The sequence below is a fragment of the Polyangium sp. 6x1 genome, assembly GCF_029946515.1.
In the GTDB taxonomy this organism is placed as follows: Bacteria; Myxococcota_A; Polyangia; order Polyangiales; family Polyangiaceae; genus Polyangium.
This window is the reverse complement of sequence record NZ_JARZHH010000031.1, coordinates 1-115,343: the sequence shown is the minus strand read 5'-3', so window position 1 is coordinate 115,343 and position 115,343 is coordinate 1. Positions and strand designations below refer to the sequence as shown.

The window sequence follows — 115,343 nt, the reverse complement described above, 5'->3', positions numbered from 1 at the left end:
CCTCGGCGAACTCGACGACCTGCACGATGTTGCCGTGATGAAGGCGCGACGTGATGCGCGCCTCGTCGCGGAACATCGCGATGAACTCGTCGTTCGACGCGTACTGCGGAAGCACCCGCTTGACGACGACCTCTTTGATGAAGCCGTCGGTCCCCGCGAGGCGGCCGAGGAGCACCTCGGCCATGCCGCCATAGGCGAGCCTTCGGATGATCTGATACTTCCCCAGCCGTTCCGGGAGCTCCGGCTCCTGCATCGGGGGAACCATATCAGCTCTTCGCTCCTTCAATGCCGCGAGCGCGCCGGGGCACGGACGCGCTCGACGATTTCGGGGCCAAGTTCGTCGAGGGACAAAACGGCATCCGCGTATCCACGAGAAATCGCGGCTCCTGGCATGCCGCTCACGACGCAGGAATCCGGCGACTGCACGAGCACACTTCCGCCGGCTGCTTTGATTGCGCGCAGGCCCTCGACGCCGTCGTTGCCCATGCCCGTGAGCATCACGCCGAGCGCGCCGTCACCGAAATGACGAGCGAGGGACTCGAAGAGCGGCGTGCCCGAGGGACGATGGTTGCCGACGGGCGGGCCCTCGATGACGCCGATCGTGAGCGGCGACTGCGCGACGAGGTGCTTGCCTTCGGGGGCGAGCGCGATGACGCCGCCGCGCAAGGGCATGCCGTGCGTGGCGAGGCGAACGGGCAGCTGCGTGACCTCGGCGAGCCACTCGGCGAGCGCCTCGTCGAAGCCCGCGAGGACGTGCTGCACGATGAGGATCGGGACCGACGAGGAGGCGGCCGCGAGGCCCGGTAGCATCGCGGCGATCGCCGCAGGGCCGCCCGTGGAGGCGCAGATCCCGACGACCGTGGCGCGGTTCTGGGTGCGGAGGCTGCCGCCGCGGCGCGATCGCACCGAGCGCGGCCCGTCGGCCCAGCGACGAACCACGGGGATCTCGGCGAGCATCTTGATCTTGTCGCGCAAGGCGACGGCCTGCGGGCCCATCGGATCGCCCCAGCTCGGCCGCGCGATGACGTCGAGCGCGCCGGCCTCGGTCGCGGCGAAGATCTGCGCCGCGGGGCGGCTGCCCTGCTGATCCGAGACGATGACGACGCGCGTCGGCGCGAGGGCCATGATGCGGCGGGTGGCGGCGACGCCGTCGAGGCCGGGCATCATCGCGTCGAGCAGGATGATCTGCGGGTTCTCGCGCACGGCGAGATCGACGGCGCCCTGGCCGTCGCGCGCCATGCCGACGACGTCGATCTCGGGATCGGCCTTGAGGACACGCGCGAGCAGCGTGCGGCCGACCTCGGTGTCGTCGGCGATGACGACGCGGATCACCGGGCGCGCCCTGCGGCTCGACGGCACGACGGGCGCGGACGGGATCGTGAGCGCGAGGATCGTGGAGACGCGCGCGGCGAGCTGCGAACCGTCGACGGGCTTCGGGAAGAACGCGTCGACGTAGCCTGTGGCCAGAAGATCGCGCTCGCGCAGCTCCTTGTTCGCGCTGATGAGGATGATCTTCGGCGCGAGCGTGCCTCCCCTCTCCTTCACGCGACGCGACAGCTCGAGCCCGTTCATGTTGGGCATCGCGTAGTCGGTGATGACGAGATCGAAAGGCTGGCTCGACGTGCCGATGCGCGCGAGCGCGTCCTCCCCGTTGCTCGCGACTTCCAGTTCGAGCGCGAGTCCGGCGAGGTGTGCGCGCACGATGTCGCGCATCACGACCGAGTCGTCGACGATGAGAACGCGTGCCATCAAGCCCTCCCCACGAGCTCGTTCACGGTCTTCACGAACACCTCATGATCGAACTCGCTCTTGACGATGTAGGCGTCGGCGCCGACGGCGAGGCCGGCGCGTCGATCATCGTCGGAGCCGAGCGACGTGACCAGGACGACCGGGAGCCTCCGAAGGCGATCATTTTGTCGGATGTTCGAGCAGAGCTCGAGGCCCGACATCTCGGGCATCGAGACGTCGCTCACGACGATGTCGAATGTCTCGAGCTCGAGCGCCGAGAGCGCCTCGTTGCCGTCCGCGACTGCGACGACGTCGAAGCCAGCGACCTCGAGCACGGATCGCTCGAGCGCGCGGGTGGTGAAAGAATCGTCGACCAAGAGGAGCCTCGGCTTGGGGCGGTTTTCGACCCTCGGCAAAAGCGCCCGGAAGCGGTCGGCGTCGCGTCCGGAGGCCGAGCGGAGGAGATCGATGGGATTTAACATCAACACGACGCGGCCGTCCCCCAGGATGGTCGCACCTGCGATGTTCCGTACACGAACCAGCGGCGGTTCGAGGTTTTTTGCCAGGACCGTCTGATCACTGACGATCTCCCGGACCGCGAGCGCGCACCGGGTCTCGCCGATGCCGATGACCAGGACCGGGATGCGCTCGGGCGGCGGAGGAAGCTCGACCGGGAGGCCGAGCAGCGTGGCCAGCGGGACGAGCGCGATCGGGCGGCCATCGACGACGATCGCGTGCGTGCGCTCGACCTCCAGCACGTCCGTCGCGCTGATGCGCAAGATGCGCTGGATCGAGGAGATCGGCATCGCGAACTGCTCCTCGCCGATGCGCAGGAGCAGCGAGTGCACGACGTAGATCGTGAGCGGCAGGACGATGACGAAGGACGTCCCCACGCCCTGCCGCGACTCGACCGTGACCGTGCCGTGGAGCCGCTCGATGTTGGTGCGGACCGCGTCGAGGCCGACGCCGCGGCCCGAGAGCTCGCCGACCTCGGTGCGCGTCGTGAGGCCGGGCGCGAAGAGCAATTCGAGGACGCGGTGCTCGGGCATCTCGGCTGCTTCGAGCGCCGTCGCGAGGCCCGACGCGATGGCCGCGCGGCGCACGCCGGCGATGTCCACGCCCGGGCCGTCGTCGCTCACCGTGATGGTGACGACGTCGCCGCGGTGCTCGGCGCGGATGCGGATCGTGCCACGCGAGGGTTTGCCCGCGGCGGTGCGGATGCCCGGCTGCTCGCAGCCGTGATCGATCGCGTTGCGGAGGAGGTGATAGAGCGGATCGCGCAGCTCTTCGAGGACCTTCTTGTCGAGCTCGAGCTCTGCGCCCGTGATGACGAGGTCGACCATCTTGCCGGACTCGCGCGCCATGTTGCGGACTGCGCGCGGCAAGGGCTCGAGCACGCTCGCGAGCGGGAAGGTCTGGATGCGGCGGATGTCCTCCTGGAGCTGGCCCGAGAGGATCGTCGACTGGAGCGCGTCGGCCTCGAACGCGCGAACGATCTCGCGCAGCCTGCGCACGAGGAGGCGCTCGTGCTCGAGGTCCTCGTTCTGGACCTCGACGAGGCGCTCGGACCAGCCTTCGAGCTTCGCCGGCGCCTCGTCGCGCACCATCGCGCGGATCGCGGTCTGCGCCTTGAGGCGCTCTTCTTCCGCGGAGAGGACGGCGCGAAGCTCGGCGAGGCGCTGATCGGTGCGCACACGCGCGGCGAGGAGCTCGCCGACCTGCGCCATGAGCGCCGAGAGTTTTTTCATGGAGACGCGCAGCGTCTCCTCGGTGCTGGAGCGAAGCGGCGCGGCGGCGTTCGGAATCTTCGGGAGCTGTCCCGTCGGATTTGGACCACGCTCGCTGCCCCCTGCGGCCATCGAGCGCGCCGCCGCCACCGCAGCGCCGGCCGAGGTGCCAGGCGATCCCGCTGATGTACCGGGCGCGCTGCCGCTCGAGGTGCCCGGCGAGAGGACAGGTGCAGGCGGCGGCGTGATGCCGCCGATCTCCGCGCGCGCGACGTATCCCGTCGGGGGTCCGTACGGGCCGACCGCGGGCGGGCTGAACGCGACCGGCGGAGGACCGAAGCCCGCGGGGATCGGGGCCGCATCGTAATGCGAGGACACGAGCGGCGAGCTCGCGAGCGGGTGCGGCGGCGGCTCGCTGTGCTTCGTCTTCGGCTCGTTGTAGCCCGCGCTCACGTTGCGCGACGGCGCAGCGGCCTCGGCGGCGGCTCGGTGTTGCCGCAAGATCGACTGAGGGCTCCTCGATCGCGTCGCGACCGTGATGCCGTCGGCCGGCCGCACGACGGGTGGCGGCGGCGGGGCCGGAAGCGGCACGCCCGGCGAGGGTTTCGACGCGAGGAGCACGGCTTCGAGCCCCTCGATCGCTTCCATGATGACCAGATCCGGATCGGGGTTCGGATCCACGCGGAGCGCGTGGTGCACGGTCGACAGGCCGGCGTTCAGCGTGTCGAAGACCTCGGGCGTGCGCTCGTAGTCCATCGCGCGGAGCGAGGCGAGGACCGACTCGATCGCGTGCGCGAGACGCGCCGTGTGCGTGAACCCGAGCGAGCTCGCGGCGCCTTTCATGTTGTGCGCCTGCCGGAACGCCTCGTCGATGAGCTGCTCGCGCGCGGTGCCCTCGGCGCCCCGCTCGACGAGGAGGAGCGCCGTGCCGATCCGCTCGACCTGCTCGACGGCCTCGTTGCGAAGGGTCTCGCAGAGGGCCTCGAACGCCGCGTCGTCGAGCGCCATCAGCCGCGCTCCTCGACCCGCAAGGAGCGGTCGGACAGGAGCGATCCGAGATCGAGGACGACGGTGCGATCCTCGAGCACGCCCAGCGTGTGACGCTGGACCAGCGGGGGGAACGTGGGCATGGCCTTGGCGATCGTGCGGCGGTTGACCTCGATGATATTGTGGAGCGCGTCCGCCGCCACCGCGCAGACGACCTCCGCGTTCGACGCCATGACGAGGTGCTCGGCGTCCGTCTCGGAGCGCGCGTCGGGCGTGAAGAGCAGCGGCAGATCGACGACGGCGACGATGCGGCCGCGGCGCGCGGCGACGCCGAGGAAATACGCCGGCACGCCGGGGACGCGCGTGATCCGGCTCATCGGGCCGACCTCGTCGACGGACTCGAGCTGCACGGCGTAGCGTCGCCCGCTCCGCTCGAAGACGATGCAGCTGATCGAGTCCGGCGCGCGATCGAGGCGCGTCGGCTCACGCGCGATGCGGCGGGTACGCTCTGCGAGGATGCGCGGGTGGACCTCCCGCTCGCCGCTCTTGCCTTCGCGCAGCTTCTCCTCGAGCTCGGCGAGCGAGGTGCGCAGCTTCTCGTAGACGCTCTCTTCCCGGGCGCTCATTGGATCTCGGTGTCTCGAAACAGCCGGAGCAGCCGGCCCACGGTCATGCCGTCCCATCCCTCGATCGGCGCGTCGACGCTCTTGCCCCGCGCGACCGTGAGGGCGCGCAGGCGTGCGGCGTGGCGTTCGACGAGATCGGAGCGGCCGAGGCGGAGGCCCGCCACGGCCGCGCCCGCGTGCGCGAGCATCATCGACGGATCGAGGTACACGCAGCGACGGAAGGCGTCGAGCGCTGCTTCGAAGCCGCCGAGCTCGACCAGGAGCAGCCCCTCGAGCAAATGCGCCCGCGGCTCCTCGGGTTCCTCTTCGAGCAGCGCTTCGAGCTCCGCGAGGGCGCCTTCGAGGTTGCCCGCGTCGGCGTGCGCGAAGGCGCTCGCGAGCGAGGGCGCAGTGCTCGCGAGCGAGGGCGGAGCGCTCGTCGCCGAGGGCTCGGGCGCAGGCTCGGGCGCCGCGGGCGGAGGCGTCGCGACGGCGATCGGTGGCACGACCGTACCTTCGACGCGCAGCGCCGGCAGGGGCGCGGGCGGGATCGAGAGGCGCGCGTACCTGCGGCCACGCGGCGAGGAAGGCGGCACGCTCACGGGCCCGAAGCGCTCGTACACCACGACCTCGCCGACGTGCACCGTTCGACACCCGGGCACGTCCCCGGCGTGATCCACGGGGCCGAACATCAACACGCCGCCCGGCGCGAGCGCGGCCGCGAGCGAGGCGATGACCTCGGGCCGCGCGTCCGGCTCCAGGTAGTAAAGGACGTTCTGGCAGAGGATGAGATCGAAGCCCTTCGGAAACACGTTCACGAGCGGGCCTTCCGTGAGGCCGAAGCGACGGAACCGCACGAGACGACGCACGTCCTCGGAGAGGTGCCAGACGTCGCCCTCGGTGCGGAAATACATGCGGCGCACGACCTCGGGCACGTCGCGCAGCGACCACGCCGAGTACCGCGCGGATTCGGCCTTCTGCAAGGAGCGCGGGTTCAGGTCGACGCCCGTGACCTCGACGCGGAAGCCGTCGTTCATCGCGGCCTCGCGCAGCACGATCGCGAGCGAGTAGGGCTCTTCGCCGGTGGAGCAGCCGGCCGAGAGCGCGGTGACCACGCGCTCCTTGCGTCGCTTGTGCAGAAGCGAAGGGACGATCTCGTTTCGCAGCGCCTCGAACTGCGGCGGGCCGCGGAAGAAATGCGTCTCCCCGACCGTGACCTCCGCGATGAACGGCTCGAGCTCGGCCGTGTCGTGCGAGAGGATGACGTGCTCGAGGTAGGCGTCCGTGGGCGAGCCGCGCTCGGCGGCGCGACGCTCGGCCACGCGCTCGATGATCTCGAGGTTGCGCGGCCGCATCTGCAGGCGCGTCCGCGCGCGGAGCAGCTCTCCGAGGCGCCGCACGACACCCGGATCCGGGGCGCGCCGGGCCTCAGCTCGAGCCATGGTAGGCGTCCTCTGGACCGAGCACGAGCACGAGATCGTCCTCGATACGCACGACGCCCGGCGAACGTACGCCGGCGATCTCCCCCGGCTTCTCGATCGCGTCCTCCTGCACGGTCACCACGTCCCGGACCTCGTCGACCGCGAGCCCGAGGAGCTTTCCATTCGGGGCCCGGACGATGACGAGGTGCTGGTAGAACGGCAGCGGCTTCGTCTGCGAGAGACGACCGCGCAGATCGATCACCGGCACGACGCGGCCGCGCAGGTTGATCACGCCGAGCACCTCGTTCGGCGCGTCGGGCACGTGATCGAGCTGCACACGCGGGATGATCTCGACCACGTGCTCGCACGGGATCGCGCACGGGCGGCCGCCCATCCGCGTGAGGACGAGGTTCGTCACCCCGCCGTCCAAGCTCAAGCCTCCGTGCCGTGGTCGTGGGCCCGGATCGGCTCCGTCAATCGGGCGAGCCGATCGAGCGCGACCTCGGCCTGCTCCACGCTGATCTTCGTCTCCTGCGTGGCCATGTTGATCTGCTTCATGCCCTGGGCGATCTGCTCGAGCCCGAGGCTCTGCTGCCGCATCGCGCCCGTGATCTGCCGGGCCGCGCGCGTCGTCTGGTTGATGACGTAGACGAGCTGTCCGAGGCGCTCGCCGATGCGGCGCACCTTCGAGCTGCCCTCGGTCGCCGCCTTCGAGCCCTCCTCGGTGACCATCGCCGCGCTGTGGCTCGCCTTCTGGATCTCGCCGAGGATCGAGCGCACCTGCTGCGTCGCTTGCTTCGACTGCTCGGCGAGCGTGCGGATCTCGAGCGCGACGACGGCGAAGCCGCGCCCGTGCTCGCCGGCCTTCGCCGCCTCGATCGAGGCGTTCAGGGCGAGCAGCTTGCTCTGCTCGGCGATCTCGTTGACGCTGCTGATGATCTCGCCGATCTGCTGCGTGCGCTCGGTCAGATCGAGGATCTTGGCCGCGATGAGCTCGACCTGCTGGCGCAGCCGGTCGATGCCCTCGATCGCGGCGACGACGTCGCGCTGGCCGTCCTGCGAGATCTGCTCCGATTGCTCGGCGATCTGGATGATCCCTTCGGCCTTCTCGACGTTCTGGATCCCGACCTCGTTGAGCTCCTCGATGGTCGTCGTGATGTCGTTGACCATCCCGGCCTGCTGGCTGCCGCTCGCGGCCTGCTGGCGCGTGCTCGCGAGCAGCTCGGCGAGCGTGCCGGCGACCTGCTGACCGAGCGTGCGCATGCGCGTCGCGGCGGCGACCCCACGGCCGGCCTTCCGGTTCGAATCGACGAGCGTGGAGAGCGCCGCGTGGAGGCGGGCCGCGCGCGGCTCGTCCCCCGGCGGAGGCGAGAGCTCGCGCCCGTCGTCGCCACGCGCGATCGCCTCGACGTCGGTGACGATGCGATCGAGGTAGACGTCGATCTTGCGCCGCGTGACCGCGCGGCGGGCCGCAGGATCGCGCTCTTTCTGCTCGTTCGATTCCGTCTTGTCAGCCACTTGCTCTCCGCTTCTCAGCTTCGGATCGGTCGCCCCGTTTTTCAATACGGATCGTCTGCTTCAGTCGGGCAGGATCGCGACGACCGAGGTCGAGTTGTGCCAGCCGGACTGCTGCCCGGGCGTGAGCGCGATTTCGCCGTACGTCTCCCAGCCGATCAGCGGCACGTCCTGACCCACGACCGAGCGGAACGCCGCGACCTGACGCTTGTACTGCTCGCCGAGGAAAATCCGCCGGCAAATGCAGTCGAAGACGAGGACCGCGCCCGGCCGGCCCCCCGCGAGGTTCGCGAGCGCGCTGCGCGCCGCGTGCTCCGCCGCGGAGACGAGCTTCTCCTCGCTGCCGGTCATGATCGTGACGCTCGCGCCCACGGGCACCTCGGAGGCCATGACGATCCCGCCGCCCTCGGTCGCCTTGAGCGGCGCCCGGATCTTGTACTCCCCGCTCGAGGTCAGCATGCCGAGCTCGTGCGTGATCATGAACGCGTCGCGGTTCGCCTCCGTGATCGGCTCGCCGATCCCCGCCGCGAACCGCTCGTAAGCGTGGAGCGCCGGACGGCCGTCGATCTCGTGGATCACGTTGTCCATGGCGCGCGTCACGATCATGCTCGGACACGCGGGCGACAGGCCGTGGCGCACGCCGATGCCGATCGGCGTCTTCGAGAACGCGTACACCACGACGATCGCGTCCGTGTAGTGCCGATCGTCGAGGAACACATCGGTCCGGGCGAATTTCGCGTCGTCCGCCGCGGCGCCGCCGACGACCTGCGCGAGCATGCCCGCGCTCGCGTGCACCGACTCGACGATGTCCTCGCCTTGCCCCGCGAGCCCGTCGCTCAGCACGATACACGTCGCGTGCCCGAAGCCGGCCGTGCGCGCGGCGCGGTGCTCGGCGGCGAACGAACGGAGCGCCTCGGACGTCGCGTTCTGGCGCATGCTCTTGAGGCCGCGGCCGAAGCCCACGCGGAAGCGGATCACGTCGCTCTTGATCGCCATCACGGCAACCGAGCCGTGTCCGACGTGGGCGTGCGTGAACTCGCCCGCGGTCGAACAGCCGACGAGGGGCACGGGGCCGGTGATCTTGCGGATCGCGGGCAGGAGCTTGCCGTAGTCGTGGTTCGTCGACGCGAAGACGAAGACGATGTCCGCTTCCCCGCTCCCGAGCGTGCGCAGCGCCTCTTGCGCCGCCGCCGTCCCCGCGTCGGTCGAGGACGATTCGTTCGAGAAACCGACACCGGCCCTTGTCGTCATGCGCGCCTCCCGTCGATGCGACGAGAGCCACGGTGCCCGACCTCGGGCCCCTCCGTCAACCGCCCCCCGGACGGCCGCGACGTGCGAGCCACGCCGCGCGAGGGCCTCCCTTTCGGCCCTTCGCCGGGCTCGATGTACCCTGCGACACCACGTCACGTGCGAGCCTGGATCCACGCTTTCGGTGCGAACCACGAGCCCGTTTTTTTTTGCGCACCAAAAACTCGCATCGATTGCGATCCAGGGGCACTCTTCGGTAGCATGGTTTGCAGTGGGGGTGCGTACTGGAGCACGCACGCCCAGATCCGATCCGGCTCTCCAGCGAGGTGAATGTCGACCATGGAGGGGTCCAGCGTCACGAAGGGGCCCGAGGCCAATACCCTCGGCAAATACAGGCTCATCGCCGAGCTCGGCCATGGCGGTATGGCCGAGGTCTATCTGGCCGTCGTGCAGGGACCTGCAGGGTTCAACAAGCTCTGCGTGATCAAGCAGATCCGCCCGCAGCTCGCGACGGATCCCGAGTTCCTCGGCATGTTCCTCGACGAGGCGCGGCTCGCGGCGCGGCTCTCGCACCCGAACGTCGTGCAGACGAACGAGGTCGGTCAGGAGGGCGATCGGTACTTCATCGCGATGGAGTACCTCGAAGGGCAGCCGCTGAACCGCGTCCTGCATCGGATCGGCCGGGACGGCGGGCTCACGCTCTCGATGCACCTGCGCATCATCGTCGACATGCTCTCGGGCCTGCACCACGCGCACGAGCTCACCGATTTCGATGGCACGCCGCTCAACGTCGTGCATCGCGACGTCACGCCGCACAACGTGTTCGTCACGTACGACGGTCAGGTCAAGGTCGTCGACTTCGGCATCGCGAAGGCGATGAACTCGTCGGCCGAGACGCGCCTCGGCGTGGTGAAGGGCAAAGTCGCGTACATGGCGCCCGAGCAGGCGCGCGGCGAGCGCGTCGACCGGCGCGCGGACATCTTCTCCGCGGGCGTGATGCTCTGGGAGGCCGCGACGGGCCGGCGCCTCTGGAAGGGCATCCCGGATCTGACGGTCCTGCACCGCCTCATCAACGGCGACATCCCCTCGCCTCGCTCGGTCGATCCCGACGTACCCGAGGGCCTCGAGAAGATCGTGATGAAGGCGCTCGCGCTGCGCCGCGAGGATCGCTACGCGACCTCGACGGATCTCGCGACCGCCCTCGAAGAGCTGCTCGATCAGATGGGCGACAAGACCTCGCTGCGCGAGGTCGGCAAGCTCGTCGCGAAGCACTTCGAGGAGAACCGCTCGAAGATCAAGCAGATCGTCGAGGCGCAGCTCAAGGCCGCGAAGTCGATGGCGACGACGGAGTTCCAGTCGATCGGCCTCCCGCACCTCGACGGCACGTCGGCGTCGGGCCCGATGTCAGTCGATCGGACGGGCGCGCGCGAGGCGATGTCGAGCCAGGATCTCTCGTCGCCGGGCACGCGCAGGACGAACGGCGTCTCGTCGCCGACCTCGCTCACGGCCTCGACGGCCGCCGCGACGAGCACGGGCTCGCAGGCGGCGGCGGGCTCGAAGCGCGGCCTGCTCGGCGCGGTCGGCCTCATCGCGGTCGCTGCGATCGGCGTGGGCGTCTGGTTCATGACGCAAAAGCCCCCGCCCGCGCCGCCGACGCAAGCGACGGCCGCGCCGGTCGCGGGCGACATCGAGGTGACGATCACCGTCACGCCCCCGAACGCGAAGATCTTCCTCGACGGCAAGGAGCTCACGACGAACCCCTACGTCGGCAAGTTCCCCCGCGAGGACAAGACGCATATCATCAAGGCCGAGGCCGCGGGTTTCACCACGCGCAGCCGCGACGTGACGTTCGACAAGGACCGCACGATCGAGATGGTCCTCGAGCAGCAAGCCGCAGCTCCGCTGGCGACGCCGCAACCCACGGACACGTCGAAGGAAAAAACCAAGGTCATCTTCGTCCCGCAGCCGACCACGACCGCCGAGGATCCGATGAAGACCGGCGGCACCAAGAAGACGAACCGCACCGTCGACCCGAACAACCCGTACCAGTGATGAAGACATCCCGACGTATCGCCCTCGCGGTCGCCCTCTCTCTCCCCGTCGTGCCCCTCGTCGTCTCGGCCCAGCAGCCCGCAGGCGGGGCCCCGGCGGCGGCCCCCGCGCCGCAAGCCGAACCCACGAAAGAAGCCAAGGAAGAAGCGTCGCGGCGCTTCAAGCGCGGCATCGAGCTCTTCGGCGAAGGTGACTACCGCGCCGCGCTCATCGAGTTCCGGCGCGCGTACGAGCTCGCCCCGAATTACAACGTCCTCTACAACATCGGGAACGTCTACTTCCAGCTCCAGGACTACGCGAACGCGCTCGTCTCGTTCGAGAAGTACCTGGCCGAGGGCGGCGCGACGATCGATCCGAAGCGCCGCGCCGACGTCGACAAGGACATCGAGAAGCTGCGCACCCGCGTCGCGCGCGTGGAGATCGTGACGAGCGTCCCGGACGCGGACGTGACGATCGACGACGTGCCCGTCGGCAAGTCGCCCTTCGCGAAGCCGCTGCTCGTGAACCCCGGTCGCCATCGCATCGTGGCGACGAAAGAAGGCCGGACGAGCGCGTCGCGGACCATCGAGGTGGCGAGCTTCGACGCGGAGAAGGTGACGCTCGACCTGGCCGAGATCGCGACGAAGCCGGTCGATACGGGGACCGTGCCGACGACGCTCCCGACGACGACGGCGCCGACGGCGTCGGCGACGAACACCGGGCCCGTGGTTCCGCCTCCCCCGCCCCCGAAGTCGATCCCGTGGGCCGGATGGGGCGTGACGGGCGCGCTCGCGGTCGGCGCGATCGCCACGGGCGCGCTCGCGCTGTCGAAGAGCGGCGAGCTCGCGGATCTGCGCAAGCCCGACTCGGGCGCGACGAAGACGCAGCTCGACGATGCTTCGAGCTCCACGGGGACCCTCGCGCTCGTCAGCGACATTTTCACGGGCGCTGCGGTCGTGGCGGGCGTTGTGACGCTCTACTTCACGGTGCGTGATCCCGGGCCTGCAAAGGAGCAACCGAAGACGGGCCTGATCAAGCGCGTCGACGTCGGTGTTTCGCCGACGGGTGTTACGCTCAAGGGCAGCTTCTAACTCCCCTCCCCGCCCACGAACGAAGGCCGCGGCCCGAGGGCCCGCGGCCTTTTTCGTGTCCACACGTTCGCGAGCGCATTCGAAAGGAAAACGCCGCCCCGGAGGGCGGCGTTTTGTTCGTTTCCGCGCGCCGCTTTACTTGCAGGCGTCGGTGAACACGCCCTTGAGCGTCTGCGATTCAGCTTCGTAGTACAACCCGGAGAGCTGCTCCTTGGTCTTGCCGGTTCCATCGTCGGACAGGCAGAACACCTGGACGTTCGCCGCGGGATCATTCGTCTCGGGATCGAAGTTGAGCGGGCCGAAGGCGCCGTTGTAATCGATGGTCTTGTACGTTCCCGACACGAGCTTGTTCATCGTATCGCTGAGCTGCAATTGGCCGGCGTTGATCACGGCGTCCACGGGGTCTGCGTTCGACATCTTCGTCATCCCCACGGCGAGCTTTCGGCCCGTGAGGATGCCGTCGGAGATCGTCGCCGCGCTGTAGAACAGCAAGTAGGCGGCGTCGTACGCGCTCGCCGCGCCGAGGATCGAGGGGTCGCCGTTGTCGCTCCCGAAATTCCCCGCGTACGCCGTCACGAAGTACTGGTAGTTCATGTCGGTGTCTTGCGGACCGGGCACGACGCCCGTGGTGCGCCTGCGCCAATCGGCCTTTGCCATTGCATCCGCCCCGACGTCGATGGCGCTCGCGAGCGCGCCGGTGTTGTAGTTCGAGTCGGAGAAGACGTAGCGCGGCTTGTACCCGAGCGCGGTGTTCCACCCGATCTCGATCGCGCCATAGAGCGACGAGGCCGCCTCGCTCGTCCCGAACAGCAGGACGATGTGCGAGCCGTGCTCCTTCACCGCTGCGATCGCCTCGGGGTACTTGGTCGTGCCCTCGGGATCGCCGTAGTCGACGACGAGGAAGTTCGCGCCGTTGCTGAGCGCGGGCTTGCCGTTGAACGTCAGCGTCGACTGGAGGGCGTTTCGGAGGCCCGTGCCGTAGGCGTCCCCCTTGTGGACGAGCGCGATCTTGGTCGGCTCGTCCCCCAGCCCGAGGTCCATGCGGACCTGGTCCTCGAGCTTCGACACGTATTGCGTGAGCGCGTTCGCCTGGAAGATGTCCGAAGGAACGGTGCGCCACACGAGCCCGGCCGTCGCGCCCGCCGGCTTGTCGGCGAGGCTCGTCAACGCGATGCCCGTGGCGGACGCGCTGATGAAGAGCACGTCCTTCTTGATGGTCTCCTCCGTGGCCGTCTCGATCGCGACGCTGCTGAAGGCGCCGCCGATGATGGCCTGGACGCCGAGGTCGTCGATGAGGTGCCTGGCCGCCTTGATGCTCACGCTGCCCTCGCCCGCGTCGGTGCAGCCGATCATCACGACGGGGCGCGTGCCCGCTTGCCCGGCCAGCGGCAGGCCGCCGTTCTGCTTGATCTCCCGGATCGCGACCCGGACGCTATTCTCCATCGAGATGCCGACCTCGCCGTCGAAGCCCGTCGCCGTCGTCGGGTGGATCGAGCCGATCAGGAAGACGTTGTCGGCCGTCGGATCCCCCTCGACGACCTGACACTCGGGGGACAGCAGCGGCCTGCAGACGCCGGACGCGTTGCCAGGCGCCTTGCGGCAGAACTGCCCCGCGCCGATCGTCTCGCAGTCGGCCGTCTTCGCGCAAAGGACGTCGCCGCCGCCGACGCAGACCCCTGCCTCGCACTTCATGCCGTTCGGGCAGTCGGTGTTCACGTCGCACTGCTTCGTGCTCGTATCGACGATGACGGAGCAGGAGGGCGTGGTCAGGACGACGCCGAGCGCGAGCGCGAGCGCGCCGGAGAGGCCCCGCCGAAAGAGATTTCGCTTCTGCACGTGACCACTTCCGCCAGACGACACATCCATGATCTTGCCTCGATCCTGCAAAATTCTTCGGCGCGATGATACCCGCGCGAAGGCGCGCCGGGAGCATGAAATGCGCGGCCGGTAGGCCTCGGCGCGTTTTTCCTGACCGGGCCGCTCACGCCTTCGCGGAGAGCGCGCGCTCCACCATCGCCGCGCGTTGCTCGATGAGCGCGAACGGCGCGGCGGGCAGGCCCACCTCCGCCGCCGCCACGAGCGCCGACGCGAAGGCAACGATCGCGGCTTCGATCACGCGCCCGAGCGGCCGATCGACGCGCTCGGCCAGCCCCTCCAGCGCCGCCACCGCGCCCATGAGCGCGGCGCGCACGGAGGCCATGGCCGCGGGCGACGCCGTGACGCCGGCATACCGCGCGATCTCCTGCACCAAGGGGTCCGTGAGCCTGGAAACGAAGCGCTCTTCGACATACGCCTCGAGTCCAGGATCGGTGCGTTTTCGCTCGTCCGTGAGATCGCCGAGGGGGCGCAGATCGGTCGCGAGCATGCGCCGCGCAGGCTCGAGCGCCTTCTCGATCGAGGCCGCGATCGTGCGTCGATCGTGACGAAGCTTCGCCGCGGACGCACGCCACGCCTCGTGCGTCGCGCGCGTCTCCTCGATCTTCTCGCGATCCTCCGCGGCGCGCGCCGACGCGACGGACGCGAGCTCGCGCGCGATGCGCAGCGCCCTGCGGCGGAGGGCTCGCTCGCGCAGCTCCGCGGAGCGATCGACGATCCGCTCGGCGAAGAGCGACTCGACGCCCGCCCACCCCGAAGCTTCGAGCGCGGCCGCGTCGCCGAGCTTGCCCTTCAAGGACAGGCGCGCCGAGAACGCGAGCGGCGGCGCGTAGGAGCCGATCCCGGTCTCTTCGAGGCTCGTCTGCACGTGCACGAGGACACGCGCGAGCTCGTCGGGCGAGAGGCGATCGGCCTTGTTGACGAGGATCTGCACCGGCACGCCGAGGCCCTTGATCTCGGAGAGCACGCGCCGCTCGCTCTCCTTCATCGGCCCGCTCGCATCGAGCAGCCAGACGGCGACGTGCGCCTCGTCGAAGGCCTGCCGCGCCGCGGCGATGTGATCGGGATCGGGCGCGTTGAAGCCCGGCGTGTCGAGGATCTCCACGCGCTTGAGCCGCTCGATCGGCGCGTAGATGAAGACGCGCTCGACCCGCTCGCCGCTCGCCGCGAGGCTCTTCAACGCGGCCTTCAAGCCGACATGCGGCACGACGCGATCGGGCGCGCCGCGCACCACGATCCGCGCGAAGGGATCCGGCGCCCACGCGACCCAGTGCATCGTCGCGGTCGTCGGCAAGACGCCCGTCGGCGCGACGTCCTCGCCGAGCAGCGCGTTCAGGAACGTGCTCTTGCCGGCGTTGAACTCGCCCACGACGGCGACGCGCAGCGGGCGCTCACGCTCGACGGCGATCGCCTCGACGCCCGTGACCACGTCGAGCCGTTCGAGCGCGCGCGCAGAGCGGCCGAGCTCGTCGAGCAAGTCGGGCCAGGAGGCGATGCCATCCTCCGGGACCCAGCTCCGGATGATGCCGCTCGCGATCTCGGCCGACCACGCCGCCGCCTCGCCCGAGACGCGCTCGAGCTTGGCGAGCGCCGCGCGATGACGCCCCTCGGCCGCGAGCACGGCGCCCTCGCGGAGCGTGCGCAGGTCCTCGGGCAGGCGGCCCGGATCGCGCGCCGCGAGCGCGTGCAAGGCGTCGAGGTCCCGCGTCTCGGTGGCGAGCCGGAGCAGCGCGGCGGCGGCGCCCGCGTGCCCGGCGGAGAGGCCTCGCGAGAGCGCGGCGCGCGCATCGGCACGGCGGCCCTCGGCGAACGCGAACGCCGCGGCCCACGCGGGCTCCTCGATGAGGCCGGCCGCGGTCACGACGCGACGCGCCCGATCGACGAGCACGACATCGCGGCAGCCCGCGATGAGCGCGGAGAGCAGCTCCGCGGAGCCCGACGCGTCGAGGATGCAGGCGCGCAAGCCGAGGTCGAGCGCGGTCGACCACTGCCCCTGTGCGAACGCGAGCCGCGCGCGGACGAGCGCGCCGCGGCCGTCGATCCGCTCGGGATCGACGACGGGCGCATACCGCGCAGCCGTGGCCACGTCGCCCAGCGCGAGCGCGCACTCGGCGCGCCGCAAGGCCACCTCGCGATCGGGCGCCGCGGGCAGCTCGGTCCCCGTCGTCGCGAGGGCCGCGAGCGACGTACCGATGCGATCGAGCCAGCGGCCAGCCCGCGCCGGATCTCCGGCCCAGAGGTCACGATCACACAGATCGAGCAGCGCGAGCCGCGCGGCTTCACGCTCCTCGGGCGCGTCGGCGGCGCGCTCGAGCGCCTCGGCCGCGCGCACGTCGCCCATGCGCGCACGCGCCTGACCGAGCCTGAGCCACACGTCGGCGCGCCAGGGGACGAGCGTCGCGAGCTCGGCGAGCGCCTCGGCGGCCTCGTGATCGAGGCCCGCGTCCTCGGCGGCGTCGGCCCAGAGCGCGAGCCCGAGCGGCGAGCCGGGCACGCTCGCGAGGATGGTCCGCGCGAGGTCGCGCGCTTCGAGCGGGCGGCCCCGCGCGAGCGCCATCTCCGCAGCGCGGCGCTCGTTTTCGAGGCCGCGCGCCAGGATTTCGACCCGCCCGAAGAAGTTCGAAAGGCTTTCGACGAGCCGCGCCATGGCCGCATCAAAGGCCGGCCGCGGCCTCGGATCAAGGGGCTTCGCCCGTAACGTCCGTCGCCGCGTCGCCCCGTCGACGCAGCACGAGGTAGGGCAACCCGGGCACACGGCTCTCCGCGGTCACCACGAAGTTCGAGGCCATTTCCGGAAAACTCGCGATCCGCGCCTCGACGCCGCGATCGAAGATCGACGCCGTCCACGGCGCCTCGACGCGCGCGCCCGGCGCGAGCAAGAGGACGAGCGTGTCCACGCCGCGCGCGTCGAGCATCGCCGGCGCGATCCGCTTCGTCGTGTGCCCGCCGGGCAAGGCGGCGATCGCCGGATCCGTGAGCCCCGCGAGATCGACGATGTTCGCCTCGGTCGCAGCGCCGACCCAGCCGGCGTCGAGCGAAGCCACGACGCGCGCGCCTTCGAGCGCAGGACGGAGCTCGCGCACGAGCGCGGCGCGATCCGAACCGACACGCGCGGCCGCGGGGCCGATCTTGATCATGACGAAGAGCTCGCCCGCGAGCGCGAGCGCGACGCGCGCCGCCGTCACGCGCGCGTCCGCGACGGAGGCGAGGTGCGCAGCGGCGAGGATCACCGCGGGGAGCACGGGGACGACGAGGCGCGAGAGCGGCATCCAGTCCCCTCCCGCGACCGCGACCGCTGCGAAGTGGACCGCGACGGCGAGCACGAGGCCCCGCACGAACGAAGTCGACCGCACGAGCGCGCGCGGCGCGACGAGCGCCAGCGGTCCCGTGAGCAGGAAACACGCGAGCGCGTACTTCGCGCCGAGCCATGGATCCGAGGGCTTGGCGAGCACGGCGAGCGGCGTCGGACGACCGAACACGGCGAGGCGAATCGCAACAACGAGGAAGAAGGGCGCCGCAGCGAGCCCCGCACGAACCATCTCCGCGCGTCCGAGGCGCATCGTCTCCCTCGGCGGCGGCGTGATCGCGACGACGAGCACGAACGGCAAGAGCTCCGGTCGAAGCGCAGCCGCGAGCCCGAGCGGGACCGCGCCTCCCCTCGGGCGCCCGAGCGCGACGAGGCACACCGCGATCGACACGAGCGCGGTCGCAAAGCCCGTCTCGAGCCCCGCGACGCTCCACGCCGCGAGCGGGGCCGATGCGGGCAACATCACGAGCGCACACCAGCGCGCGCGGGAAGAAGTAGAGGCACGATCCATCGTGACCGCGAGCAGCGCCGCCGCCGCTGTCCATGCGAGCAGCCCGAGGGCCTTCGCCGCGGCGAGCGCGTCGAGCGGACCGTGGGCGGCGAAGGGCGCGAGCAGGTACGGAAATCCGAGCGGCGTGACGGCGTCGGTGATCGGCCCGTGGGCGTTCCAGCGGTAGCCGAGGCCACGCGCGACGTGGGTCGCGTAACGCGCCGGGATGAGCGCGTCGTCGACCGTGAAGCCGTACAGGAAGAGCGCCGGCACCAGCGCGAGCGCCGCGCCGAGCACGGCAATTCCAAGGGCGCGCGGCCAAGAAACCGGCACGCAGGGGCTCCTAGCGACACTCCATCGGTTTGTCCACTCCGCGACGATCGATGCACAAAACTTAGGAAGCGACGGAAGCCTCTCTAGCATTCGGCCCACGGATGACCGGCCTAACTCTCGTTGCCCGACGCCCCGAGATCCAGCCTGCTTCGACCTCCTCGGTCGACAGCCCGGCACTGCGCGCGCTCTTCGACCTCGTGCTCGATCGCGCCCCTTCTGCCACCGTCCTTCCCGAGCGAGACGCGACCTCGCTCGTGATCGACCTCGCTTACTCTGTCGCGGACCTCTGCGCTTTCCGGAGGCGGCGCGCCGCCATCCGCGTGAGCCTCGGCGGCGAGCCCTGGGAGCTCGGCCTCGAACGCGCCGGGCGAGACGTGCTCGTCTCCCTCGCGCAGACGAGCTCGAAGCCCGAAGTGGCGATCCACGAGCGACGCGTCGACGGCGACGCGCTCTCCACGCGGATCCTCGGCGCCCTCGCCGCGCTCGCGGGCCCCTCGGAGCAAAGCGCCATCGCCTCGCTCGCGTCCCTCGACGGCGAAGGCCCGAGGTCCAAGCTCTACGGAGAAGCCGCGCGCATCGCAGCGGCCCGTGAGCACCTCGCCGCGAGCTCGCCCTTCGGCGCAGGCGAAGACCTCACCGAGCCCGCCGTCGTCGCGGTCGAGCCGACGGGTGACGTGCCGATCACGATCGCGGCCGACATCCTCATGCGCACGCCCGCGCCCTCGGCGGCAGCGGAGACGGCCGTGCAGCGCGCCGATCTCTTCGCGCTCCTCTTCCGCGGCAAGCTACGCGTCATCGTGGGCGAGCACGCGCGCGAGCTGCCCGACGTGTTCGTCTTCCTCTTCGCCGAGCAGCTCGTCGAGATCACGCTCGAGGCGCTCTCCGCATGGGCGCTCGGCCGGCCTTACTACCGTCGCCTCACCATCGGCGGCGCCGTCTGCGCCGTGCGCATCCAGGGCGAGGGCCACACCTCGCTCACGATCGGCATGCCGCGCCGCGGCGCCGACGAGCGCGGCCACGTGTGGACGTTCCCAGCCGTCGACGTCGGCGCCCTCGTGCAGAGCGTCGTCGCCTTCGGTCGCGCCCTCGCGCGAAGCGTCGTACGCCGCGACCGCGCGCAGTCGCAGAACCTCCGCCTCTCCGCATTCCGCACGAAGGTGCGCGAGCTCGGCGAGCGCATGCGCGACCTCACGCGCGACGACTCCAAGATCAACGACGCCCCCGAAGGCTACCGCGCCTTCGCCGCGTCCCTTCGCCAACCGCCGCAGCCGCCCGAGGACGAGACCCTCGCGTCGAGCCGCCTGCGCTACACGCCGCGCTGGTTCGCCGCGATCCCCTCGATCGACCTGCGCGCCACCTTCCTCTGCGGCGACGCGCTCGTCGTCGGCGCCACACGCGAGCTCTCCTGCATCGATCGTCGCACCGGCGAGCTCGCATGGTCGCGGCCCGTGCCGCGCGCCGCGAGCGTGATGACGCCCCTCGGCCTCGCGCGCATGGAAGCCGAAGGCGCGCTCCACCTGCACGACCTGCAGACGGGCGACGTCCTCTGGACGACGAACCTCACGCCGCGCGCCGGCGCGAGCACATCAGGTGTCGTCGTGAGCACACCGGGCCTGCCGCGCATGCTCGTCGTGAGCGAAGGCGCGCGCCACCTCGCCGCGATCGATCTGCACGGCGGCGAGGTGCGGTGGCGCTACGCATCGCGGCGAAGCGGCATGTTCCGGCTGCGGCGCGCGGGCAAGCTGCTCGTCGTCGCCTCAGGCGAGTCCGCGCTCGTCGCACTCGACGTGCTCACAGGCGAGGTCGTCTGGCGCTTCTGCGATCGTCGCCGCTTCGCCTCACACGTGACCGTCGATCACGACGCGCTCTTCGCCGTCAGCGGCGACGGTGCATTCGTGGATCGCGGCAGCGCGGGGCTGCACCACATCGACCCGTGGACCGGCGCCGCACGCTGGAGCATCGATCTACCCGCAGAGACGCGCCCCCTCGGCGCGCCGCTGCTCGCGCCGGACACCGTCGTCATCCAGACGCACGGCCGACGCGGCACGGGCCTCGTCGGCTTCGATCGCGCCACAGGCGCCCAGCGCTTCGACATCGTCGCCTGCGCCTCGGCCGCTTCATGCCTCGTCGTCGACGGCACCGTCATCCTCAACAGCGAAGGTGGCGAGCTCGTAGCCATCGACGCAAAAGACGGCACGACCCGTTACCGTCACGTCTTCGGCGGCGCCGAAGGCGACCGCCCGCGAAGGCTCGAACCCATGCTCCGCTCAGGCGCGCTCTTCGTCCCGCAGAGCGAGCTCTTCGTCGTACGCCCCCGCGACGGAAAGCTCCTCGGCCGCGTCCCCGCCGACCTCGTCCCCGATCTCTTCCGCGTGGACGAGCGGTGCGACGTCTACGTCGTCGAGGAGAGCGGCCACATCGCAGCGTTCTCCACGGGCCCGCGTCTCCGCCTCGTTTGAGGAGGGTGCTTCAGCAGAGCGTAGCGCCGGGGTTTCACCCCGGACCCGACCAGGGGTTGTCCACCCCTGGACCCGGACCAGGCGCGGCCTGGACCGAAGGTGCATCGACCGCGATGCGGTCGATGCAAGGGTCGAGCAGTCAGCGGCGCTTTTTCTTCGCGGACTTCTTCGCCGGCGGCAGTGACACCACGCGCAGCACGACGTCGGCGACGCCCATCCGCACGATGCCGAGCGCCTCGGCCGCGCGCCGCGACAGATCGATGATCCGCCCTCGCACGTGCGGGCCGCGATCGTTGATCCGCACCTCCACCGAACGTCCCTCACGCTCGACGCGCACGATCGCGCCAAACGGCAACGTCTTGTGCGCAGCCGTCAACTCGGTCGGCTCGTACGGCTCACCGCTCGCAGTCGGCCGACCCTTCAGCTTGTCCGAGTAATAACTCGCGCCGCCGCGCTCTTCTTTCCCCGCCACGGCCGAGCCTGCAGGCGCCGCGTCCGGCGTGACCGCCCCCTTCCCCGCCGCTTCCGCGCCACCACCGCACCCCGTGGACAGGCCGACAAGCGTCGCAAGCGCGAGCACAGGAAAGAGACGTCGAAACAGCATGCGCGGGAGACGCGCGGAGAGCGCGGCCATGCCTCCCGTCTATCCCGACATGCTGGGGGCTCCAAGCAAATTGGCCGGCGGGGACGCCTACGTGGGCGCCGTCGCCGGCGGGTGCTCACGTTGGGCAGGAGCCTGTGTTCCCGCCTCCTCCACGGCCGAAGCGACGACGCTCGACGTCCGGAGCTGCTTCGTTCCGGCCTTCGATCGCACGAACCGCGCGAGCTCGACGAAAGGCACGCGCGTCGGGCAGATCTCTTCTTTCTGCGCGAGCACGTCCATCGGCACATGCGCAAGCGAACGCGCCGCGGCGTCGTAGTCCGGCATGCTCCGCGACGACGAGAGCACGATCGTCATGAGCCCGGGGTACTCCCCGCCCGAAGCCGCGATGCGATCCGCCTCGCCGACGTCACAACGCCCACACGCGATGCACCGCGAAAAACTCGCGATGCGCTCACGCTCCGCGGCGTCGAGCGCCGGCAGGCCGTCGGCGTCGTAATTCTCGTGAAACAGAGGAAGGCCCGTCTTCCGCCCGAACAGCCTCCCGACGAGGACCTTGAGCAGCGACCAGGCAAGCACCACGAGAGCGAGCGCGCGACCGGAGAGCACGTTCTCCCTATAGCAACGCGCGCGCCTCGGGGCAGGCGTGGTTTCGCACGGCGACGCGAACGAGCTGCCCGGGCCTTTGGATCCAAGCATCGCCCGAGACGTGGTAAGACCCCGGCTGGAGATGCGCTTCTTACGCGACCGCTTCGCCACGTGCGCCCCGACCCGCGTTGCCGCGCGAACCTCCGTGTTCGCGCTCCTCGTCGCCCTGGCCGCCTCGGCCTGCAGCGGCACGGGCGACGGCGGCACGGGCGATCCGCCCAGCAAGCCCGCTGCCGATCCCTGCGGCGGAGGCGACCGATTGTCCGACGTCGTATCGGAGCCAACCTGGGTCGATCCCGACCAGGCGATGAGCAATTCGTGCAGCTACCCGCCCGACCGGCCGGTGAAGCTCTCCGGCCTACGGATCGTCGCCATCGATCACTTCGACGAGACCGGCAACGGCGCGTCGGGCAACTACTACGTGCAAGACGGCTGCGCTGATCCGATCGGCCCCTACTCGGGCATGACGGTCTACGCGCCCTCGTTCAGCCCACCGGATCTGCGCCTCGCCGCGGGCGACGTCGTCGACGTGCTCGGCAACCTGATGGAGTTCCCCGGCCCCACGAGCGGCCCGTTCCCGCAGTGCCGCACGCTCCCGGAGATCGGCGGCACCATGACCTTCCGCTTCGAGCTCGGCCCGGATCTCCCCGCGAGGACGATCCCGACCACCGACCTCAAGACGTACGAAGGCGCGCGCCAGTGGCTCGGCATGCTCGTGCGCATCGAGAACGTCGTCATCGCGGACAAGGCCTACGAGAGCAGCGGCCGCTACTCCGCGCCGATCGACGTCGGCGGCGGCATCAGCCAGATCGACGTGCCGAGCATCTCGAACGAGCTCTTCGACCTGAAGAACGAAGGCCCGCTCCTCGCCGAAGGCGTGAAGTTCAAGGCCGTCACCGGCGTCGTCACCTACTTCTACGGCTTCAAGATCGCGCCTCGCTCCGCGGCCGATTTCGAGCTCTGATCGCAGAGCTCCCCCTTTCCGCACCGGCATGAAGACGACGCCCGAGCCCCCGCCCGAGACCACCCCGCGGCGGCCTCCGTCGCGAACGTTCGTGACCATCGCCGCGCTCGCCGCGCCCCTCGTGATCGCCTCGTGCAGCGGCGCGAATGGCCCGTCCAAGCGAGGGGGCCCTTCGGTGCTCGCCTCGTCCGGAGGCGCGCCGATCGCGGGAATCGAGGTCCATGCCCTCGACGAACGCCCGCGCCTGACCCTCGTGAACCGCGACGGTGATCCCGCGCCCGCCATCGCCGTCGCGTTCGCCACCGATCCAGGCCCGGCCACGGCGGCCGCGCTGTCGGCGCTCGTCGAGGCGCGCCTCGCGGCCGCGGGCTTCGAAACACGCGTGCGCGCCGATCGCACCGGCTTCCGCGCCGAGTGGCTCGTCGACAACACCACGCGCATCGCGCCCTTCTTCGCCGCGCTCGTCCGCGCGATGCGAGATCCCGTCGTCGCGAACGGCCCCGAGTCGCCTCTCGTCACGCGACGCCTCGCGGCCTTGCGAAAGACGCCGCTCGACGCACCCGAGCTCGCGGCGATCGCAGCATGCACGGGTCGCCTCGGCCTCTCTCCGAGCGAGGCCGTACCCGATCCCGCCTCGCCCACGTTCGCCGGCGAGCTCGAAGGCCATCGCCGCGAAGGCCTGCACGCGGGCCGCGCCTCGATCGCCGCGGTCGGCCCCGCATCGTTCGGCGCGCTCGTCGCGAAGGCGCTCGAAGCAAGCGAAGGTTGGCCCGTCGGCGAGCCCGCCGCGGATCCCTTCCCGACCGCCGACACCGTCACGAGCTACGTCGCGCCGCCGCAAAGCGCGCCACGCGGGCAGGTCACGCTCGCCGTTCGACTCGGCGATGCCCTCGGCGCGGTCGCCACCGCCGAGCGCCTCGCGGCTCCCGGATCACCGCTCCATGCGCGCCTCGGTAGCCTGCCCGAAGCGTTCCACGCCGTGGAGATCGTCGGCGTCGCGCGCGCCCGCGGCGGCTGCGTCAGCGTCACGATCGAGCCCGACACGCGCCTCGACGCCGCAGAGCTCGAGCGCGCAGCAGCCCGCGCCGCTGCCATCACGCGTCACGAGCTCCGCCTCGAAAGCGCAGCACCCGCAAACGCCTCCGTCGCGATGCGGCAGATCCTCTCCGCAGCCGACCCGCGCGACGCCGCATCCCGCGCCGCCTGGTGGGATCTCACGACGCCCGTTCCCGCCGCGCCGTCGCGCATCGCCATCGCGCTCGCCTTGCCGCCGCGCGCCACGCCGACGCCAAGTTCGTCAGGACGCACCTTCACCGCCGAGCTCGACCGCGCGTGGGCGAAAGCAAACGAGCCCGTCGTCGAGCGTCGCGCCGCCGTCGAGCGTGGCCAAGGTGAGCTTTGGGCCCTCGTCGCGAGCCCGTGTGGTGTCGTCGACGAAGGCGCGACCGACGCAGGCGCATCCGCCCTCGCCATGCTCGCAGCCGCAGCCTCGCGTGATCCAAACGCAGGTGTCGCGCTCGAACCGTGGGTCGGCCCCGACGGCGTCGGCCTCGTCGCGCACGCCGCACCGCGTGACGAACACGAGACCCCCATCGAGCTCGCGCGACGCGTCGGCGACGCAGCCGCGCGAGCCTTGTCACCAGCCGCGCTCACGCCGATCGCGCTCACCGACGCGCGCACCTCGGCCCTCGCGCACATCGAGCGCACGACCGGTCGCGGCGGCATCGCCTTCGAAGCACTCGCCTCCGCACTCGTGCCCGAACACCCTTCCTGGCTCGATCCGCTCGGCCTCTACACGCGCGTCTCCGGCGCAGGTCTCGAAGGCACACGCCTGCGCCTTCGCTCGCTCCTCGAAGGACCCCTCCGCCTCGCCGTCCTCGCAAACACCGACGCCACGCAAACCGCAGAGGTCGCACAATCCGTCGATCGATGGCTCGTCCCGCGCCCACCCGCACGCGCATGCCCAACACCGACACGCAGCGCGCCACGCACGGGCCCACTCACCGCGCGTCTCCCGCGTGACGCCGGCCTCGCACAAGCGCTCATCGCAGCGCCCATGCCAGCGGTCTCCGCACCCGGACACGACCTCGCGCTCTTCGTGGCACTCGCACTCGGCGGCGAAGGAGGCCTGCTCGAAGCAACCCTCCCGCCATCGAACGGCGTCCGCGCAACCGCACGCATCGTCGGCACAAACCAAACCGCCGCGCTCGTCATCGACGTCCGCGCACCGTCCGACCTACTCGCGTCCGCAGCAAACGACGTCCGCGCACTCCTCGGCCGTCTCTCGCGCTCAGGCCTCGGCGCACCAGAATTCACCCGCGCCGCAGCCCTCGCCTCGCGACGCGACACCGAATCCCGCGCCGACCCGCGCCGCCGCCTCATCCAGCTCTGGTCCGGTCGCAACCAGGCACCCCGCGAATCCCCCACGACGCAGTCGATCGCCGCATTCCTCGCGACGTCGCTCGCCGAAAGCGCGCTCCTCGTCGTCGAGGCGCATCCCGATCCCTGAGGCGCCGCGCCGGGGCGCTGCCCCGGGCCCCGCGGGGGCTATTCGCCCCTCGACCCGAACCAGGGCCAGCCCTGGACCTCTGGGCATCGACTGCGCTTCGCGCAGTCGATGCGGGGAGAATTTTTAAAGCTGTCCGCCCCCTCTTTGCAGCGCCAGCCCTGGACCATTTGGGGAAGAACTGCGCGATGCGCAGTTCTTCCCACAGGCCGATGGCAAGACCATGCAGGTCTGTTCACGCTTCGACGGGCGTTGGCAATAGAGCCGTCAGCGCGGCTGTCTTGGCTGGCAGGATCGTCGCAGGTCTTGAACCGGCCCGTTCGATGAACTGCGCGGAGCGCAGTTCATCGACCACGAGTCCAGCGCTTGCGCTGGTCCGGGTCCAGGGGTGGACAACCCCTGGTCGGGTCCGGGGTGAAACCCCGGCGACGCGCTTCCGTCAGAACAGATCGTCCGACTCTTCGAGGATCTGCGGCTCTTCCGCGTCCGCCTTTGCTTCGGTGTCGGCGTCGTCGTCCTCGAAATCGTCGTCGTCGTCGTCCTCGTCGCGCTCTTCCTCGTCGATGTCTTCGTCGTCGCTCTGGGCGAGCACCGGCAGACGGCGCTTGCCGACGGGGCCTTCGTCGACGTAGTCGCGCAGCGCTGACATGTCGCGCAGCGCTTGCAGCTTCGCGAGTGCTTTCACCTCGACCTGACGGATGCGCTCGCGCGTCAGGTTCATGATTGCGCCCACGTCTTCCAGCGTCGTGCCGCCGCGATCGGCCACGTCGAGGGCGCAGCTCTCGCTCATTTCCCAGGCTTCGAGGTCTGGGAAGTTCAGCTTGATTGCGCCTGTCCTCGCCGAGACGTCGAGGAAGAGGTGGTGCTTGCACGACACGTACGGGCAGGGCCGCGGGCCGTCGGCGCACTCTGCGCGCGTGCGCGGCTTCCAGTAGTCCACCTCGGGATAGAGCATTCGCCCGATCTCGAGCTCCCGCTTGGTCATGCGCTTCACGCTGATCGTGCGGGCGCGGACTTCGCGCTTGCGACGCGAGCGCCTTTGCTCGCGCGTGATCGCGGTTGCGGACGTCGCGGGGGCTGCCTTTCGGGCGAGCGCGCCCTCGACGAGGTTCTCGTCGCCGGCCTGCCTCGTCTGCGCGTCGTTCATGCCGTCCGTATCGTCTTCGAGCTCTCCGAAACCGCCGAGCTCGCCATCACCCATCGTTGCCATGCGCTGCCTCCCGCTGGTCCTTCCGTACTGCGCGCGCACGATCCCCCTGCTCGTTCGGAGACCGGTCCGGACGAGTGCAGGGGTCCTGCTCCCTGTGCCTACGTGTTCGCCTTCATCGATGGAGGACGGGCCAGCCGTCCTTCATCGACTTGAAATCAGCTCCGAGGCGTCAACCGCGACGCCTCGGAAAAATCTTCTTTTTCGATACTTCAGGAGCCTGCTGCCGCTGCTCTCCGCGAGAGCCGGGCCTGGGCCATCAAGCGCTCTTCGATTGCCGCGAGCTTGGCCACGAGGTCCTTGGCGAGCCTCTCCGCCATGGAGAGTTCCTGATGTATGGCTCGGTCGCTCGTCTCGCTTCGTCGATCCTTGGCTGCGTCACGAAGCGCGTCGAACACCTTGCCGATCGTCCGCTCGAGCTCCTCGATGTCACCCCGCACGAAGAGGAACTCCCGCTGGATCTCCTCGATCGTGTAGTCCTGCGCCATCATCTCTTTGATGCGCTGGATCTGCCTGACCACCGTCGCTGGGTAGAGCCCTTGTGAGCCCTGGTGCTTGCCCTTCTTGCCCACCCGGACGCTCCGGGGAAGGAGGCCGAGCTGTACGTATTTCCGAAGCGTGGCCTCACTGAATTTGATTTCGTGGGCGGCGAAGATGTCGAGGATCTCGGCCGACGTGATGCCTTGTTCGTGTTCGCGTTCGAGACGATCGAGCGCGTCGTCCGAGATCCGCTGCAAGGTTCCCCTCCGCCCCGTTCGGGGCAGCTCCCTTAACGACGCTCGTGAATGTATTCCACTCAGTAGAATACAGTCAATCTAACGGATCGTGATTATTTCCGGATGCGCGAAGAGCCTGCGCATCCCGCATTTTTCGAAACGCGCTAGGACATTTCCGGTCCGCCCTGAGATCGTTTTTTCTTGACGGTTTTGTGCATCTGAGGATCCCCCCCTCGGCTGTCAATTGGTGTTTATTCCTACACAAACTGCCCCTTTCTGGGCGGCTGATAGGCTTGCTCCCTCCCATGGCCGACATGAAGCCCGACCCTCCCGCGCGGGTCTTGCGGGACGTCAACGCCCGCGGCGTCCGCATGCGTGTCCTCGAAGCGGGTTCCGGGCCCGCGCTCCTGCTCGTGCACGGCTTCCTCGTGAGCCACCGCTCGTTCGACGACATCATCGACGCGCTCGCGCCGCGCTTTCACGTCATCGCGCCCGATCTGCCCGGCTTCGGCGAGAGCGAGAAGCCGAGCCCGACGCGTTATCCGTACGGGATCGAGGCCTTCGCCGAGTCGATGGCCGATCTCATCGCGGCCTTCGGCGTCGGCCGCGCCTCCGTCATCGGCCACGCGATGGGCGCGGCCGTCGCGCTCACGCTCGCGGCCGAGCACCCCGAGCTCGTGACGCGCCTCGTCGTCGAAGACGCGCTCTGTTACCCGTTCCCGATGAGCTTCCGCGGTCGCCTGCCGTTCCTTCCCGTGATCGGCGGCGCGATCTTCAAGCAGCTCTACGGGCGCAGGACGTTCCGCTCCTACTTCCGCGACGAGTTCTTCCGACCCGGCGCGGCGCTGCCGCACGAGCGCATCGATCAACACTACGACTTCTTCAACGGCCCCTCCGCGCGCGAAAGCGCGTACGCGGTGCTCCGCGCCATCGTCGACACGCGGCCCGTCGTCGCGCGCATCACGCGCATCACGACGCCCACGCTCGTCGTGTGGGGCCGCGACGATCGCATCTTCCCCGCCGCCTCCGCGCAGCGCCTCGCGCGCGAGCTGCCCCAGGCCAAGCTCGCGATCCTCGACGCAGCGCACGCCCCGCACGAGGAGCGCCCGCGCGAGTTCGCCGACCTCGCCGCGCAGTTCCTGGAGGGCAGACGGTGAAGCTGCGCGAGGCCGCGCGGACCTTCGTCAAGAACCCCGCGCAGCGTACGGGGTTTTTCCTCGTGCTCGGCCTCGTCGGTTTTTCCCTCCTCGGCCCCCTCCTCCTCCCGCACGATCCCAACACGAGCGACTTCTCCCTCGCGCGCGACGCGCTCGGCGCGCCGCCCGGCCCCTCGCGGACACACCTCCTCGGCACCGACGCGCTCTACCGCGACGTGCTCGCGCGCCTCGCCCACGGCGGCCGGCTCTCGCTCGGCATCGCGGCCCTCGCCACGCTGATCGCCACGCTCGTCGGCACGGCCGTCGGCGTGACCGCGGGGTATGCCGCGCAGACGCGCGCCGCGGCGATCGACGTCACGCTCATGCGGATCGTCGACATCCTGCTCGCGCTCCCGTTCCTGCTCACGGTCACGGCGATCGGCGCGTTCGTCGGTCGAGCCGACACGCTCACCGTGCTCTGCGTGCTCGGCCTCTCCGGCTGGGGCGGCTTTGCGCGCGTGCTCCGCACCAAGACCCTCCAGCTCCGCTCGCTCTCGTTCGTCACGGCCGCGCGCGCGCTCGGCGCGGGTCATGTGCGTATCGTCTTACGCCACATCCTGCCGAACGCCGCGAGCACCATCGCCGTGCTCGCCACCACGAGCGTCGGACAGATGATGCTCGCCGAGGCCGTCCTCGGTTACCTCTCGCTCGGCGTGCCGCCGCCCGAGGCCACGTGGGGCCGCATGCTGCACGAGGCGGAGCCCTTCATCGGCACGCGCCTCGGCCTCGTCGCCGCCCCCGCGATCGCCATCCTGCTCTCCGTGCTCGCCTTCGGCCGCGTCGGCGATGGATTGCGCGACGCGTTGGAAGCTCCGTCGGGACAAACCCCCTCGAAGGCGCACATGCAGGCCGATCTCCTGCTCGTCGCGGCCGCGCTCCTGCTCGTCGCCGTCCTCCGCCCCACGCCCGTCGCGCCGCCGATCGCCGCGCACCCGCCCGATCGCTCGCCCATGCGCGGCGGCACGCTCCGCGTCGCCACGATCGTCAACGTACGCACGCTCGATCCCGCGCTCGCCTATGACGAGGCCGCGACCTCGCTCGCCGACCTCGTCTTCGCGCGCCTCGTCACCTTCGCCGAAGACGGCCGCATCGTCCCCGAGCTCGCGCGTGATCTCCACGTCTCGGCCGACGGCCGCACGTACACGTTTTCCCTCCGCGACAACGTCGTCTTCCACGACGGCGCGCCTCTCCGCGCCGCCGACGTCGTGCGCTCGCTCGAGCGCACGCTCCATCCGCGCACGCCCTGCCCGGCCGCGAGCCACTACGCGTCCATCCAGGGTTTTTCCGCCTTTCACGAGGGGAAAACGCCGCACCTCGAAGGCGCGCGCGCCACGGGCGACCTCACCGTCGAGATCACGCTCGAGCGCCCCGACCCGACGTTCCTCCCGCTCCTCACGCTCGGCTTCGCCGCGCCCGTGTGCCCGTCGTCCGGATCGACCGTCGATGCCGCGCGCCCGCCGACGCCTTGCGGCGCGGGTCCCTTTCGCGTCGCGTCGTGGGAGCCCGAAGGACCGATCCGGCTCGCGCGACACGAGGCCTACTTCGTGCCCGGCAAACCCTACCTCGACGCGATCGAGTGGCACACGAGCGAGCGCTCCACGTCGCAACGTTACAAGTTCGAACGCGGCGCGCTCGACTACACGCGCGACCTCGGCAGCCAGGACGCCGCGCTCTACCGCGCGAGCCCTGCGTGGTCGGGGCAGCACGCGCTCTCGCCTTCCCGCGCGACGAACGCGATCTTCATGAACACCGAGCTCCCGCCCTTCGACGTGCGCGCCGTGCGCCGCGCCGTCGCGCTCGCGATCGATCCGAGCGTGCTCGAAAAGGTCCGCGGCGAAGCGCGCGAGAGCTCACGCGTGCTGCCCGAAGGCATCCCGGGCGCGGAGAGCATCCCGGCCATGCGCCGTCACGACCTCGCCGCGGCGCTCGAAGAGATGCGGCGCGCCGGCTACGCCTTCGATCCCGGGACGGGCCGCGGCGGGTATCCGCATCCCATCGACTACCTCGCCCCCGCGGACACCTTCGAGCAACAGGCGGCGGAGATCTTCGCGCAGCAGCTCGCGCGAATCGGTCTACGCATCCGGCTGCGGCTCACGAGCTACGCGACGTACCTCGCGGAGGCCTCGCGCAGGCGCACGACGCCGATGGGCTGGGCCGGCTGGAAGGCCGACTTCCCCGACCCCGGCAACTTCTTCGAGCCCACGCTCTCGTCGCGCGTGATCAGCGACGATCACTCCCAGAACTTCGCCTTCTTCGCGCACGACGAGCTCGACCGCGTGCTCGAAGCCGCGTCGCGCGAGCGTGACCCCGAAGCGCGGCGCCGCCACTTCCTGCGCGCCGAGGAGATCATCCGCGACGAGGCCCCCTGGGCGCCGACGTACGCCCCGCGCATCTTCGAGATCTGGCAGCCGTACGTTCGCGGCTACACGCCGCACCCGGTCGTGCCGCAGCGCTTCCGCGACACCTGGATCGACACGCGCGCCCTCGCCGCGGCGCAGACGCCATCGTTGCTCGGGCCCGCGTCGCTCTTGCTCCCGTTCGGCGCGCGACGAGGTTCGTCATGGCGTTGATCCTCGCGCGCATGGCGCGCCGCGTCGGCTGGGCGCTCGTCGTCATCTACGGCGTGACGATGGTGTCGTTCGTCCTGGTGCACGTGCTCCCCGGGGATCCCGCGCGGATGCTCGTCGGACCGCAGGCCTCGGCCGCCGACGTCGCGCGCGCGCGCGAGCTCTACGGTCATGGCGGCCCGCTCCGCGTGCAGTACCTGCGCTTCATGGGAAGGCTCGTGCACACGGGCCGTGGACCCACCCCCGAAGCGCGGAAGGATCCCGAGCACCGGAGCTGCGCGGCGATCGGCCCCGTGCACGTCGATCTCGGGCACAGCTTTCATTACCGGCGGCCCGTCGTGGACCTCGTGGCGGCGAAGCTCCCGCGATCCCTCGAGCTCGCGCTCGCCGCGCTCTTCGTGCAGCTCACCCTCGGCCTCGCCCTCGGCATCAGCACGGCCGCGCGCCGCGGAAGCCGCTGGGACGAGCTCGGCGCGGGCCTGTCGCTGCTCGGCATCAGCGCGCCGACGTTCCTCACCGGGCTCGCGCTCCAGTACGTGCTCGCGCATCGCCTCGGCCTGCTCCCCTACGACGGGCCCGGAAAAACCCCCGGCGAGCAACTCCTTTCGCTCGTGCTGCCGGCCCTCACCCTCGGCATCTACGGCAGCGCCCTCTACGCGCGCCTCGTCCGCGCCGAGCTCGGCGCCGCGCTCGCCGAGGACCACGTGCGCACCGCGCTCGCGAAGGGTGCCTCGCGCGCGCGGGCCCTCGTCGTGCACGGCCTGCGCACCACGCTCGCCCCGATCACCACGCTCGCCGCGCTCGACCTCGGCGCGCTCGTGGGCGGCGCGGTCGTGACCGAACGGCTCTTCCGCTGGCCGGGCATGGGACAGATGGCCGTCGAGTCGCTCCTCAATCGCGACGGGCCCGTCATCGTCGCGACGGTGCTCGTGGCCTCGACGGCCGTCGTGCTCTCGACCTTGCTCGTCGATCTCGTCGCGCCGCTCCTCGATCCGCGGATCGACCGCGCTCCGAAGAACGGCGCGTGATCACATCCCGGCGAGCGCGCGGCACTCGGCGCCGCGCGCCGACTCGGGGCCGGCGATCTCGGCGCACTTGCGAAACGCGGACGCGCCGCCGCCCGCCGCGCCGAGCAGGTACCACGCCTCGGCGCTGCCCGGCGATTGCTGCGTGTACTGCTTCGCGAGCTGACGCGCCTTGCCCATGTTGCCGGACTCCATCGCCTTCTGGATCCGCACCGGGAGCGGACCCGAGTCGTCGGCCGGCGTGGGCGTGGGCGGAGGCTCCGGCGCCGTCGCTTCGCCGCCCGCGGGTTTGCCCGTGGACGCCGGCTGCGAGGTCGGCGCGGACGACGGGGTCGCCGTGGGCTCGGCCGTCGGCGCAGCCGTGGGCTCCGCCGTCGGCGTCGTCGTGGGTGTCGGCGCAGGTGGAGGCGTTTGCGTCGTGGCCGCGGGCGCGACCGCGCTCGGTGTCGGCGTCGGCGCGGGCGCGACCGGCGTCGGGAGCTGCGCCGTGGTCGTGCCCTTCGTCTCGGTGGGTCCGGACAACTTCTGCTTCGCCACGCCGATGAGCACGAGCACGACGAGCACGGCGAGCACCCCGCCGACGATCTTCATCATGCGCGCCTGACGCGCGCGTTGCTCGGGCGACGGGCCGATCGGGAGCACGTCGCTCGACGGAGGCGGCTCGCTGATGCGCGCCATCTCCGCGCTGGCCGCATCCTCCAGCGGCTCGCCCGATCCTTCCGCGTCCGGCTCCTCCGCGGGAGCCGCCGCGCCCTCGTCGCTCGCGTTCGCCTCCGCCGGAGCCTCTTCCGCCGCGTCCGTCGCTTCCTCTGCCGCTGCTGCTTCCTCCGCGGCCGGCGCCTCGTCCTGCGTCGCCTCCGCGGCCTCGGCTGGCGCCTCTTCCTGCGCCGCCTCCGCCACCGCCTCCGCCTCGACCGCCTCCGATGCGGCCTCCTCGGGCGCGGCCTCGGGCTCCTGCGCGCGCACGGCATCACGCTCGGTGCGTTGCGTCGTCTCGGCCGCCTTCAGCGGCTCCGGCGCCTCGTCCGGCGCGGCGTCCGCGGCTGCGTCGGCTGTGGGCTCCGGCGACGACGTCGCGGGCGACGGCGCGCCGGGCGCTCGACCCGACGCCGTCGTCGGCGGCGCGGTCTCCTCGCCCTCGTCCGCGGCGACCCGGTCCGACGCGCCAAGCGCGCCCTTGCCGCCTGCGCGACGCGTGTGCGGCGACCGCTCCTCCTCGGCCGCGCGCGCGATCGCCACCGGGCTCGCGCCGGGCGTCCCTTGCCGGATCGTCTCCGGCCCGCGCGGCGGACTCAGCCGACTCTCCGGCGCGGGCGCGATCCCGATCGATCGGATCGGGCTCGTCACGCCGCCCCACGCGCCCGCTCCGCGTCCACGCGTGCTCACCGGCGCGGACGACAACATCATCGACGACGCGGCCGGCACGACCGGATCCTCGAAGAGCAGATCACCTGGCATCGGCGCGATTGGCTCGCCCGGGACGACCGCGCGTTGCGACGACGTCGCGCCGAGCAGCGAACGCGCCATCGCGGTCTGCGGCGCCGCCTCGTCGTGCCCGCCCTCGCCCACGACCGCGTCCTCCAGCGGCGCCGGCGGCTCCGAGGGTTCCATGCGCGGAACGAGCAGCCCCTCGAAGTAGAGCTTTGAAATCGTCGAGAGCGTCGACAGATCCTCGAACGGCGACGCATCGACGACGGCCATCAGATCCCGGCGACCATCGAACAGCCGCAGGATCCCGTTCAGCTCGTCGGGGATCTCGTTCAACCGATCGACGAGCTCCTCGGCGTTCACCTCGAACACCGTCGTGAGCGGCGGCAGCGCTTCGAGCAGGCGCCCCCACTCGTCGACGCGCCGCATGCCTTCCATCAAGAGGCCCTGCGTCGAGGCGCCGATCACATCGACATTGTCGACCTTGCAGAACTCGACCTCGAACGACCCCTCGTTCCAGAGGAGCGCGCGATAAACGGCCTCCTCCCCCATGAGCCGCCCGAGCGTCGCGTCGACGACCTTGCCTTCGCGGAAGTAGATGTGCGCGTCGTGCCGCTCGTAGCGGATGTGCACGATGCCGCTCTTGCGACTGACCTCGAAGGTCTGCAGCAAGTCGACCACGCCCATGTCCGAGACGAGGCCGCTGAAGCGCGTGCGGCCGCTCTGGTTCTGCTGCTTCGTGGCGATGCCCTCGCGCGTGCGCCGCGCGATGAGCAGATTGACGCGCGCGATGAGCTCCCGGACGAAGATGGGCTTCGTGAGGTAGTCCTCGACGCCGAGCTCGAGGCCACGGATCTTGTCCTCGATCGACTTCTGGCTCGTGAGAAAGACGACCGGGATCGAGGCCCAATCGCGGTTGTCCTTGAGCCGCCGCACGAGCGCGTAGCCGTCCATGTTCGGCAGGCGCGTGTCGGTGAGGATCAGGTCCGGCGGAGAGAGCTCGATCTTCGAGAGGGCGTCCGCTCCGTCTTGCGCCGTCGTGACGCTGAAACCGGCCTTTTTGAGGCTTACTTCGAGCACCCGCAGGCTGCGGGCGTCAGCGTCGACCAGGAGGAGCTGTTGTTTTGCCACGAGGGTTTTCCGCCCAGGAAGGATGGCGAGGGCGCGCGTCGGGTGTCAAGTCGAGCAAGCCCGGCAGCAAGAGCCCGTCATCAGCAGGTGATCGAGAACGCCGGCATCCCCGGTTAGCCCCACGGATCCACGACGTCTCCACCACCGCCCGACTTCTTCTTCGTCGTCGAGGTGGGCGGCGCGGTCGGCGTCGTCGCAGGCGCCGTCGCGGTGGGCGGCGAGCCTGTGCTCTTCAACGTCCCGCCGGTCGTCGTGCCAAACGGCCGCACCACGGCCGTCTGCGCGCCCGTCGGAGGCGGCGCGACCTGCGTGGTCTGCGTCGGCGCCGTCGGATCCTCGGTCGCGACCGTGGCCGGCGTCGTCACCGTCGGCGTCGGCGCAGGCGTCGCGACCGCGGCCGGCGTCGTCGGCGTCGCGGGCACCGTGGCCGTCGGCGTGGCCTGCGTCGTGGGGGCCGTCGCCGTCGCGTTCGTCGTCTGCGGGTTGAGCGGCGGCTGGATCGCGAGATACGCGACCACGCCGAGCGCGATCACCGTGGCCGCGGCGAGCACCACGACGAGCGGCCCACGCGCGGCCGACGCAGCGGGCGCCTCGCGTTTTTCCGCGCGCGGCGGGCCGATCGCCTGCCCTTCCTCGCCGAACATGAGGTCGCCGCTCTGCGGGATGAGCCCCATCGCCTCTTCGAGCGCGGCCGCGAGCTCCGCCATCGTGGCGAACCGCTCGGCCGGGTTTTTCGCGAGGCAACGGTTGATGATCTCGCCGAGCGGCCCGATCTGCGTGGGATCGGGGACGCGTTGCTCGACGGGCACGGCCGCGCCGTGGATGTGCTGATCGAGCACGCCCTTGAAGCTGTCCGCCTCGAAGGGCACGCGGCCGGTCAGGCACTCGTACATGATCACGCCGAGCGCGTAGATGTCGGTGCGGTGATCCACCGGCTGCCCCATCGCTTGCTCGGGGCTCATGTAGTGCGGCGTGCCGAAGATGATGCCCTGGCGCGTGACGCGGCTCGTGCCCGCGATCTTCGCGAGGCCGAAATCGAGCAGCTTTACGAACTCGCGATCGCCGCTGCGGACGAGGAAGACGTTGTCCGGCTTGAGATCGCGGTGGATGACGCCCGCCTCGTGCGCCGACGCGAGGCCGAGCGCGCACTGGAGGCCGATCGCCGCCGTGCGATCCGCCGGCAGGATCCGCTCGCTGCGCAGCACGCTCGCGAGCGAGCTGCCCGTGAGCAGCTCCATCACGAAGTACGGGACCTTCGAGCTGAGCGGCGCGCTCTTGTCCGGAACGACCTCGCCGAAGTCGCTCACGGCGACGATGTTCGGATGCCCGATCGCCGCGGCCGCCTTCGCTTCCTGGATGAACCGCGTGACGATCTGCGCGTCCCGCGCGATGTCGGCGCGCAGCACCTTGAGGGCGAACCTACGACCGAGCGTCGTGTGCCGGACCTCGTACACCGAGCCCGTGCCGCCCTCGCCGAGCACCGACACGACCTCGTAGCGCGCGTCGATGATCTGGCCGATCAGCGGGTCGGCGTTCGGGTTCCAGTCCGGCGCGTCGATGAGCGCATCGCCGTCGTACGGGCAGAAGCGCACCTCGCCGGAGAAGCACTTGTCGCAAGCGGGGCAGCGCCGGGCGCGCGCCCGCTTTTGCTTGCCGTCCGTCGCGTGCAAAGCGTCCCCGGCGGCTCCGTTCGACTCGCGAGGAGGGGCGGGCGAAGGCGCCGGAGCGTCGTTCCCTATGCGGATGGTTCGCGCCACTGAACAACTCTACCCGAGGAACCGGCTGGCCGCGTCCTCAAAAAGGGTCTCCCGCGCGGGGACAAACCGTCGGCCCCCGCCGCGATCCCCCGAGCCCCACGGTATCAATGCGCCCGAGGCTCGGGCAACCTTCTCGAACGTTACGAAGCACGAGCGCCCGCGGCTCCCGCGAGGCGCCCGTGCCCTCCCGTCGAGGCCGATCGGCCGCTCAGATCTCTTCGAGGATCTTCGCCTTGCGCGCGTTGAAGTCCTCTTCGCTGATGAGGCCTTGCTGCTTCAGCGAAGCGAGCTTCTGGAGCCGCTGCTCCACGCTCTGCGCGCCGCCGGCCGCCTGCTGCTGCGGCTGCTGCGGAGGCTGCTGCTGGGCGTATTGCGGCTGCTGGAAGTTCTGCGGGTGCATCATCTGCGCCATGCCCATGCCGATCGCGGCCTGCGCGCCGAGCTGCGCGACGCCCGTGTTCCCGCCGCCCTTGGCCATGCCCTCGCCGGCGCCCATCATCGCCTGCCCGGCCGCGTAGTTGTTCCAACCCGGGTTGGTCCCGAGGTACTGCGCGTTGCGCGCGTCCTGCTGGAACTTCTGATCGAGCTGGAACTGGTTCGCCCGCGCCGTGTCCGCCGCGATCCCGACGCCGCGACGCGCCTCGGCACGCGCCTTGTTCGCCTCCGTGAGGCGCTTCTGATCGTCGGCCGCGAAGTTGATGTTGAAGTTGCCGATCTGCAGGATCTTGACCCCGATCTCGTCGAGGTTCGGCGCGCTCTGCTGGATGCGCCCCGCGATCTCCATGCTCATGCCGCCGAGGTTGAGCAGGCTCTTGCCCTGCTGGGCACACATCTGGCCGATGACCGTCTTCACGCTCATGAAGAACAGGCCCTTGATCCAGTTCAGGATCACGTCGTTGTCCTGCGCGCCGGCCGCCTGGCCGTGGTAGCCGATGACGAACCGCACCGGGTCCGTCACGACGAGCGAGAACTCGCCGAAGATGCGCGGCGTGACGAACTCGTAGAGGATCGGATCCTCCATCGACTCGAGCGGTCCGCCGAACGGGACGCTCCGGATCGGCTGCATCTTCACGAAGTAGATCTCCGCGATGAAGACGTCGCCGCCCGTGAAGCTGTTGATGAGGTTGTTCAGGAACGGGATGTTCTGCGTCTGCAGCGTGTGACGCCCCGGCGGCAGGTAACCCACGTACTTGCCGTCCTTGAAGAAGAGCGCGCACTCGTCGCTGTCGACGGTGAGCTGCGACCAGAACGGGACGTTCTGATCCGGGTGCTTGTAGACGATGAGGTTTTTGAACCTATCGGGGCGCGCGATCATCATCTCGCGCACGCCACCCTTGACGAAATCCATGATCCCCATGTCGAGCTCCCTGCTCTCCGCCCGCGAGCCGGCGGGACGGACGCCTTGCCACGTCATGCGGAACCCGCTTTTGGCAAGCCCGCTTCCCATGGCTCGAACTTTTCGCCGCGACGGACCGCGACGTCGGTGAGAATAGTGCCGAGCACGGTCTCCAGCAATGGCAAGCCGGCCGGAAGAGCACAGGTCCACCATGGTCGCCCCCATCGACATCAGCTCCCTGCCAGGCCCGGCCCAGAAGCTCGTCGACCCGAGCGCGCCGCCGAAGCTGCAAGAGCTCGCCGCGCGCGGCGTCGCGCCGGGCCTCAAGCCGGCCGACGCCCTCGCCGTCGTCGTGCTCCTCGCGAAAAGCGAGCGCGCCGAGGTCGCCAGCACCGCGCGCGCGACGCTCGCCGCCCTGCCCCCGCCGCTGCTCGCAGGCGCCCTCGGGAGCGACCTCTCCCCCGCCGTGATCGACGCCCTCGCGAGGGCCTCGGACGGCAAGGTCGAGGTCCTCGAAAAGCTCGTCACGATGCCGCGCGTCGATCTGGAGACGATCGAGCACCTCGCGCGCACGGGGACCGAGCTCGTCACCGAGCTCGTGGCCACGAACGAGGCGCGCCTGCTCGCCCACCCGCGCCTCATCGAGCTGCTCTACATGAACCGGGCGACGCGCATGTCCACGGCCGATCGCATCGTCGACCTCGCGCGTCGGAACGGGCTCGAGCTCTCCGGGATCCCCGCCTTCCGCGAGGCCGCCGCGGCGCTCGAAGGCGAGCTCGTCCCCGAGGCGTCCGAGGAGCCCACGCCCGACGACGTCCTCTTCGCCGAGACCGCCGCGCTCGCCGACACACTCGCCTCGCCCGCGCCCGAGGACACCCACGAGGCGAGCGACGAGGGCACCGAGGCCGTCAAGCCGAAGTTCAGGCCGCTCTACAAGCTCATCGCGGAGATGAGCGTCAGCCAGAAGGTGCGGCGCGCGCAGCTCGGCTCGAAGGAGGAGCGGCTCCTGCTCGTGCGCGAGAGAAACCGCCTCGTGGCGAGCGCCGTCGCCCGGAGCCCCATGCTCCAGGAGGACGAGGTCAACCTCATCACGAAGAACCGCAACGTCTCCGAGGAGGTGCTGCGGATCCTCGGCTCGAACGCCGAGTGGCTGAAGAGCTACACGATCAAGCGCAACCTCGTGGAGAACCCGAAGACGCCCCTCACCATGTCGACGCGCCTGATCCCGCTCCTCCGCGAAGCCGACGTCCGCCAGCTCGCCAAGAGCAAGAACGTGACGGCCGCCATCCAGGAGGCCGCGCGCAGGCACCTCGACCGGAAGAAGCAGTGAGCTGATACGGTGTGCGAACGATGAGCGACCTCGTCCGCTTCGGCGTGGCCATGGACCGCGCGCTGCTCACCGAGTTCGATCGGCGCATCGCGGCGCTCGGCTACGAGAACCGCTCCGAGGCGATCCGCGATCTCGTGCGCGCCGATCTCACGCGCGCCGCGTGGGACCGCGGCGCCGCCGTCGTCGCCACGCTCTCCGTCGTCTACAAGCCCCACGTGCGCGCCGAGGTTCTCCGTCTGTCGGAGCCCGAGTCCCTCAGCGCCGACCTCGTCGTCGCGAGCCAGCACGTGCGGATCGATCGCGATCGCTACCTCGACACGCTCGTGCTGCGCGGCCCCTCGGAACACCTCTCCGCGCTCGCGGGCAAGATCGCCGGCACGAAGGGCGTGCTCTCTTGCGAGCTCCACGTCGCCGCCTCCGTGACCGACGACACGCGCCCGAACGACGCCCACGTTTCCCACCCGAGAGACAGAGACCAGGAGCAGGGATGACGATCGCCCACGATCCGAAGCGTATCCTCGTCGTCGGCGCCACCGGCAGGCTCGGCGTCGCCATCGCCAAGGCCCTCGTCGAGCGCGGGGACCACGTCGCCATCACGGCCCGCAGCCAGCCGCGCCTCGACGCCCTCGCCGACGAGCTCACGCGCGAGCCCACCGGCCGCCCCACCATCGTCTGCGCCGATCTCAGGGATCGCGACGCACCCGAGCGCATCGCGAAGGGCGTGCTCGAAGGCGGACGCCTCGACGGCGTCCTCCTCGCCTGCGGCCCGTTCCCGCACACGCCGCTCGAAAAGCTCTCGCGCGAGGACCTCGAGAACACGCTCGCCGTGCACGCGGTCGCGCCGCTCTTGCTCGTGAACGCGCTCTCCGAGGAGCTCACGCGCACCGAGGGCGCGGTCGTCGCGCTCGTCGACGCGGGTGTCACGCGGCCCTTCCCGAACCACGTCGCGTACCTGACCGCGAAGGGCGCGCTGCAGACGGGCCTGCGCGCGCTCGCCGTCGAGCTCGCGCCGCAGGTGCGCGTCAACCTGCTCGCGATCGGCATCGTCGCTGATCCCGAGGCCGACGCCGATCCGACGCGCCTGCATCGCCTCGCCGCCCGCTCCCCGCTCGGACGCTTCGGTACGCCCGCAGAGGTCGTGCACGGGGCGTTGTCGCTCTTCGACGCGACCTGGGCGACGGGCGAAATCTGGGGGATCGGGCGGTAAGCGATTACTGCGCGGCGCTCTCGTCCGGGAGTTTTCCGGCGGCGTCCTTCTTCGGCGGCTCGACGATGAACGTGACGAGTCGCTCCTTCGCTTCAAAGTCCTGCCGGTAGATCGTGGCCGAGTGCTTGTACTTGAAGGGGCCGATGCGCACGCGGTACCAGAGCCCGCGGCCCTTCACCATCGCGGGCTCGACGTAGGCGCGGTGGCCCCTCCGGCGCAGCGCGGCGGCGAACTTGTCGCCCTCCTGCTGCGTCTTGAACGAGCTCACCTGGAGCTGGTACTGCCCCGGCCCGCCGGCCTCCGCGGACTCGGCGCCGTCTTCCCGCGCGACGTGCTTCGCCATCTGCGTGAGCGTGTCGCGACCCGCGGCCGAGTCCGGCGGCGCCTGCAGGATGTGCTGCGCAGGCAACGGCGACGGCGGCAGCTTGTCGGCGACCGTCTCCGGCGGCGGCAACGGGAACGCCGCGGGCGTGGCCTCCGGCGCCGGCTTTCCGGACTGCGGCGAGCGCACGGCTTCGAGCGCCGTCGTGTTCTTCGTGTCGGAGAGCATCCCCGGGAAGGTGATCTCGTGGCCGGCGAGATCCGGCTTCTTGTCCACCTTCACGCCCGCGGGATGCGCCTTCGCCACGAGATCGCCGAGCGGATCGACGTTCGCGGGCTTCTCCTTCACGGGCGCGCGGAGCAGCGCGACGGCCGCGAACATGATGCACGCGCCGCCGAGCGAGGCGAGCACGAGCGCCGAGGCGCGCGACGGTCGCGCGGCGGGATCGGCCTCCTGGATGTCCTCCAGGTTCTTGATGGCCCCGCCGTCTCCCATGTCCGAACGTACGGTCATGACGCCTCGGCCTCCTCTTCTTCTGCCGCCGCCGTCGCTTCGCCTTCGAGCTTGTGCATGCGCTCGAGGGCGGTGATGCCCGCGAGCTTGAGCCCCGCGGCGTACACCGTGCGGATCGACTCGATCCAGAGCAGCCGCGCCTCGCTCTTCTGGCGATCCCACCTCTCCTGCCAGCCCGCCTCCGCCGTCTGCGCGTCGAGCGGCAGGATCGTGTCGCCGTCCTTCTTCAGCCGCGTGAAGTAGCTCTGGAAATCCTGCGAGAGCTCCTGCAGGTAGAACAGGATCCGGTGCGGCTCCCGCAGCGCCGCGGCCTCCGCCACCACGCCGGGGAAACGCCCGAGGCGCCCGAGGATCGCGAGCTCGTCCGGGTGCTCGAGGCGCGCCGCGAGCGCGGCCGAATGCCTGGGTACTTGGAGCCCAAACTTTTCCTGGGCGCGGCGCAGGATCGAGCAGAGGCGCGCGTAGCCGTACTGCAGGTAGAAGACGGGGTTGTCCATCGAGGCCTTCTTGGCGAGCTCGATGTCGAGATCGATCGTCGTGTCGCTCCGCCGCGCGAGGTAGAAGTAGCGGAGCGCGTCGGCCCCGGCGCCCTTCCGCCGCGCCGCCTCGTCGATCTCGTCGACGACCTCCTCGATCGTGACGAGGTTGCCGAGCCGCTTGCCCATCTTGTAGGGCTTGCCGTCGCGCAGCAGGTTCACGAGCTGGTAGAGCACGACCTCGAAGCGCTCCTTCGGCAGGCCGAGCGCCGCGAGCGCGCCGCGCACACGCGCCGTGTAGCCGTGGTGATCGGCGCCGAGCACGTTCACGAGCCGATCGTAGCCGCGGCCGATCTTGTCGGCGTGGTAGGCGATGTCGCTCGCGAAATACGTGTAGTACCCGTCGCGCTTCTTCACGACGCGATCCTTGTCGTCGCCCTCGTCGGTGCTCTTGAAGAAGAGCGCGCCTTCGCGCTCCTCGAGGTAGCCGCGCGTCTGAAGCTCCGCGAGCGCCGCGCCCACGCGGCCCCAGCGATGCAGGCTCTCCTCGGAGTACCAGCCGTCGAACTGGATGCGCAGCGACGCGAGCGTCTTCTTGATGCCCGGCAGCGCCTTCGAGCCCGGCACGCCGTCGAGCATGCGCGTCACGCACACGCGCGCGAGCTCGTCGACCTTGTCGTCGGCGATGAGCTCGGGGGTCGTCTTCTGCAGCCAGGCGACGAGATCCTCGAGGTAGTCGTTCTTGCCGTAGCCGCCCTCGGGCGGCTCGCGGCCGAGCGCCACGGCGAGCACGCTCGCCGCGAGCAGCCGGATCTGGTTGCCGAAGTCGTTGATGTAGTACTCGCGCGTGACGCGGTGCCCCACGGACTCCAGCAGCGTCGCCACCGCGTCGCCGAGGATCGCGCCTCGACCGTGCGAGATGAGCAGCGGGCCCGTCGGGTTCGCGCTGACGAACTCCACGAGCACCCGCTCGCCGAGCCCCGCGGGCCCTCGCCCGAACGCGGGCCCCGCGGCCATCACGTCGCCGAGCACGCGCTGATAGATCGCCGGCGCGAGGCGCAGGTTCAAAAAGCCCGGACCGGCGATCTCCACCGCGCGGATGTCGGGCTCTTTGCCGAGCCGCTCGGCGAGCAGCGTCGCGATCTCCCGAGGCGGCTTCTTCGCCGCCTTCTGGATCGCGAGGGCCGCGTTCGTCGCCAGGTCTCCGTGCTCGGGGCGCTTCGGACGCTCCACCGAGAACGCTGCCGACGTGACTTCCGACGGCAGGACCCCACTCCCCGCCAGATCGGTGAGTGCTCCCACCACCAGATTCCGAACTTGCTCTTCGACGCCCATCGTACGGGCGGATTAGTACCCCGAGGCCGCTCGAACCACCAACTTTCTGTCAACACATAATCTTACACGAGCGCACATCAGGACCCCACGAAGGCCCGATTTGCCGCTTTTTCGAGCTGCACGGCCTTCCAGCGGGTCTCTTCGAGCTCGCGGGCGGGGTCGGAGTCGGCGACGATGCCGCCGCCGGTGAAGTATTCGCCCTCACGACCCTGGAGCACGACGGTGCGGATGGCCATGGCGAGGGTGACGCTGCCGTCGTGGGCGACGAGGCCGAAGCCGCCGGTGTAGAGGCCGCGGCGAGCGCTCTCGAGGCGGGCGATGACCTCCATGGCCCGGACCTTGGGCGCGCCGGTGACGCTGCCGCTCGGGACCATCGCGGCGAGGACGTCGTGCCGGGTCGCGCCGGGCCGCGTCCACGCCCCGAGCAGGGCCTCGCGGTGGTGGATGGTTCTGTGCGTCACCACACCGGGTCCGTGGAGAACCTGGACCGATCCCACGGCCGCGACACGACCGAGATCGTTACGTTCCACATCCACGATCATCGTGAGCTCGGCGTTTTCTTTGGGATCCTGGTCGAGCTCCTGGACGAGCGCGGCGTCCTCGCGGGCATCTTTTCCGCGAGGACGCGTGCCCTTGATGGGACACGTGAACAATCGACCGAAAGGTACCGAATTCAGAACGGCCCTCTGTGGTTGATCCCCTCCCCGATCCGGCCGATTTCGCCCCTCTCGCAGGTTCGACATGAAGGGTCGCAATTTATCTCCCCGAAACTCCAAACCTTCGGGGAGATGCCTCGTTTGGGCTTCGAGGAGCAATTCCGGTGAGGTGGACACCACCGCCAGATCACGACCCAGGTGCAAGCACGCGGCGAACGGGGACGGCGCGGCGGCGCTCAGGCGGCGGTGCAGGTCGAGCGGCTCGCCGCGCACGAGCGACACGAGGAGCCGTCGCGCCAGGTTGACCTGGTAAAGCTCCCCACGGGCGATGAGCTCCTTGGCGGCGAGGATCCGCTCCAGGTGGAGCCGCGTCGGCTCGGCGTCCGCGACCTCGACCGCGAACGGCCCCCGCCCCGCAGGCGCAGGCGTCGCGAGCAGGCGCCGCGAAAGCGCCTCGACATGGTCGTACGTGACGCCGACCACGAACACGCGACCCTCGGCGTGATCCACGACGACGACGGCCGGGTACCGGAGCCAGAGCGGTCGTTCGAGCATCGCCCGCGGCCGCCGATCACCTTCGCGGGGTGACCAGCCGGGACGTTCGAGGTGCCGGTGTCCTTCGTACGGGAGCACGCCGATCCAGCGCGGGACGGACCGAAACGTGCCCGTCGCGCCGCCGAACGGGAAATCAGGGTCGTCGGCGAGCGGGTCGAGGGCGCTCGACGTGCGATCGGGGTCACACGCGACGTAGGAGAATCGCGCGTAAGGGCCGGGAGTGCGGTCGGCCGCGTGGAGCAGGGCGAGGCGGTCCGCAGAGGCTTCGCGGAGGCGATCGGCGAGGGCGATCGGATCGGGCGCGAGGGGGAGCTGTCGACCGACGAGCACGGCGAGGTCCCTGCTAGCACGGGGGGCGCGCGGCGCGGCGGCCAGATGAAAAGCGGCCAGGCTCGGGCTACGCTCGCGCCGCGTGAGCGCTCGAATGGACCAGCGCGCTGGGTGGCTCGTGGCCGCAGCCCTCCTCGGGAGCGGATGCAGCGAGGAGCCGATCGAGCGGACGTTGCAGATCGTGACGGGACACGAGGAGGACACGTTCTCGGCCGCGCCCGCCGTGACGAAGGTCCGGATCGAGGCCAAAACGGCGAGCGGGACGAGCTTCGCCGCCGAGACGACGCCCGGCGGGACGTTCGACCTCGGCGACGTGCCCGACGACGAGCCGCTCGGCGTCGAGATGACAGGGACCACGGCGGACGGGGCGACGGTCGTGCGCGGGCGGTCGCTGACGGGGATCGTGCCGAGCGCGTTCGTGAGCAACGTGCCGGTGTTCGTGCAACGCGTGGGGCGATGGGCGCGGCCGCCGGGAGGGCTCGTGCGGGCGCACGTGGACGCGCCGGTCGCCGTGTTCGGCGAGCAATACCTGGTGACGACGGGCGGGAGCGCGGCGGCGAGCGCGGACGGCGCGGCCGAGGTGCGGCTCGGCGATTCGTACGATCTGCTCGGCTGGGGGCCGGCCGTGGCGGACGCGTATCCGCTCGAGGCGCGGACGATCGTGGGACGGCCGAGCGGGATGATGCTCGTCGGGGACGCGGGCGCGACCGCCGTGGACGCGAGCGGGATGTACGCGGTGGCGTGGCCGGAGAGCGCGGGCACGTTCGCAGATGTGGCCGGCGGGCTCGTGGTGGAGTCGCCGTCCGGCACGAGTTACGTGGTCGGCGCGACGCGGGCGGGGACGGCGACGGACGAAGTGCTCGCGGTGAGCGCGGAGGGTGTGCTCTCGGTGCTGCGATTGTCGGCGGCGCGGAAAGGCGCGGCGGCGGCATGGGCGCCGGGCGTGGGGCTCGTCGTGGCCGCCGGGAGCGCGAGCGCGGCGGGGTTCGAGGTGCTGCCGGAGGACGGGACGGCGTTCGTCCCGAGGGACATGCCGGCGGACGCGACGGAGGGCGCGGCGGCGGTGGTCGCGGGTGATGGGAGGATGGCGCTCGTCGGCGGGATCGACGCGGCCGGAGCGGGCGCGAAGACGCGGACGTGGAGCCCGAGCTGCACGTCGGAATGCGCGGCCAAGGAGGTGGCGGGCGCGGAGCTTCCGGTGGGGCTTTCGCGATCGCAGGCGTTTTCGCTGGGCGGATCGCGGGTGATCGTGGTCGGGCACGAGGCGCTCGGCGCGAAGCTCGTGCGCTCGTTCATGATCGATCTCAGCGAGCCGGCCGTGGAAGAACGTCCCCTGCGGGAGCCACGCGCGGGCGCGACGGTGGTGGCCGCGCCGAACGGGACGCTCGCGATCCTGGGCGGCGTGCTCGAAGACGGCTCGCCCGCGCTGCACGTGGAGACGTTCTTCCCGGATTGATTCGTTCAGACGCGGACGATCGTGCCGCTCCCGAGGACGATCGCGCGTTCGAGCGGCGCTTCCACGGTGGCGCCGGGCCAGACCACGACCTCGCGGAGCGCGCCGCGGCCCGTCACCACGACGTGATCGCCGAGGACGCAACGCTCGAAGGAGACCGTGGGCGGGCGGCGCACGTCGCGACCGAACAGGCCGTCCTCCCCGGCGCACATCCGCAGGTTCTCCTCCAGGTACCCCTCGGGGGTACCCAGGTCGCAGAAGCTCGACACGACAGCGCTCGCCGCGACGCGCTCACCCGCGCGGAGCGCCGGCAGATACACGTCCCCGACGAGGCAGCCCTCCGCGGGCAAGCGCGCGCGCCCCGCCTCGCCGAGGATCTGCACCCCCACGAAGTCCGCGCCCCGCACCTCGCGGCCGAACGTCTCGCCGCGCAGCCGCACGACCGCCCCGTCCTCGCCAAGGCCCACGGTCCCCTCCCCGATGCGCGCCTCGTCGGGATGCCGGAGCGCGACGGCGAGCGTGGCGATCGCGCCCGCAGCCCTCGCGCGCGCGTGGCCTTCTTCGAGGGCGGAGATCGAGAGATCCGCGAGGATGTCGCCGTTCCACACGAGCACCTCCCCCGGCCCGATCGCAGACGCCGCAGCCGCCACGCCGCCCGCCGTGCCGAGGATCTTCGGCTCGTGGAGGACACGCGACGCGATCGGCAGCTCCGCGAGCAGGCTCTTCGTGAAGCGCTCGGCGAGGTGGTGCGTGTTGAGCACGACGCGGGTCACGCCCGCACGCGCGAGCCTGTCGACGATGTGAAAGAGCAGCGGCCGGTTCCCGACCCACACGAGCGGCTTGGGCAGCTCGTCGGTGATCGGTCGCAATCGCGTGCCGAGGCCGGCGCAGAGGATCATCGCGGTGGTCATGGACTTCCCGGGGCTCGCGCGCGCCCAGGACGGCCAGACGTTCCGTCGGGGCGGCGCGGCGGCGCGTAGCTTTGCGGAAAGCTCGACGCATGGCCAAGAGCCATGCTACCGGACCGCCGTGCGCGTGCGCCCGACACCCCGTCACCTCCTCGCCGCGGCCTTCGGCTTGCTCGTCGGCAGCGCCGCCAGCGCGTGCGGCACGAGCAGCGTGGGGCTCGACGCATGCCGGGAGATCGAGTCGGCGCGGTGCGAGGCCACGCAGGCCTGCGGCGCCACCGAGGCCGAAGCGACGTACTGCATCGACCTCTACCGCGATCAATGCCTGCACGGCCTGCAGAGCGGCGTCGAGCCCGGGGCCGACGCCACGGCCCGCTGCGTCGAAGCCGTGCGCGCCGTGGCCGCCTGCGCGCGCGCCGGCGCCGCGAGCATGGCCGACTGCCCCGCCGAGCCGCTCGTCGCAGGCGCGGATCCCGCCGCGATCACGCCGTGCACCGTGATCACACGCAAGCCCGAGCGCCTCGCCGACTGCGCGTTCGTCGCGAAGCCCGAGGACGCAGGCACGACGCCGCCGGCCACGCCCGACGCGGGCGACGCAAGCGACGCCGCGATGGAATGAATCAGGGGTTCGGCGGCGGCGGGCAGCCGAACATCTGGAACGACGCGATCGGATCGGTCTCGGCAGGGCAGCCCGGCGTATCGGGGTTCGGATCCTTCGGCACGCCGAGCACCGCGGGATCAGCGTCGAAGCCAGCCGCGAACGAGACGGCATTGCAGGGCTTGTTCGGCTCGGGCGGGCCGGTCTGAACGTCGAGGCCGCGGCAGAACGCATCCTGCGTCGCGCCCCAGAAGATGTTGTCGGTGCAGAACGGTTTTCCCGTGTCGTCGCGGAAGCTCTGCACCATGCGGAAGAGCTCGAGCTGCGGGATACGCCCCGCGATGAGGCCATCACGCAGCACCCAGCGGTCGAGCTCGTCCTTCGTGATCTTCGCCTGGATCGTGCCGGACGACAGGTTGATGTGGAGCCGCGTGTTGCCGCCAGCGATCGCGATCCCGCCCGTCGGCGCCGAGACGACGAGCATGCCGTCGGTCACGTACGCGTCGTTGTCGAAGTACTTCGGCAGCCCGTTCTCGATCGTGCTCGTCGAGAGCGGCCAAGCGTCGTTGCCATCCCAGGCCGGCTGAGCCGCAGTCCCTTCGCTCCCGTACCAGGCGACGCGCACCTTGGAGTCGTTCGGCTGGCCGTTGTAGTCGCTGACATGGAAGATGAGGCCCCAGTTGCCGAGCTCGGCGAACAGGCTGTAGCGCTCCGACAGGTCCTGCACCTGGAGCGCAAGCTCGACGAGGCCAAAGAGCGCGGGCATCTGGTTGTCCCGCCCCATCGCCTTGTCACAGCTCAACTTCTCCGGCTGGCCCGCCGGCGGGATGCACGACCGCTCCTCCCCCTGACAGCTACAAAACCGGTCGAGATCGAGCCCGAGATCGCCGCCGTCCCTGTCCGTCTTCAAGCGGAGGACACGCAGCGCCACGACGAACTCGACCTCAGGCTCGGCGTCATTCGGGGGCGTCGGCGCCGGAGGCCCCGGCACCGCGGCATGACCGCAGGTCTCGACAGGCTCGAGCGGAGGCGTGTACTTCTCGAAGCCTTCGAGGGCACAACTCGACGCCAGCACCAAGGTCGGCGCGAGCAGGAAGAAGCTAGCCAGCCAAGCGCGCACGATCGCAGCCTAACGCAAGCCCCCGCCCGCGAGAAGCGGCGCGCGTGAGGCACCCAGCGCGAACGGCGGCGAAGCGCGAACTTTACAGCTTCAAGGCCTTCTTGAAGCGCTTGGCATCCGCAAACATGTCGACGTTCGTGAACACGTACGTCGCATCCTTGTGGTGTCTGCCGCCCCGAGCGATGTCAGCGAGCTTTTCGATCGCCGGATCCTCGTACCGCGACTTGTGACCCGCAGGCCCATGCAGGCGGTAGTACCCCGTCGGCAGCTTCGAGAGGCCCGAGACGAGCGGATCACGCGCCGCAAGAGCGCCAACCTCCTGCGTGAGCTCATCACACTCGTCAGGATCCCACCCAGGCGCAGGCTCATAGACGACGCGGTCGAAGCGCGAGCGCACCGCATGGAGGAACTCGCGGAGCATGCCCTTGTTCGTCTTGCTGGGCGCAAACTCAGGCGGCGCCACGAAGACCGCCGTCTTCGCCTCGAGCTCCTCCGCGACGCCCTCGAGACCCTTGAGCGCCGTCTCGATGACCTTGCCGTCCCGGAACCCCTCCTGCCCCACCTCACGCGGACCAAGCAACGCGAACCGAAACCCCTCCGGTGCCTCACGCCGCCACCGCCGGATGGTGCCAGGGCCAGGCATGGACATGTGGGTTTCCTGCACCTCCACGAACATGAATTCGCGGAAATACCGCGTCGCTGGGACGGGAAAGCCGGCGCAGCCGACGGTAATCATCGCCCCCACGGTAGCCTAGGTGTCGCTGTTTGTCATTGCTGGAGAAAGGCCCCGCGAGGAGGAGGGCGCACACCAGGGGAGGCCAGTGGGCAAACCCGCCCTGAAGCGTCGCGCCGGGGTTTCACCCCGGACCCCGACCAGGGGTTGTCCACCCCTGGACCCGGACCAGGGCCAGCCCTGGACCTCCAGGCATCGACTGCGCGAAGCGCAGTCGATGCGGGGAGAGTTTTTAAGCTGTCCACCCCGCTCTGCAGGCGAGCCCTGGACCGTTTGAGGAAGAACTGCGCGCAGCGCAGTTCTTCCCACAGGCCGTCGCTGGTACCGCCTCGCCAGTCGAAACGTCCGTGCGGCTGTCTCAGTTGGCAGGATCGCCCGTGGTCTTGACCTGGCCCGTTCGATGAACTGCGCGGAGCGCAGTTCATCGACCACGAGTCCAGCGCTTGCGCTGGTCCAGGTCCAGGAGCGGACAGCTCCTGGTGGGGCCTGGGGCAAAGCCCCAGCGAGGCGCCATCGAGAAGAGTCTACTTCGCCGCCGTCGCGCTCTTCTCCACGTCGCGCCCTGTCGCATGCTCAAGCCGCGTCCGGGCCACGAGGATCCCGACGCGGGCATCCACGCGGCGTAGACGTGCGCGCGTCACCTCGGCCTCGGCGTCGACGAGTGCCACGCCTGTCGCGCGTCCTGCGCGGAAGAGCTCGTTCTGCACGCGCAGGCCCTCCTCTGCTGCTGCGAGACCGCGATCGGCTGCGTCGATGTTTGCTTCGGCGCGCTTCAGCTCTGCGTAGGCCGACGCCACCTCGAGCTTGAGCCCCTGGAGGAGTTGCTCCTTCTGCGCGGCGATCTGCTCCACGCGCGACTTCGCCTCGGTCACGGCGGGGATCGTGGTGAGCGTATCGTTGATGGTCCAAGAAAGTCGTACGCCTGCGTTCCACGTGAACCGGAACTCGTCCGTCTGCGGGAAGACGCGCTGGTTTGGGTTCTGGTACTGACCCTCGGCGAACCCGTCGATGCGCGGGAAATAGCCTGCGCGGGCGAGCGAGACTTGCTTCTTCAGCGAGTGCTCCGTCTCGTCGAGTGCGCGGATCTCCAGCCGCCGCGCGAGGGCCTCGTCTTGCAGCGCCGTGAGCTGCGCCGTGCTCGGCTCCGCTGGCGCGTGCAGCACGTCCACGCCGATCGCGAGCGCCTTTCCGGCCGGCAGCGCGAGCGAGATCCGGATCTGCTCCTCCGCGAGCGAGGCGAGCGCGTCCGCGTCGGCCTGGACCTGCTGCGCGGACGCGACCTGCGCTTCGAGGCGCAGCACGTCGGCCTTCGAGATGAGCCCCGCCGCGAAGGTGTTCTGCGCGTCCTTGAGGTGCGCCTCGGCCTGCGCCACGGCTTCTTTCGCCACGACTGCGCTGCCCTTGGCGCGCACCCAATTGAAGAACGCGACCTTCGCGTCGGCGGCGACCGTCAGCCCCTCGGCTTCGAGCTCCAGCCGCTTCGCGCTCTCGGCGTGCGACGCGGACGCGTAGCCCTGCGAGATGCGCAGCACGTAGTCCGAGATCGGCAGCGCGATCGAGGCCGTCAGCGAGTACGAGTTCAAGAGCACGGGGAACGAGAACGCCGGGGCCTGCACCGCCGTGATCGCCGTACCCGCGATGTCCGTGACGCAGTCCCCTGACAAGGGCGGCGGGCACGGCCTCGACACGAGCGGCCCTGGCTGCACCGGGATCTGCTGCGGGTTCGCCGGGTCCAGGTTCGTGCCCACGTAGGCCGTCGACGGCGCGCCGAGCACGTTCTCGACGCGCGACAGGCGCGTGTAGCCTGCGCCCACGGTGACGCGCGGCAGGTAGTTCAGGAGCGCCTGATCGACGCGCGCGGCGGCGGCGCGGAGCTCGGCCTGCTTGACGCGCAGCGACGGGCGGATGCGAAGCGCGATGCGCGCGGCTTCGTCCGGGGTCAGGCCTCCGGACTGGGGCGCGAGGGCTTCTGCGATGCGATCGGTCGCGGGAGGGGGCGGCGCGGGCGCGGCCGCGGGGGTGGCGGGAGCGGGTTGCTCGCGGGCGGCGGGCGCGGGTTGCGCGAGGGCCGCGGCGGGTGCGCCGAGCAGCAGGGCGAGCGTGCATGCCGAGAGGATGCGCTTCTTGCTGCGGGGCGAGGACGAGGACGCGAAACGGGAGGCAGAGGACACCATGTTGACCCGCCGGTCACTTATGGGCGCCCATCGCTCCCGTCAAGCGTCCTCGCGTCGCGGTTCGTGCGCACGGCACGAGAGACGACCGTGGGGGTTCGTGACCCCCCGGTCGGGACGGGGTCGTCTCAGGCCTTCGGGGCCTTGCGGCGCCGGGCCCGGACGAGACCGAGACCGAAGAGCCCTGCGACGAGGAAGGCCGACGCGCCGGGACGCGCGCTGCGCGCTGCGGAGCATGCCATGCCGCCTTCCTCGGACGCGAGCTCGTCCTCGGCCTCTGCGGTCTCCTCGTCCACGTCGGCGTCGTCACTGGCCTCTGCGTCGGCGTCACCGAGCTCGGCAACCTCGACGTCCTCCTCCCCTGCGATGGTCAGCGCTTGGGCCGCGGTGCCGACGTTCTCGTCGTCGCCCCGCGCTTGCCGCGCGCCCATGCCGACTTCCAGGGCGCCGATGTCGATCCGCCCGTCGGTCCGGCCGAGCGAGCGACCGAGGGATCCATTGCCCGCGAGGGGCGGAGAATCGACGGGGATGCGGAGCGGCTCGGTGAACGGCGCGGCGGCCGGGCTCTGCGGGTAGGTATTGCCGGCGTCGCGCAGCGGGCTGTTCGCGGCCGGGACGGGCTTTGCGCCGCTCGGATCCACGAACACGGGGTCATTGCCTTGGAGCGTGTGGACCCAGACGTCCGGCACATCGGATCCGCTCGTGATCCAGTTGTTCGATCCGCCGAGGATCGCGTGGCCGCGCGACCATTTCGCGTCCCTGTCGCGGAACAGCGTCACGGCGCCGCCGCCCACGCGGAAGAATACGTTGTTGTGCGCCTCCAGGCTCTCGAGCCCGTCGTAGAGACGGAAGACGGCCTTGCTGCCGGCGAGGATCGTGTTGTTCACGAAGCGATATCGACCGTTCGTCTGGCCGGCGCCGTCGCCGCCGAGGCGAACGACGGGGAAATCATTGCGCTTGCGGAGAACGTTCCCGACCACGTCCGAATCCTCGCGGAGCACGTTCTCCGGGAACTCCTCGGAGCCGATGAGCTCGAGCTCGTGGAATTTGGCGCCCTCGATCCAGTTGCTATAGATCTCGTTGCGCCCGGCGCGGCTCTTCACGTTGTGGCCGCCGTTCCCGTCGTGCACGTAGCAATGCTCCATGCGAAAGACGGCGTCGGGGTACATGCGCTCGTCGGTCGCCACGTAAATCGGGTGCTTTCGCTCGCCCTCGCCGGCGTGGTGGACCTCCACGTACTGGAGCGTGAGCGAGCCGGACTCCGTATCGGCGCCGAGGATGCCGTGCGCGGGGCAATCGTGAACCACGCTGTCGCGGATCGTCACGTCGTCGGCGTGGTTGAAGACGCAGCGGAAGCTGCCGCCGGTGATGTCGAGCCCCTCGAGCACGTAATGGTTTCCGTCGATCTGGACGGTGTTCTTGCCGCCGCGGAAAACGGGCCTCTTGCCGTTCTTTCGCACGCCGCGGATGGTGATCTTCGCGCCGGGAGCGCCGCTCTTCCGGAGCCGGACGTCGCCGGGGTACGAAGCATCGCCCTCGACCTCGACCACGTCGCCGGGGGCGAGGCGCGACGCCACGGAGGCGAGGTCGGGGTATGATTTACCCGGACCAACTTGATACGTCGCCGCGTGGGCGAGCGAGCCAGAAGAAATGACCGCCGCGCCTGCGAACAAGCCCACGACGAAGGTCTTCTTGGCGCGCTCCGAAAGGATCGAAGGAATCGAGGCGCCAACGCGTGTTTCGTTCATGCCCATTGAATGGCAGCCCGCCAGACCGTCTTCAAGGCATTTAATGGGTATGTCAAGGCCGTTCGGGGCCGAGCATCACCATCATCCAGCTTTATGCTGGGAAGCGACCCCACCTTCACGCCATGGTTTGCGCGCACTCGCCGCATTCGTGATCGATGGGTGTGCTCGGCGCGCCAGGGGAGCCGTGCGGAAAATGCGCGGACTCCCGCCTCCGACCCGCCAAGGACCGGTCCGGCCGCCCGAAGATCGGCTTGGCGCTCCTCCAAAGACACCTCCGGACGCGCCACCTCCTCTTCGGTGCTCCGCCAAAGACACCTCCGGACACGCCGACCTCTCTTCGGCGCCCCGCCCGAGACCCCTCGAGGCGTCCCGACCTCCCTTTGGCGCTCCGCCAAAGACACCTCCAGGCGTCCCGACCTCCCTTTGGCGCTCCGCCAAAGACCACGAAAGGCCCCCCGACCCCTCTTTGGCGCTCCGCCAAAGACCACGAAAGGCCCCCCGACCCCTCTTTGGCGCTCCGCCAAAGCCCTCCCCGGACGCGCCGACCCTCTTTGGCGCATTCGCCCGCCCTTTTTCCGCCTCCGACGCAACGGGCGATTCCATTTGCGCTTTCACGCATCCGACGACATCGAGAGGGCCGAAGCCTCGGAGGTCTCGATGCCCGTTCAGTCCCACCGGCGCCCGGAGCTGCGCGCGTCTGTCGTGAAGTTGCTCGAAACCCTCGTCCCCGCCGTGCGGGACGGAGGCGAAGTGCCGCTCCTCTCGATCGTGGAGAGCGTCGCCGGCGATCGATTGAAGCCCGAGGTTCGAAAGCACCTCGAATCCCGCGGCAACGCCGTCTTCCGGCGCGAGGGCCCGGCGATGGCCTTCCTCAACGAAGGCCCCGCGCTGCGCATCCCCCTCAAACGATTCGATCTCCGCGTCGCCGCCCGCCTCTCCGGCGAGGCCCGCCTCGTCGACGGCGGCGCCGAGCTACGCTTCCGCGGCGCCGAGACCCTGAGCGCGAGCAAATTTCTCTTCTCCGTGCGCCTCGAAGGCATCGAAGCCACCTCCTCGCGCATCTACGTCGACATGGAGGGCGACTCCTTCGACCAGGTCTTCGAGCTGGTCTGACATCCGCGTCATAGCGGCGCCGGCTGGCACACCGTTTCCCGCCCAGCGCGAACCGTCCTTCACGCGCGCACGCCCTCCCCTCCGATGTGCGACCCCGCCCCCCGTTCCGGATTCCGTTTCATGAACGCGCAGTTGGCGCGAGCCCCCGAAGCGGCGAGAATTCGACAAGGGTTGGCTTCTTATTTGCCAAGCCGGAGCGCGGAGGCCTCATGCGAACCCATCTTCGACGCCCGCTCGCCTTGCTCCTCGTCTCCCTCGCCGGCGCCGGCATCGCTGCCGGATGCTCAGGCATCGACGACACCTTCGTCCCCAACCAGGACATCGCCATCGCCGCCGTCTCGCCGCCTGCCATCTCAGGTGGCACCCTCGCCATCTCCGGTGACGGTCACACCGCCGTCGCGGCCGATCCGGATCGCGACATCGTCTGGATCGTCGACCTCGAAGCCGGCGCGCTGAAAGCCAAGGTCACGCTCGAAGAGGGCGACGAGCCCGGGCGCGTGGCCATCGACAACAAGGGCCGCGCCCACGTGGCCCTGCGCTCCGGCGGCGCCGTGGCGTCGATCGACGTGGCCGGCGGCAAGCTGATCGAGCGTCGCCAGGTCTGCGCGACGCCGCGCGGCGTCGCCTACGACGCCGAGAAGGACAACCTTCACGTGGCCTGCCAGACGGGTGAGCTCGTGACGCTGCCGGCGAACGGCGGCGCGGCGACGCGCGTGCTGAAGCTCGACCGCGACCTGCGCGACGTGGTGGTGCAAGGCGACAAGCTGCTCGTGAGCCGCTTCCGCTCGGCCGAGGTGCTCGTCGTGGGCATCGACGGCAAGATCTGGCAGCGCGAGGCGCCGGCGAAGGTGAAGGCCTTCGATCCGTTCACGGGCGGCGAGTCGCACTTCGAGCCGGCCGTGGCGTGGCGCATGGTGTCGCGGCCGAACGGCGGCGCGATCATGGTGCACCAGCGCGGGACGGCGAACGCGGTCGTGATCGAGCAGCCCGGCGGCTACGGCAGCAGCGGCGGCTGCGACGGCAGCATCGTGCAGACGACGGTGACCGAGGTGGAGCCCGGCGACGAGACCGTGCCGATCGTGATCCCGCCCGTGGGCGGCGCGACGCTCTCCGGCTCGGCCCTGCCCGTCGACATCGCGGTCTCCCCGAACGAGAGCGAGGTGACGATCGTGGCCGCCGGCAGCAACGCGATCCTGCGGACGTCGCGCAGCTCGGTCGTGGCCCCTCCCGAGCCGGGGAACTGCGATCCGTCGATCGGCGAGCAGGTGCCTGGCCAGCCGATCGCGGCGCAGTACTGGGGCAGCGGGCAGCTCGCGGTGCAGCTGCGCGAGCCCGCGGCGATCTACCTGCCGAACACGCAGCAGACGATCGTGCTGCCCGGCGAGAGCCGCCGCGACACGGGCCATGACGTGTTCCACAAGAGCGCGTCCGGCTTCAACTCGCTCGCGTGCGCGTCCTGCCACCCGGAGGCGATGGATGACGCCCGGACCTGGAACTTCAACCCGATCGGGCCGCGCCGCACGCAGTCGATCCGCGGCGGCATCCTGGCGACGGCGCCGCTCCACTGGGACGGCGACATGGAAGACCTCGGCCACATCATGAGCGAGGTGTTCGTGAACCGGATGGGCGGCCAGCCGCTCGGCCCGCGTCAGTCGCGGCTCGTGGGTCGCTGGATCGACGCGCAGCCGGTGCTGCCGAAGGGCGAGATCGCCGACACGACGGCAGTGGAGCGCGGCAAGGTGCTCTATTTCGACGCGAAGGTCGCGTGCGCGAGCTGCCACAGCGGCGAGAAGCTGACGAACAACGACTGGGCCGACGTCGGCACGGGCAAGAGGTTCCAGGTGCCGACGCTGATGGGCATCGCAGACCGCGCGCCCTTCATGCACGACGGCTGCGCCAAGTCGCTGCGCGACCGCTTCGACCCGGCCTGCGGCGGCGGCGACAAGCACGGCGTGACGTCGCACCTGTCGCCGGCGCAGGTCGACGACCTCGTCGCGTACCTCGAGACGCTGTGATGCGGGAGTGATTGGGGCTTCGCCCCAAACCCCAGAAGGGGGCTGTCCGCCCCCTTCACCCCGGACCAAGCGCGGCCTGGACCGAAAGCGGAGAAACCGCGCAATGCGCGGTTTCTCCGACGGGCCCGTGGCAAGACCAGCAACCACGTTGCCAACCAAGACGGCAGCGCTGCCCCACCAACTGGCACCTTTTTCCCTGTCGACAGCGCGCATCGCGCGCTGTCGCCCCTCGTTCAGGGCTGGCCCTGCAAACGGGGCGGACACCTACAAAAAATTTCCCCGCATCGACTGCGCTTCGCGCAGTCGATGCCCAGAGGTCCAGGGCTGGCCCTGGTCCGGGTCCAGGGGTGGACAACCCCTGGTCGGGCCCGGGGTGAAACCCCGGCGAGGCGCCGCCCCGTCGACGCAAGTTTCTTGCGCATCCCGTAGGATCCTCGTCAGGAGCCGCGCGATTGGGTAGACTCCCGAGGCGTGAACGTCGAACAACGAATCGCGGCGCTGGAAGCGCTCCTCGACAAGGTCCAGAAGAACGCCGCGTTGCCTCGGCCCGAGCGGGCTGGGATTGGCTCGCTGGCGGTGACGCCTGGGGACGACGTGGTCGGCGCTCCGATCCCCACGATCGCTGAGGCGGCGACGCCCATCGTCACCAAGAAGCCCGACTTCAGCGAGGACCTCTGGGACGAGGCGCCCGGGAAAGATGCGCCGCCTCCGAAGGCTGTGGCCATCGCGGCTCCGCTGCCTGGCCTCAAGGAGGGCACGCCGAAGACGCCGCCGGCTGCTCCGGCCAAACCCACGCCTGCCGCTGCGGCTGCCAAGCCTGCGGCGGTGCCGGGTCCGAAGCCCATCACGCCCGTCACCACGGCTGCCAAGCCCGCGGCTGTCGCGCCCACCGCCGCCAAACCTGCGGCCGTGCCCGGCCCGAAGCCCATCACGCCCGTCACCACGGGCGCGAAGCCGGCTGCGACGCCTGCCGCGACGCCGGCTGCCACGAAGCCGGCTGCGCTGCCGAAGCTCACGACGCCTGCTGCGACGACGCCTGTTGCGACGAAGCCGGCCGCGAAGCCGGTCGAGGAGCTCAAGAGGACGCTGCCTGGCGTTGGCGATGGCGAAGAGGCTGGCGACTCGCGTCCGCCGCCGCTCCAGGATTCGGATGCGATCACCGCGCCGCTCGCCCTGGCGCCCGAGCAGATCGAGGCCCTCATCGGGACCGAGCCGAAGAAGCCGGAAACGACGAGCACGGGTTTGCCCTCGGCGATCGTCGAGGACGGCGACGACGCCGAGCCGACGAAGCTGTTCGAGCCTGCCTCGACGTCCAAGCCGAGCGCCGCGCTCGCTGCCGCCCTCGCGAAGTCGGCCGAGCCGGAGAAGAAGCCCGAGTCCGAGAAGAAGCCTGTCCTCGAGACGAAGCCCGAGCCCGAGGCTGCCATCGAGCTCGAGGCTGCCGAGCCCGAGAAGAAGCCCGCGTCCGAGAAGAAGCCTGTCCTCGAGACGAAGCCCGAGCCCGAGGCCATCGAGCTCGAGGCTGCCGCGTCCGAGAAGAAGCCCGAGCCGGCGAAGAAGCCCGAGCCGGAGGAGGCCTCGATCGAGCTCGGCGCTGCGGAGCTCGAGCCGAAGCCGGAGTCGGAGAAGAAGCCGGTCGCGAAGCCGCCTTTGCCGACGAAGAAGCCCGAGGTCGAGAAGAAGCCCGTCGCCGAGACGAAGCCGCCGGTGGAGAAGAAGCCGCCGGTGGAGAAGAAGCCGGTCGTCGTGGCGAAGGAGCCGGAAGAGACGAAGCCGGTCCAGGAGCCGAAGAAGGGTTTGCCCGGGTGGCTGCTCGTCGCCGCGGCGCTCTTGCTCATCGGCGCGGGTGTGTTCGTCGCGATGCAGAAGGGCTGGATCGGCGGCCTGCCCGGCGGGACGCAGCCCGGAAACACGGGCAGCACCGTGACGCCTCCGCCGACGCCCACGCCCACGGAGACGGCGCAGACTGCACCCACGACCACGGACACCGCGGGGACGGCGCCGGCGCCCTCGGACAGCGCCGTGGCCGCTCCGCCCGGGAGCGCGTCAGCCGCGCCCGCGGGCAGCGCTTCGGCCGGTCCCGCGGCGAGCGCTGCGCCGACCGCGGAGGCGCCGCCGGCGAAGGATCCGGCGACGCTGCCGGCGACGCGTGGCGTCCTGACCGTGGCCTCGAACAAGCAAGCGCTCGTGTTCTTGACCGGCAAGCTGGTCGGCAACACGGGCGAGCCGCTCGAGGTCGATTGCGGTCCGAAGTTCGTCCGCCTCGCCGAGCCCGGCGAGACGAACCCGACGAAGGCCAAGTGGCTCACGCCGGGTCAGTCGGCCGTGATCAACTGCCAGAAGGCGAACACCGTCACCATCAACGTGCCGTGAAGTGAAGGCTACCGCGCGAGCGGTGCCACGTTGAGGAAGCCTCGAGGCCAAGCGCCTCGGGGCTTCTTCGTTTCGAACGCGGGTGGCGCGGAGCCGCAGATGGAATGGTAGGCTCCGCGCCGCATGGACCTGCAGCAAGATGGGCAAGCGGCCGAGGCGGTGACGGACGCCCCGGAGGCGAACGTGACGAACGAGGCGAGCGCGCCGCGAGCGACGGAAGCGGCGAGCGGCCCCTTCCCCACGCGGAGCCCGCTCGATGGATCCGCGCTGCCGGCCGTGACGGCGACGTCGCCGAGCGAGGTCCCGGTCCTCGCGCGCAAGGCGCGTGAGGCGCAAACGGCGTGGGCCGCGAAGACGGCGCGCGAGCGGGCGAGCGTGATCGCGCCCGTGAAGAAGCGGATCCTCGCGCGCGCCGAGGAGATCGCGGACCTCGTGCACCGCGAGTGCGGCAAGCCCATCGAGGAGGCCGCGCTCGCCGAGGTGTTGCCGAACGCGGACCTCGTCGAGTACTGGACCGACGCGATCGAGGAGCTGCTCGAAGGCACGACGGTCGAGCTCGATCCGCTCTCGTATCCCGGCAAGATCGGCCGGATCCACAAGGCGCCGCGCGGGCTCGTCGGGCTCGTGACGCCGTGGAACTACCCGGTGGCGATCCCGCTGCGGACGATCGTGCCGGCGCTCCTCGCGGGCAACGCGGTGCTGTTCAAGCCGAGCGAGATCACGCCGCGGGCCGGCGCGCTCGTGGCGTCGCTGTTCGAGGGGCTCTTGCCGGAGGGCCTGCTCGCGCTCGTGCAAGGCGGCGGGGACGTGGGCGCGGCGGTCGTCGACGAGGCGGACATCGTGGTCTTCACGGGCAGCGTGGCGACAGGGAGGCGCGTGGCCGTGCGCTGCGCGGAGCGGCTGATCCCATGCTCGCTCGAGCTCGGCGGGAAGGACGCGGCCATCGTGCTCGCCGACGCGCAGGTCGAGCGGGCGGCGAACGGCATCGTGTGGGGCGCGTTCACGAACGCCGGGCAGAACTGCGCGTCGATCGAGCGCGTGTACGTGGATCGGAAGATCGCGGACAAGATCGTGCCGCGCATCGTGGAGCTGACGAAAGCGCTCCAGCCGGGCCGCGATACGGCGGTGCTGACGACGTCGCGGCAGTGCGACATCGTGCGGCGTCACCTCGCGGAGGCCGAGGCCGCCGGGGCCGAGGTGCTCGCAGGCGGCGCGCCCGAGGCAGGATCGCTCGCGTTCGCGCCGACGGTCGTGAAGCTCGACCGCGAGGACACGCCACTGCTGCGGGAAGAGACGTTCGGGCCAATCCTGCCGATCGTGCTCGTCGACGGCGCAGAGGACGCGATCACGCGGGTGAACGCGTCGACGTTCGGTCTGACGACGAGCTTGTGGACGCGGCGCGTGGGCGCGGCGCACGAGCTCGCGCGGCGCCTCAAGACGGGCGTCGTGACGATCAACAACCACGGCTTCACGGCAGCCGTGGCCGCGGCGCCCTGGACGGGCACGGGCGAGAGCGGGTACGGCATCACGAACAGCCCGCACGCCCTGGGCGAACTGACGCGCCCGCAGTTCGTCCTCGAGGACCGCAACAAGGCCGCACGCGAGCTCTGGTGGTACCCATACACCCCCGTGCTGCGCAAGATTGCCTTCGCGATGGCGCGCGTCCGGGGTGGGGCGGGTTTGTTCGGCCGCATCGCCGCGGCCTTCGAGCTCGTCGCCGCGCTGCCGAAGCGCCTGCTCGGAGGATGACCGTGGAGGACTCTCGCCCGCTGATCCTGCTCTCGAACGACGACGGCTACGCCGCGGAGAACCTGCGCGCGATGCAGCAGGAGCTCGCCCGGTACGGCCGCGTGATCGTGTGCGCGCCCGAGGTGAACCAGAGCGCCACGAGCCACTCGCTCAGCCTGCACCGGCCGCTCCGGCTTCGAACCGTCTCGGAGGGCGTGTTCGCCATCGACGGGACACCGGCCGACTGCGTCTACGTGGCAATGCACTCGAACAGTCGAGTGCTGCCGCGCAGGCCCGATCTCGTGGTGTCGGGGATGAACCATGGGCTGAACCTCGGCGTGGACGTGTTCTACTCGGGCACGGTCGCAGCCGCGCGCGAAGCGGCGATGCGCGGGGTGCCAGCCGTCGCGGTGTCGGCCGACGGGAAGGCGGATCGCGCCGCAGCCGCCGCGATCGGCGCGCGGATCGCAATGGAGACGCTCGCAGCCTTCCAGCGCGCGCCCACCGCACGCGCGCCGCTCTTCAACGTGAACGTGCCGCCAGGCAGCGCGTGGCCCGTTCGTCCCACGAAGCTCGGCGCGCGGCTCTACACGGAGAGCGTGATCTTCCGGGAGGATCCGCGCGGGCAAGAGTACCTGTGGATCGGCGGCGGCGGCGTGCGCCACGATCACGTGCACGGCTCGGACACCGAGGCCTTCGACGAAGGCGCAGTGGGCGTGACGCCGCTCATGCAGGATCTCACGTCGCCAGGGCACCACGACCTCTGCGTGGCAACATGCGCGGCCGTTTCACTCGGCGAACGCGAAGGCTAGTCTTCTCCGCGATGACGACCACGTTCGATCCCGACAAGCTGCCCGGGGCGCATGCGCTCGCGTACCTGCAATCAAAGCTGCGGGACGTGCCCGACTTCCCGAAGCCGGGCATCCTGTTCAAGGACATCACGCCGCTGCTCGCAGACGCGCGGGCGCTGCACATCACGATCGATCTGCTGGCAGAGCGGTTCATCGGCGAGCGCATCGACGTCGTCGTAGGCATCGAGTCGCGTGGATTCATCTTCGGCGGCGCCGTGGCGACGCGCCTCAACGCGGGCTTCGTCCCCGTGCGCAAGCTCGGCAAGCTGCCCTGGAAGACGGATCGGCTGACATACGCGCTCGAATACGGCGAGGCCGAGCTCGAGATGCACGTCGACTCGATCCCGAAAGGCGCACGCGTGCTCGTGATCGACGACGTGCTCGCCACAGGCGGCACAGCAAGCGCAGCAGCCGAGCTCGCACGCAGGCAAGGCGGGACCGTCGCAGCCTTCGCATTCGTCGTGGAGCTCGATTTCCTCGCAGGCCGATCGCGGCTCGACAGCGAGAACGCGCAGCCAGCCGTGTACTCGCTCGTGCACGTCGGCGGCTGATACATGCCGCCGCGCCGGGGTTTCACCCCGGACCCGACCAGGGGTTGTCCACCCCTGGACCCGGACCAGCGCAAGCGCTGGACTCGGGGTCGATGAACTGCGCGATGCGCAGTTCATCGAACGGGCCAGGGTCAAGACCACGAGCGACCCTGCCAACCAAGACAGCAGCGCTGCTGGTTCAGCCGGCAACGCGGTCCCACCGGCCTGTGGGACGAACTGCGCATCGCGCAGTTCGTCCCCCAAAGGTCCAGGGCTGGCTCTGCAAAGAGGGGGCGGACAGCTTAAAAACTTTCCCCGCATCGACTGCGCTTCGCGCAGTCGATGCCCAGAGGTCCAGGGCTGGCCCTGGTCCGGGTCGAGGGGCGGATAGCCCCCGCGGGGTCCGGGGCAGCGCCCCGGCGCGACGCCTCCCGGGCTACCGCCGACCGATTGCCTCGAAGTACCGGCTGAGGATCGCGCGTCCTTCGACGAGCTTTGGGATCGACGTCCACTCGTTGCGTTGGTGGGCTTGTGCGTTCTCGCCTGGGCCCCAGTTCACGGCGGGCACGCCGAGGGCGGCGAAGCGTGCGACGTCGGTCCATGCTTGCTTTGCTTCCACGCCGGCCACGCCTGCTTCCTTTAGTGCGAGCACGAGTGGGTGGGAGGCGTGTGGCGGTGCGGAGGGGGAGAGATCGGTCCACTCGATCTTTGCGCGGCTTGCGACGAGTGCCTCGATCTCGCGTTGTGCCTCGGCGAGTGATGTGTCGGGGGAGAAGCGGTGGTTCACGTTGAGCGTGAATGCGTCGGGCACGACGTTCCGGCCGCGACCGCCCTCGGCGATGGTCACGGATGTGACCGTGCGGTAGACGAGGCCGTCGAGGATCGACGTGCGTGGCTCGCGCGCGCCGAGCTCGGTGAGGAACGGGCCGGCTTTGTGGATGGCGTTTTCGCCTTGCCATGGCCTCGCGCTGTGCGCGGTGCGGCCTTCGAACGTCAGGCGCGCGTGGATCGAGCCTGATGCGCCGAGGCTGAGCTTGTTGTCCGAGGGCTCCATGCAGACGGCGAGATCCACGGCTGTCGCCTCGGGATCGTCTGCGAGCACGCGGCCGAGCTCGTTGTCGGCGTACGGGCCTTCTTCGCGGGCGTAGAAGATCAACGTCAGATCGGTTCCTGCGATCTCGCGCGCGCCGTGCTCCAGCAGATCGAGCATGAGGGCGAGACCCGACTTCATGTCCGAGGCGCCGGGGCCGTAGAGGTTGTCGCCTTCCACGCGCGGCGGGCCGTCGTGTGATGTGCGCACGACGTCGAGGTGCCCTGCGAGCGCGACGCGTGGACCGCCTGTGCCTCGCGTGACGGGCACGACGATCGAGTCGCCGTGACGGCGCGGCGGCGCGGCGAGCGGCGCGCGGGAGACGCGGTCCAGGACGGCGTCGGCGAGCAGGCGCTCCTCCCCCGTCGGCGAGGGAATGTTGCAGAGCCAAAGGAGCGTCTCGACGAGCCTTGCTTCGACTCCGCTCATACCGCCACCGCGAAATCCCGCAGCGCTGCGTTCAGCGACACCTTGCGATCGGTCGACTCGCTGCGCTTGCCGATGATGAGCGCGCACGGCACGCCGAACTCGCCTGCGGGGAAGCGCTTCGGTCGCATGCCGGGGATGACGACGCTGCGCGCGGGGACGCGGCCGCGGTGCTCGACGACCTCGGAGCCCGTCACGTCGAGGATCGCGGTCGACGCCGTGAGCACCACGCCTGCGCCGAGCACGGCCTCGCGCTCCACGATCACGCCCTCGACCACGATCACGCGCGACCCGACGAACACGCCGTCCTCGATGATCACCGGCTGCGCGCTCGGCGGTTCGAGCACGCCGCCGATCCCGACGCCGCCCGCGAGGTGGCAGTCGCGGCCGATCTGCGCGCACGATCCCACGGTCGCCCATGTGTCGACCATCGTCCCGGCGCCCACGCGCGCGCCGATGTTCACGTAGCCCGGCATCAGGATCGCGCCGGGCTCGAGGAACGCGCCGTACCGCACCGTGCCCGGCGGCACGACGCGCACGCCGGCGGCTTCGAGGCCACGCTTCAGCGGGATCTTGTCGTGGAACTCGAGCGGCCCCGCCTCCATCACCGACATCTTCTGCACGGCGAAGTAGAGCAGGATGGCCTGCTTCACCCACGCGTGCGTCACCCATTGGCCCTCGGCGATGGGCTCGGCGACGCGCAGAGCGCCTCGATCGAGCGCGTCGATCGTCTCGAGGACGGCGCGCTCGTGCGCGGGATCCTTCAGGAGGGAACGATCGGCGAAGGCGGCCGAGACGAGCGGCGCGAGGGTGTCGGCGAGGTTCATCCCGGCCGACTTAGCACGGATTTTACGTGGCCTCGCGCTCGCTCTCCATCGACACGATCCCGGCGGCCGCGTCGATCGCGAACCCGAGCTTCGCGCGACGCGCGGCCACGCGGGCGATCCCGAGCGAGCCCGGCACGTCACCCCGTGCCGTCACGGACAGCACGAGCCGCGTCGCCGCCGCGTTTCGCGGCGCCGGGCTCAAGCGAACGATGAGCCCACCGCTGGACGAACGCGCGACGCCGAGCCGCGCCGTCACCGTCCCGCGCCGTGAGGCGATCGGCGCGGCGAGCTCCACGAGCCCGCCGAGCACGTGCCGATCGACCACGAGCCACGAGGGCCGCGGCGCGTCCACCGCGATGCGAACCACGCCCTCCTCGGCGGCGCGATTCGCGCCGAACCGCTGCTCCAGCACGTCCACGAGATCGAGCTCCGTCGGCGTCGGCGCGACGGCCGCGGCGAGCAACTCCCCGACCGCGAACGTGTCCCGCAGCTCTGCCCCGTGCTTGCGGACGGCCGCTTCGAGGGCGAGGCGCCGTCGCGCGTCGGAGAGCGAGCCGCCGCCTTCGAGCGCGGACGCGAGGGCCGCGACACACGTGCCTGCGTGCGTGCCGAGGGTGCGGGCTTGATCCTGGGCCTCCGTATCGGAGGCGAACGCTGCGACGAACGCGAGCGCGAGCGCGGCGAAGGACTCGCGCAGCGCCTCGCAGGCCGGGAGCATCTCGCTCGCTGCGACCGCGAGGGCGCGTGGCCCGATGCGGCGTGATCCGAGCAAATCGGAAAAGCCTTCGAGCGCGGCGAGGCCCTCACGGACCGCGCCGCGCGCGATGGCGAGCGGGCATTCTGCGCGCTCCGGGTCGGTCACGCGCGAGGAGAGACCTCGTAGCCGGCGAAGAAGTAGGCGATCTCGCGCGCCGCGGACTCGGGCTTGTCCGAGCCGTGCACCGCGTTCTCGCCGACGCTCGCGGCGTACAGCTTGCGGATCGTGCCTTCCGCGGCGTTCGCGGGGTTCGTCGCGCCGATGACCTCGCGGTACTTCGCGATCGCGTCCTCGCGCTCGAGCGCCATGATGACGATCGGGCCGCGGGACATGAACGTGGTGAGCTCGTCGAAGAAGCCGCGACCACGGTGCTCCGCGTAGAAGCCTTCGGCCTCGGCGCGGGTGAGGTGGATGCGCTTCATCGCGCGGACGATGAAGCCCTCCTGTTCGAGGCGGGCGATGATCGCACCCGTGTGGTTCTTCTCAACCGCATCGGGCTTGACGATGGAAAGAGTTCGCTCGAGAGCCATGAGGCGCCCCTACTAGAAGAAAGAGGGCGTGCGCGCAAGAAAAGCTCGCCAGAGCGCGTCGTTATTGTCGAATTGGAGGGGGGCTCCCCGACATGGCTCGGCTCGCCCCTACGCTCGACCGCACGCCACGCGCCTGTCACACAAGGCTGCTAGAGGTGGGGCCCACGCATGCCGACGAACGTTCTCATCGTCGAGGACGAGCGCGACCTCCAGCGCGTCCTGTCCTACAACTTCAAGACGGCGGGGTTCGACGTCGTCTCCGCGATGAACGGCGAGACTGCGCTCCGCGCGGTCAAAGAAGAGCCGTTCGACCTCGTGATCCTCGATCTCATGCTCCCCGACATGCCGGGCACCGAGGTGTGCAAGCGCCTCAAGCAATCCCCGGAGACGGCCAATATCCCCGTCATCATGGTCACGGCCAAGGGGGAAGAGGTCGATCGCGTCGTCGGCTTCGAGCTCGGCGCCGACGACTACGTCGTCAAACCCTTTTCCGTGCGCGAGCTCATCTTGAGGGCACGTGCGATCTTGCGCCGCGCCGAGGGCACGCCGACCGACGGCGCGAAGATCGACTTCGGTGTCCTCCGCGTCGATCGCGCCGCGCACCGCGCGTGGGTGAACGGCGAGGAGATCGCCTTCACCGCGCTCGAGTTCAAGCTGCTCGTCGTCCTCTTCGATCGCCGCGGGCGCGTCATGACCCGCGACGTGCTGCTCGACGAGGTCTGGGGCTCGCACGTCGACGTCACGGCCCGCAACGTCGACACGCACGTCAAGCGCGTGCGCGAAAAGCTCGGCCTCGCCGGTGACTACATCGAGACCGTGCGCGGCGTCGGATACCGCTTCCGCGCCGAGCCCGGCGAGCTCTCCCCTTCCGCGGACGAATGATCGGCCGCCTCGGCATCCGCGCGAAGCTCATCCTCGCGTCGGTCGTGCTCATGCTCCTCGCGGGCTTCGCGATCGAGCGGTTCGGCTCTCGCTCCCTCGAAGCGCTCATGATCGAGCGCACGACGGTGCAGCTCACGGGCGAGCTTCGCCTCTGCGAGGACATCGTCCGGCGCCGTTGCGAGGCCTCTCCGTGCGCCGACGGCGCCACGCTCGACGGCCTCTCCGACGAGCTCGGCGCGCTCTCCGGCGGCCGCGTCACGCTCATCGCGCCGGGCGGCGCGGTCCTCGGCGACTCCGAGCTCTCGCTCGACGAGGTCGTACGCGCGGAGAACCACGCGGCGCGCGAAGAGGTTTCCGCGGCGCTCCTGAACGGCACCGGCAGCGCGTTCCGCTACAGCGGCACCCTCGGCCAGCGCATGATCTACGCCGCGCGCCGGTACGGAAAACCCGAGCACGGCGTCTCCGTCGTGCGCATCGCCGTCCCGCTCACCGGCATCGACGACGCGATCGGGCGCGTGCGCATCTTCCTCCTCGTCGGCATCGCCGTCGCGATCGCCGCGGCCGTCGCGATGAGCGCGTTCGGCACGAGCCTGCTCACGCGCCCCGTCCGCAGCCTGACCGAGGCCGCGCTCGCGATGGCCGGCGGCAACCTCGCGATCCACGCGCCCGCGCAGGGCACCGACGAGACCGCGCAGCTCGGCCGCGCCTTGAACCGCCTGTCGAGCGAGCTGCTCGCGGCGATCGAAGAGCTGCGCGACGAGCGTGATCTCCTCGCCTCGATCCTCGACGGCATGAACGAGGGCGTGCTCGTCACCGACGGCGACGCGCGGATCGTCCTCGCGAACCGCGCGCTGCGCGGCATGACGCTCGTCGGCGAAGGCACGATCGGCAAGAGCGTGATCGAGGTCATCCGCAACGCCTCGCTCCAGGAGGCGCTCGATCGCGCCGCCGTGAGCAGCGAGGCCATCGTGCGCGAGGTCGAGCTCTCGGGCCTGCTGCCGCGCAAGCTCCTCGTGCGCGTCTCGAAGCTCCCGAGCCGCAAGGATCGCGATCGTCAGAGCACCAACGATCGAGGCCTCATCGCCGTCTTCCACGACGTCACGGACCTCCGGCGCCTCGAGACGATCCGCACCGACTTCGTGGCGAACGTCTCGCACGAGCTCCGCACGCCGGTCACGGCCATCAGCACCGCGGCCGAGACGCTCCTCGCCGGCGCGCTCGCCGAGCCCGAGGAGGCCGCCGAGTTCGTCGACGTCATCGATCGTCACGCCAAGCGGCTGCGGCAGCTCGTCGACGACCTGCTCGATCTCTCGAAGATCGAAAGCAAGAATTACCGCTTGAAGCTCGTCGAGCAGGACGTGACGCCGGCGGTCACGCACGTCGCGCGTCTGCTCGAGGAGGCCGCGCGCCGCCGCAAGGTCGAGCTTCGCATCGAGCGCCCCGAGGGCCCGCTGCCGGCGCGCATCGATCGCCGCGCGATGGAGCAGGTGCTCATGAACCTGTGCGACAACGCCACGAAGTACGCCGGCGAGGGCGCGCACGTCGTCGTCACGGCGCGCCCGAAGGCCGGCGGCGGCGTGGAGATCAGCGTGAAGGACGACGGCCCCGGCATCCCGACGGCGCACCTTGGCCGCATTTTCGAGCGCTTCTACCGCGTCGACGCGGGCCGCTCGCGCGACCTCGGGGGCACGGGCCTCGGCCTCAGTATCGTCAAGCACCTCGTGGAGCTCATGAACGGCACGATCGACGTCGAAAGCCAGCTCGGAAAAGGCTCGACGTTCACGGTGCGACTTCCGCCCACGGGCGACAGAGCGTCGCGCGACCGGTCGTAGTCTTCACCTTCAAAAAAAGAATCCGTTCGGGCTTTTGCTACGCCCCCCGGCTCTGGCACATTTCGATCATGCTGAGCCGTAGAAGCTTCCTTCGCGCAACCGTCGTCACCGTAGGCGCCGCCTTCGTCCCGGGATGCGGCGACGATACCTCGAACACGCCAAGCAATCGCGAGCTCGTGGAGGGGAAGGGATATTTTCCCCAATCCGTCGCCTCGGGGGATCCGCGCCCGAAGAGCGTCGTCGTCTGGACGCGCGTCGTCGACAGCGAAAAGGCGGGCTGGGACCTCGACATCGAGCTCGAGATCGCGCTCGACGCTGCATTCACGAAGCCCGTCTCCGCGCCCATCAAGCTCCAGGCGCTCGCCGCCTACGACAACTGCGTCAAGGCGCGGATCGTCGGCGACCCTGGCACGACCTACTACTATCGATTCGTCTACGAGCGCGACGGCATCTATTACGTCTCCCGCGTCGGCCGCACGAAGACGGCGCCCAAGGAGGACGCGGACGTGCCGGTGCGCTTCGCCTTCGTCTCCTGCCAGGATTTCGTGGGTCGGTATTACAACACGCTCCTCGCGCTGGGGACCGAGGAACTCGATTTCGTGGTCCACCTCGGCGATTACATTTACGAGACGACCGGCGACCCCTCGTTCCAGACGCCGGACGCGGCGCGCAAGGTCGTCTTCCGCGACCCGGCCTCCGCGATCGAGCTCGGCGCGAACGGCGACGAGAAGTTCTACGCGGCGAAATCGCTCGACAACTACCGCGATCTCTACCGCACGTACCGCTCCGATCTCGCGCTTCAGGCCATTCACGAAAAGTTCCCGATCGTCCCGACCTGGGACGATCATGAATTCGCGAACGATTGCTGGGGCGCGAACGCCACGTACCTGAGCGGCCGCGCGAGCGAGCTCGACGTCGCGCGCCGGAAGGCGGCGAACCAGGCCTGGTTCGAGTACCAGCCTGTCGACTATGTTGACGACCCCGACTTCAAGTACGACGCCGCCGCCGAATACCCGAACGACATCCGCATCTATCGCGATTTCGCGTTCGGCAAGCACGTCCACCTCGTCGTGACCGACCTCCGGAGCTACCGGCCCGATCACCTGATCCCCGAGGACGCCTTCCCCGGCGCGGTCATCTTCGACGAGGCCACGCTCACGGCCTCTCCGGGGGGCCTGCCCGGCCCCACGGTCGCCACGCCTTACGTCAACATCGACGACGCCGCCTATGCCCCCTACAAGGCCCTCCTTGCGCAGGTCGCGATGGCCTCGGGTTATGACGTCGCGAAGATCGCGGGCAACGTGAGCGTCGAATACATCAACGCGGTCGTCGCCCAGGTCAACGGCGGCGCGAACCCGCCCGATCCGCCGTATCTCACGGTCGATCCCACCGGCAAGCCGCGGGGCCTCTCGTATTTCGACCTCAACAAGGTCAGCTTCTACGCGCAGATCGGCACGCGTTATTTCGTGCACAAGGACGCGTTCGACGTCTTCAGCACGCTGCGCTACGCGGCCGATCCGAAGACGCAGGACGTCATGGGCGAGACGCAAGAGGCCTGGTTTTTGGAGACGCTCACGGGTTCCACGAAGACGTGGAAGGTATGGGCGAACGAATTCAACATCGTCCCGGTCCAGGTCGATCTGCGGCAAATCGTGGGCATCCCGGCGAGCGTGCAGCGCCGCTTCTACATGGGCGTCGAGGGCTGGGACGGTTTCCGCGACAAACGGAACGAGCTGCTCGGCAAGATCGGCGGGCTCGGCAATGTCGTCGCATTGACGGGCGACCTGCACACGTTCATGACCGGCACGCCCTGGGCCGAGCAGGATCCTTCGAAAAAGATCGTCGAGTTCATGACGGGCGGCGTCTCCTCGACGCCCTTTCGGGACGAGCTCACCTCCCAGGTGAAGTCCGATCCCGTCCTGAGCCAGATCCCCGCGGCGCCGCTGCTCGCGCTCCAGATCGACGACCTCGTGCTCGACACGGAGACGAAGGTGAACCCGCACCTCGCCCACGCCGAGAGCAATACGCATGGTTATGCGGTCGCCGAGGTGAGCGCCGAGGAGATCGTCGTGACGCTGCATTCGATCTCCGGGAAGGAGGTCACGACGAGTTATGCCGGAAAGACGGCGGAGTTCGTGGCCAAGATGAAGAAGGCGCGCTTCAAGACGGTCGCCGGCGGGAGCGACCTGTTCAAGGAGATCGACGGCGCGTGGAAGCGGTGGGATTCGGAAACGCTCATGTGGGTATGAGGATTGCGGGTGGGGAGGGGTAAGAAGCGAGGAATCGAGCCGGACACGTGTTGTCGTCGCTCGACGGCGCGTGTTCGGCGGCCGGACGCTTGCCCTGTCGCGCCGAGGGGCCTTGTTCGGGTTTGGGCCTGACGGCATCCGCCGGGGACGTGGTTTGTCGCTGCGTAGAACAGACGAGGACGAGGGGCCATGTCGTGTGTCGACCCCCTTCCTGCGGTCTGTCCGATCGTGTTGCGTGCCCGACTGTGGCTCGCCCGTCGGCATTCGAAATTGTTGCCGTCATCTCATGCGTCGTGGGCATGGTTTGGGCCGTTCGTGGTCGCACTGGCTACGATGGATTCGATCGAGGCTGGATCGCGAGTCCTGGAGATACGGATGCAGGGACGGGTGAGCGCGGGGGACCGTCGGAGATTCGAGACATCACGCTCGTCGTCTTCTTTTTGAGTGTGCAGAGCAGCTATGCCGAGAACACAGAAGTACCGGCCACGGCGGACGTGTTCGACACCGTGCAGTTCGTCGAATCCGAGACCGGCTGCTGGCGCATCAAGACGTTCGCAGCGGATCAAGATGTTCATCCCTGGCATCTCGGAAACACCTCCGACTGCGTCGCATTGGCGCATGCCAACACGGAGAAGCACTATGGCGACGTGCTGGAGAAGGGATACGTCCTGAGGACCGGGGAGGGAATCGAAGGGCTGCGTCGCGAGCTTGCCGAGCGAGGGCTCTCCACGCATCTGGAGGTCTCTCCGTCGGGACTCGTTTTCTGTACGCCCGAAGGGACTCGTTACCGAAGCAAGACCACGCCGGAGCCTTGAGTCAATGAGACCAGGCGCCGAGCACGGCCATCGCGCGGGACGCTCTACACCTCTATTGCGTTATCAACCTCGACCTCCACATCTGGAAAACGGCTCGACAGATCGTCTGCAAGGCTCTCTCGCGTCACGTCCTTGCAAACGACCTCGAACACGGGTTCGGTGAGCTCGATGCCGTTCCGTTCCAGCGTCCAACATGCCCAGCGTACGAGGACTTCGTCGCCAGAACTCGTGGTCTCCCACTGCGGTTCGTCGTACCTCCTCGCCCAGCCGCGTCTGGGCGGGTGCCCGTGGGCGTGCTTGGGCCGCCTGTTGCTTGGTTCGGGTTCTACGGGTTCGTCGCACCCGATCAATAGGCCGCGCACACCGGTGCCCTCATCGCACCGCCTTCGGCACGGACAACCAATGGCCTGGTCGCGCTATCCCCCGATACCGTCTCGCGAGTCCCGGATCGGGCGTGGCGCCGATGCGGGTCGCGCCTTGCCGCGACGGTCCCCGTCACGCCTACTTTTTGCCGCGCCTTCTACCTATCTTTAGAAAGTCGATCAGAACCTTGAGCTTGGGGGCGAGGTTCAGCCGGCTCGGGTAGTAGAGGAAATAGCCCGGGATGTGCGGGCAATACCCATCGAGCACCCGCACGAGTCGCTTCTCGGACACGAGCCCGCTCACCATGTCTTCGAAGACGTAGGCGAGTCCGACGCCCTCGACGGCGGCGTCTACCAATACCGATCCGTCGTTGGTCACGACGCGGCCGTCGACGACCAGCTCGAACTCCTTGTCGCCCTCGACGAACTTCCACCGGGCGACTGCGCCCGTCGACATGCGCAGACCAATGCACTCGTGCCCGTGAAGCTCGCGCGGATGCGTGGGCTTGCCTCGGCGCGCGAAGTAGTCCGGTGAGCCGACGACCACGAGGCGCTGGTCCGGGCTAACGCGAACAGCGATCATCTCGCGATCGAGGCTGTGGCCGAGGCGAATCCCCGCGTCGAAGCCTTCGACTACGATGTTCGACAGCGCCTCCTGGAGACAGATGTCGATTCGGATGTCGGGGTACGCGGCGAGAAAGGCCGCGAGCTTCGGCTTGATGACGTCGTTGTAGCCGGTTCGGAGCATCGTCAGGCGCAACAGACCCGATGGGCGTCCGTTCATGGCCATGAGCGACTCGAACGCGGCGTCGATGCCGTCGAATGCAGGCCTGAGCTGCCCGATGAAGTGCTCACCGGCCTCGGTCAAGCCGACGTTGCGTGTGGTTCGTTGAAGCAGGCGCACACCGACGCGCTCTTCGAGGGCGCGAACGATCTGACTAACGGCAGATGGCGTCACCCCCAGCTCGACGGCCGCCGCCCGGAAGCTCCGCTTTTCGGCCACGCAGAGGAGGGCCCGAAGCCCGGATAGGTCGTCACGCATTGTTTAGCCTGGCTAACTATAGCATGCACGATTCCGCGCGTTCTCTTTTTGTTTGGAGAGACTAGTGTCTCCGAAGCGAACAACGCAGAGGAGAACACTCATGACGCCCGCACTCCCCAAACCCATAGCCGCCTATGTCGAGGCAAACGCACAACTCGATGTGGACGGCATGCTGAAGCCTTTTGCCGCCGATGCGGTCCTCTCGGACAACGGAAAACGTCACGAGGGCCACGCCGAGCTGCGAACCTTGTTTGAAGACGAGGTGATCGCCGTCAAGGCGATCTTCACGCCGGATGCCGTTCGCCACGAGGACGGTCAGGTCGTGGTCGAAGGCCCTGCCCATGGCGACTTCAAGGGCAGCCCGATCCGCTTCACCTATCGCTTCACGCTCGAAAACGACACCATCAAAGCACTGGAGATCACGATATGAACATCAAAGCTGATCCCGCGGAGTTTGCTGGAAAGCGTGTGCTCATCAGCGGCGGCAGCAAGGGTCTGGGCCGCGCCACCGTCGACCGCTTCCTGGCCGGGGGCGCCCGGGTGATCACCGCAGCCCGCGGAACCCTGGAGCCCATCGACGGCGTCGAGTTCGTCCGCGCGGATCTGACGACGGCCGAAGGCGGCGAGACCCTGGCCAAGGCGGCGCTCGAGCGTATGGGCGGCGTCGACATCCTCGCCCACGTGATCGGTGGCTCGGCCTCGCCGGGCGGCGGCTTTCTCGCGCTGACGGACGATCACTGGCTCGCCGAACTGAACCTGAACCTCATGGCCACGGTCCGCCTTGATCGCCTCTTGGCTCCGCAGATGATGGAACGGGGTGCCGGCGCGATTGTGCATATCACCTCTATCCAATCCATCCTGCCGCTTCCCGAATCGACCACTGCCTACGCCGCCGCAAAGGCCGCGCTCAGGACCTACAGCAAGTCGATCTCCAAAGAGCTGGGGCCGAAGGGCGTGCGGGTCAACGCCGTCTCCCCCGGCTGGATCATGACCGAGTCGTCCGTCGACCTTCTGAAGCGTCTGCAGGCCGCCAATGGCGGCACGATCGAGGAGGCGCGGCAAGTAGTCCTTGATGCTCTGGGCGGTATCCCGATCGGGCGTGCAGCCGAGCCCGAAGAGGTTGCCGATCTCATTGCCTACTTGGCCTCGGATCGCGCCGCCGCGATCCACGGCGCCGAGTTCATCATCGACGGCGGCACCGTCCGGACCGTCTGACGTGGGCGTCTGCGCCGGGACGCTGTACCGGTGGCGGCATGATAGGCTGCACGGCGTTCTGGTGAAGGACGATCCGGTCCCCCCGAGACCGGTGAGCGCCCGCCCAAATCCCTCCTTCGGAGGCGAAGTGAGCCGCAGGCGAACGAAGACTCCGGATTCGGCGCGGCCCGCTGGTGGCTCTTTCGGCGCCCTGAGCGGGACGGCTTCTACGTCGCGGGCCTGACCTGAAGCTCTCTCGCCGCGCGAAGCTGCCGCCCGCGATGGCGATCCCGTTGGGACAGAGTTCGGTTGCGATCGAACAGCGCGCGCAGCCACCGCTCGTGACGCTCGAGCTCCGCACGCGTGCACGTGCAAGGCAGCATGGCTTCATCGCCTCGAAACCCGCACGGGCAAGCGTACGACGCGCCGACGAGCAGAGGTCGCGCGGGGAAGCCAAAGCTCTCGCCCTTGGCGATCGCGACGGCCAACGCTGCGAGCTTGAAGGTACCTCCTCGCCCAGCCGCGTCTGGGCGGGTGCCCGTGGGCGTGCTTGGGCCGCCTGTTGCTTGGTTCGAGTTCTACGGGTTCGTCGCACCCGATCAATAGGCCGCGCACACCGGTGCCCTCATCGCACCGCCTTCGGCACGGACAACCAATGGCCTGGTCGCGCTATCCCCCGACTACGACCTCGTGCGGCAGCGCGATCCGCTCCCCGCGCAGCGCGGCCATGACCGCCGTGCGCAGATACATAGCGACAGGGTGACGAGCGTGGCAATGTACCAAGGAAGGGGCGAAGGGTCGCGACGACGACGCGTCGACCATTGCATGGATCTGTCCTGTCCTCGGAATGGACCGGCCCTCACCCCCCATAGGCAGGGCAGCCATTCGAGCCATGGAAGGACGAGCCAGCGACGTTCGGCCGTCATCGACCCGAAGGCGACCGGTCGCGAACGCGTCCACGCCCTCGGCGTTCGCTCGGACGCGAACCACCTCTCGCGTGGACACGACCGGCGCTCGCTCCGACGCGAACCACCTCTCGCGTGGACGCGAACGGCGCTCGCTCGGACGCGAACCACCTCTCGCGTGGACACGAACGGCGCTCGCTCGGACGCGAACCCCCTCTCGCGTGGACGCGAACGGCGCTCGCTTGGACGCGAACCACCTCTCGCGTGGACACGAACGGCGCTCGCTCGAACGCGAACCCCCTCTCCCGTGGACGCGAACCTCCCTCGCGTCCACGCCCTCGGCGCTCGCTCGGACGCGAATCACCGCTCGCGTCCGAGCCCTCCGCATTCGCGTGGACGCGAACCACGTCCCGCGTGGACACGGACCACCGCTCGCGTCCAAGCCCAAAAAAACCGCTCCCACCCCCCTTTTTTTCGCCGCTCCACCCCTCTGTCACAGTCCTGTCACACAGCACGGGTACGACGACCCTGTGGGCACCCGCGTCACGCGTTCGCTCGCGGACGCCGTCGTCCCGAAGCTCCTCTTCCTCTGCGCGCTGTCGAGCGTCGTCGCCACGCTCGCGATCGCCGGCCTGCTCGGCGCGGAAGCCCTCGGGTTCGTCCGGACGCTCGGCGCGTCCGGGGCCTCGGGGGCCGCTGGCGCGCGCCTCGCGACGCTCGTCGCAAACACCGTCGTCACGACGCTCGTCGGCGTCCTCGTCGCGCTCCCCCTCGGCCTCGTCGCCGCGATCTACCTGAGCGAGTTCGCAGGGCCACGCGCGCGCCGCGTCTTCGAGCTCGGGCTCGACGTGCTCGCCAGCCTGCCGACGGTCGTCCTCGGCTACCTCGCGCTCGCCCTGCTCGGGCCCGCCTTCGCCGAGAAGAGCGCGCTGCTCTCGGGCGTCGCCCTGGGCGTGATGATCCTGCCGTACTTCGCGGCGCGCAGCGAGGCCGCCATCTCCGCCGTCCCGCACAACCTGCGCGAGGGCGCGTATGCGCTCGGCGCGAGCAAGCTCCAGGCCGTGAACCGCATCGTCCTTCCCGCGGCGCTCGGCGGGATCGGCGCCGCGCTGCTCTTCGCCGTCGCGCGGGCGCTCGGCGAGGTGCTGATCCTGGGGATCGTCACGGGCCACGCGCCCGAGGGCCGGTGGGACGCGTGGGTCCTCGAAGCGTCGAGCCACCTCGCGCGCGCGTCGCTCTCCGCCACGATCGAGGGCGCCCTCTCGCTCGTCGCCCTGGCCGTCGTGATGGCCGTGCCCGCCTCCGTGGGCGCCGCGTCGTGGCTCGAAGAGTACGCGCCTCGCGGCAGGATCATGTCGCTCGTCGAGACGGTCGCCCGCAAGCTCGCCGCGGCCCCGCCGATCGTCTACGGCCTGCTCGGGCTCGCGATCTTCGTGCGTGTCCTCGGCTCCGGCGAGAGCGCGCTCGCGGGCGCGGCCATGCTCGCGCTGCTCCTCTTGCCGCGGATGACCACGGCCTTCCGCGAGGCGCTACGCGCGGTGCCCGGATCGCTGCGGGAAGCCTGCCTCGCGCTCGGCGCCGATCGGCTGCGTACGCTGCGCGAGGTCGTGCTGCCGGCGGCGATGCCCGGCCTCTCGCGCGGCGCCCTCCGCTCGCTCGCCCGCGCCGCCGTCGAGACGGCGCCGCTCGCGTGCATCGGCGCGATCGAGCTCTCGGCGCTCCCCTGGAAGCTCCTCGGCGCGGCCTAGCGCCTGCGCAAAACCCACGGAACTCGTATGACCTCCGACCACCCGCCCGACAGCACGCCCCCGGTGAAGATGAAAGCCGAGGATCTGCGCGCGTGGATCGACCGCGAGGAGGTCATCCGCGGGATCACGCTGCGCATCGCGGACAAGCGCGTCACGGCGCTGATGGGCCCCTCCGGCTGCGGCAAGTCCCCGCTGCTCCGCTGCTTGAACCGCATGCACGAGATCACGCCGGGCAGCCGCGTCGAGGGCCGCGTGCTGCTCGACGGCAAGGACATCTACGCCAAAGACACGAGCCCCGCGGAGGTCCGCCGCCGCGTCGGCATGATCTTCAAGAAGCCGAACCCGTTCCCGCACATGTCCGTGCGCGACAACATCCTCGCGGGCCTGCGCCTGAACGGCCTCTCAGCCGAGCGCCCCGACGAGCTCGTCGAGCGCTCGCTGCAGAAGGCCGCCCTCTGGGACGAGGTCAAAGGCGACCTCGCCCGCCCTGGGACGAGCCTCTCGCGGGGCCAGCAGCAGCGCCTCTGCATCGCGCGCGCGCTCGCGCTCGGGCCCGAGGTCCTCTTGCTCGACGAGCCGACGAGCGCGCTCGACCCCATCGCGACGCGCCGCATCGAGGATGTCCTCCACGAATTGCGCGCCGAGCTCGCGGTGGTCATCGTGACGCACAACATGCAGCAAGCCGCGCGGGTCAGCGACTACACGGCCTTCATCCACGAGGGCGAGCTGATCGAGTTCGACCGCACGGACCGCATCTTCACGAACCCGCGGGAGCAACGAACCGAGGACTACGTGACCGGAAAGTTCGATTGAGCGCCAACGATATGGCGTAAGGTCAGTCCATGAGCCGCGTCTACGAAAACGAGCTGCGCACGCTGCGCGAACGGCTGCTGCTCATGGGCAGCCTCGTCGAGGAGATGATCGGCAAGGCGATGCAGGCGCTCGCCACGCGGGACACGGCGCTCGCGCGCTCGACGATGAAGATGGACCGGCGCATCAACCGGCTGGAGGTCGAGATCGACGAGCTCTGCATGCGCATCCTCGCCATGCGCCAGCCCGTCGCCTCGGACCTGCGCTTCGTGACGAAGGCGCTGAAGATCGTCACGGACCTCGAGCGCATCGGCGACCTCGGCGTGAACATCTGCGACCGCGTGGCCGAGCTGAACGAGGAGCCGCCGCTCGGCGCCGACTTCGACCTCGTCGCCCTCGCCGACGAGGCGACGCTCGTGGTGCACGAGGCGCTCGACGCGCTGGTGGAGCGCGACGTCGATCGCGCGACGGAGCTGCTCGGGCGCGACGACGCGATCGACGAGCACTACAGCGAGATCTGGAAGCGCCTGCTCGAGCTCATGACGCGTGATCCGACGACGATCTATCGGGCGACGCGGATCCAGTCGATCGCGAAGTACCTCGAGCGCATCGGCGATCACGCGATGAACATCGCCGAGACGGTGGTCTTCCTGGTGACGGGCAAGGACATCCGGCACCGCAATCGCCGTTACGAGACGGACGCTCCGCCCCCCGACGCGGAGGGCTCCGGTCGGCCCTGAGACGTTCCTCTTTCCTTGGCTCGACGAGGGATCATGCGCCTTGCCATCAGCTTTGCCCTTGGGTTCAGCGCCGTCGTGCTCACCACCGCGGCCTCGGCCGACGTCGTGCCCAACGTGCAGATCGACTGCCCGAAGGGCACCACCCAGGAGCGCGGCCACGGCGGGCCCTATTGCGGTCCGCCGATGCGCGCGGATTGCCCGCCGGGGTACGAGCCGCAGGTCTACGGCTCGACGTCCTATTGCGAGCCGCCTCCCCCCGCGCCTTGCCCCGAAGGCATGCACTGGAAATCGAGGGGGCCGGACGAAGCTTCGTGCACGCTGAACGATTCCTGCCCGTCTGCGGGCAGAACATGCGAGACGGGCGTCTGCAAGGAGCTCTCGTTTTGCATCGAAGAGGTGCTGGAGCAGCGCTACCTCTTCACCGTCGGCCGCGGCGTGTGCACGACCCCGTCCGATTGCGCGGCCTTCCCGCGGAGCAAGTGCCAAAAGCGCGTGACGTGCACCAACGAGGAGGCTCGAACAAGCGAGGCCAAGCGGGTCGCCGCGGCCAGAGGCGTGCGGGCGAGCGCCGTTCCAGCGCCGTATGTGGCGAAGCCGGGCGGAGCGCCGCCGCGTTATCCCATCCGGAAGGACGACCCAGAGCCGCCGCCTCCCCCCGAAGCCCCCGCGCCGAACGAGACCCCGGACGCGTCGCTCGTGCCGGATGCGCCGAGCGAGCCCCCCGACGCGTCGCTTCCCCCGCAGGCCGGCGAGGCCAAACCGCCGCGCCCTGGAGGCTGCGCCGGATGTGAGGTCGGTATGTCGGAGCGGGATACGGCGGGGTGGGCGGCGCTCATGACCTTGCTCGGGCTCGGGATCGCCATGCGGCGGCGAAAAGGTGGGTGAGGTCGACCGGGAAGCGGGGGCCCGGAGAGGGCGTTCCGCGCCCCGTGCCGCACGCAAAACTTGCTGAGAGCCCGGGGACTTGTGCTACGGCACGGCCCATGGCGAAGTCAACGCGCCCCGTCACGATCGAGAGGCCCACGCCGGCCGACGAGCGGCCCGCCTGGTCGCGGGTCGGGATCGTCGCCGCGGTGGGCTTCGTGCTCGGCGTCGCGTGGCCCAAGCTCGCGGGCGTGAAGGTCGGACCCAACGTGCCGGGCGATCTCAAGGCCCAGGCCGAGGTCACGGCCCCGCCGGCGTCCGCCCAGGCCGCGCCGGCCGCCGCCGCGCCTCCGCCCACGGCCGCCCCCACGGCCGAGCCCGCCGCCGCGCCGTCGAACAAGCAGACCGTCACCGTCGGCCCCGGCAAGATCAGCCGTTGCTGGGACAAGAAGAACAAGAAGGTCAGCGATTGCGGGGCCCTCCAGCTCGACCCCGTCGCCGTCCCCAAGCTCCAGGGCCTCGCCGAGTGCCCCTCCGCGGTCGGCCTCTCCGGCAAGCTCACGCTCGGCCTGGAGATCGATTTCGAGAAAAAAGAAGTCCACGTCGTCAAGAACAAGAAAGACAAGACGACGATCCCGACCTCGACCGTCACCGGCATCGTGCAGTGCGCCTCGCGCGCCTTCGCGAACCTCCCGCTGGAGGACGTCCCCAACAAGCACCGCAATTACACGGTGCAATACGGCCTCACGTTCTACCCGCCCGGAAAGGGGCCCGAGGAGGCCGAGGCCCCGGCCGCCGGCGAGGGCGAAGACGCTGCCGGCAGCACCACGAGCGAGGCCGAAGCCAATGGCACAGGCGTCGTGAGCTGGGATACGGCCCTCGTGCGCAAGGATCCGAAGGACGGCGAGGTCGTGGCGCGGCTCGTGCGCGGGACGAAGATCAAGCTCGTGGGCCGCCGCAACGATTGGTTCAAGGTCGAGACCGGCGGCAAGACCGGCTGGATCTACCGCGGCGCCATCGGACTCTGATTTTCCACGCAGATCTGGAAATCGCGCCCCCTGGAACGATAAGCTCGGCCCCGAGGCGTTACTCGGGTCGATGTCACACGCAAGCGCGCTCCCCTCGTCCACCACGCGGCGCCCCCGCCGGAACTGGCTCCTCCGCAGCGCCCTCGCCGTGCTCGTCACAGGCGCCGCGGCGCTCTCGGCCTCCGCCGCGTGCAAACACGTCCTGCCCGCTGAAAACGCCGTCGCCAAGGGCGTGCGTATCGGCGGGGCCGAGGCCAGCGCAGGGTCGCCGCGCGAGGTCGCCGAGAGGCAAGCGCGCGCGCTGCTCGATCGGCGCGTCACGCTCGTCATCGGCGAAGACGTCGCCCTGGAGACCTCGCTCGCCGAGCTCGGCGCGACCGTCGACGAGGAGCGGCTCGCCGCGCGGCTCTCGTCCGTCGGCCGCGAAGGAGACCTGCTCACGCGCCTCGCCGACGCGCTCTCCGCGCGGCGCGGCTTCGTCTCGGTGCCCGTCTTCGTCACGCTCCCGATCGAGCCGCTCGCCGCCGCGCTGGAGCGCCGCAAGGACGAGGCCGACACCCCGCCGCGCGGCGCGCGCCTCGATTTCGCCACCGGAAAACCCGGCCCGCACGTCGCCGGGCAATACCTCGACCTGTATGCGACCGCGTCGGCGATCGAGCGGGCGGCCCAGAGCGGCGAGGCGCGCGTGCCCGTCCCGACCTTCGAGATCTTGCCCGACGCGTCGAGCGAGGTCGTCGCGTCGCTCGACGTCTCCCGCGTCGTCACGAAATACGAGACCCGCTTCGGGTATCTCGGCGGACAGGCGAACCGCGCGCAGAACGTCGCACGGGCGGCCGCCGGCATCGACGGCGTCGTGCTCCTCCCGGGCGAGATCAAGAGCTTCAACGCGGAGGTCGGCCCGCGGACGAAGGACAATGGCTTCACCACGGCGCCCGAGATCTTCAAGGGCGAGATGCGCGAAGGCATCGGCGGCGGCACCTGCCAGGTCGCGAGCACGCTGCACGCGGCGGCCTACCTCGGCGGCTTCGAGATCTCCGAGCGCATCAACCATTCCCGGCCGAGCGGCTACATCCCGATGGGCCTCGACGCCACGGTCGTGTATCCGCACGTCGACCTCAAGCTCAGAAACCCCTATCCGTTCCCGGTCGTCGTCCACGCCGTCGCGGACAAAGGCATTCTCACGGTCGAGCTCCGCGGGAGCGGGACGCCCGCCGAGGTCGAATGGTCGAGCGCGACGGTCGGCGTCTCCCCCTACAAACGCAAGATCGAGGAGAGCGCGGGCCTGACCGAGGGGCACGTCGTCCTGAAGCAGAAGGGCATCCGCGGCTACCAGATCAAGAAGACGCGCGTCGTGAAATCGACCGACGGCCGGGCGCACGTCGAGGAGAAGACCGACGTCTATCCGCCGACCTTCGAGATCCTGATCGTCCCGCCCGGCCTCGATCCCGCGTCGCTACCGCCTTTGCCCGGCGAAGAGGCCGCGCGGCAATCGAGCGGATAACCACGCTGCGATCCCGCTCCGCTGCCTCGCCTCGAGCGCCGCCACCTTCGCCATCGCCAGCGTCGTATCGTATTCGACGCGCCGGAACCACACAGCGCCATGATCCATGTCGAGGATCGCGAACGCCGCGCGCGGATCGCCGTCCCGCGATTGCCCCACGCTGCCCGGGTTGATCAGGTAATGCGCCCCGTCGTCGAGCTTCACGAGGTCGCCCGGCGCCGGCCCGAACGCGCCGCCCCGCGCCCGCCACGCCCCCGCGTGGTGCGTGTGTCCGAAGAGCCCGATCCGCGCGCCGTACCCGCCCTCCTGCAGCGCGCGCAGGCTCTTCTCCAGCCGCGACAAACTCGACAGGTGGAGCTCGTCGTTCGGCGTCGGGTGGAGCGCCGCGTGGAACAGGAGGAGCTCCGGCGACGCCTTCCGGACGAGCGGGAGCGACGCGAGCCAATCACGCGTCGCCCCGCCGAGGAGCCGCCTCGTCCATTGCATCGCCTGCTCGGCCTTCCAGCCGAAATGCACCGTGTCCCGGAGCCCGAGCGCGGCCCGATCGTGGTTGCCGACGACGCTCTTCGCCCCGGCCGAAACGAGCATCCGCGCGCATTCGTTCGGGTTCGCCCCGTATCCCACGACGTCGCCGAGGCACAGGATCGCGTCGACCCGCTCCACGTCGATCGCCGCGATCACCGCGGAGAGGGCCTCGAGGTTCGCGTGCACGTCCGACACGACGGCGTATTTCACGGCCGACCCGCCTTTCCCACGCCGCGCCGGGCCCGCTGCCCCACGCGCTCGGCCAGCGTGAGCACGAGCGGCCAGGGGTCGTCCCACGAGAACACGTCGAACACCTTCGGCCCGCGGTACGAGGCCACGAAATCGCGGAACGACACCGCGCCGGAGGGGCCGTAATCGAGGAGAAACGCCCGCAAATCCCCCTCCACCGAGGCCCAGCGCAGCCCCGGACGAACCGGCCCCGTGCGCGGCAAAGGCAGCCCCGCGAGCTCGGCATACGCGACGAGCGGCAGGTTCACCCCCGACGCCGCGCCGAGCCGGTTCCACAGGTTGAAGCGCGGATTCGCCTCCAAGAGGAAGAGCTCGCCCGTCTCCGCGTCCCGCTTGAAATCGAGCTTCACCACGCCCACGAGCCCGAGCGCACGCACGACTTCGAGCCCGACCCGCGTCACCTCGGGATCCTCGACGATTTCGATGAACGTGCTCTCCCCCGAGCCCGACGGGTACGTCCGGATCTTCTTGCCCACGTGATGGGCGACCGGCTCGCCGCGCGCGTTCATCCACGCGTGAAAGCTCGTGATGTGATCGTCGCCGCCGCGCACGTACCGCTGCACGACGAACGCCGTGCCCGACCGCTGCATCTGTTCGAGCCGCTTGCCGAGCTCCTCCGGCGTCCGCGCGAAGAGCGCCTTCCGGGGCAAACCCCCCTCCTCGCGCACGGCCAGAGACTTGCGGAACGACGTGTGATTGACGGGTTTCAACGCGCACGGCAGAGACACGCGCGCGAGCACGTCCTCCCGCGCCGTCGCCTCCTCGGACGTCACCGTCGCGGGCACGGGCAAGCCGAGCCGCCGCGCGAGCCCGGCGAAGCGCGCCTTGTCGACGAGCTCCTCGACGCGCTCGGCCGGCGGCAGGAGAAATCGGTAATGGCGCGCGAGCATCTCCCGATGCCGCGAGACGCAGAGGAGCATGGAGTCCGTCCCGTAAAACAGGACGGGCCGCCCGCCCGTCCGCTCGGCCACGATCCGCAGATCGTCGGCCGTCCGATCCGGGTTCGTCGCGGGATCCGCGACGACGGCCGTCCGCTCCACGTGCCGCGATCCGAACGTCGGATCCCCGGCGCGCGTCGAGGCCACGACGAACGGAATTCGCCGTCGAGAGAGCCCCGCCGCGGCGGGCGCGTCCCCGGCAAAACACCGGACCATGTTGAGATCCCCGCAAAGCACGGCCGGGACGAGCGATTGTTGTGGCATCGTTCCCTCCCCCCTTCGAATCAAGTCTCCTCGTCGGCGAAAGCTTCCACCGGACGCGGCTTCTCGGCCGGACGTCCACGCAGCCGCGCGATCTCGCGCGCGGCCCGCTCGGCGTGATCCCGGAGCGCCTCCCGGAGCGTCCGCCGCGCGGCCCGGATCTCCACGAGCGGACGCGTGGCGAGCGCCATGTCGAGCTTGTAACGCACGTCCCCGCCGAGGAAATCGTATTCGCGCCGCCCCGATGCGATCGCCATTCGAATGGCGAGCGCGTGCGCGGCGATCCCGGGCCGGAGCTTCGGCGGCAGATCGGCGCGCCGGCCGCTCTGATAGAAATACACCTTGTCGTTCCAGATGAGGTTGTAGAGCGCCGCCACCGGCTCCTCCCCGGCCCGGAGCACCGAAAGCTCGAGCGCGCCGCGCGCGAGCAGCGCGGGCATCACGGCGTCGTGGAAGGCCGTGAACCTCGGCGAGGAGAACACCCCGCTCCGGTCGTCCTTCCGCCAGCGCTCCTCGTGCAAAGAGACGAGCGTCGCGCGGGCCGAGACGAGCTCGGCCGGCGTGCGCGCGACCGAGAGCACGAGCTCGCCCCGGCCAAACGTCTCGAGGTCCCGCATCGAGCGCCGCACGAGGTACCGCCGCGACGAAGGCAACGCCGCGAGGTACGCCTCGAACGAGCCCGGCAGCGGCACGTACGGGCTGCGGCCGCGCTCCGTCAGGGTCACCATCAGATCCCTGCGCCCGAGGGCGTCCGCGAGCGCGAAGGGCGCGCGCTTGCTGCCATCCATCGCCGGGAGCACGACCTCGTCCCAGGCCCCGAGCAGGCCGCCCGCGAGCGCCCGCGCCGTCGCCTCCGCGACCGCCTCCTCCTCGCCGCGCTCGGCCACGAGCCCGATGTATTCCGAGACGATTTCGTCCGCCTCGTCCTCGCCCGACGGCATCGTCTCCAGCCGCCGGAACGGAACGCCGCGGTGCCACACGCGCCGCGCCACGAGTGGCAAGAGAGCCACGAGCCGCCCCCCGCGCATGATCCGTAGCGCACGGAGGGATCGCCCATCCGTCCCGCCGAACACGCGCCACCACGGGAGAATCCAGAGCGGGGAAAGCGTCGGCTCGTTGCAATCGCTGCGATCGAGCAGGGCCTCCCAGTCACCCTGCATTGCCTCGAGCTCGGCGATATCGGAGACGACGGTGCAGCAGAGTTGCATGGACCCCTCCGACCGCGCGGCCATTTCGAGCATCCCCCGAAAAACCGCGCCCTTCGTCGTATGGAGATCTCGCGCGCGCGCCCCACGCGCGCCGCGCACGCTCCGATGTAGGCACGGACTGCGCCCCTCCCTGCCTTCCGCCCGGACCAACACCGCCCGCTCGCTCGCCCCCTCGACGCTCGACCCGGGACGGGTGGACGCACCCGCCGGACGCCTGCCTCCGTCCGACGTCCCAGCGACGCGGAAAATCCGCCGCGGCGCTCGCCCGAAGAGCGCGTACGTCCCCGGCGACGAGGGCCCGACAAACTGCACGCTGCCGTGCGGCGCGAGCACATCGACGCGCACAGCAGGGCTCTCGGCGAGCTGCCGGGTTGTCCTGAAGAGCGGGCGCGTGCACTCGCCCCTTGACGCGGGCGGCACTTCCTTGTCCCATCGGGACCCCCTCGAACGCGTCCGAGAGAGCCGTGCTCGACAACCTGAAGAAGCGAATTTTCTCCCGTGAGCGGCTCCCAGACGAGGTTCGAGCCATCCTCCAGAATCAGGAGATGGCCGGCGAACGGCTCGTCAACTACGTGCGCGCGGTCTTCGCGGGGTTCTCGCTGATCGTCACGCTGTTCGTCTCGCCAGGGGCGCAGACCGAGAAGTCCACGTTCATCTTTCGCCTCGTCGGCTTCTCCTGGCTCGTCTACGCGGTGGCCGTGTGGCTGCTGCTCCGCAAGCGCGAACGCTACCACCGCTGGCTCAAGTATCTCTCCATCTCCGTCGACATTTCCCTTTTGTACGTCGGATTGATCGGAAATCTTCTCAATTATTCGGGTGTATACGAGGTCTACCGGACGGCCGTCACCTGGGTCGTCATGTCGGCGTTCGGCGTGATGGCGGGCCTTCGCTACAGCGTCCTCGCCGGCTTGTATTCGGCGTTCCTCGTCATGCTGTACGGGTTCTCGTTCCTCGCATACGTGCGGCTCGAGCTCTCCGTCCCCTGGCTCGCGCACGCGGTGTACATCGGTGAAGGCCTGAACTTCGACGATTGCGTGTACACGGTCGTCTTCGCGGCGATCTCGGGCATATTCGCGGCCGTCATCGCCGGCAACTCCCGGCGCCTCATCCTGCGCGCCGCCACCGAGAGCCTCGCGCGCGAGCGGCTCGAGCAGCACCGCGATCGCCTCGCCAAGTACTTCTCGAAGGACGTCGTCGACCTCGTCCTGAACAACCCGGAGAGCATCGGGCTCGGCGGACAACGAATGACGGCGACCGTGCTCTTCGCCGACATCCGGAACTTCACGCAGCTCTCCACGATGATGCAACCCGAGGAGGTCGTGGAGCTCCTGAACCGTTACTTCTCCACGATGGTCGACATCGTCTTCAAGAACGGCGGCACGCTCGACAAGTTCCTCGGGGACGGATTGATGGCGCTTTTCGGCGTCCCCTACCCGATCGAGCACCCCGAGGAGAGCGCCGTCCGGACCGCGCTGGAGATGCTCGACGCCCTGCAGGTCATGAACCGCGAGCTCGAAGCGCGCGGCATGCTCCGCCTCGACATCGGCGTCGGTATCAACGCCGGGCCCGTCGTCGCCGGCAACATCGGCTCCTCGCAGCGCCACGAGTACACCGTCATCGGCGACACCGTGAACCTCGCCGCGCGCCTCGAAGCGCTCAACAAGGAGACGCGCACGCAGGTCCTCGTGTCCGCCTCCGTTCACCACGCCGTCGAGAAGGTCTTCCGCTCGCGGCAGCTCGGACCGCTGCGCATCCGCGGCAAGCCCGAGCCCGTCGAGGTCTTCGCCATCCTGCCCTCCGACGTCGTGCCCGAGCCGACGCGGATCTCGCTCCTGCCGCCCTCCACCACATACCCGTGAACGTCTCCGATTCGCCCTTCCCGAGCTACGAGGCCCGGCGCGCGGACATCGACGCCGCGTGGGCGATCGTCGAGGCCCACCTCGCCGCGCTCCCGGACCCGCTCGACGCGCTCGCCGCGCGTTTCCTCGCCTCCGTCTCCGCCGGCGAGGCCCGCCACCGGGCCTACTTCCAGAACCCGCTCGCGCCGCCCCTGCTCTACATGCCGCTCTGGCTCCGGGACGGGCTCGTCGGGGCAGGTCGCGCCCCCGCCGCGCTCGACGAGGCCCTGCCGCGGATCCTCGCCGGCACGATGCTGGGCTACTTCTACGTCCGCATCCAGGACGACGTTCTCGACGACCCGGAGCGCGCCGATCGCGAGCTCCTCCTGCTCGGAAATGCCTGCTTCACGGGCATGATCGCGCTCCTGCGCGAGGCGCTTGCCGACCACCGCGGGTTCTGGGGCGCCTTCGACCGCGCGTTCGTCGCGTTCTCCCGCCTCACGGCGCTCGAACAACGCGTGGTGCGCTCGGACGAACCCTACCCGGAGCTGCTCTTCGAGGAGCACTGCGACAAGGTCGCGTTTGCCCGCGTGCCGCTCCTCGCCGTCGCAGCGCTCGCCGACCGGATCGACGCCGAGCCCGCCATCTGCGCGCTCGTGCACCGGCTCGGCGTCGCGTACGGGCTCGCGAACGACGTCCTCGGCTGGCCCCGAGATCTGCTCGCCGGTCACCGCACGTACTTGCTCGCCGCCGCCGGCCTGGATCACGCGAGCCTCGCGCGTGTAGACGCCGAAGCCGCGGGCCCCTCGCGCAACGCCGCGCGGGAGCGGCTCACGGAGGCGCTGCGCGGAGATCTCTACGAAGGCGGACGGCTCCGACGCACCTTGCAAGCGGCCGTCACGTGGCATGCGCGCGCGGCCGAGGCGGCGCGTGTGCTGCCGCTGCCGGCCTTCGAGGCCTTCACGGCGGAGCGCATCGCGTGGATCGAGGCGCTCGACCGGCAGATCGTGGTGATGTCGCTCCGCCGCGCGCTCGGCGGCGCGCGCTCATGAGCCGCGCGTGAGACGCGCGCGCGTTCGGACGAGCGCGCCGAGGCAAACGGCCGAGGTCACCGCCCGCGAGCCGTGCGCCGCTGGCGCGCCATCCTTGCCGGGACAGCAGAAAAACGGCTCCCACGCCCAGTAGCCGTCATACCCCTGCCTCGACGCGAGGTACGTGACGGTGGGAAGGGGGTCGAAGCGCTCGACCCGAGGGCTCGTGACCAGCACTTCGAGGTGACACGCCGTCGCGAGCGGGCTGCCCCAGCCGCCGTCATCGGCGATGGAGTGCGCGATCTCCTCCTCGATTCGCGCGACGATCGCGTGAAGCTGCCTCCGCGGCGCGGGGTCCCCCGGGACTTGGTCCACGACCCGCGCGAGCCGCGCGAAGAGGAGCCGCGTGTAGGGCGCGCCGTAAAAGTACACGGCCCGCATCCCCTCGGCATCCCAGGTGCGCGTGATCCACGACAGCACCAGATCGAACACCCCCTCCGGAAGCGGAATCTCGGCCTCGACGAGCCCGAGGCATGCGTTCGCCGCGACGGCCACGCACACGTGCCCTTCCCAGCGCGGCGAGCCCTCCGGCAAGGGCTCGCGCAGGTGTTGTTCCAGCCAAACCGGCAGACACCCGTCCTCGCCGATGTTGCGCACGAGGACCTCGATGGGCCAGGCGAGCGCGGCGACGAGCTGCGCGGGCTCTGGACAGCGCACGGCCATCTGCAGCGCGAGCCCGAGCAGATCCGAGTCCGGCGCGATCCCGGTGTAGCCCTCGTAGTAGCGATATCCGTCGGGCTCGTGATGCCCGAGCAGCTCGATCATTCGCGCGGAGGCGTCTCCGCCCGCGGCGTCGAGCGCGAGCAGACACACGCCCACGGGGAACAACCGGGCCAGGCGCGGCTCCTCGGAAAAGCCTCCCCAGCGCTGGATCTCCCAGGCCTCACGCAGCTCCACGTCCGCCGCGAGCGCGTCGCGCGTGAGCCGGATCGCCCGCGTGAGCTCCTCCTCCGGCCTCGCCGTGCCCGGCATCAGGGCCAGGAAACGCGCGCTCGAGAGGCCACGCGAGATCGAGCCCTGGAGCGCGCTCGCGAGCGTGGCCAGGGCCTCGGCCTGCGCGACATCGGCCACGAGCGCCTCGGCGTGACCTCGGACGCGCGCCGCCGTCGCGGGGTGCCCGAGGGCGCGGAGGAGAGGCAGCCGGTCCGGCAGTGGCGTCTGCGCGAGCGCGAGCGCGAGCGCGAAGGGCTCGGCTTGCCCCGCGTCCGCGGCGAGCTGCGTGAGCACGTGGGGACGAGGCCCGGCGAGGCGCGGCCGCGACAGCGCATAGACCTCGCTCGCCAGGCGGAGCAGCTTCCCGAGGGCGAGCCCCACGCCCGACAAACCCGCCGAAGACGCGTCCTCTTCGGCACCCGAGAGCGCTGGCACGACCCTTTCGAGCTCGTACGAATCGGAGGCCCCCTCGGACGCATCTCCCCCGAGGATCCCCTCTGCGAGGCGGGCGAGCGCCCGGTCGAACGCAGCCTCGATCGGGTCGGGCAAACGCGCCTCCGCGCGCTCCCGGGCCAAAAGGACCAACCAGGCGGCTGCCGAACGCGCGCCTTCGGATCGCTCCGCGGTGATGGGCGGGGGTGGTTCGGGAAAACGCGCCGTCGCGTGCACGGCGGCGGCGAGGAGAACGATCCTCCGTGCCACCGCGGCCGCTTGGGGTTCGAGGAGCGATCCGAGGGCAGCCGCTGCGACGCATACGGGCGCCTCGGAATCGAAGAACGTGTCGAGCTCGGCTCGGGCGCGCCGACACAGCTCGGCGGGCGCGCTTTCCCAGGAAAGGAAGAAATCGTTCAAGGAATCTCACCGGGCTTTGGGTGCCCGGACGTGACGCGTCGACGTGCGTCGTGCGATCAGGCCGCGGCTTTGCGCTGCGCGATCTGGCTCTCGAACTCCTTGGCGACCGCCTGAACCTCGGCCGGGCTCGTGGACTTGATCGCCTCGATCACCTCGGGCCCGACTTCATAGCCCTCTTCGACGAGGGTCGACTCCGGCGAAGCGAGGAGCTTTTCTCGAAACGTTGCATCCGTGAGGGCGCGACCAATGAGCTCTTCGACGCTCTTCTTCGACATGACATCACCTCTCGTCTCGTTCGACCCGCGATCCGACGCTCGATGTGTGGACAAGGAGATCGTGCCACTGGATACAGCGATCTCACGTTCCTTGTCAAGCCGAGGCCCGTACGAATCTTTGCCACGAGGAGCGCGCATGATAACGTGAACCGAGCGGGAGATCGTGCGCAGGAGCTCATGAGCGACAAGTCGAAGCCCGAGCTCGAGCTTCTCATTCGATCTCGGCCTGGTTCTGGAGACGCAGGCAGCGGTTCGAGCGGCGGATTCGTCACGAAGCGATACGTCGCGAACCAGGTCGCCCTGACGGTGCGCCCGCGTCGTATCCCCGAGGAAAGCTACGAAGTCCAGGCCCAGTCGAGGAAGGATCGCAAGTTATTTTACGTGATCCGCCAGCTCGAAGGGGATCGCTATCTGTTCCTCAACGAGGAGGAGTACTTCCTCTGGCAGAAGATGGATGGGCTTCACACGCTGCGCGACGTCGCGACGGCGTACTTCCTGAAGTTCGGCTCGTTCGACTTCCGCGTGATCCAGCGTTTTCTCTCGCGCGCGCGAGAGAACAAGCTCATCGTCATCCCCCAGACCGACCTCGTCCGGCGATCGCTCGCCGATGAGCCCTCGTCGCTGCGCTCGCAGGTGCTCACGCGACTGCATCGACTCGACCTGCGCCTCTCGAACGTCGATCAGCGCATCACCGCGCTCTACCAGCGCGTCGGCCCGCTCTTTTCGCGCCCCGCCTACGCCCTCTACGGCGCGCTGCTCACGGTCGGCGTCGTGGCGCTCGTGCAGCAGGCGGGCCGCGGCTCCGGCGCCGAGGTCCTGCATGCCGGGCACATGCTCCTCTTGCCCCTCTTCGTGCTCCTGCACGTCGCGACCCTCGTGGTGCACGAGCTCTCGCACGCGCTCGCGTGCAAGCACTTCGGCCGCGAAGTGAAGGCCTTCGGTTTCACGTTCATGAACCGCCTCGTGCCGAGCGTCTACGCGGACGTGACCGACATGTGGATGTCGACCCGCAAGGCGCGCATGGCCGTGAGCTTTGCCGGCCCCTTGTCCGGGCTGCTCATCGGCAGCACGAGCGCGATCGTCGCGTGGATCCTGCCTCCGGGCATCCCCTCGTCGTTCTTCTGGTTCGTGGCGGTCACGATCGTCGCGCTCGCGCTCGGCAATCTCTACCCCTGCCTCTTCATCGAGTCCGACGGCTATCACATCCTGAGCGATTGGCTTCGCATCCCCGCGCTGCGCGAGAACAGCCGCCGTTTCCTGCGCGAAAAGCTCCGCGATCAGCTCCGTAGCAAGAAGACGCGCCCCATGACGAGCGACGAGCGCGCCTACTTCCTGTATGGAGTGACTTCGCTCGTCAGCGTCGCCCTGGTCCTCGCCACGCTCGTGGCGGTCAGCGCGCACCGGCTGACGCGTTGATCCCGAGGCCAAGACCGATGAAGTTCACCCCGCGACCCCTCCGCAAGGACCAAATCAAGGACTGCGCCCGCATGCTCCGGCGCGTCACCTTGTTCTCGGCCTGGTCTCCGGACGAGATCGAGGAGTTTGCCGCCCACGTCGAGCTTTTGCCCTTCCCCGCGCAGGAAGTCGTGCTCTGGGAGGGCGACGCGGGCGACGTGCTCTACATCATCGCCGAGGGCAGCGTGGTCGTGTCGCGCCGGCTGAAGGGCGACGTCGAGACCGTCATCTGCCGGCTGCACGCGGGCGACTTCTTCGGCGAGCTCGACGTCATCGACGACCAGTCGGCCTCGGCGAACGTGCAAACCGAGACGCAGTGCCTCTTCTACACGATCGATCGCCACACGCTCTACCGCGAGCTCGAGGCGAACCCGCGCGTCTATTCGAAGTTCCTGCTCGCCCTCCTCAAGGAGGTCGCCAAGCGCCTGCGCACGACGAACCAGAGGCTCATCGACGCGATCCTCTGGGGCATCGACGCGACGTCGCTCGACACGGGCTGATCGTTCAGAGACGAACCGTGCCGAGCGCCGACGATCGGCTGCTCGGCGCGCTCTCCTGCCCGCGCCGCCAGCGCAGCAGGATGAACGTGAGGACCGCGCTCGACAGCGCGACCAGAAGGCCCCCCTCGCTCGCCCAGAGCGGCGCGCGCTCGCCCGCGGTCGACGCGCCGAAGAACGAGACCAGGATCGCGTTCCACCCCGCGTGGAGCACGACCGGCGGCCAGACGCTGCCCGTATCGAGCCGGAGCCGGGCCGCGTAATAACTTTGTGCACATAACGCCACGACGAAGAACAGCAGCGAGAGCAGCGGCGACGGGCTCGGGTTGTAGTGCCCGCTCAGGATGAGCGGCGCGTGCCAGAGCCCCCACACGACGCCGGTCACGAGCGCCGGATGGGGGACGCGCGCGTCGATGAGGCGCGGCAAGAGATAGCCACGCCAGCCGATCTCCTCCCCGAGGGCGAGCACCGACAGCATAAGCGGGCCAATCGTGCACGCGATGATGGCCCCGGCGAGCAAACGCTCCCCGGGCGTGCTGCCGGGGATGGCGAACCCGAGCGGGTGCATGCTCGGCGGATCGAGCGCGGCGATGCCCGTGCCCCACGCGAGCCCATACGCCGGGAGCGCGACCACCACCGGATAGATCAGCGCGGGGATCATGGCCCAGGCTGCGCGTCGGTCGAGCCGGAACGATACGTCGCCAAACCCCTCGCGCAGGACAAACCGCGCGACGACGGACGCGAGGCAGGGCACCCATACGAATGGGACGAAGCTCGTCGGCACCATGCCGTGCAGCGCAATGTCCACCTGGAACGGCGCGCTCGCGAGCAGGAGGATCCCGAGGTAGATCGCGATCCCTCTGCGCGCGCGCCGTACCTTGTCCGTCGCCTCCTGCACCGACGGCGAGCTTATACGGGGTCGAGCCTCTCGGATAGGGACAAGGCAAGCCGGGCGTGGTGTTCCCTCGCGGGCCGGGGCGTCGGCGTGCCGACACCTGCGCGGTATGGTGTGTTTGTCCGGCGCATCCGGACGGCCGGCCCAGGGAACCGTCGACCTAGGGAATCGGGCCAAACCCGTACGCGGCGAGGATCCGCTGCCCCTCGGAGCCCGCGATGAAATCGAGCAGCGCTTCCGCGTCGGCACGCGCGCGCGGCTTCGTGGTGACGGCAGCCCAAACTTCGGGCCTCGGCGCCCATTCTGCCTTTCCGCCATCGAGCACCTCGATCCCCGACGCACCGGGGACCTCCGTACGATAGACGATCGCCGCCGCGACCTCGCCCCGCTCGACGTAGGCGAGCACGGCCGCGACGTTCCCGCCGAGCACGACGCGCCCTTCGAGCGCCTTCCACGCTCCGAGCTTCTCCAGCGCCTCACGCGCGTAGCGCCCGGCCGGCACCGCGCCCGGCTCGCCGATCGCGATCTTCTCGCCCGGCGGCAGGGCCGTCGCGAGCGTCTGGAACGTGAGCTTGGGGCCGCCCTTGGGCCCAACCAGCACGAGCTCGTTCGTCGCCACGACCCGCGCTCGTTTGGCGTCCACGTGCCCGCCGGCCGCGAGCCTGTCGATGGGATCTTTGGCCGCGACGATCACCAGATCGACCCCGGCCCCGCCCTCGATCTGCCGCGCGAGCTCGCCCGACGCCCCGTAGGTCGCGCTCACGCGGACGCCCGCGTGCGCCGCGACGAAGCCCGCGGAGAGCTCGGGGAACACCTTCCGCAGGCTCGTCGCGGCGGCGACCGTGACCTCCCTTTCCTCGGCCGGCGTCCGTCCGCAGCCCGAGGGGGCGAGCGCGACGAGGGCGAACGCGAAGACGAACGCCCTCCGGCCTAGGGTTCGCAAAGCCCCTGCTTCCAGCGCGCGTAGGAGAGCAAAAAGAAGTTTTCGACCGCGGTCTCCATCTCCGGCGATAGCAAGAACGCGGGATGGCACGGCTCCTGGTCGCACATCTGGCTCTCCTTGCCCTTGTCGATGTGGCGCCGCGCCGGCACGAGATCCAGGAACGCGCCGGTGTCGTCCACGGTGCCGACGGCGATCTTCAGAATATACGGAAAAAGCCGGTTTTTCTCGAACGTGACGGCGGAATCGCCCGAGAGCCAATTGCCGCCCATCCCCGCGAAATGGCACGACTTGCAGGCGCCGGCCGCCGTCATCTGATCGGGCAGGTTCACCATTCCGGTGGACTCCCAATCCTTCCACTGCATGCACGCGCCGAACGCCTCGAGCGCTTCGAGCAGCGTCGTGTCGCTCACGGGGCCGCCGCCTCCGCCGCCCGCGCCTCCCGCGCCTCCTTCACCGCCCGCTCCGCCGGCGCCCGGATCTGGCTCGAACGTGGGATCTCCGAAGAGCCCGCGCTCGTCGACCTCCTTCAGCAGCCATTCCGTGATGAGGGTATCGTCCTCGACCGCGAGGGCCGGACCGGTATGCTCGCCTTTCAAGCGCAGCAGGCTGTTGTCGGGGTGGGCGATGAGCGGCTTCGGGTACCCCTCGATCTTCGCGTACGACGAGCTCTCCTCGGCGCCGAGCCAGATCGGCGCGCTGTTCGCGCCTTGCGTGTGGCAGGGCGTGCATTTGCTCGCGAAGATCGGGTAGACGTTCAGGTCGAAGAGCTCCTTCGCCGTGAAATAGTCGTCCGGCGGCCCGCCCGCGCCGGCCGCGCCGCCATTGCCGGAGGGCGTGGGCCCGAGGGTGCCGGTCGGCGGCTCCACGCAGCCATACGCCAGGATCAAGGCGAGGACGAACCCCGCGGTCGCTCGTTTCATGTCGCTCCCGCCGGGGATCATCGCCCGATCCCCGCGCGGGGGTCAACGAAAGAGGCCGAGCTGTATCGACGAACAGGGCTTGCCGTCCTCGGACACGAGGCCGGCGAACTGCTTCACGGGCGGATAAATGTACCCGAACAGGATGCACATTTCGTTGAGCCCGAGGCCGTAGTGGACCTCGACGTCCCGCGTGTTGTCGAACAGGCACGCGTGGCGGATCGCGCTGACGCCTTCGAGATCGAGCGGCGGATCGTAGCTCCGGATGTCGCTCGCGAGGTCGTAGGTGCCGTCCTCGTAGACGCGACGCACGGCGCCGTCCGTCGTCATGAAATCCACCGTGAAAGCCTGCGCGAGGTCGTGCGTGTGGGGCATGAGCGAGACGATGTTCCCGCCGAACACGGTGCACGTCGTGTCGACGCTCTCGGTCGTGTGCGGCGGGATCGAGAAGTCCGAGATCTGCATGACGAACGGCGCGACCTCCTGCGTCAGCTCGTCCGCGGGCATCGTGAAGAAATCGTACGCGAGCTCGATGCGCTGCGGCTCGTTTTTCGTGTTCAGGAAATGGATGCTCGTCGAGATCTCGCGCTGGGTATCGAGCTTGTAGCCCATTCCCTCGGGAAACTGGATGGTCTCTTCACCGACCACCTGCGTGGAGTTCGCGAACAGCACGTCGGGGATGCCCGCGCCCACATTCGAGAAGGGATCGTCCGCGCCGGGGTGGCATTCGGGATAAGGGTTCGGGCCGAGATCGGCCGCGATGGGCTTGGCGACCATGTTGGAGTGGTGCAGGCCCGGCGTCGTGTAGAGGCGGCCGCCGTGCACGATCGTGTTCGTGATCTCGGGGATGGGCCACGCGAGGCAAAACGCGACCTCCTCGCCGGGCCCGAGCGTGCGCGGCGGGGCGACGATACGGAAGCCACTCTTCGGCGGGGGCGGGAGCGCGAGATCCCGGAGGGGCTCGCCGTAGGCGACGACGTTGTCCGCGTCGAGCTGCGTGGCGGGCTCGTAACGACGCACAGGATCGACACATGCGCCGCGGAACGAGACCTCGCCGCCGTCACAGACGAGCTCACCTCCACATCCGGACGAGAGCGCAAGGGCGGCGACGAGAGGAGCGAGGATTCGGGTACGCATGGTCGCCCATGATCCCGCGGCTCGCTGTATTGATCCAGTATTTCTGCACGAACGGAACGTTCGTCGGAATGACAGAAAGGGGCGGGTCAGAAGCCGGCGTCGTGCATGGCGGCCGCGTTGATCTCGAGGGCGCGGGCGCGGCGGTCGGCGGGCGCGGGAGGCGCGGCGGCAGCGGCGGCGGAGCTCTTGCGGGCGGCGCTCACATTACGCGCGGCGGCGAGGACGCGTTGTTTTTCCTTCTCGTCGCGGACGGTCGCGGCGACCGCGTGGAGGCGCTGTTCCGCCTGGGCGAGGGCCTGCGAGGCATCGTCGTAACGGCCGGCGTTCACGTCCTGCGCGGCGGCGATCGAGATCTCCGCGGCTTCGTGCACGGCGGCGATCGTCTTGGCGCGCGCATGTTCCGTTCGCGCGACGACCGCGGGATCGTCGGTCAGATCGAAGCGGGCCACGACCTCCTGCACGCGCGGCAAACCTTGCTCCGCAGGGTCGCGGAAGTGCAGGCGCACGCTCGCGAGGGGGCGGGAGCCGGTCGCGCTCGGATCATCCACGCGCACGCGGACGGCCATTTCGCGGTGCTGGCCGCCGAACATCGCGCCGAGGGGCACGCGCATTCCGCCGCCCGCGACGGGCGTGGCACGGGCGCCCGCGACGGAGAGGATCGTGACGCCCGGCGCGGGGACGATCTCGACGACGGCGTCGGTGGCGCGGGTGCCGGCGAAAAGGCGCGTCTCCTCGGCGAGCACGTTCGCCATGTCCTCGGGCGCGGCGAGGTGATGCATGCGGCCGCTCGATCGAACGGCGAGCGTGTTCAAGGTGCGCTCGTCGTAGTCGAGGCCGACGCCGAGGGCCGTGACCTGGATACCGCGCTCGGCGCCGGTCTCGGCGATCGCGCCGAGCAATTCGGGCGAGGTGGGGCCGACGGTGGCGACGCCGTCGGAGACGACGACGACGCGGCGAACGGGGTGCGAGGCGGGCGCGGCGGCGACGCGCAGCTCGGCGAGGCGCAGGCCGTCGAAGAGGTTTGTCCCGCCTGCTGCGCTGAGGTGATCGATCACGGCGTGCATGGTCCTGCGCGTCGCGGGATCGAGGGGGAAGGGCGCGATGCGGTCCTCGGCGGTGTCCGAGAAGGCCTGGATGGAGACGATGTCGCCGTCGGGCAGGCTGTCGACCATGCGGTGGGCGGCGGCGCGGGCGTGTTCGATCTTCGCGCCGGACATGGAGCCGGAGGTATCGATGACGAGCGCGAGGGCGCTTTTCGCGCGGGCGATCTTGGCGCCCGTGGGGACGTCGACCCACACGCCGAGCAAGGTCTCGCGCTGGCTGCGGAGGATGAAATCACTCGCGGGGGCAGCGCCGATCCACGTGGCATTTTCGCGGGGCGCGTCGCTCGTGGGGTTTATCGCGGCGTCACTTCCGGAGGCCACGACGAGGGTCGCGCGATCGGTTGTCTTGGGTGCGGCGGAGGCGCGTTCGTCCGTGTTCGTAGGATTCGCGGCGGGGGCGTGGGGGGCGGCAGCGGCGCACCCGGCGAGCAGGGTGGCCGTGAACAAAGCGATGACCTTCGGTAGCATCGTCGGCTCCTCGTTGGCGGCGCGCATCGCGGGAGTGGCCAGCTCCCCGGCGCGGCGGCCCGACCTCTTACGGACGAGAGCGGCGAACGATCTTCCGGACGTGAAGAAGTTTTCGCTGGGCGCGGGGGGCCGCCTTCGCCGCGCGTCCAAGGAGCGCGAGCGCGACGAGCCCGAAGGCCGCCGGAAGCCCCGGGGATTCGTCCCGTCCGCCGAGGCCACACGAGCATCCCTCCCCTGCCCCGGGATCACGTCCGCCGCCGCTTCCGTTTCCGCTCCCGCTCCCGCTTCCGCTTCCGCTCCCGCTCCCGCTTCCGCCGCCGCTTCCGCCTCCGCCGCCGAAATCGATCCCGACCTCCGCTTTCGAGACGACAAACGGCGGCGACGCACCCTCGGATTCATAGATCGCGAGCAATTCCTGCCCGCTCGAATCCGTGACGTTTGCCTCGGCGAGATGCTCGACGTATTTGCGCGTGATCGGCTGATAAAGAACCCGCGCGAACAGGGTCGTTTTTCCCGACACCCCCACCGGCGCCGTCACGGTGAACGTCGCCTCGTCCCAGGAGCGCACGCCACCCGCGCCGTCCCCATAATCGATCTCGCCGCTCGGTCGTGTCGTGGTCGTCGGGACGAACCCCTTGGGCGGGATCCTCGTATCCGACAGGATCATGTCGTGCCGCGCGAGATTCTCCCCCGGCTCGGCCGCGGTTCCATTCCAGCGACCATGCTGCGCGCGGTACACCCGCGTCGGCGGGGACGCCTCGATCTCGCCTTTCGCCGCGTCGTATCCGCCCACGAAAAAGGTCTCCTCGCCGATCGCGTCGACGAGCCCGAGCGCGATCCACGCGCGGCGGCCCTCGGCATATCCCGTCGGGAATTTGTGGCCGCTCAGGTTGTCCACGCGCACCGTGACCGCGAATGGCTCGCCAGGCAGGGCCGCGGCGGGCACGTTCGTGATTTCGATCTTCGCGGCGTTGGCGAGCGTCTCCTCCGTGCGCGCGAGGGCCAGCGCGAACGCGTCCGGGAATGCCGCGGCCCGCGCGGGGTCCTTCGCCATGACGGCGCGAATGCCGAAGAGGTTGCCGCCGGCGAAAACGTGATCCCGTGGATCCGGGCGGAGCGGCGCGACGGGGGCAGTCGCGACGGGGAATTGTCCGGATTTGCGGCGGGTATGGCAATCGACGCAGCTCTGCCCGCCCGGCAAGGCATAGGCGCTCTGCGCCCATTCTTCGTACGTCGTGTCGAGCGGAAACGCAATCGCCGTCTCGACGCCGTCCGCGTCGCGCAGCCTCCTGCCGGGGTTCGTCACCTGATGACATTGACCGCAAAATGCCGAGCTCGAGAGCGCGCCGTCCTCGGCCGTGCCGTGCACCTGCGCCACGCTGTCGGCATACGGGCCCCGTTTGGCGAGGTCGTCGTCGTAGACGATCTGCGCGTCCCCGCGGTGATACGGCGCCTCAGGCGGGCCCGACGTCACGGCGCGGTGGCAGGTGTCGCAGCCGACGCCTTGCATGTCGACGGCGTCGAACGCGCTCCCGTCCGGCGGGCTCGCGTGGCCGCGGACGAACGCGATGGGGGAATGGCAACGCAAGCAAAACGTGCCCACGCCGGGTTCGTCCTGGTTCGCGATCACCAGCGCGGCACGAAAGACGGGATCCCGCGCAGCATTTCCCATCATGGTCCCGGCCCACCCGTCGTGCGGGAGGTAGGTGCGGTCTCCGTCGTGACCACCGCCGTGGCATAACGCGCAGCCGTCGGCCCCCTCGAACTGGCTGCCCTGGCCGAGCTCCCCGGGTTTCGTGCCCGCGAGGTCCTCGAAGCCGGCGGCCGCGGAGGCGGGGATCACGAGGGGTGTGAGGGCGGCAAACACGAAACGGGCGAGCCCTCGAAGGGACGGCATGCCCGCTATGTAGCACGGGTGCCGCTTGTGATAACGTCGGCCCTCATGCGTCACGCCCGCTCCACCTCGTATGTCTTGCTGTCCATCTTCACGCTCGCAGCATCGATCGTCGGGGTCGCGACCACGGAGTCGGGGTGCGCGAGCGCGACGCCGTGCGAGATCAACAGCGACTGCATCGAGGGCGCGTGCATCGACGGCGAGTGCAAGCGCGAGTGCGCCGACTCCGAGCGCGACTGCCAGCCCGGATACCTGTGCCATTCCGGCCAGTGTTTGCCCGACGACGGCTGGGGCGGCGGCGGACCCGGCTCCGGCGGCATCGGCGGCGCGGGCGGCACGGGTGGCATGGGCGGCGCCGGCGGAATGGGCGGCGCGAGCTCGAGCGCTTCGTCGAGCTCGAGTTCGTCGTCGAGCAGCAGCGCCTCGTCGAGCAGCGCTTCGAGCGGATCCGGGGGCTCGGGCGGCGGGCCGACGAAGGGCGAGCTCGATCTCTGCGCGGCCGACGGGGAATGCGAGACGGGGCTCACGTGCGAGCCGATGTGGAAAAACGGGCCGAAGCGCTGCACGCGGAGCTGCATCGCGGACGGCGGTTGCCCGAGCGGGATGCGCTGCAGCGCGGTGGGCGCCGAGAAATACTGCACGACGAGCGACGTCGGAAAGACGTGCGCGAACGCCGCGGCCTGCAATTTCGGCTGCCTCGAAGGTCCGGGGTATTGCACGGTGGCCTGCGCGACGGGATCGGATTGCCCGAACGGCTACGGGTGCATGGCCGTCGGCAACCCTCCCACGAAGGTCTGCGTGAAGGCCGAGGCCCTCTGCGAGTCCGGAAACACCGCCGCGTGTATCGTGCCTGCCGCGTGTGACACGAATTCGCTGCTCGTCGGGGCCTGCACGCTCGCCTGCACGACGAACGCCGATTGCCCGCAGCGGGCCTCGCTCCTCGCGCCCTGGACCTGCTCGAACGGGCTCTGCAAGCGGCCGCCGGACGTGTACGGCCCGCTCCCCGGCGGCAGCGCGCCCACCGAATGGCATTGTGATCCGTTCGGCAACCCCGTGAACCTCTGCAATGACGCCCAGCACATGAACTTCCAGCAGTTCTCGATCCCGCCGGCGCCGGCGGTGAACTGCGCCTCGTCCGTCACGTTCCAGGGCCAGGCCGGCGACGCGTGCGTGGATTCGTGCCGGTATCAGGGCGCTTGCCCCTTTGGTTTTTCCTGTACGGCCGTCGGCAACATCCAGGGCGGGCGTATTGGTCTCTGCCTGCCCACGGGCGGGGGCGAGGTGGGCGCGGCCTGCGCGAACGACACGCAATGCGCGTTCGGTTATTGCAGTAACGGCACATGCAGCCGCGATTGCACGGCCGACGGGGTCTGTCCGAATGGAACGACGTGCACCGCCGCCGGCGGGCCCTCGCCGAACGTGGAGGGGATGCCGTTCCGGAAGTGTCTCTGAGATCCTGGGACGCGAAACCTTTGGAGCCCCAACCGATCAGAGCGTGTCGCGCGCGTCCGGATCGAGCCTGCGGATCGCTTCGCGGATCACGTCCGGGATGGGGGCAGGCCGGTTCGTGCTCGGGGCGAGCAGCACCACGACCGCGCTGCCGGTGGCGACGACGGCCTGCTGGGACGTCGAGGTCACGCGGTAGTCCATGGTCAGGCTCGTGCGGCCGAGGCGGGTCGTCTTGCCTTCGACGCGCACCGTGTCGGGCCAGAAGACGGGGCGAAGAAAGTCGAGGGAGGTCGACGCAAGCACGGGCTTCTGCGGCGCGCCGGTCGAGAGGTCGAGGCCGATCAGGCGCAAGTAGGCGAGCCGCGTCTCTTCGAGCCAGCCGAAGTAGCGCGTGTTGTTGACGTGCCCGAGCGCGTCGATGTCGCCCCAGAGCACGGTGATCTCCTGACAGACGGAGAAACGCGCGCCCACGGGAGCGGGAGGCGGCGCGTAGGTGGTGGGGCTCCGCCCGATGGGCCTTTCGAAGCGATCGGAAGAAGACAAGGCGCACCTCGTGGATCTGATGCCGGGCTCGCCTGCCGCCGCGAAGGCGGAAGGTGCGCCTGCATGGCAGGGTGGCTGTGTAGTTTCCGCGGCGTCAAGCCTGTGGCATGCTCGGCCCGAGGGAGAGCGAGGACCAATGCTCGGACGACGTCGCTGGATCGGGACCGTGGCCGGCCTTTGTTTGCTGTCGGCGCTTGGGGTGGGTTGCGGCAAAAAGGAGGGCGCGGGCGTGGGCCCGGAGCCTGCTTCGAACGAGTGGAAGGTGGGCGCCTACCTCAGCCTCTCCGGCGCCGAGACGCAGTTCGGCAAGGACACGCAAGAGGGCACCGAGCTCGCGGTCGAGGAGATCAACGCGAAGGGCGGCGTGAAGGGCAAGAAGGTCCGCGTGCTCTTCGAGGACGACAAGTCGAACCCGCAGGAGGCCTCGAACAAGGTCCTGCAGCTCATCAACCGCGACAAGGTCGTCGCGCTGCTCGGCGAGGTCGCGTCGTCGCGCTCGAAGGCCGCCGGCATCGTGGCGAACAAGAACAAGATCCCGATGATCTCGCCCTCGTCGACGAACCCGGACGTGACGAAGGTCGGTCCGTTCGTCTTCCGCGTCTGCTTCACGGACGACGTGCAGGGCCAGATGGGCGCGCGGTTCGTCAAGAACAAGCTGAACAAGAACAAGTTCGCGGTGCTCTACGCCTCGGACGACCTTTACTCGTCGGGGCTCGCGAACGAGTTCAAGAACGAGGCGAAGAAGCTCGGCATGACCATCGTCGCGGAGAAGAGCTTCCTCAAGAGCGAGACGAACTTCACGACGTACCTGAACGAGATCAAGAGCGCCGAGCCCGAGGTGATCTACGCGCCGGTCTACTACAACGCGATGGTGCCGATCGCGCGGCAGGCGAAGGCCGCGGGGATCCCGGGGAACATGTTCGTCGGCGGCGACGGCTGGCACTCGGACTCGCTCGTGACCGACGCGGGCGAGGAGATGGAGGGCGCGTACTTCACGAACCACTTCTCTCCCGACATGCCCTCGCCGAACTCGCAGGCGTTCGTGAAGAAGTACGCGGAGAAGTTCAAGCGCGAGCCGAGCGCGCTCGCGGCGCAAGGCTACGACTCGGCGATGCTGCTCTTCGACGCGATGGGCCGCGCGAAGACGGATACGCCCGAGGGGATCCGCGACGCGATCGCCGAGACGAAGAACTTCCAGGGCGCGACGGGCGCGATCACCATCGACGCCGAGCGCAACGCCGAGAAGCCCATCGTGATCGTGCAGATCAAGGGCAAGAAGTTCACGTACTTCGATACGGTGACGGCGAAGTAATCGAATGCGAGCGCGCGAAAGGGTCGTCGGCGTCGGCGGCCCTTTCCTCGATGCGCATTGAATTCACCGCGCCACGGCGAGCTCACGCGCAGCGGCCCCGGCCGCCTCGGCCTCGGCGAGGGCCTCTTCCTCGGCGCGCGTGTCGCGATCGTTCGTGGCTTCGAGGGGTTTGTCCTCGGCCGTGCGTTCGAGCGCGGCGAGCGCCCCGGGCGCGACCGTCTCCATCCAGCGCCGCATCGGCGCGTACGTGCGGAGCTCCCGCTTGAGGCGCGGGATCTCGCCCGCGCCGGCGATCTCCGGGTTCGTCGCGGCACGCACGGCGTCGGCGAGCAGCTCGTCGCGCGCGAAGAGCGGCAGATCGAGGCCGGCCCGCGTGGCGAGATCCGCGGCGGCCTTCAGATCCCCCTGCCGGACGCGCGAGACGAGCCGCACGCGGAAGAGGGCGCGGCTCTTGAAAGGGTAGGCCGGAGGCAAGGAGGCGAGCTCGGCTTCGGCCTCCGCGTGTCGATCCATGGCCGCGAGGAGGAAGGCGCGCTCGCTGATCAGATCGGGCAGGAGGATGTCGGAGGCCGAGATGCGCACGGTGTACTGCGTGAGCCGCGCGAGGCCCCGATCGCAGAGGTCGAGGGCCAAACGGAGATCACTTTTCTTCTCGGCGACGAGCGCGAGCGCGAGATCGGCCTGCGCGGCGAGGATCGAGAGGCGGCTCGACGAGAGGCGCACGAGCGCCGCGCCGCCCGCGGCGAGATCCCCCTTCGCGACGAGGTTCAGCGCGGCGAACAGATCCTTCGACTCCTTGCGCGCCCGGAAGAACCAGTAAACACGGCCGCCGGCGAGCGCGGCGAAGACCGCAAGGCAGAGCAGGCCGATGGGCAGGGTCGGATCTATCGGCTCTCCGTACAATTCTTCAAACCCGCCGTCGCTCTCCGCGCCCGAGGGCGAGAGCATCTGGTAGACGGTGACGGAGAGGGCCACGAGCAGGGCCCACAACACGAGGATCCGGCCGGCCTTTCGCCGGTTCTTCGCAGGCGCGTCCTTCGCGGCCGCCTTGCGCGCCTCCGCGACGGCCACCTTCGCCGCCTCGGTGGCCTCGGCCGCGGGCAGCTCGCCGGTCTTGTCGGGCCGCGCGCCGGAGACCTCGACGAAGGGCGCGGCCTCGGGCACGACCTGCGCGATCCAGTCGGCGAGCGGCGGCTCCTCGCTGTCGGCGTCGCGCTTGGCGCCCTTGCGATACACGCTCGTCGCGGTCGTCTCGAGCATGCGCTGGAAGGCGCGGACGATCGTGCGCTCGCGGCGATCGGTGGCGTCGAAGAGCAGCTCGTGGTGCGTGACGAGGTGCTCGCGCAAGGCGTCGCGATCGCCCGATCGCTCGAGCAGGATCGCCTCGGCGAGGGCAGCACGACCGAGCCCTTGTGGCAGGGCGTTGGGGCTCATTCGCACGGCCTCGATGTCCTCGCGCGCGCCCGCGCGATCGCCGCTCGCCGCGCGCAAGAAGGCGCGGGTGGCGCGCGCGTTCACGGTGTGCGTCCGGGTTTGCTCGCGGTAGAGGACGCCGAGCGGGGTCGTGATGCTTCGATCGAGGTGCGCGATCGCCGTGGGGATGTCGCCCCTGCGCATGCCGATGAGGCCGCGCTGCACGGCGGCGACGCAGGCGATGAGGGGATGGGGGCGGCCCTGCTCGGCGAGATCGAGGTGCGCCTCGGCCTCGGCGAAGCGGCCGCGGTTGATGAGGTCGAACGAGGTGTTGACCACTTGCACGCCCGCGCCGATCCGGCGCCCCAGGTAGCCGAGGACGACGAACGCACCGCCGATCAGGGCGCAGAACGCGCCGAGGATCGGAATGCCCGCGCTCGTACCGAAGAGCGCGAACATGCCGAGGCCGCAGAGGCCCACGAGCAGGCAGATCCCTCCCGTGACGACGAGCGTCGTGTGGTAGCGATGCGTCGCGTGGCGGGGCACGTTCTTCGGGGCAGGTGCGCTCATCGTGGTGTTCGGGCGTTTCGCGGCCCTCCCCGCGGCGCACCTTCGGCCCCATCCTAAGCCGACATGGGCCCCGCGATGTTGACGATCCTCGACGGACCGATGGGAACCGAGCTCGCCGCGCGCGGCGTCCCCACGCCCGCGCCGCTCTGGAGCGCGCTTGCGCTCGAGCGCGCGCCCGAGGTCGTGTCCGCGATCCACCGCGACTACGCAGCCACGGGCGCGACGGTGCACACGGCGAACACGTTCCGGACCAAGCGGAGGAGCGCAGGCGAGCGCTGGGAGGTGCTCGCGCGGAGGGCGGTCGCGCTCGCGCGCGAGGCCGTGCCGCCGGAGCATCGAATCGCGGGGAGCGTGGCGCCACTCGAAGATTGTTATCGGCCGGATCTGTCGCCGAAAAACCCCCGACCGGAGCACCGTGAGCTTTGCGAAGTGCTCGCGGATGCGGGGGTGGATCTGATCCTCTGCGAGACGTTCCCGCACGTCGGCGAGGCGCTCGTGGCGGTGGAGGAAGCCTTGCGGACGGGTTTGCCCGTGTGGGCGGCGTTCACCGCGGGACCGGACGCGGATTTGCTTACGCCGGCGGAGGTCCTCGCGGGCGCGCGCGAGGCGGCGGCGCGGGGGGCGAGCGCCGTTTTGATCAATTGCACGAAGGCGACGCGAACCCGGCCGTTCGTGGAAAAACTCGCGCAGGTGGGGATTCCATTCGGCGTATATGCGAATGCAGGCGCCGCGGAGGAGGGCATTGGCTGGGGGGAGGCCACGCGCGGGGCGGAGCTTTATGCGGAGCTCGCGGAGGCGTGGATCCGGGCGGGCGCGACGATCCTCGGCGGATGCTGCGGGACGGGCCCGCTCCACGTGCGGGCGCTCGCGGAGCGGGCTCGATCGAGAGGCTGAGCGTCAGACCCGTTCGAGGATCGTGGCGATGCCCTGGCCGCCGCCGATGCACAGCGTGACGAGCGCGGTCTGTTCGCCGCGGCGCTCGAGCTCGTCGAGGGCGGTGCCGAGCAGCATCGCGCCCGTCGCGCCGAGCGGATGGCCGAGCGCGATGGAGCCGCCGTTCACGTTCACGCGATCCGGATCGATCCCGAGCGCGCGCGTCGTTTGCAGCACGACGCCCGCGAAGGCCTCGTTGATCTCCCACAGGTCGATGTCACGCGCCTCCATCCCCGCGAACCGCAGCGCCTTCAGGCTCGCCGGCGCGGGCGCCGTGAGCATGATCAAGGGCTCGGTGCCGACGGTCGCCGTCGCCAGGATCTTCGCGCGCGGCTTGATGCCCTTCGCCTTGACGTACCGCTCCGAGGCGAGCACCACCGCGGCCGCCCCGTCGACGATGCCGCTCGAATTGCCGGCCGTGTGGAAGTGCCGGATCTCCTTCGCGTGCGGGTACGCCGCGAGCGCGATCTGATCGAGCGTCTCACCGTTCGGGCTGGCGACCGCCTTGCCGAGCGCGACGAACGAGGGCTCGAGCGCGGCGAGCCCCTCGGCCGTCGTGTTCGGCCGAGGAAACTCGTCCTGCGTGAGCAGCGCCGCGCCCGTGACGGGATCCGTCACCGGGACGAGCGATCGCGCGAAGCGCTTGTCCTCGAGGGCGCGCGCCGCGTTCTTTTGCGAGCGCAGCGCCACGGCGTCGATCTCCTCGCGCGTGAAACCTTCGAGCGTGGCGATCAGGTCGGCGCTGATGCCTTGCGGGACCTGGAAGACACGCTCGCGGAGGCGCGTGTTGCCGCCGTCCTGGCCGCCGCCGTCGGAGCCCATGGGGACGCGCGACATGCTCTCCACGCCGCCGGTGACGACGAAGTCCATCGCGCCCGAGCCGACCGCCATGGCGCCAAAGTTGACCGCCTGCAGGCCCGAGCCGCAGAAGCGGTTCAGCGACACGCCCGGCACCTCGTCGGGATAGCCCGCCGCGAGCACCGCGTTGCGGGCGAGGTTCGCGCCTTGCTCGCCGACCTGCGAGACGATCCCCGCCATCACGTCGTCCACCTCGCGCGGATCGAAGCCTCCGCGCGCAGGGAGCGCCCGGAGCACCTGCGCGAAGAGCTCCTGCGGGTGAACGCCCGAGAGCGCCCCCTTCCCAGCCTTGCCGCGCCCTCGCGGCGTCCGTGCGGCGTCGATGATGTAGCTCGTTCCCATGAGGTCGCTCCCTTCGTATGACGACACTCATATGATGATCATCATGCGAACTGTCAAGCGGTGGACCTCCGGGCGGGTGCTCGTTTCGTGTCCGGTCGGGTTGACATGATGCATGTCATATGACATGCATCATTCATGAAGAAGGAGCCCGTCTCCAAGGCCGAGCGCTGGGAGCGCACGCATGAAACGCTGCGGGACACGGCGGCGCGCCTCCTGCGCACGCGCGGCCTGCGGCTCCCGTCGGTGGCCGACGTCATGAAGGGCGCAAAGCTCACGGTCGGCGGCTTTTACGGGCACTGGGAGAGCAAGGAGGCGCTCTTCGAGGAGGTCCTGCGCGAAGCGCTCCGGAGCAACTGGTCCGAGCTCGTGCGAACGGCGCGCGGGGAGTCGGCGAAGGAGCGGCTGACGTGGATCCTGCGCCGCTACCTCTCCCGCTCGCACCGCGACAACCCCGAAGCCGGCTGTCCGCTGCCCGCCTCGATCAGCGACATCTCCGTGCTCGGCGCGCCCTACCAGAAGGCGTTCGCCGAGGAGATCGAGTCGCTCGCCGCGGAGCTCGGCGAGGTCGCCGGGCCGATCGGCGGCAAGCAGCTCGCGCTCGGGCTCTTCGCGTTGATGGTCGGCGGGCTGAGCCTCGCCCGCGCCACGGAGGGGACACCGATCTCGGACGCCATTCTCGCGGCGAGCCGCGCGCTCGCCTACGCCGCCCTCGATCGCGCCGAGCAAAAAGCCTCGGAGAAGGACGAACCATGACGACGACCGAAGAGACGCCCTGGATGAAGAAGATGCGCGCGATCCTGAAAGGCGCCGAGCCGCCGCCGATCGCCAAGCTGATCGGCTTCGAGCTCGTCGACGTCGGCGCGGGCTCCGCGGTCTTCACGCTGGTCGGAGATCCGAGCCGTCACGCGAACCCCATGGGCACGATGCACGGCGGCGTGCTCGTGGATCTCGGCGACGCCGCGATGGGCTTCGCCATGGCGAGCACGCTCGCGGAGGGCGAGAGCTTCACGACGGTGGAGCTCAAAGCGAATTATTTCAAACCCGTATGGAAGGCCCGCTTGCGCGCCGAGGCGCGGATGGTGAAGCGGTCGCGATCGCTCGGGTACATCGAGTGCGACATCGTCGACGAGGAGAAAGCGCTCGTGTGCAAGCTGGCGAGCACCTGCATGGTGCTACGAGGCGAAGCGGCCGCGGGGCGCTGAGCCGATCGCCTCGCCGAACGTCTATTGGCAGCCGATGCGGGTCGTCGCGAGGGCGACGTCGTCGAACCACAGGTTCATGTCCTGCCCGGCATAACTCTCCCATCCGAGCTTCAGGTCGGTGAGCTTCGGCTTCCAGCCGGGCTTTTGCGTGAGCCACTGCTGATCCACGTCGGGCGTCGGCGTGCCGTCGATGACGAGGCCGGAGACTTCGCTGCCGTCGACCCAGGTGCGGATCGCGCCCGCGGCGCCGTCGACCTGGAACTCGATGCAGCGCCATTGATCCGCGGAGAGCACGACGCTCATCGCGATGCCCGCGGGGCTCAACGAGGGCAAGGTGGCGTCGTCGGATTCGCGGTTCCACATGAGGATCTTGCTCTGGCCGCCCATGCGGAGATCCTTCGGGCCGTCGTTCTCGTCGCGCATGGCCATGAACGTCGTGTGGCCGTCGCCCTGCGCCGCCGACATGCGCATGTAGAAGCGGCCATAGACCACGTCGCCGAGCTCGGCGAACGCCGCCGCGTGCGAGAGGAAGACGTGATTGCAATAGCCGCCCTTGCCGGTCACGAGCACGGAGTTCTTTCCGCTGTGCGCCTGGGTCGCGTCGACGGCGGCCGTGCCCGTGCCCATGCAGTTCGGCATGACAATCGTCCAGCGCGCGGGGTCCGGCGCCTGACCGGCCGTGGCGCTCTCGAAATCGTCGCAAAGGGGGAGATTCGAGCAATCGAATGCGGCGCCGCCTGCGCCACCGGCGCCGGCGGCGCCGCCCGTGCCGCCCGCTCCGCCGGCCGGGGTGCCCGAGGTCGACATACCACCCGCCCCGCCCTGCCCTCCGCTGCCGCCGCCCTGCCCGCCGCTCCCACCCGGGCCACCAACACCGCCCGCGCCGCCGTTTCCACCTGCCCCTTCATCGCAGGCGACGAGCGGGACGGTGAGGACGAGGACCCAAAGTACGTGAGGAAGCATCGTTCGTAGGTTCATTGAGGCTGCCTACCAGGGTTTCCCCGTGCATGCGAGACGGCTGAAGACACTGAACGTTTGTTTATTGCCAACCCTCGGACCGTCGTTTACCTTGGCCGCGCTTGATCGGCGAGACCCTGGGCAAGACGTACAAGCTCATTTCCCTGCTCGGGCGAGGCGGGATGGGCGCCGTGTATGAAGCCGCGCACACCGAGACGGGTGCGCGGGTCGCCGTGAAGGTGCTCCATCACCACCTCGCCGAGGGCGAAGGGCTGCGGCGCTTTCGTCGGGAAGCGCAGGCCGTCGCGCGGGTTCAGAGCCCGCACATCGTCCGTATTCTCGATACCGGGACCGACGCGTCGAGCGGAAACCTCTATCTCGTCACGGAGCTGCTCGAAGGCGAGGATCTGCAGCGCCTCATCGACCGGATCGGCACGCTGTCGCTGCGCGGCGCCCTCGGTATCGCGAGCCAGGTGCTCCAAGGGCTCGCCGCCGCCCACGCGGCGCGCGTCGTGCACCGCGACATCAAACCGGCGAATCTCTTTCTCGCCCGCGGACCCAATGGCGCGCTGACGGTAAAAATCCTCGATTTCGGGATCGCAAAGGTCCGCAGCGAGCCCCTCGGCCTCGCGCAGACGACCGACCTGACGGTCACGGGGAATCTGCTCGGATCGCCGCTCTACATGTCGCCGGAGCAGGTGCAGAACAGCCGCGACGTCGATCATCGGACCGATCTGTGGTCGCTCGGGTGCGTGCTGTACGCGGCGCTCGCCGGGAGAGCGCCGCATCAGCACCTTTCGTCGATCGGGCAGCTCCTCGTGGCCATTTGCGTGACGCCGGCGAGGTCGCTCGTGGAGGTCGCGCCGTGGGTGCCCGCCGACGTGGCCGAGGTCGTCGAGCGCGCGCTCGCGATCCCGGCGGAATCGCGGCCCCAGAGCGCCGAGGCGATGCTGTCGGAGCTCGCGAAATTCGTTTCGCCCGGGGAGACGCTCCGGGAGGATTTGCTCGCGACCGGCGACAGGTCGCGTCCGCTGGCGAGCACGCCGCCGAGCCCGCCTTCGTCGATGTCGACGTCTCGGTCGACGCTCGGGGCTCCGGGTCGCCTGGCGGCGCCCTGCGCCCCGAACCCCGGGTTCGTCGCGCCGCCGTCCTCGGAGCGGCCCCTGCGCGGCGACGAGCCGACGGCGCTCGCGGGATCCATCACGGAGGTTGCGCCCTCGGAGGGCCCGCGGCCCTCCGCACGCTCGGCGGTGCCGATGCGCGTGGGAAGCCGGCACGTGACCGTGGATCCGCGTCGATTCCTGGGGACGCAGAGCGAGCTGTGGACGTTTTCCCTCGACGTGCACACGCATCTTTCGAGCTTGATCGCGCGGATCTGGAAGGCCTTGCGCCGCGCGGGCGCGAAGGTGCCTCCGATGTCGTACGGGGCCGAATGGGTCCTGTTCGAGCCGCGGACGAAGCGGTTCGTCGAAGATGACAAGCGCGAGGGCGGAGAACGTTTGTCCCTGGAAGCAGCGGGGATCCGGCCGGGTGCGGTGCTCTGGGTGGTGACGCCCGAGGAGCGCGGGACGGCGTGATCAGGAGGCGCGTGAGCCCGGCGCGCCCCGGCCCTCCCGCTCCGTGATCGCCTTGCCCCAGGGATGCTTCGCGACGAGCGCGCGCCCCTTCTCCCGGAGCGCGCTCGAAAGCCTTCCGCGGCTCGCCGCCGTGAAGGCCGAGGCGAGCTCCTCGGCGCTCGCGAACCGCTTTTCAGGCTGTTTCGCGAGCGCAATGGCGAGGACGAGGTCCACGTCGCGCGGGAGGTTCGGCGCGATCTCCGAGGCGCGCGCCGGCGTCTTGTAGACGATCTCGAACAGGATCTGCGGCGTGTCCGTCCCCGAGAACGGCGGCCTCCCGGTGAGCGCGCGATACGCCACGGCGCCAAGGGAAAAAAGATCGCTCCGCACGTCCGCTTCGATCCCCTGCGCCTGCTCGGGCGACATGTACCCCGGGGTGCCGACGACCGCGGCCTGCGTCAGCGTGCCCTTCGAGCCCTGGAGCTTCGAGACGCCGAAATCGAGGATCTTCCAGGTCGGCGCGCCCCCCGCCTGCTGCGCGAGGAAGAGGTTCTGCGGCTTCAGATCGCGATGCACGATCGACGCGGCGTGCGCCGCCGAGAGGCCACGGGCGACCTGCTCGAGCAGCTCCGCGACACGCGCGAGATCGAGCTGTTTTTCCTGGCGCAACTGGTACGCGAGGTCCTTGCCTTCGAGCAGCTCCATCACGATGAACGGCGCGCCGTCGACCATCGCGCCGACCTCGAAGATGCTGACCACGTGCGGCGATTCGAGCCGCCGCGAGATCTCGCCCTCGCGCAGGAATCGCTCGACGAGCGCGGGGTTTTCGAGCCCCGCGGCCGAGAGCAGCTTCACGGCCGCGCGCGCGCCCGTCTCCACGTGCGCCGCCGCGTAGACCTCGCCCATCGCGCCGCGGCCGATCACCTCGGCGAGGCAATATCCGCCCGCGATCGCGCCCGTGTAGCGACCTTCGAGGCCCGCGCCGGCGCGGAGCGCGCGTTCGAGGAAGAGGTGCGCCTCGTCGAGCTGCGCCTCGCGCTGGGCCGCGAGCCGGCTCGCCTCCGCCGAGCGCTTCATCGCCTGGAGCATCGCAGCGCGGCTCGCGCGCGTCTGCCACGCCGTGATCACGAGGACGCTCGGAACGTAGAACGTCATGAACATGCGCACGCTCGGGACCGCGTCGCTCGCCCGGAAGAGCCCCACGTCGGGCACGAGGCCCGTCCCGACGGCGAGCGCGAGCAGGAAGTAGAGCGCCATCGTCGCGGCCGCGGCGGCGTACATGAAGCGGGCGTCGTCGCTCATCCCGAAGACGCCGAACGCCAGCGTGATGAGCAGCGGCGCCGGGGAAAAGACGCCGATGTAGTAGATCGTCATGGGCATCATGACGACGCACGCGCAGACGAAGATGCGCAGGACACGGCGCGTGTAGCGCGACTCGTCCCGCGCGCGCCGCCAAACCCACAAGCCGACAAAGCCCATCAGGACGAGCGCGGCGCAAAACGGCCATCGCAGCGGCGTGCCGGGCACGAGCGGCTGCGTGACGATGCCGATGAGGCACAGGACCGCGATGACGCGGCCGAACGCACTCACCCGCGCCGCCTCCGCCGTGTGCAGCGCCTCGGTCATCGTGTGGCCGGCCGCGACCGAGGGCGCCGCCGAGATGCGCCCCGTCGCCGAGATACGCCCCGTCGCCGAGATGCGCCCCGTCCGCGCGGAGGGAGGCGGCAAGGAGAGGCGCGACGACGGCGGCAAGGAGACACGCGGCGGCAGCGGAGTCGCGCGGCGCACGCCCGCCATGGACGGCGTCTCGGCCAGCGTGGGCTCCTCGCTCGTCGAGCTCGCGTGGTCGAGCAGCTTCGGCCCGAGCGGAATGGGATCGTCGGCCGATGAGGCGGGCGGCGCGTCTGTCACCGGCGGGAGCGCTGCCTCTTCGGCGACCGCCCCTTCCGTCGTTGCCCGTCCCGAAGGCCGCATGCCTCGATGCTACGAAAAAAACGTCCGGGGCGCGCGGTGCTCGGTCGTGGGGGTCGTGCTACCGCTGTCCCGCGTGAGTAAGCCCCGCGATATCGTCGTCGCCACGCACGGCCACTGCTTCGACGGGATGGCGAGCGCCGCCGTGTTCACGCACCTCGTGCGCTCTCTCTCGCCCGGTCAGCCGCTCTCGTTCCGGTACCGCTCGTGCGGCTACGGCCCGGGCATGGCGACGATCCCGGAAGGGTGGCTCGACGGCGACGAGAACGCGATCCTGGATTTCCGCTACACGAAGAGCGCGCGTCTCTCCTGGTACTTCGATCACCACATCACGGCGTTCGGCTCGGCCGCGGAGGAGCGCGAGGCGCTCGCCTCGGGCGACGCGACCCATCGCGTGTTTTACGAGCCCACCTACGGCTCGTGCACCAAGCTCATCGCCGACGTGGCGAGCGATCGGTTCGGCATCCGGAGCGAGGCGCTCGCGCCGCTCGTCGCCTGGGCCGACATCATCGACGCGGCCCGCTTTCCCTCGGCCGAGGCGGCGGTCGATCGCAACGAGCCCGTGCTCAAGCTGGCGTCGGTCGTCGAGCACCACGGCGATGGGCCGTTCCTCAAGGACCTCGTGCCGCGGCTCGTCGAACGGCCGCTCGAGGAGGTGGCGCGCGGCGCGGACATCGCCGAGCTCTTCCGGCCGCTCGGCGCGGCGCGCGAGACGTTCATCCGCCGCGTGAAGCAGGTCGGCACGAGGATGGGCCGCGTGGTGTTCGTGGACCTCAGCGACGCGCCGATCGACGCGGCCGCGAAGTTCGTCACGTACGCGCTGTTCCCGGACGCCATGTACTCGGTGACGCTCACCCGCCAGAAGCAGCACTGCAAGATCTCGGTCGGGTACAACCCCTGGTGCGGCAAGGAGCGGCTGCACGACATCGCCGCGATCTGCCGGCGCTACGACGGCGGCGGGCATCCGGTCGTGGGGGCGGCGTCGTTCCCGCTGTCGGAGCTCGCGCGGGCGCGGACCGTAGCGCTCTCGATCGCGCGGGAGCTCGACACGTGAAGTCGCGCGGCGTCGGGGCCTTGCGGCGCGGGGAGGGACGGCCCCCGCTCGTGTACGGGCACCGCGGCGTGCGCGGGGCGCGGCCGGAGAACACGCTCGCGGCGTTCGAGCTCGCCGCCGCAGAAGGCGCGGATGGGGTCGAGCTCGACGTGCGCGTCGATCGAGATGGCGAGCTCATCGTGCTGCACGATCCGACGTTCGAGCGCGTGACGGGCGGCGCGGACACGCGGGCCGCGGCGGAGCTGCCGTACGAGGAGATCCGGCGGATCGACGTGGGGAGCGGGGAGCGCGCGCCGCGGCTCACGGAGGTGCTCGCGCTCGTGCAGGCGCGCGGGCTCGCCCTCAACGTCGAGATGAAGCACGACGTGCCGGATCTCGCGGCCGTGGTGCGCGCGACGGCGCGGAAGCTCGGGGCGTTCGATCCACGCGTGCCGGTGATCGTGTCGTCGTTCGATCCGCGCATGGTCGCGGCGTTCGGCGCGCTCGCGCCGCGGATCCCGCGGGCGCTCCTCGTGCATCGGACGCGCTGGTCGAAGGCCGCGCTCGAGCTCGCGCGGGGCCTCGGGCATGCGGCGCACGTCGAGCGGATTCTCACGCAAGGCAGCACGGTGCGGCGGCTCTTGCAAAGCGGGCTCGTGGTGAACGTGTGGACGGTGAACGACACGCGCGAGGCGCTGGATCTCGCGGCCCTCGGGGTCGACGGCATCATCACGGACGTGCCGGGGCTCGTCCGTGGGGCGCTCGGCTAGCCGCGCTCTATTTGTCGCAGGTGACGTAGAGCTTGCGGACGCCGCCGGGCTCGGTCTGCTGGAAGGCGCCGGGCACGAGGGGCGGGTTCCACTGGGCTTCTTTGTACTGGAAGATCACGTCTTCCTCGGTGTGCGGCACGCGCATGCGGATCGAGCGCGGCAGTTCTGCGTCGCAGGCGCCTCCGATCGGCTGGATCGGGTCTTCGATGCCGTCGGGATCGACCCGCGGGGGCGCGGTGCGGGCGGCCTCGTGGTTCGAGAGCTCGGCCTGGTAGAGGTCGACGCCGCGCTGCGAGACGAGCACGGAGAGGACACGCACGCGCTGCTGGGACCAGGGTTTGTCCCAGTCCTCGGGGCGGATGCCGAGGTGGATCTCCTGCTGGGCGTCGCGCGTGCTCGGCACGAGGACCCGGTAGAAGCCCTTGTCGGTGTCCCAGGTGATGGTGGGAGCGCCGGGCTGGTGCAGGAGGACGGGCGCCTCGCCGCGGAGGAGCGAGACGAGCGCGTGCCCGGGGATGGGGACGCGGGTCATGCGCGCGAGGTTGCAGGGGCTCGCCGGGCCGAAGAGGAATTGCTTCTCCTTCACGTCGAGCATCTGGAAGCGCTCGCCGTCGGCCGTGAGGGTGTAGAGCATGGCGCCGAAGGGGCTGACCACGTCGAAGCGAACGCGGTCCGGGTTCACGGCGAAGAGGTGCACCTCGCCGCGGACGCGGCCCTCGGGCGCGAAGCGGTCGATCTTGGCCTGGCCTTGCACGCCGTTGACGCACTCGTACGTGGCCTTCATCCGGCCGAGCGCGTCGTCTCCGGTGGGAAAACGCGACGCAGGCGGACGCGTGCCGCACGCCGTGGCGAGGAGGAGGGCCGAGCCGAGGGAGAACCGTGCGACGTAGGCGCGCATGCGGGCTGGACCGTCGCAGGAAAGGCTGAGCCCGTCAACGTGGCGAGGGTGGGCGTCCTCGCGGAGGCGCTGGTGATGCTCGCCGCGTCGAGCTCCCCGCCCGGATCGCGCTCCGGTGCGTGCCCTCGCGAGAGCGCCGGGATTCCCGGTTGGATGTGTTGAAATTGACATTCATTTACATTTTCAACGCGGTAAATTATCCTCGTTCTCCCAGGTAGGTGCGGATGAGAACAGGCTTCCTTGCATGGGCGCTGGCGGCGGCGCTGGTGCTGTGCGCAGGCGCGGGTTGCGGCGGCGATGAGGCGGGCGTTGGCCAGGGCGGCGCGGGTGGATCGGCCCCCGCAGGCAGCGGGGGTGCAGGAAACACCGGCGGCGGCGGCATGGGCGGCGCTGGCGGCAGCGGTGGCGTGGGCGGCAGCGGCGGCGTAGGCGGCAGCGGTGGCGGCGGCGGCAGCGGTAGCGTCGGCGGCAGCGGCAGCGGTGGCGTTGGC

At 69.9% G+C, this 115,343-nt stretch carries 92 protein-coding genes (1 of these 92 running past the window's edge); 44 read left to right on the top strand and 48 right to left on the bottom strand.

Going from position 1 to position 115,343, the window contains the following annotated elements:
- The 8 genes in view from QHF85_RS27025 to QHF85_RS26990 are tightly spaced (at most 60 nt apart) and all read right to left on the bottom strand, a layout consistent with a single transcriptional unit that may run on beyond the window.
- A protein-coding gene (locus QHF85_RS27025; RefSeq protein ID WP_281330211.1) for a serine/threonine-protein kinase crosses the window boundary here: on the bottom strand, positions 1–253 show its 5' portion. Its footprint begins 1,085 nt before the window's first position; the window shows 253 of its 1,338 coding nt (coding positions 1–253); it begins with the start codon at positions 251–253; the stop codon falls past the left edge of the window.
- Between the two features lie 29 nt (positions 254–282).
- Positions 283–1,749 (bottom strand): chemotaxis protein CheB, encoded by a 1,467-nt coding sequence (locus QHF85_RS27020; protein ID WP_281330210.1) that lies wholly within the window; start codon positions 1,747–1,749, stop codon positions 283–285.
- Entirely contained in the window at positions 1,749–4,463 is a 2,715-nt protein-coding gene (locus tag QHF85_RS27015; protein WP_281330209.1) for a hybrid sensor histidine kinase/response regulator, read from the bottom strand. Before QHF85_RS27015 ends, QHF85_RS27020 begins: the two co-directional genes overlap by 1 nt.
- Complete coding sequence (locus QHF85_RS27010) at positions 4,463–5,068, bottom strand: chemotaxis protein CheW (RefSeq protein WP_281330208.1); 606 nt, start codon at positions 5,066–5,068, stop codon at positions 4,463–4,465. Before QHF85_RS27010 ends, QHF85_RS27015 begins: the two co-directional genes overlap by 1 nt.
- Positions 5,065–6,489, bottom strand: coding sequence for a CheR family methyltransferase (locus QHF85_RS27005; RefSeq protein WP_281330207.1), 1,425 nt, complete (start codon positions 6,487–6,489; stop codon positions 5,065–5,067). The genes QHF85_RS27010 and QHF85_RS27005 overlap by 4 nt, the downstream gene beginning before the upstream one ends.
- On the bottom strand, positions 6,476–6,886 hold the full coding sequence (locus QHF85_RS27000) for a chemotaxis protein CheW (RefSeq protein ID WP_281330206.1): 411 nt from the start codon (positions 6,884–6,886) through the stop codon (positions 6,476–6,478). Before QHF85_RS27000 ends, QHF85_RS27005 begins: the two co-directional genes overlap by 14 nt.
- A 14-nt stretch (positions 6,887–6,900) precedes the next feature.
- Positions 6,901–7,986: a methyl-accepting chemotaxis protein gene (locus QHF85_RS26995; protein WP_281330205.1), complete on the bottom strand. Its 1,086-nt coding sequence runs from the start codon at positions 7,984–7,986 to the stop codon at positions 6,901–6,903.
- Positions 7,987–8,046: 60 nt separating this feature from the next.
- The gene (locus QHF85_RS26990; protein ID WP_281330204.1) at positions 8,047–9,234 is read right to left on the bottom strand and encodes an FIST N-terminal domain-containing protein; all 1,188 of its coding nucleotides are present in this window, start codon (positions 9,232–9,234) and stop codon (positions 8,047–8,049) included.
- Between the two features lie 336 nt (positions 9,235–9,570).
- Between QHF85_RS26990 and QHF85_RS26985 the strand changes: the two genes are divergently transcribed.
- Together QHF85_RS26985 and QHF85_RS26980 are read left to right on the top strand one after the other, a co-directional pair.
- Positions 9,571–11,283 (top strand): serine/threonine-protein kinase, encoded by a 1,713-nt coding sequence (locus tag QHF85_RS26985; RefSeq protein ID WP_281330203.1) that lies wholly within the window; start codon positions 9,571–9,573, stop codon positions 11,281–11,283.
- Positions 11,283–12,353 (top strand): PEGA domain-containing protein, encoded by a 1,071-nt coding sequence (locus QHF85_RS26980; RefSeq protein ID WP_281330202.1) that lies wholly within the window; start codon positions 11,283–11,285, stop codon positions 12,351–12,353. The genes QHF85_RS26985 and QHF85_RS26980 overlap by 1 nt, the downstream gene beginning before the upstream one ends.
- Before the next feature lie 135 nt (positions 12,354–12,488).
- On the opposite strand, the gene QHF85_RS26975 is transcribed toward QHF85_RS26980, so the two are convergent.
- From QHF85_RS26975 to QHF85_RS26965, 3 genes are all read right to left on the bottom strand, one after another.
- Positions 12,489–14,219 (bottom strand): ABC transporter substrate-binding protein, encoded by a 1,731-nt coding sequence (locus tag QHF85_RS26975; protein WP_281330201.1) that lies wholly within the window; start codon positions 14,217–14,219, stop codon positions 12,489–12,491.
- A gap of 115 nt (positions 14,220–14,334) precedes the next feature.
- The gene (locus tag QHF85_RS26970) at positions 14,335–16,875 is read right to left on the bottom strand and encodes a dynamin family protein (RefSeq protein ID WP_281330200.1); all 2,541 of its coding nucleotides are present in this window, start codon (positions 16,873–16,875) and stop codon (positions 14,335–14,337) included.
- Positions 16,876–16,906: 31 nt separating this feature from the next.
- A complete protein-coding gene (locus tag QHF85_RS26965; protein WP_281330199.1) occupies positions 16,907–18,358 on the bottom strand; it encodes a hypothetical protein in 1,452 nt (483 codons plus the stop codon).
- Between the two features lie 101 nt (positions 18,359–18,459).
- Between QHF85_RS26965 and QHF85_RS26960 the strand changes: the two genes are divergently transcribed.
- Positions 18,460–20,817 carry a PQQ-binding-like beta-propeller repeat protein gene (locus QHF85_RS26960; protein WP_281330198.1) on the top strand — a complete coding sequence of 786 codons (2,358 nt, stop codon included), beginning with the start codon at positions 18,460–18,462 and terminating at the stop codon, positions 20,815–20,817.
- A gap of 139 nt (positions 20,818–20,956) precedes the next feature.
- Here the strand turns inward: QHF85_RS26960 and QHF85_RS26955 are convergent, their stop codons facing one another.
- Positions 20,957–21,451 carry a septal ring lytic transglycosylase RlpA family protein gene (locus tag QHF85_RS26955; RefSeq protein WP_281330197.1) on the bottom strand — a complete coding sequence of 165 codons (495 nt, stop codon included), beginning with the start codon at positions 21,449–21,451 and terminating at the stop codon, positions 20,957–20,959.
- Between the two features lie 57 nt (positions 21,452–21,508).
- A complete protein-coding gene (locus tag QHF85_RS26950) occupies positions 21,509–22,027 on the bottom strand; it encodes a hypothetical protein (RefSeq protein WP_281330196.1) in 519 nt (172 codons plus the stop codon).
- A gap of 121 nt (positions 22,028–22,148) precedes the next feature.
- On the opposite strand from QHF85_RS26950, the gene QHF85_RS26945 reads away from it, so the two are divergent.
- Both QHF85_RS26945 and QHF85_RS26940 read left to right on the top strand, forming a co-directional pair.
- Positions 22,149–23,030, top strand: coding sequence for a hypothetical protein (locus QHF85_RS26945; protein ID WP_281330195.1), 882 nt, complete (start codon positions 22,149–22,151; stop codon positions 23,028–23,030).
- 28 nt (positions 23,031–23,058) lie between these two features.
- Positions 23,059–25,539, top strand: coding sequence for a hypothetical protein (locus tag QHF85_RS26940; protein ID WP_281330194.1), 2,481 nt, complete (start codon positions 23,059–23,061; stop codon positions 25,537–25,539).
- Between the two features lie 436 nt (positions 25,540–25,975).
- Here QHF85_RS26940 and QHF85_RS26935 read toward each other — a convergent pair whose 3' ends face one another.
- Positions 25,976–26,746, bottom strand: coding sequence for a sigma factor-like helix-turn-helix DNA-binding protein (locus tag QHF85_RS26935; protein ID WP_281330193.1), 771 nt, complete (start codon positions 26,744–26,746; stop codon positions 25,976–25,978).
- A gap of 209 nt (positions 26,747–26,955) precedes the next feature.
- Entirely contained in the window at positions 26,956–27,480 is a 525-nt protein-coding gene (locus QHF85_RS26930) for a MerR family transcriptional regulator (protein ID WP_281330192.1), read from the bottom strand.
- 284 nt (positions 27,481–27,764) lie between these two features.
- On the opposite strand from QHF85_RS26930, the gene QHF85_RS26925 reads away from it, so the two are divergent.
- From QHF85_RS26925 to QHF85_RS26915, 3 genes are read left to right on the top strand one after another with little or no spacing between them, the layout of a single operon-like run.
- Positions 27,765–28,616, top strand: a complete 852-nt coding sequence (locus QHF85_RS26925; protein ID WP_281330191.1) for an alpha/beta hydrolase — start codon at positions 27,765–27,767, stop codon at positions 28,614–28,616.
- Positions 28,613–31,225, top strand: a complete 2,613-nt coding sequence (locus QHF85_RS26920) for an ABC transporter substrate-binding protein (RefSeq protein ID WP_281330190.1) — start codon at positions 28,613–28,615, stop codon at positions 31,223–31,225. Before QHF85_RS26925 ends, QHF85_RS26920 begins: the two co-directional genes overlap by 4 nt.
- Positions 31,216–32,250 (top strand): ABC transporter permease, encoded by a 1,035-nt coding sequence (locus tag QHF85_RS26915; RefSeq protein ID WP_281330189.1) that lies wholly within the window; start codon positions 31,216–31,218, stop codon positions 32,248–32,250. Before QHF85_RS26920 ends, QHF85_RS26915 begins: the two co-directional genes overlap by 10 nt.
- Here the strand turns inward: QHF85_RS26915 and QHF85_RS26910 are convergent, their stop codons facing one another.
- The 3 genes from QHF85_RS26910 to QHF85_RS26900 all read right to left on the bottom strand — a co-directional run bounded on the left by QHF85_RS26910 (position 32,251) and on the right by QHF85_RS26900 (position 38,010).
- Positions 32,251–34,806: a response regulator gene (locus QHF85_RS26910; protein WP_281330188.1), complete on the bottom strand. Its 2,556-nt coding sequence runs from the start codon at positions 34,804–34,806 to the stop codon at positions 32,251–32,253.
- A gap of 113 nt (positions 34,807–34,919) precedes the next feature.
- Positions 34,920–36,476: a serine/threonine-protein kinase gene (locus QHF85_RS26905; protein WP_281330187.1), complete on the bottom strand. Its 1,557-nt coding sequence runs from the start codon at positions 36,474–36,476 to the stop codon at positions 34,920–34,922.
- 295 nt (positions 36,477–36,771) lie between these two features.
- Positions 36,772–38,010 carry an SPFH domain-containing protein gene (locus tag QHF85_RS26900; protein ID WP_281330186.1) on the bottom strand — a complete coding sequence of 413 codons (1,239 nt, stop codon included), beginning with the start codon at positions 38,008–38,010 and terminating at the stop codon, positions 36,772–36,774.
- A 100-nt stretch (positions 38,011–38,110) separates the two neighbouring features.
- Between QHF85_RS26900 and QHF85_RS26895 the strand changes: the two genes are divergently transcribed.
- The 3 genes from QHF85_RS26895 to QHF85_RS26885 are packed head-to-tail and all read left to right on the top strand — an operon-like array spanning position 38,111 to position 40,436.
- Positions 38,111–39,229 (top strand): hypothetical protein, encoded by a 1,119-nt coding sequence (locus tag QHF85_RS26895; RefSeq protein WP_281330185.1) that lies wholly within the window; start codon positions 38,111–38,113, stop codon positions 39,227–39,229.
- A 20-nt stretch (positions 39,230–39,249) separates the two neighbouring features.
- A complete protein-coding gene (nikR, locus tag QHF85_RS26890) occupies positions 39,250–39,720 on the top strand; it encodes a nickel-responsive transcriptional regulator NikR (protein ID WP_281330184.1) in 471 nt (156 codons plus the stop codon).
- Positions 39,717–40,436 carry an SDR family oxidoreductase gene (locus QHF85_RS26885; RefSeq protein ID WP_281330183.1) on the top strand — a complete coding sequence of 240 codons (720 nt, stop codon included), beginning with the start codon at positions 39,717–39,719 and terminating at the stop codon, positions 40,434–40,436. Before nikR ends, QHF85_RS26885 begins: the two co-directional genes overlap by 4 nt.
- A gap of 4 nt (positions 40,437–40,440) precedes the next feature.
- Here the strand turns inward: QHF85_RS26885 and QHF85_RS26880 are convergent, their stop codons facing one another.
- The 3 genes from QHF85_RS26880 to QHF85_RS26870 all read right to left on the bottom strand — a co-directional run bounded on the left by QHF85_RS26880 (position 40,441) and on the right by QHF85_RS26870 (position 44,623).
- Positions 40,441–41,271, bottom strand: a complete 831-nt coding sequence (locus tag QHF85_RS26880) for an SPOR domain-containing protein (protein ID WP_281330182.1) — start codon at positions 41,269–41,271, stop codon at positions 40,441–40,443.
- Entirely contained in the window at positions 41,268–43,082 is a 1,815-nt protein-coding gene (argS, locus tag QHF85_RS26875; RefSeq protein WP_281330181.1) for an arginine--tRNA ligase, read from the bottom strand. Before argS ends, QHF85_RS26880 begins: the two co-directional genes overlap by 4 nt.
- 77 nt (positions 43,083–43,159) lie before the next feature.
- On the bottom strand, positions 43,160–44,623 hold the full coding sequence (locus tag QHF85_RS26870) for an anthranilate synthase component I family protein (RefSeq protein ID WP_281330180.1): 1,464 nt from the start codon (positions 44,621–44,623) through the stop codon (positions 43,160–43,162).
- 82 nt (positions 44,624–44,705) lie between these two features.
- Between QHF85_RS26870 and QHF85_RS26865 the strand changes: the two genes are divergently transcribed.
- Entirely contained in the window at positions 44,706–46,079 is a 1,374-nt protein-coding gene (locus QHF85_RS26865) for a hypothetical protein (protein WP_281330179.1), read from the top strand.
- A gap of 5 nt (positions 46,080–46,084) precedes the next feature.
- On the opposite strand, the gene QHF85_RS26860 is transcribed toward QHF85_RS26865, so the two are convergent.
- Positions 46,085–46,987, bottom strand: coding sequence for a sugar phosphate nucleotidyltransferase (locus QHF85_RS26860; RefSeq protein ID WP_281330178.1), 903 nt, complete (start codon positions 46,985–46,987; stop codon positions 46,085–46,087).
- A 118-nt stretch (positions 46,988–47,105) separates the two neighbouring features.
- Here QHF85_RS26860 and QHF85_RS26855 point away from each other — a divergent pair, with 118 nt between their 5' ends.
- A complete protein-coding gene (locus QHF85_RS26855; protein ID WP_281330177.1) occupies positions 47,106–47,603 on the top strand; it encodes a hypothetical protein in 498 nt (165 codons plus the stop codon).
- A 1-nt stretch (position 47,604) separates the two neighbouring features.
- On the opposite strand, the gene QHF85_RS26850 is transcribed toward QHF85_RS26855, so the two are convergent.
- From QHF85_RS26850 to QHF85_RS26835, 4 genes are all read right to left on the bottom strand, one after another.
- Complete coding sequence (locus QHF85_RS26850) at positions 47,605–48,702, bottom strand: hypothetical protein (RefSeq protein WP_281330176.1); 1,098 nt, start codon at positions 48,700–48,702, stop codon at positions 47,605–47,607.
- Between the two features lie 82 nt (positions 48,703–48,784).
- Complete coding sequence (locus tag QHF85_RS26845) at positions 48,785–49,438, bottom strand: DUF72 domain-containing protein (RefSeq protein WP_136929637.1); 654 nt, start codon at positions 49,436–49,438, stop codon at positions 48,785–48,787.
- A 521-nt stretch (positions 49,439–49,959) separates the two neighbouring features.
- Entirely contained in the window at positions 49,960–51,609 is a 1,650-nt protein-coding gene (locus QHF85_RS26840) for a TolC family protein (RefSeq protein WP_281330175.1), read from the bottom strand.
- Positions 51,610–51,734: 125 nt separating this feature from the next.
- Entirely contained in the window at positions 51,735–53,354 is a 1,620-nt protein-coding gene (locus tag QHF85_RS26835) for a right-handed parallel beta-helix repeat-containing protein (protein ID WP_281330174.1), read from the bottom strand.
- A 657-nt stretch (positions 53,355–54,011) separates the two neighbouring features.
- On the opposite strand from QHF85_RS26835, the gene QHF85_RS26830 reads away from it, so the two are divergent.
- From QHF85_RS26830 to QHF85_RS26805, 6 genes are all read left to right on the top strand, one after another.
- Positions 54,012–54,467, top strand: a complete 456-nt coding sequence (locus tag QHF85_RS26830) for a hypothetical protein (RefSeq protein ID WP_281330173.1) — start codon at positions 54,012–54,014, stop codon at positions 54,465–54,467.
- 209 nt (positions 54,468–54,676) lie between these two features.
- Entirely contained in the window at positions 54,677–56,482 is a 1,806-nt protein-coding gene (locus QHF85_RS26825; protein ID WP_281330172.1) for a cytochrome c, read from the top strand.
- Between the two features lie 471 nt (positions 56,483–56,953).
- The gene (locus tag QHF85_RS26820) at positions 56,954–58,855 is read left to right on the top strand and encodes a hypothetical protein (RefSeq protein WP_281330171.1); all 1,902 of its coding nucleotides are present in this window, start codon (positions 56,954–56,956) and stop codon (positions 58,853–58,855) included.
- 123 nt (positions 58,856–58,978) lie between these two features.
- Positions 58,979–60,604: an aldehyde dehydrogenase family protein gene (locus QHF85_RS26815; protein ID WP_281330170.1), complete on the top strand. Its 1,626-nt coding sequence runs from the start codon at positions 58,979–58,981 to the stop codon at positions 60,602–60,604.
- Positions 60,605–60,606: 2 nt separating this feature from the next.
- Positions 60,607–61,395: a 5'/3'-nucleotidase SurE gene (surE, locus tag QHF85_RS26810; RefSeq protein WP_281330169.1), complete on the top strand. Its 789-nt coding sequence runs from the start codon at positions 60,607–60,609 to the stop codon at positions 61,393–61,395.
- An 11-nt stretch (positions 61,396–61,406) separates the two neighbouring features.
- Entirely contained in the window at positions 61,407–61,985 is a 579-nt protein-coding gene (locus QHF85_RS26805; RefSeq protein WP_281330168.1) for an adenine phosphoribosyltransferase, read from the top strand.
- A 415-nt stretch (positions 61,986–62,400) separates the two neighbouring features.
- On the opposite strand, the gene dapE is transcribed toward QHF85_RS26805, so the two are convergent.
- The 4 genes from dapE to ndk are packed head-to-tail and all read right to left on the bottom strand — an operon-like array spanning position 62,401 to position 65,594.
- Complete coding sequence (dapE, locus tag QHF85_RS26800) at positions 62,401–63,483, bottom strand: succinyl-diaminopimelate desuccinylase (protein WP_281330167.1); 1,083 nt, start codon at positions 63,481–63,483, stop codon at positions 62,401–62,403.
- Positions 63,480–64,307, bottom strand: a complete 828-nt coding sequence (locus tag QHF85_RS26795; protein WP_281330166.1) for a 2,3,4,5-tetrahydropyridine-2,6-dicarboxylate N-succinyltransferase — start codon at positions 64,305–64,307, stop codon at positions 63,480–63,482. The genes dapE and QHF85_RS26795 overlap by 4 nt, the downstream gene beginning before the upstream one ends.
- Before the next feature lie 22 nt (positions 64,308–64,329).
- A complete protein-coding gene (locus tag QHF85_RS26790) occupies positions 64,330–65,169 on the bottom strand; it encodes a hypothetical protein (protein WP_281330165.1) in 840 nt (279 codons plus the stop codon).
- Entirely contained in the window at positions 65,166–65,594 is a 429-nt protein-coding gene (ndk, locus tag QHF85_RS26785; protein WP_281330164.1) for a nucleoside-diphosphate kinase, read from the bottom strand. Before ndk ends, QHF85_RS26790 begins: the two co-directional genes overlap by 4 nt.
- A 168-nt stretch (positions 65,595–65,762) precedes the next feature.
- Here ndk and QHF85_RS26780 point away from each other — a divergent pair, with 168 nt between their 5' ends.
- The 4 genes from QHF85_RS26780 (at position 65,763) to QHF85_RS26765 (ending at position 71,372) form a co-directional block, all read left to right on the top strand.
- On the top strand, positions 65,763–66,476 hold the full coding sequence (locus tag QHF85_RS26780) for a response regulator (RefSeq protein WP_281330163.1): 714 nt from the start codon (positions 65,763–65,765) through the stop codon (positions 66,474–66,476).
- A complete protein-coding gene (locus QHF85_RS26775; protein ID WP_281330162.1) occupies positions 66,473–68,308 on the top strand; it encodes an ATP-binding protein in 1,836 nt (611 codons plus the stop codon). Before QHF85_RS26780 ends, QHF85_RS26775 begins: the two co-directional genes overlap by 4 nt.
- A 68-nt stretch (positions 68,309–68,376) precedes the next feature.
- On the top strand, positions 68,377–70,557 hold the full coding sequence (locus QHF85_RS26770) for an alkaline phosphatase D family protein (protein ID WP_281330161.1): 2,181 nt from the start codon (positions 68,377–68,379) through the stop codon (positions 70,555–70,557).
- A gap of 245 nt (positions 70,558–70,802) precedes the next feature.
- A complete protein-coding gene (locus QHF85_RS26765) occupies positions 70,803–71,372 on the top strand; it encodes a hypothetical protein (protein WP_281330160.1) in 570 nt (189 codons plus the stop codon).
- Between the two features lie 501 nt (positions 71,373–71,873).
- On the opposite strand, the gene QHF85_RS26760 is transcribed toward QHF85_RS26765, so the two are convergent.
- Complete coding sequence (locus QHF85_RS26760; RefSeq protein ID WP_281330159.1) at positions 71,874–72,776, bottom strand: LysR family transcriptional regulator; 903 nt, start codon at positions 72,774–72,776, stop codon at positions 71,874–71,876.
- 100 nt (positions 72,777–72,876) lie between these two features.
- Between QHF85_RS26760 and QHF85_RS26755 the strand changes: the two genes are divergently transcribed.
- From QHF85_RS26755 to QHF85_RS26720, 8 genes are all read left to right on the top strand, one after another.
- Positions 72,877–73,206 carry a nuclear transport factor 2 family protein gene (locus QHF85_RS26755; RefSeq protein WP_281330158.1) on the top strand — a complete coding sequence of 110 codons (330 nt, stop codon included), beginning with the start codon at positions 72,877–72,879 and terminating at the stop codon, positions 73,204–73,206.
- Positions 73,203–73,991, top strand: coding sequence for an SDR family oxidoreductase (locus QHF85_RS26750; RefSeq protein WP_281330157.1), 789 nt, complete (start codon positions 73,203–73,205; stop codon positions 73,989–73,991). Before QHF85_RS26755 ends, QHF85_RS26750 begins: the two co-directional genes overlap by 4 nt.
- A 1,414-nt stretch (positions 73,992–75,405) precedes the next feature.
- Positions 75,406–76,623 carry an ABC transporter permease subunit gene (locus tag QHF85_RS26745; protein ID WP_281330156.1) on the top strand — a complete coding sequence of 406 codons (1,218 nt, stop codon included), beginning with the start codon at positions 75,406–75,408 and terminating at the stop codon, positions 76,621–76,623.
- Between the two features lie 69 nt (positions 76,624–76,692).
- Positions 76,693–77,436 (top strand): phosphate ABC transporter ATP-binding protein PstB, encoded by a 744-nt coding sequence (gene pstB, locus QHF85_RS26740; protein ID WP_281330221.1) that lies wholly within the window; start codon positions 76,693–76,695, stop codon positions 77,434–77,436.
- A 29-nt stretch (positions 77,437–77,465) separates the two neighbouring features.
- A complete protein-coding gene (gene phoU / locus QHF85_RS26735) occupies positions 77,466–78,173 on the top strand; it encodes a phosphate signaling complex protein PhoU (RefSeq protein WP_281330155.1) in 708 nt (235 codons plus the stop codon).
- Positions 78,174–78,206: 33 nt separating this feature from the next.
- Complete coding sequence (locus tag QHF85_RS26730) at positions 78,207–79,058, top strand: MYXO-CTERM sorting domain-containing protein (RefSeq protein WP_281330154.1); 852 nt, start codon at positions 78,207–78,209, stop codon at positions 79,056–79,058.
- 98 nt (positions 79,059–79,156) lie between these two features.
- Entirely contained in the window at positions 79,157–80,065 is a 909-nt protein-coding gene (locus QHF85_RS26725) for an SH3 domain-containing protein (protein WP_281330153.1), read from the top strand.
- Positions 80,066–80,135: 70 nt separating this feature from the next.
- Positions 80,136–81,566 carry a VanW family protein gene (locus tag QHF85_RS26720; RefSeq protein ID WP_281330152.1) on the top strand — a complete coding sequence of 477 codons (1,431 nt, stop codon included), beginning with the start codon at positions 80,136–80,138 and terminating at the stop codon, positions 81,564–81,566.
- On the opposite strand, the gene QHF85_RS26715 is transcribed toward QHF85_RS26720, so the two are convergent.
- From QHF85_RS26715 to QHF85_RS26705, 3 genes are read right to left on the bottom strand one after another with little or no spacing between them, the layout of a single operon-like run.
- On the bottom strand, positions 81,519–82,301 hold the full coding sequence (locus QHF85_RS26715; RefSeq protein WP_281330151.1) for a metallophosphoesterase family protein: 783 nt from the start codon (positions 82,299–82,301) through the stop codon (positions 81,519–81,521). The two genes, QHF85_RS26720 and QHF85_RS26715, sit on opposite strands and share 48 nt — an antisense overlap.
- Complete coding sequence (locus tag QHF85_RS26710) at positions 82,298–83,542, bottom strand: ATP-grasp domain-containing protein (protein WP_281330150.1); 1,245 nt, start codon at positions 83,540–83,542, stop codon at positions 82,298–82,300. The genes QHF85_RS26715 and QHF85_RS26710 overlap by 4 nt, the downstream gene beginning before the upstream one ends.
- 20 nt (positions 83,543–83,562) lie before the next feature.
- Positions 83,563–84,747: a GNAT family N-acetyltransferase gene (locus QHF85_RS26705; protein ID WP_281330149.1), complete on the bottom strand. Its 1,185-nt coding sequence runs from the start codon at positions 84,745–84,747 to the stop codon at positions 83,563–83,565.
- 464 nt (positions 84,748–85,211) lie between these two features.
- Between QHF85_RS26705 and QHF85_RS26700 the strand changes: the two genes are divergently transcribed.
- Entirely contained in the window at positions 85,212–86,606 is a 1,395-nt protein-coding gene (locus QHF85_RS26700) for an adenylate/guanylate cyclase domain-containing protein (RefSeq protein ID WP_281330148.1), read from the top strand.
- Entirely contained in the window at positions 86,603–87,637 is a 1,035-nt protein-coding gene (locus QHF85_RS26695; protein ID WP_281330147.1) for a hypothetical protein, read from the top strand. Before QHF85_RS26700 ends, QHF85_RS26695 begins: the two co-directional genes overlap by 4 nt.
- Here the strand turns inward: QHF85_RS26695 and QHF85_RS26690 are convergent.
- The gene (locus QHF85_RS26690) at positions 87,632–89,461 is read right to left on the bottom strand and encodes a hypothetical protein (RefSeq protein WP_281330146.1); all 1,830 of its coding nucleotides are present in this window, start codon (positions 89,459–89,461) and stop codon (positions 87,632–87,634) included. The genes QHF85_RS26695 and QHF85_RS26690 overlap by 6 nt on opposite strands.
- Positions 89,462–89,517: 56 nt before the next feature.
- Positions 89,518–89,736: a Franean1_4349 family RiPP gene (locus tag QHF85_RS26685; protein ID WP_281330145.1), complete on the bottom strand. Its 219-nt coding sequence runs from the start codon at positions 89,734–89,736 to the stop codon at positions 89,518–89,520.
- Between the two features lie 144 nt (positions 89,737–89,880).
- Between QHF85_RS26685 and QHF85_RS26680 the strand changes: the two genes are divergently transcribed.
- Together QHF85_RS26680 and QHF85_RS26675 are read left to right on the top strand one after the other, a co-directional pair.
- Positions 89,881–91,152 carry a M50 family metallopeptidase gene (locus QHF85_RS26680; protein ID WP_281330144.1) on the top strand — a complete coding sequence of 424 codons (1,272 nt, stop codon included), beginning with the start codon at positions 89,881–89,883 and terminating at the stop codon, positions 91,150–91,152.
- Between the two features lie 17 nt (positions 91,153–91,169).
- Positions 91,170–91,691 (top strand): cyclic nucleotide-binding domain-containing protein, encoded by a 522-nt coding sequence (locus QHF85_RS26675; protein ID WP_281330143.1) that lies wholly within the window; start codon positions 91,170–91,172, stop codon positions 91,689–91,691.
- 4 nt (positions 91,692–91,695) lie between these two features.
- Here QHF85_RS26675 and QHF85_RS26670 read toward each other — a convergent pair whose 3' ends face one another.
- The 6 genes from QHF85_RS26670 to QHF85_RS26645 form a co-directional block, all read right to left on the bottom strand.
- The gene (locus tag QHF85_RS26670) at positions 91,696–92,586 is read right to left on the bottom strand and encodes a CPBP family intramembrane glutamic endopeptidase (RefSeq protein ID WP_281330142.1); all 891 of its coding nucleotides are present in this window, start codon (positions 92,584–92,586) and stop codon (positions 91,696–91,698) included.
- A 157-nt stretch (positions 92,587–92,743) separates the two neighbouring features.
- Positions 92,744–93,526, bottom strand: coding sequence for a molybdate ABC transporter substrate-binding protein (gene modA, locus QHF85_RS26665; protein WP_281330141.1), 783 nt, complete (start codon positions 93,524–93,526; stop codon positions 92,744–92,746).
- Entirely contained in the window at positions 93,514–94,446 is a 933-nt protein-coding gene (locus QHF85_RS26660; protein WP_281330140.1) for a hypothetical protein, read from the bottom strand. The genes modA and QHF85_RS26660 overlap by 13 nt, the downstream gene beginning before the upstream one ends.
- A gap of 42 nt (positions 94,447–94,488) precedes the next feature.
- Entirely contained in the window at positions 94,489–95,580 is a 1,092-nt protein-coding gene (locus tag QHF85_RS26655) for a hypothetical protein (RefSeq protein ID WP_281330139.1), read from the bottom strand.
- Positions 95,581–95,666: 86 nt separating this feature from the next.
- Entirely contained in the window at positions 95,667–97,151 is a 1,485-nt protein-coding gene (locus QHF85_RS26650; protein ID WP_281330138.1) for a VWA domain-containing protein, read from the bottom strand.
- Positions 97,152–97,218: 67 nt separating this feature from the next.
- Positions 97,219–99,048, bottom strand: a complete 1,830-nt coding sequence (locus tag QHF85_RS26645) for a hypothetical protein (protein ID WP_281330137.1) — start codon at positions 99,046–99,048, stop codon at positions 97,219–97,221.
- A gap of 45 nt (positions 99,049–99,093) precedes the next feature.
- On the opposite strand from QHF85_RS26645, the gene QHF85_RS26640 reads away from it, so the two are divergent.
- Positions 99,094–100,497 (top strand): hypothetical protein, encoded by a 1,404-nt coding sequence (locus tag QHF85_RS26640; RefSeq protein WP_281330136.1) that lies wholly within the window; start codon positions 99,094–99,096, stop codon positions 100,495–100,497.
- Positions 100,498–100,533: 36 nt separating this feature from the next.
- On the opposite strand, the gene QHF85_RS26635 is transcribed toward QHF85_RS26640, so the two are convergent.
- On the bottom strand, positions 100,534–101,037 hold the full coding sequence (locus QHF85_RS26635; RefSeq protein ID WP_281330135.1) for a thioesterase family protein: 504 nt from the start codon (positions 101,035–101,037) through the stop codon (positions 100,534–100,536).
- Between the two features lie 136 nt (positions 101,038–101,173).
- Here QHF85_RS26635 and QHF85_RS26630 point away from each other — a divergent pair, with 136 nt between their 5' ends.
- A complete protein-coding gene (locus QHF85_RS26630) occupies positions 101,174–102,349 on the top strand; it encodes an ABC transporter substrate-binding protein (RefSeq protein ID WP_281330134.1) in 1,176 nt (391 codons plus the stop codon).
- A gap of 63 nt (positions 102,350–102,412) precedes the next feature.
- Here the strand turns inward: QHF85_RS26630 and QHF85_RS26625 are convergent, their stop codons facing one another.
- The gene (locus tag QHF85_RS26625) at positions 102,413–104,332 is read right to left on the bottom strand and encodes a hypothetical protein (RefSeq protein ID WP_281330133.1); all 1,920 of its coding nucleotides are present in this window, start codon (positions 104,330–104,332) and stop codon (positions 102,413–102,415) included.
- Positions 104,333–104,407: 75 nt separating this feature from the next.
- Between QHF85_RS26625 and QHF85_RS26620 the strand changes: the two genes are divergently transcribed.
- Positions 104,408–105,226 carry a homocysteine S-methyltransferase family protein gene (locus QHF85_RS26620; protein ID WP_281330132.1) on the top strand — a complete coding sequence of 273 codons (819 nt, stop codon included), beginning with the start codon at positions 104,408–104,410 and terminating at the stop codon, positions 105,224–105,226.
- Between the two features lie 3 nt (positions 105,227–105,229).
- Here QHF85_RS26620 and QHF85_RS26615 read toward each other — a convergent pair whose 3' ends face one another.
- On the bottom strand, positions 105,230–106,465 hold the full coding sequence (locus tag QHF85_RS26615; RefSeq protein ID WP_281330131.1) for an acetyl-CoA C-acetyltransferase: 1,236 nt from the start codon (positions 106,463–106,465) through the stop codon (positions 105,230–105,232).
- 135 nt (positions 106,466–106,600) lie between these two features.
- Here QHF85_RS26615 and QHF85_RS26610 point away from each other — a divergent pair, with 135 nt between their 5' ends.
- Together QHF85_RS26610 and QHF85_RS26605 are read left to right on the top strand one after the other, a co-directional pair.
- Positions 106,601–107,218 carry a TetR/AcrR family transcriptional regulator gene (locus QHF85_RS26610; RefSeq protein ID WP_281330130.1) on the top strand — a complete coding sequence of 206 codons (618 nt, stop codon included), beginning with the start codon at positions 106,601–106,603 and terminating at the stop codon, positions 107,216–107,218.
- On the top strand, positions 107,215–107,667 hold the full coding sequence (locus QHF85_RS26605) for a PaaI family thioesterase (protein WP_281330129.1): 453 nt from the start codon (positions 107,215–107,217) through the stop codon (positions 107,665–107,667). Before QHF85_RS26610 ends, QHF85_RS26605 begins: the two co-directional genes overlap by 4 nt.
- Positions 107,668–107,688: 21 nt before the next feature.
- Here QHF85_RS26605 and QHF85_RS26600 read toward each other — a convergent pair whose 3' ends face one another.
- Positions 107,689–108,630 carry a hypothetical protein gene (locus QHF85_RS26600; protein WP_281330128.1) on the bottom strand — a complete coding sequence of 314 codons (942 nt, stop codon included), beginning with the start codon at positions 108,628–108,630 and terminating at the stop codon, positions 107,689–107,691.
- A gap of 116 nt (positions 108,631–108,746) precedes the next feature.
- Between QHF85_RS26600 and QHF85_RS26595 the strand changes: the two genes are divergently transcribed.
- Entirely contained in the window at positions 108,747–110,201 is a 1,455-nt protein-coding gene (locus tag QHF85_RS26595; RefSeq protein WP_281330127.1) for a serine/threonine-protein kinase, read from the top strand.
- On the opposite strand, the gene QHF85_RS26590 is transcribed toward QHF85_RS26595, so the two are convergent.
- Positions 110,202–112,154, bottom strand: a complete 1,953-nt coding sequence (locus QHF85_RS26590; protein WP_281330126.1) for a protein kinase — start codon at positions 112,152–112,154, stop codon at positions 110,202–110,204.
- 73 nt (positions 112,155–112,227) lie between these two features.
- Between QHF85_RS26590 and QHF85_RS26585 the strand changes: the two genes are divergently transcribed.
- A complete protein-coding gene (locus QHF85_RS26585; RefSeq protein WP_281330125.1) occupies positions 112,228–113,205 on the top strand; it encodes a hypothetical protein in 978 nt (325 codons plus the stop codon).
- Positions 113,202–113,954, top strand: coding sequence for a glycerophosphodiester phosphodiesterase family protein (locus QHF85_RS26580; RefSeq protein WP_281330124.1), 753 nt, complete (start codon positions 113,202–113,204; stop codon positions 113,952–113,954). The genes QHF85_RS26585 and QHF85_RS26580 overlap by 4 nt, the downstream gene beginning before the upstream one ends.
- Before the next feature lie 7 nt (positions 113,955–113,961).
- On the opposite strand, the gene QHF85_RS26575 is transcribed toward QHF85_RS26580, so the two are convergent.
- Complete coding sequence (locus QHF85_RS26575; RefSeq protein ID WP_281330123.1) at positions 113,962–114,852, bottom strand: hypothetical protein; 891 nt, start codon at positions 114,850–114,852, stop codon at positions 113,962–113,964.
- Between the two features lie 224 nt (positions 114,853–115,076).
- Here QHF85_RS26575 and QHF85_RS26570 point away from each other — a divergent pair.
- Positions 115,077–115,343 (top strand): hypothetical protein (locus tag QHF85_RS26570; protein WP_281330122.1); only part of this gene is annotated, 267 nt, incomplete at its 3' end.

Excerpts from the sequence above, each read along its gene's own strand:
- QHF85_RS27020 (WP_281330210.1), bottom strand. The coding sequence starts at position 1,749 with ATGGCACGCGTTCTCATCGTCGACGACTCGGTCGTGATGCGCGACATC.
- QHF85_RS27015 (WP_281330209.1), bottom strand. The coding sequence starts at position 4,463 with ATGGCGCTCGACGACGCGGCGTTCGAGGCCCTCTGCGAGACCCTTCGC.
- QHF85_RS27010 (WP_281330208.1), bottom strand. The coding sequence starts at position 5,068 with ATGAGCGCCCGGGAAGAGAGCGTCTACGAGAAGCTGCGCACCTCGCTC.
- QHF85_RS27005 (WP_281330207.1), bottom strand. The coding sequence starts at position 6,489 with ATGGCTCGAGCTGAGGCCCGGCGCGCCCCGGATCCGGGTGTCGTGCGG.
- QHF85_RS26990 (WP_281330204.1), bottom strand. The coding sequence starts at position 9,234 with ATGACGACAAGGGCCGGTGTCGGTTTCTCGAACGAATCGTCCTCGACC.
- QHF85_RS26985 (WP_281330203.1), top strand. The coding sequence starts at position 9,571 with ATGGAGGGGTCCAGCGTCACGAAGGGGCCCGAGGCCAATACCCTCGGC.
- QHF85_RS26980 (WP_281330202.1), top strand. The coding sequence starts at position 11,283 with ATGAAGACATCCCGACGTATCGCCCTCGCGGTCGCCCTCTCTCTCCCC.
- QHF85_RS26975 (WP_281330201.1), bottom strand. The coding sequence starts at position 14,219 with ATGGATGTGTCGTCTGGCGGAAGTGGTCACGTGCAGAAGCGAAATCTC.
- QHF85_RS26970 (WP_281330200.1), bottom strand. The coding sequence starts at position 16,875 with ATGGCGCGGCTCGTCGAAAGCCTTTCGAACTTCTTCGGGCGGGTCGAA.
- QHF85_RS26960 (WP_281330198.1), top strand. The coding sequence starts at position 18,460 with ATGACCGGCCTAACTCTCGTTGCCCGACGCCCCGAGATCCAGCCTGCT.
- QHF85_RS26955 (WP_281330197.1), bottom strand. The coding sequence starts at position 21,451 with ATGGCCGCGCTCTCCGCGCGTCTCCCGCGCATGCTGTTTCGACGTCTC.
- QHF85_RS26945 (WP_281330195.1), top strand. The coding sequence starts at position 22,149 with ATGCGCTTCTTACGCGACCGCTTCGCCACGTGCGCCCCGACCCGCGTT.
- QHF85_RS26940 (WP_281330194.1), top strand. The coding sequence starts at position 23,059 with ATGAAGACGACGCCCGAGCCCCCGCCCGAGACCACCCCGCGGCGGCCT.
- QHF85_RS26935 (WP_281330193.1), bottom strand. The coding sequence starts at position 26,746 with ATGGCAACGATGGGTGATGGCGAGCTCGGCGGTTTCGGAGAGCTCGAA.
- QHF85_RS26925 (WP_281330191.1), top strand. The coding sequence starts at position 27,765 with ATGGCCGACATGAAGCCCGACCCTCCCGCGCGGGTCTTGCGGGACGTC.
- QHF85_RS26915 (WP_281330189.1), top strand. The coding sequence starts at position 31,216 with ATGGCGTTGATCCTCGCGCGCATGGCGCGCCGCGTCGGCTGGGCGCTC.
- QHF85_RS26900 (WP_281330186.1), bottom strand. The coding sequence starts at position 38,010 with ATGGGAAGCGGGCTTGCCAAAAGCGGGTTCCGCATGACGTGGCAAGGC.
- QHF85_RS26895 (WP_281330185.1), top strand. The coding sequence starts at position 38,111 with ATGGTCGCCCCCATCGACATCAGCTCCCTGCCAGGCCCGGCCCAGAAG.
- nikR (WP_281330184.1), top strand. The coding sequence starts at position 39,250 with ATGAGCGACCTCGTCCGCTTCGGCGTGGCCATGGACCGCGCGCTGCTC.
- QHF85_RS26885 (WP_281330183.1), top strand. The coding sequence starts at position 39,717 with ATGACGATCGCCCACGATCCGAAGCGTATCCTCGTCGTCGGCGCCACC.
- QHF85_RS26880 (WP_281330182.1), bottom strand. The coding sequence starts at position 41,271 with ATGACCGTACGTTCGGACATGGGAGACGGCGGGGCCATCAAGAACCTG.
- argS (WP_281330181.1), bottom strand. The coding sequence starts at position 43,082 with ATGGGCGTCGAAGAGCAAGTTCGGAATCTGGTGGTGGGAGCACTCACC.
- QHF85_RS26860 (WP_281330178.1), bottom strand. The coding sequence starts at position 46,987 with ATGACCACCGCGATGATCCTCTGCGCCGGCCTCGGCACGCGATTGCGA.
- QHF85_RS26845 (WP_136929637.1), bottom strand. The coding sequence starts at position 49,438 with ATGATTACCGTCGGCTGCGCCGGCTTTCCCGTCCCAGCGACGCGGTAT.
- QHF85_RS26840 (WP_281330175.1), bottom strand. The coding sequence starts at position 51,609 with ATGGTGTCCTCTGCCTCCCGTTTCGCGTCCTCGTCCTCGCCCCGCAGC.
- QHF85_RS26835 (WP_281330174.1), bottom strand. The coding sequence starts at position 53,354 with ATGAACGAAACACGCGTTGGCGCCTCGATTCCTTCGATCCTTTCGGAG.
- QHF85_RS26830 (WP_281330173.1), top strand. The coding sequence starts at position 54,012 with ATGCCCGTTCAGTCCCACCGGCGCCCGGAGCTGCGCGCGTCTGTCGTG.
- QHF85_RS26825 (WP_281330172.1), top strand. The coding sequence starts at position 54,677 with ATGCGAACCCATCTTCGACGCCCGCTCGCCTTGCTCCTCGTCTCCCTC.
- QHF85_RS26815 (WP_281330170.1), top strand. The coding sequence starts at position 58,979 with ATGGACCTGCAGCAAGATGGGCAAGCGGCCGAGGCGGTGACGGACGCC.
- QHF85_RS26805 (WP_281330168.1), top strand. The coding sequence starts at position 61,407 with ATGACGACCACGTTCGATCCCGACAAGCTGCCCGGGGCGCATGCGCTC.
- dapE (WP_281330167.1), bottom strand. The coding sequence starts at position 63,483 with ATGAGCGGAGTCGAAGCAAGGCTCGTCGAGACGCTCCTTTGGCTCTGC.
- QHF85_RS26795 (WP_281330166.1), bottom strand. The coding sequence starts at position 64,307 with ATGAACCTCGCCGACACCCTCGCGCCGCTCGTCTCGGCCGCCTTCGCC.
- ndk (WP_281330164.1), bottom strand. The coding sequence starts at position 65,594 with ATGGCTCTCGAGCGAACTCTTTCCATCGTCAAGCCCGATGCGGTTGAG.
- QHF85_RS26780 (WP_281330163.1), top strand. The coding sequence starts at position 65,763 with ATGCCGACGAACGTTCTCATCGTCGAGGACGAGCGCGACCTCCAGCGC.
- QHF85_RS26775 (WP_281330162.1), top strand. The coding sequence starts at position 66,473 with ATGATCGGCCGCCTCGGCATCCGCGCGAAGCTCATCCTCGCGTCGGTC.
- QHF85_RS26770 (WP_281330161.1), top strand. The coding sequence starts at position 68,377 with ATGCTGAGCCGTAGAAGCTTCCTTCGCGCAACCGTCGTCACCGTAGGC.
- QHF85_RS26760 (WP_281330159.1), bottom strand. The coding sequence starts at position 72,776 with ATGCGTGACGACCTATCCGGGCTTCGGGCCCTCCTCTGCGTGGCCGAA.
- QHF85_RS26755 (WP_281330158.1), top strand. The coding sequence starts at position 72,877 with ATGACGCCCGCACTCCCCAAACCCATAGCCGCCTATGTCGAGGCAAAC.
- QHF85_RS26750 (WP_281330157.1), top strand. The coding sequence starts at position 73,203 with ATGAACATCAAAGCTGATCCCGCGGAGTTTGCTGGAAAGCGTGTGCTC.
- pstB (WP_281330221.1), top strand. The coding sequence starts at position 76,693 with ATGAAAGCCGAGGATCTGCGCGCGTGGATCGACCGCGAGGAGGTCATC.
- phoU (WP_281330155.1), top strand. The coding sequence starts at position 77,466 with ATGAGCCGCGTCTACGAAAACGAGCTGCGCACGCTGCGCGAACGGCTG.
- QHF85_RS26730 (WP_281330154.1), top strand. The coding sequence starts at position 78,207 with ATGCGCCTTGCCATCAGCTTTGCCCTTGGGTTCAGCGCCGTCGTGCTC.
- QHF85_RS26725 (WP_281330153.1), top strand. The coding sequence starts at position 79,157 with ATGGCGAAGTCAACGCGCCCCGTCACGATCGAGAGGCCCACGCCGGCC.
- QHF85_RS26720 (WP_281330152.1), top strand. The coding sequence starts at position 80,136 with ATGTCACACGCAAGCGCGCTCCCCTCGTCCACCACGCGGCGCCCCCGC.
- QHF85_RS26710 (WP_281330150.1), bottom strand. The coding sequence starts at position 83,542 with ATGCCACAACAATCGCTCGTCCCGGCCGTGCTTTGCGGGGATCTCAAC.
- QHF85_RS26705 (WP_281330149.1), bottom strand. The coding sequence starts at position 84,747 with ATGCAACTCTGCTGCACCGTCGTCTCCGATATCGCCGAGCTCGAGGCA.
- QHF85_RS26685 (WP_281330145.1), bottom strand. The coding sequence starts at position 89,736 with ATGTCGAAGAAGAGCGTCGAAGAGCTCATTGGTCGCGCCCTCACGGAT.
- QHF85_RS26675 (WP_281330143.1), top strand. The coding sequence starts at position 91,170 with ATGAAGTTCACCCCGCGACCCCTCCGCAAGGACCAAATCAAGGACTGC.
- QHF85_RS26660 (WP_281330140.1), bottom strand. The coding sequence starts at position 94,446 with ATGAAACGAGCGACCGCGGGGTTCGTCCTCGCCTTGATCCTGGCGTAT.
- QHF85_RS26655 (WP_281330139.1), bottom strand. The coding sequence starts at position 95,580 with ATGCGTACCCGAATCCTCGCTCCTCTCGTCGCCGCCCTTGCGCTCTCG.
- QHF85_RS26650 (WP_281330138.1), bottom strand. The coding sequence starts at position 97,151 with ATGCTACCGAAGGTCATCGCTTTGTTCACGGCCACCCTGCTCGCCGGG.
- QHF85_RS26645 (WP_281330137.1), bottom strand. The coding sequence starts at position 99,048 with ATGCCGTCCCTTCGAGGGCTCGCCCGTTTCGTGTTTGCCGCCCTCACA.
- QHF85_RS26640 (WP_281330136.1), top strand. The coding sequence starts at position 99,094 with ATGCGTCACGCCCGCTCCACCTCGTATGTCTTGCTGTCCATCTTCACG.
- QHF85_RS26630 (WP_281330134.1), top strand. The coding sequence starts at position 101,174 with ATGCTCGGACGACGTCGCTGGATCGGGACCGTGGCCGGCCTTTGTTTG.
- QHF85_RS26625 (WP_281330133.1), bottom strand. The coding sequence starts at position 104,332 with ATGAGCGCACCTGCCCCGAAGAACGTGCCCCGCCACGCGACGCATCGC.
- QHF85_RS26620 (WP_281330132.1), top strand. The coding sequence starts at position 104,408 with ATGTTGACGATCCTCGACGGACCGATGGGAACCGAGCTCGCCGCGCGC.
- QHF85_RS26615 (WP_281330131.1), bottom strand. The coding sequence starts at position 106,465 with ATGGGAACGAGCTACATCATCGACGCCGCACGGACGCCGCGAGGGCGC.
- QHF85_RS26610 (WP_281330130.1), top strand. The coding sequence starts at position 106,601 with ATGAAGAAGGAGCCCGTCTCCAAGGCCGAGCGCTGGGAGCGCACGCAT.
- QHF85_RS26605 (WP_281330129.1), top strand. The coding sequence starts at position 107,215 with ATGACGACGACCGAAGAGACGCCCTGGATGAAGAAGATGCGCGCGATC.
- QHF85_RS26600 (WP_281330128.1), bottom strand. The coding sequence starts at position 108,630 with ATGCTTCCTCACGTACTTTGGGTCCTCGTCCTCACCGTCCCGCTCGTC.
- QHF85_RS26590 (WP_281330126.1), bottom strand. The coding sequence starts at position 112,154 with ATGCGGCCTTCGGGACGGGCAACGACGGAAGGGGCGGTCGCCGAAGAG.
- QHF85_RS26575 (WP_281330123.1), bottom strand. The coding sequence starts at position 114,852 with ATGCGCGCCTACGTCGCACGGTTCTCCCTCGGCTCGGCCCTCCTCCTC.